The organism is Stenotrophomonas sp. TWI169 (assembly GCF_039674705.1).
Taxonomy (GTDB): Bacteria; Pseudomonadota; Gammaproteobacteria; order Xanthomonadales; family Xanthomonadaceae; genus Stenotrophomonas; species Stenotrophomonas maltophilia_P.
This window is the reverse complement of record NZ_JBDJOB010000004.1, coordinates 113,979-227,388: the sequence shown is the minus strand read 5'-3', so window position 1 is coordinate 227,388 and position 113,410 is coordinate 113,979. Positions and strand designations below refer to the sequence as shown.

General features: G+C 65.9%; 103 protein-coding genes and 1 tRNA gene (2 of these 104 only partly in view). 60 read left to right on the top strand and 44 right to left on the bottom strand.

The features are described from left to right. Window positions 1-1,803 carry the 5' portion of an arginine decarboxylase gene (gene speA, locus ABE543_RS05210; protein ID WP_053520373.1) on the bottom strand. 87 nt of this gene lie to the left of the window's left edge, so the window shows 1,803 of its 1,890 coding nt (coding positions 1-1,803); it begins with the start codon at window positions 1,801-1,803; its stop codon lies beyond the left edge, outside the window. A 206-nt stretch (window positions 1,804-2,009) separates the two neighbouring features. On the opposite strand from speA, the gene speE reads away from it, so the two are divergent. Next, the gene (gene speE / locus ABE543_RS05205) at window positions 2,010-2,864 is read left to right on the top strand and encodes a polyamine aminopropyltransferase (protein ID WP_346475392.1); all 855 of its coding nucleotides are present in this window, start codon (window positions 2,010-2,012) and stop codon (window positions 2,862-2,864) included. Window positions 2,865-2,941: 77 nt separating this feature from the next. On the opposite strand, the gene ABE543_RS05200 is transcribed toward speE, so the two are convergent. Continuing rightward, on the bottom strand, window positions 2,942-3,847 hold the full coding sequence (locus tag ABE543_RS05200) for an aspartyl/asparaginyl beta-hydroxylase domain-containing protein (protein WP_053520375.1): 906 nt from the start codon (window positions 3,845-3,847) through the stop codon (window positions 2,942-2,944). A 447-nt stretch (window positions 3,848-4,294) separates the two neighbouring features. On the opposite strand from ABE543_RS05200, the gene ABE543_RS05195 reads away from it, so the two are divergent. Next, window positions 4,295-4,954, top strand: coding sequence for an RIO1 family regulatory kinase/ATPase (locus tag ABE543_RS05195; RefSeq protein ID WP_053518133.1), 660 nt, complete (start codon window positions 4,295-4,297; stop codon window positions 4,952-4,954). A gap of 147 nt (window positions 4,955-5,101) precedes the next feature. Here the strand turns inward: ABE543_RS05195 and ABE543_RS05190 are convergent, their stop codons facing one another. Continuing rightward, a complete protein-coding gene (locus ABE543_RS05190; protein WP_005411374.1) occupies window positions 5,102-5,440 on the bottom strand; it encodes a P-II family nitrogen regulator in 339 nt (112 codons plus the stop codon). A 154-nt stretch (window positions 5,441-5,594) separates the two neighbouring features. On the opposite strand from ABE543_RS05190, the gene ABE543_RS05185 reads away from it, so the two are divergent. After that, window positions 5,595-5,846, top strand: coding sequence for an accessory factor UbiK family protein (locus tag ABE543_RS05185; RefSeq protein WP_053518135.1), 252 nt, complete (start codon window positions 5,595-5,597; stop codon window positions 5,844-5,846). Window positions 5,847-5,972: 126 nt separating this feature from the next. Continuing rightward, window positions 5,973-6,407 carry an NAD(+)--rifampin ADP-ribosyltransferase gene (arr, locus tag ABE543_RS05180; RefSeq protein ID WP_197571359.1) on the top strand — a complete coding sequence of 145 codons (435 nt, stop codon included), beginning with the start codon at window positions 5,973-5,975 and terminating at the stop codon, window positions 6,405-6,407. 4 nt (window positions 6,408-6,411) lie between these two features. On the opposite strand, the gene ABE543_RS05175 is transcribed toward arr, so the two are convergent. The 5 genes from ABE543_RS05175 to ABE543_RS05155 all read right to left on the bottom strand — a co-directional run bounded on the left by ABE543_RS05175 (window position 6,412) and on the right by ABE543_RS05155 (window position 11,973). Beyond that, window positions 6,412-6,846, bottom strand: coding sequence for a DUF4279 domain-containing protein (locus ABE543_RS05175; protein WP_197571360.1), 435 nt, complete (start codon window positions 6,844-6,846; stop codon window positions 6,412-6,414). A gap of 104 nt (window positions 6,847-6,950) precedes the next feature. Next, entirely contained in the window at window positions 6,951-7,553 is a 603-nt protein-coding gene (locus ABE543_RS05170) for a DUF998 domain-containing protein (protein ID WP_197571361.1), read from the bottom strand. A 552-nt stretch (window positions 7,554-8,105) separates the two neighbouring features. Then, window positions 8,106-11,099, bottom strand: coding sequence for a TonB-dependent receptor (locus tag ABE543_RS05165; protein ID WP_346475391.1), 2,994 nt, complete (start codon window positions 11,097-11,099; stop codon window positions 8,106-8,108). A 312-nt stretch (window positions 11,100-11,411) separates the two neighbouring features. Further along, complete coding sequence (locus ABE543_RS05160) at window positions 11,412-11,615, bottom strand: hypothetical protein (protein ID WP_128988335.1); 204 nt, start codon at window positions 11,613-11,615, stop codon at window positions 11,412-11,414. A gap of 4 nt (window positions 11,616-11,619) precedes the next feature. Continuing rightward, complete coding sequence (locus ABE543_RS05155) at window positions 11,620-11,973, bottom strand: hypothetical protein (RefSeq protein ID WP_346475390.1); 354 nt, start codon at window positions 11,971-11,973, stop codon at window positions 11,620-11,622. Between the two features lie 28 nt (window positions 11,974-12,001). Between ABE543_RS05155 and ABE543_RS05150 the strand changes: the two genes are divergently transcribed. Next, window positions 12,002-13,507 carry a YifB family Mg chelatase-like AAA ATPase gene (locus ABE543_RS05150; RefSeq protein ID WP_111187240.1) on the top strand — a complete coding sequence of 502 codons (1,506 nt, stop codon included), beginning with the start codon at window positions 12,002-12,004 and terminating at the stop codon, window positions 13,505-13,507. 7 nt (window positions 13,508-13,514) lie between these two features. On the opposite strand, the gene ABE543_RS05145 is transcribed toward ABE543_RS05150, so the two are convergent. Then, window positions 13,515-13,952: an NUDIX domain-containing protein gene (locus ABE543_RS05145; protein ID WP_340044322.1), complete on the bottom strand. Its 438-nt coding sequence runs from the start codon at window positions 13,950-13,952 to the stop codon at window positions 13,515-13,517. Window positions 13,953-14,146: 194 nt separating this feature from the next. Here ABE543_RS05145 and ABE543_RS05140 point away from each other — a divergent pair, with 194 nt between their 5' ends. Genes ABE543_RS05140 through ABE543_RS05125 form a run of 4 tightly spaced genes read left to right on the top strand, consistent with a single transcriptional unit; the run spans window position 14,147 to window position 18,530 of the window. Then, on the top strand, window positions 14,147-14,842 hold the full coding sequence (locus tag ABE543_RS05140; protein ID WP_053518144.1) for a response regulator transcription factor: 696 nt from the start codon (window positions 14,147-14,149) through the stop codon (window positions 14,840-14,842). A gap of 3 nt (window positions 14,843-14,845) precedes the next feature. After that, complete coding sequence (locus ABE543_RS05135) at window positions 14,846-16,108, top strand: HAMP domain-containing sensor histidine kinase (protein WP_346475389.1); 1,263 nt, start codon at window positions 14,846-14,848, stop codon at window positions 16,106-16,108. A gap of 60 nt (window positions 16,109-16,168) precedes the next feature. Next, entirely contained in the window at window positions 16,169-16,588 is a 420-nt protein-coding gene (locus ABE543_RS05130) for a diacylglycerol kinase (protein ID WP_346475388.1), read from the top strand. Between the two features lie 49 nt (window positions 16,589-16,637). After that, complete coding sequence (locus tag ABE543_RS05125) at window positions 16,638-18,530, top strand: phosphoethanolamine--lipid A transferase (protein WP_346475387.1); 1,893 nt, start codon at window positions 16,638-16,640, stop codon at window positions 18,528-18,530. A gap of 213 nt (window positions 18,531-18,743) precedes the next feature. On the opposite strand, the gene yidA is transcribed toward ABE543_RS05125, so the two are convergent. Beyond that, window positions 18,744-19,577 (bottom strand): sugar-phosphatase, encoded by an 834-nt coding sequence (gene yidA, locus ABE543_RS05120; RefSeq protein ID WP_065174342.1) that lies wholly within the window; start codon window positions 19,575-19,577, stop codon window positions 18,744-18,746. 149 nt (window positions 19,578-19,726) lie between these two features. Here yidA and ABE543_RS05115 point away from each other — a divergent pair, with 149 nt between their 5' ends. After that, window positions 19,727-20,389, top strand: coding sequence for an exopolysaccharide biosynthesis protein (locus ABE543_RS05115; protein WP_346475386.1), 663 nt, complete (start codon window positions 19,727-19,729; stop codon window positions 20,387-20,389). 130 nt (window positions 20,390-20,519) lie between these two features. Here ABE543_RS05115 and ABE543_RS05110 read toward each other — a convergent pair whose 3' ends face one another. Next, complete coding sequence (locus ABE543_RS05110; protein ID WP_322522814.1) at window positions 20,520-21,830, bottom strand: sorbosone dehydrogenase family protein; 1,311 nt, start codon at window positions 21,828-21,830, stop codon at window positions 20,520-20,522. After that, on the bottom strand, window positions 21,823-22,263 hold the full coding sequence (locus tag ABE543_RS05105; RefSeq protein ID WP_053518153.1) for a DUF2231 domain-containing protein: 441 nt from the start codon (window positions 22,261-22,263) through the stop codon (window positions 21,823-21,825). Before ABE543_RS05105 ends, ABE543_RS05110 begins: the two co-directional genes overlap by 8 nt. 286 nt (window positions 22,264-22,549) lie before the next feature. Here ABE543_RS05105 and ABE543_RS05100 point away from each other — a divergent pair, with 286 nt between their 5' ends. The 6 genes from ABE543_RS05100 (at window position 22,550) to ABE543_RS05075 (ending at window position 28,496) form a co-directional block, all read left to right on the top strand. Next, window positions 22,550-24,325: a S8 family serine peptidase gene (locus ABE543_RS05100; RefSeq protein ID WP_346475385.1), complete on the top strand. Its 1,776-nt coding sequence runs from the start codon at window positions 22,550-22,552 to the stop codon at window positions 24,323-24,325. Next, complete coding sequence (locus ABE543_RS05095) at window positions 24,325-24,921, top strand: hypothetical protein (protein WP_053518156.1); 597 nt, start codon at window positions 24,325-24,327, stop codon at window positions 24,919-24,921. The genes ABE543_RS05100 and ABE543_RS05095 overlap by 1 nt, the downstream gene beginning before the upstream one ends. Window positions 24,922-25,101: 180 nt before the next feature. Continuing rightward, on the top strand, window positions 25,102-25,926 hold the full coding sequence (locus ABE543_RS05090) for an AraC family transcriptional regulator (protein WP_263176280.1): 825 nt from the start codon (window positions 25,102-25,104) through the stop codon (window positions 25,924-25,926). A gap of 30 nt (window positions 25,927-25,956) precedes the next feature. Continuing rightward, a complete protein-coding gene (locus tag ABE543_RS05085) occupies window positions 25,957-27,045 on the top strand; it encodes an alpha/beta fold hydrolase (protein WP_346475384.1) in 1,089 nt (362 codons plus the stop codon). Window positions 27,046-27,135: 90 nt separating this feature from the next. Next, the gene (locus tag ABE543_RS05080) at window positions 27,136-27,819 is read left to right on the top strand and encodes a VOC family protein (protein ID WP_346475383.1); all 684 of its coding nucleotides are present in this window, start codon (window positions 27,136-27,138) and stop codon (window positions 27,817-27,819) included. A gap of 59 nt (window positions 27,820-27,878) precedes the next feature. Beyond that, the gene (locus tag ABE543_RS05075) at window positions 27,879-28,496 is read left to right on the top strand and encodes a YiiX/YebB-like N1pC/P60 family cysteine hydrolase (protein ID WP_346475382.1); all 618 of its coding nucleotides are present in this window, start codon (window positions 27,879-27,881) and stop codon (window positions 28,494-28,496) included. A gap of 52 nt (window positions 28,497-28,548) precedes the next feature. Here ABE543_RS05075 and ABE543_RS05070 read toward each other — a convergent pair whose 3' ends face one another. From ABE543_RS05070 to ABE543_RS05055, 4 genes are all read right to left on the bottom strand, one after another. Beyond that, window positions 28,549-28,713: a hypothetical protein gene (locus tag ABE543_RS05070; protein ID WP_181452160.1), complete on the bottom strand. Its 165-nt coding sequence runs from the start codon at window positions 28,711-28,713 to the stop codon at window positions 28,549-28,551. Between the two features lie 241 nt (window positions 28,714-28,954). Continuing rightward, window positions 28,955-30,379, bottom strand: a complete 1,425-nt coding sequence (locus tag ABE543_RS05065) for a TIGR00366 family protein (protein ID WP_206733971.1) — start codon at window positions 30,377-30,379, stop codon at window positions 28,955-28,957. Between the two features lie 105 nt (window positions 30,380-30,484). Further along, window positions 30,485-31,378: a 4-hydroxybenzoate octaprenyltransferase gene (gene ubiA / locus ABE543_RS05060; RefSeq protein ID WP_322522810.1), complete on the bottom strand. Its 894-nt coding sequence runs from the start codon at window positions 31,376-31,378 to the stop codon at window positions 30,485-30,487. Window positions 31,379-31,485: 107 nt separating this feature from the next. Beyond that, window positions 31,486-33,717 carry a polysaccharide biosynthesis tyrosine autokinase gene (locus tag ABE543_RS05055; protein ID WP_346475395.1) on the bottom strand — a complete coding sequence of 744 codons (2,232 nt, stop codon included), beginning with the start codon at window positions 33,715-33,717 and terminating at the stop codon, window positions 31,486-31,488. Window positions 33,718-34,323: 606 nt separating this feature from the next. Between ABE543_RS05055 and ABE543_RS05050 the strand changes: the two genes are divergently transcribed. From ABE543_RS05050 to ABE543_RS05005, 10 genes are all read left to right on the top strand, one after another. Further along, on the top strand, window positions 34,324-35,490 hold the full coding sequence (locus tag ABE543_RS05050) for a nucleotide sugar dehydrogenase (protein WP_322522809.1): 1,167 nt from the start codon (window positions 34,324-34,326) through the stop codon (window positions 35,488-35,490). Window positions 35,491-35,555: 65 nt separating this feature from the next. Further along, window positions 35,556-37,031: a lipopolysaccharide biosynthesis protein gene (locus ABE543_RS05045; protein WP_346475381.1), complete on the top strand. Its 1,476-nt coding sequence runs from the start codon at window positions 35,556-35,558 to the stop codon at window positions 37,029-37,031. Window positions 37,032-37,053: 22 nt separating this feature from the next. Continuing rightward, window positions 37,054-38,112, top strand: a complete 1,059-nt coding sequence (locus tag ABE543_RS05040) for a nitroreductase family protein (protein WP_346475380.1) — start codon at window positions 37,054-37,056, stop codon at window positions 38,110-38,112. Further along, entirely contained in the window at window positions 38,109-39,248 is a 1,140-nt protein-coding gene (locus ABE543_RS05035) for a polysaccharide pyruvyl transferase family protein (protein WP_322522806.1), read from the top strand. The genes ABE543_RS05040 and ABE543_RS05035 overlap by 4 nt, the downstream gene beginning before the upstream one ends. 48 nt (window positions 39,249-39,296) lie before the next feature. Beyond that, window positions 39,297-40,202, top strand: coding sequence for a glycosyltransferase (locus tag ABE543_RS05030; protein ID WP_346475379.1), 906 nt, complete (start codon window positions 39,297-39,299; stop codon window positions 40,200-40,202). Window positions 40,203-40,214: 12 nt separating this feature from the next. After that, window positions 40,215-41,312, top strand: a complete 1,098-nt coding sequence (locus tag ABE543_RS05025) for a glycosyltransferase (RefSeq protein ID WP_346475378.1) — start codon at window positions 40,215-40,217, stop codon at window positions 41,310-41,312. Continuing rightward, window positions 41,302-42,669 carry an O-antigen ligase family protein gene (locus ABE543_RS05020; protein ID WP_322522803.1) on the top strand — a complete coding sequence of 456 codons (1,368 nt, stop codon included), beginning with the start codon at window positions 41,302-41,304 and terminating at the stop codon, window positions 42,667-42,669. The genes ABE543_RS05025 and ABE543_RS05020 overlap by 11 nt, the downstream gene beginning before the upstream one ends. 450 nt (window positions 42,670-43,119) lie before the next feature. Continuing rightward, complete coding sequence (locus ABE543_RS05015) at window positions 43,120-43,599, top strand: glycosyltransferase (RefSeq protein ID WP_322522802.1); 480 nt, start codon at window positions 43,120-43,122, stop codon at window positions 43,597-43,599. A 33-nt stretch (window positions 43,600-43,632) separates the two neighbouring features. Continuing rightward, window positions 43,633-44,478: a heparin lyase I family protein gene (locus ABE543_RS05010; RefSeq protein ID WP_322522801.1), complete on the top strand. Its 846-nt coding sequence runs from the start codon at window positions 43,633-43,635 to the stop codon at window positions 44,476-44,478. A 109-nt stretch (window positions 44,479-44,587) separates the two neighbouring features. Then, window positions 44,588-44,664: transfer RNA gene (locus ABE543_RS05005), tRNA-Arg, on the top strand. 187 nt (window positions 44,665-44,851) lie between these two features. Here the strand turns inward: ABE543_RS05005 and ABE543_RS05000 are convergent. The 3 genes from ABE543_RS05000 to ABE543_RS04990 form a co-directional block, all read right to left on the bottom strand. Continuing rightward, on the bottom strand, window positions 44,852-46,207 hold the full coding sequence (locus tag ABE543_RS05000; RefSeq protein ID WP_111187265.1) for a Gfo/Idh/MocA family oxidoreductase: 1,356 nt from the start codon (window positions 46,205-46,207) through the stop codon (window positions 44,852-44,854). Between the two features lie 65 nt (window positions 46,208-46,272). Then, window positions 46,273-49,248 carry a TonB-dependent receptor gene (locus tag ABE543_RS04995; RefSeq protein ID WP_253119162.1) on the bottom strand — a complete coding sequence of 992 codons (2,976 nt, stop codon included), beginning with the start codon at window positions 49,246-49,248 and terminating at the stop codon, window positions 46,273-46,275. Window positions 49,249-49,367: 119 nt separating this feature from the next. Further along, a complete protein-coding gene (locus ABE543_RS04990; RefSeq protein ID WP_346475377.1) occupies window positions 49,368-52,721 on the bottom strand; it encodes a TIM-barrel domain-containing protein in 3,354 nt (1,117 codons plus the stop codon). A 322-nt stretch (window positions 52,722-53,043) separates the two neighbouring features. On the opposite strand from ABE543_RS04990, the gene ABE543_RS04985 reads away from it, so the two are divergent. The 6 genes from ABE543_RS04985 (at window position 53,044) to ABE543_RS04960 (ending at window position 60,306) form a co-directional block, all read left to right on the top strand. Next, window positions 53,044-54,210, top strand: coding sequence for an SIS domain-containing protein (locus tag ABE543_RS04985; RefSeq protein ID WP_128988378.1), 1,167 nt, complete (start codon window positions 53,044-53,046; stop codon window positions 54,208-54,210). Continuing rightward, window positions 54,203-55,141, top strand: coding sequence for an ROK family protein (locus ABE543_RS04980; RefSeq protein WP_262219006.1), 939 nt, complete (start codon window positions 54,203-54,205; stop codon window positions 55,139-55,141). Before ABE543_RS04985 ends, ABE543_RS04980 begins: the two co-directional genes overlap by 8 nt. Window positions 55,142-55,158: 17 nt before the next feature. Then, entirely contained in the window at window positions 55,159-56,493 is a 1,335-nt protein-coding gene (locus ABE543_RS04975) for a D-tagatose-bisphosphate aldolase, class II, non-catalytic subunit (RefSeq protein ID WP_253119160.1), read from the top strand. Beyond that, complete coding sequence (locus tag ABE543_RS04970) at window positions 56,411-57,304, top strand: DeoR family transcriptional regulator (protein ID WP_346475376.1); 894 nt, start codon at window positions 56,411-56,413, stop codon at window positions 57,302-57,304. The genes ABE543_RS04975 and ABE543_RS04970 overlap by 83 nt, the downstream gene beginning before the upstream one ends. Continuing rightward, window positions 57,301-58,416: an amidohydrolase family protein gene (locus ABE543_RS04965; protein ID WP_346475375.1), complete on the top strand. Its 1,116-nt coding sequence runs from the start codon at window positions 57,301-57,303 to the stop codon at window positions 58,414-58,416. The genes ABE543_RS04970 and ABE543_RS04965 overlap by 4 nt, the downstream gene beginning before the upstream one ends. A gap of 102 nt (window positions 58,417-58,518) precedes the next feature. Next, window positions 58,519-60,306 (top strand): MFS transporter, encoded by a 1,788-nt coding sequence (locus ABE543_RS04960; RefSeq protein ID WP_346475374.1) that lies wholly within the window; start codon window positions 58,519-58,521, stop codon window positions 60,304-60,306. 7 nt (window positions 60,307-60,313) lie between these two features. On the opposite strand, the gene ABE543_RS04955 is transcribed toward ABE543_RS04960, so the two are convergent. The 4 genes from ABE543_RS04955 to ABE543_RS04940 all read right to left on the bottom strand — a co-directional run bounded on the left by ABE543_RS04955 (window position 60,314) and on the right by ABE543_RS04940 (window position 63,625). Continuing rightward, window positions 60,314-60,799 (bottom strand): hypothetical protein, encoded by a 486-nt coding sequence (locus ABE543_RS04955; RefSeq protein ID WP_065181469.1) that lies wholly within the window; start codon window positions 60,797-60,799, stop codon window positions 60,314-60,316. Then, window positions 60,796-61,347, bottom strand: a complete 552-nt coding sequence (locus tag ABE543_RS04950) for an HdeD family acid-resistance protein (protein ID WP_253119155.1) — start codon at window positions 61,345-61,347, stop codon at window positions 60,796-60,798. The genes ABE543_RS04955 and ABE543_RS04950 overlap by 4 nt, the downstream gene beginning before the upstream one ends. Window positions 61,348-61,405: 58 nt before the next feature. After that, on the bottom strand, window positions 61,406-62,101 hold the full coding sequence (locus ABE543_RS04945; protein ID WP_346475373.1) for a ComF family protein: 696 nt from the start codon (window positions 62,099-62,101) through the stop codon (window positions 61,406-61,408). A gap of 183 nt (window positions 62,102-62,284) precedes the next feature. Next, window positions 62,285-63,625: a chloride channel protein gene (locus ABE543_RS04940; RefSeq protein ID WP_065174319.1), complete on the bottom strand. Its 1,341-nt coding sequence runs from the start codon at window positions 63,623-63,625 to the stop codon at window positions 62,285-62,287. 204 nt (window positions 63,626-63,829) lie between these two features. On the opposite strand from ABE543_RS04940, the gene bioB reads away from it, so the two are divergent. The 5 genes from bioB (at window position 63,830) to bioC (ending at window position 68,667) form a co-directional block, all read left to right on the top strand. Next, on the top strand, window positions 63,830-64,873 hold the full coding sequence (gene bioB / locus ABE543_RS04935) for a biotin synthase BioB (RefSeq protein ID WP_346475372.1): 1,044 nt from the start codon (window positions 63,830-63,832) through the stop codon (window positions 64,871-64,873). Window positions 64,874-64,940: 67 nt separating this feature from the next. Continuing rightward, window positions 64,941-66,164, top strand: coding sequence for an 8-amino-7-oxononanoate synthase (gene bioF / locus ABE543_RS04930; RefSeq protein ID WP_197571069.1), 1,224 nt, complete (start codon window positions 64,941-64,943; stop codon window positions 66,162-66,164). Window positions 66,165-66,182: 18 nt separating this feature from the next. Next, window positions 66,183-66,962: a pimeloyl-ACP methyl ester esterase BioH gene (bioH, locus tag ABE543_RS04925; RefSeq protein ID WP_197571070.1), complete on the top strand. Its 780-nt coding sequence runs from the start codon at window positions 66,183-66,185 to the stop codon at window positions 66,960-66,962. 29 nt (window positions 66,963-66,991) lie between these two features. Further along, entirely contained in the window at window positions 66,992-67,771 is a 780-nt protein-coding gene (locus tag ABE543_RS04920) for an SDR family oxidoreductase (RefSeq protein ID WP_053517992.1), read from the top strand. Window positions 67,772-67,782: 11 nt separating this feature from the next. Continuing rightward, window positions 67,783-68,667, top strand: coding sequence for a malonyl-ACP O-methyltransferase BioC (gene bioC, locus ABE543_RS04915; protein ID WP_053517990.1), 885 nt, complete (start codon window positions 67,783-67,785; stop codon window positions 68,665-68,667). A 162-nt stretch (window positions 68,668-68,829) separates the two neighbouring features. On the opposite strand, the gene ABE543_RS04910 is transcribed toward bioC, so the two are convergent. Together ABE543_RS04910 and ABE543_RS04905 are read right to left on the bottom strand one after the other, a co-directional pair. Then, a complete protein-coding gene (locus ABE543_RS04910; RefSeq protein WP_111187213.1) occupies window positions 68,830-69,462 on the bottom strand; it encodes a YdcF family protein in 633 nt (210 codons plus the stop codon). Further along, on the bottom strand, window positions 69,459-70,421 hold the full coding sequence (locus tag ABE543_RS04905) for a pyridoxal-phosphate dependent enzyme (protein ID WP_346475371.1): 963 nt from the start codon (window positions 70,419-70,421) through the stop codon (window positions 69,459-69,461). Before ABE543_RS04905 ends, ABE543_RS04910 begins: the two co-directional genes overlap by 4 nt. A gap of 156 nt (window positions 70,422-70,577) precedes the next feature. Here ABE543_RS04905 and ABE543_RS04900 point away from each other — a divergent pair, with 156 nt between their 5' ends. From ABE543_RS04900 to ABE543_RS04860, 9 genes are all read left to right on the top strand, one after another. Next, window positions 70,578-71,054, top strand: a complete 477-nt coding sequence (locus tag ABE543_RS04900; protein ID WP_053517985.1) for a hypothetical protein — start codon at window positions 70,578-70,580, stop codon at window positions 71,052-71,054. A 490-nt stretch (window positions 71,055-71,544) separates the two neighbouring features. After that, on the top strand, window positions 71,545-73,434 hold the full coding sequence (mnmG, locus tag ABE543_RS04895) for a tRNA uridine-5-carboxymethylaminomethyl(34) synthesis enzyme MnmG (protein ID WP_346475370.1): 1,890 nt from the start codon (window positions 71,545-71,547) through the stop codon (window positions 73,432-73,434). Window positions 73,435-73,524: 90 nt separating this feature from the next. Continuing rightward, complete coding sequence (locus ABE543_RS04890; protein WP_053517982.1) at window positions 73,525-74,055, top strand: gamma carbonic anhydrase family protein; 531 nt, start codon at window positions 73,525-73,527, stop codon at window positions 74,053-74,055. 122 nt (window positions 74,056-74,177) lie between these two features. Further along, the gene (locus ABE543_RS04885) at window positions 74,178-74,867 is read left to right on the top strand and encodes an RDD family protein (protein ID WP_053517981.1); all 690 of its coding nucleotides are present in this window, start codon (window positions 74,178-74,180) and stop codon (window positions 74,865-74,867) included. After that, the gene (locus ABE543_RS04880; RefSeq protein WP_053517980.1) at window positions 74,864-75,856 is read left to right on the top strand and encodes a stage II sporulation protein M; all 993 of its coding nucleotides are present in this window, start codon (window positions 74,864-74,866) and stop codon (window positions 75,854-75,856) included. The genes ABE543_RS04885 and ABE543_RS04880 overlap by 4 nt, the downstream gene beginning before the upstream one ends. Then, a complete protein-coding gene (locus ABE543_RS04875; RefSeq protein ID WP_053517978.1) occupies window positions 75,846-77,435 on the top strand; it encodes a DUF4129 domain-containing protein in 1,590 nt (529 codons plus the stop codon). The genes ABE543_RS04880 and ABE543_RS04875 overlap by 11 nt, the downstream gene beginning before the upstream one ends. Continuing rightward, window positions 77,432-78,616, top strand: coding sequence for a DUF4350 domain-containing protein (locus ABE543_RS04870; RefSeq protein ID WP_346475369.1), 1,185 nt, complete (start codon window positions 77,432-77,434; stop codon window positions 78,614-78,616). The genes ABE543_RS04875 and ABE543_RS04870 overlap by 4 nt, the downstream gene beginning before the upstream one ends. Then, the gene (locus ABE543_RS04865) at window positions 78,613-79,599 is read left to right on the top strand and encodes a MoxR family ATPase (protein WP_053517976.1); all 987 of its coding nucleotides are present in this window, start codon (window positions 78,613-78,615) and stop codon (window positions 79,597-79,599) included. The genes ABE543_RS04870 and ABE543_RS04865 overlap by 4 nt, the downstream gene beginning before the upstream one ends. After that, complete coding sequence (locus ABE543_RS04860; RefSeq protein ID WP_065174310.1) at window positions 79,596-80,894, top strand: DUF58 domain-containing protein; 1,299 nt, start codon at window positions 79,596-79,598, stop codon at window positions 80,892-80,894. Before ABE543_RS04865 ends, ABE543_RS04860 begins: the two co-directional genes overlap by 4 nt. Window positions 80,895-80,990: 96 nt before the next feature. Here ABE543_RS04860 and ABE543_RS04855 read toward each other — a convergent pair whose 3' ends face one another. Together ABE543_RS04855 and ABE543_RS04850 are read right to left on the bottom strand one after the other, a co-directional pair. Beyond that, a complete protein-coding gene (locus tag ABE543_RS04855; RefSeq protein ID WP_065174309.1) occupies window positions 80,991-82,169 on the bottom strand; it encodes a glutathionylspermidine synthase family protein in 1,179 nt (392 codons plus the stop codon). 7 nt (window positions 82,170-82,176) lie between these two features. Next, a complete protein-coding gene (locus ABE543_RS04850) occupies window positions 82,177-82,749 on the bottom strand; it encodes a DUF1190 domain-containing protein (RefSeq protein ID WP_053517972.1) in 573 nt (190 codons plus the stop codon). A gap of 233 nt (window positions 82,750-82,982) precedes the next feature. Here ABE543_RS04850 and ilvD point away from each other — a divergent pair, with 233 nt between their 5' ends. Further along, on the top strand, window positions 82,983-84,821 hold the full coding sequence (gene ilvD, locus ABE543_RS04845) for a dihydroxy-acid dehydratase (protein ID WP_346475368.1): 1,839 nt from the start codon (window positions 82,983-82,985) through the stop codon (window positions 84,819-84,821). Between the two features lie 107 nt (window positions 84,822-84,928). On the opposite strand, the gene dinG is transcribed toward ilvD, so the two are convergent. From dinG to aroE, 3 genes are all read right to left on the bottom strand, one after another. Continuing rightward, window positions 84,929-87,031: an ATP-dependent DNA helicase DinG gene (gene dinG / locus ABE543_RS04840; protein WP_346475367.1), complete on the bottom strand. Its 2,103-nt coding sequence runs from the start codon at window positions 87,029-87,031 to the stop codon at window positions 84,929-84,931. A gap of 214 nt (window positions 87,032-87,245) precedes the next feature. After that, window positions 87,246-87,602: a hypothetical protein gene (locus ABE543_RS04835; protein ID WP_053517969.1), complete on the bottom strand. Its 357-nt coding sequence runs from the start codon at window positions 87,600-87,602 to the stop codon at window positions 87,246-87,248. Between the two features lie 3 nt (window positions 87,603-87,605). Beyond that, a complete protein-coding gene (aroE, locus tag ABE543_RS04830) occupies window positions 87,606-88,451 on the bottom strand; it encodes a shikimate dehydrogenase (RefSeq protein WP_065174307.1) in 846 nt (281 codons plus the stop codon). 48 nt (window positions 88,452-88,499) lie between these two features. Between aroE and ABE543_RS04825 the strand changes: the two genes are divergently transcribed. Next, a complete protein-coding gene (locus ABE543_RS04825; RefSeq protein ID WP_346475394.1) occupies window positions 88,500-89,363 on the top strand; it encodes a hypothetical protein in 864 nt (287 codons plus the stop codon). Window positions 89,364-89,385: 22 nt separating this feature from the next. Here the strand turns inward: ABE543_RS04825 and ABE543_RS04820 are convergent, their stop codons facing one another. From ABE543_RS04820 to ABE543_RS04805, 4 genes are all read right to left on the bottom strand, one after another. Beyond that, window positions 89,386-89,655: an SHOCT domain-containing protein gene (locus ABE543_RS04820; protein ID WP_111187207.1), complete on the bottom strand. Its 270-nt coding sequence runs from the start codon at window positions 89,653-89,655 to the stop codon at window positions 89,386-89,388. Between the two features lie 33 nt (window positions 89,656-89,688). Beyond that, entirely contained in the window at window positions 89,689-90,678 is a 990-nt protein-coding gene (hemB, locus tag ABE543_RS04815; protein ID WP_053517964.1) for a porphobilinogen synthase, read from the bottom strand. Between the two features lie 19 nt (window positions 90,679-90,697). Continuing rightward, on the bottom strand, window positions 90,698-91,615 hold the full coding sequence (locus tag ABE543_RS04810) for a bestrophin family ion channel (protein WP_053517963.1): 918 nt from the start codon (window positions 91,613-91,615) through the stop codon (window positions 90,698-90,700). A 121-nt stretch (window positions 91,616-91,736) separates the two neighbouring features. Then, window positions 91,737-91,985, bottom strand: a complete 249-nt coding sequence (locus ABE543_RS04805; protein WP_006475755.1) for a hypothetical protein — start codon at window positions 91,983-91,985, stop codon at window positions 91,737-91,739. A 182-nt stretch (window positions 91,986-92,167) separates the two neighbouring features. Here ABE543_RS04805 and ABE543_RS04800 point away from each other — a divergent pair, with 182 nt between their 5' ends. After that, window positions 92,168-92,626 (top strand): hypothetical protein, encoded by a 459-nt coding sequence (locus ABE543_RS04800; protein WP_053517962.1) that lies wholly within the window; start codon window positions 92,168-92,170, stop codon window positions 92,624-92,626. A 223-nt stretch (window positions 92,627-92,849) separates the two neighbouring features. Here ABE543_RS04800 and ABE543_RS04795 read toward each other — a convergent pair whose 3' ends face one another. The 4 genes from ABE543_RS04795 to ABE543_RS04780 form a co-directional block, all read right to left on the bottom strand. Continuing rightward, window positions 92,850-94,661: a DUF885 domain-containing protein gene (locus tag ABE543_RS04795; protein WP_193396735.1), complete on the bottom strand. Its 1,812-nt coding sequence runs from the start codon at window positions 94,659-94,661 to the stop codon at window positions 92,850-92,852. A gap of 79 nt (window positions 94,662-94,740) precedes the next feature. Further along, window positions 94,741-95,259, bottom strand: a complete 519-nt coding sequence (locus tag ABE543_RS04790; protein WP_193396734.1) for a cytochrome c oxidase assembly factor Coa1 family protein — start codon at window positions 95,257-95,259, stop codon at window positions 94,741-94,743. Between the two features lie 25 nt (window positions 95,260-95,284). Next, on the bottom strand, window positions 95,285-97,513 hold the full coding sequence (locus tag ABE543_RS04785; RefSeq protein WP_164150492.1) for a S9 family peptidase: 2,229 nt from the start codon (window positions 97,511-97,513) through the stop codon (window positions 95,285-95,287). Window positions 97,514-97,706: 193 nt separating this feature from the next. Further along, window positions 97,707-98,396 (bottom strand): glutathione binding-like protein, encoded by a 690-nt coding sequence (locus ABE543_RS04780; RefSeq protein WP_263176354.1) that lies wholly within the window; start codon window positions 98,394-98,396, stop codon window positions 97,707-97,709. A gap of 109 nt (window positions 98,397-98,505) precedes the next feature. On the opposite strand from ABE543_RS04780, the gene ABE543_RS04775 reads away from it, so the two are divergent. After that, window positions 98,506-99,111 carry a TIGR00645 family protein gene (locus ABE543_RS04775; protein ID WP_053519577.1) on the top strand — a complete coding sequence of 202 codons (606 nt, stop codon included), beginning with the start codon at window positions 98,506-98,508 and terminating at the stop codon, window positions 99,109-99,111. 201 nt (window positions 99,112-99,312) lie between these two features. Next, window positions 99,313-100,311, top strand: coding sequence for a TonB family protein (locus ABE543_RS04770; protein ID WP_053519576.1), 999 nt, complete (start codon window positions 99,313-99,315; stop codon window positions 100,309-100,311). 59 nt (window positions 100,312-100,370) lie between these two features. Here ABE543_RS04770 and ABE543_RS04765 read toward each other — a convergent pair whose 3' ends face one another. Beyond that, window positions 100,371-100,625 (bottom strand): hypothetical protein, encoded by a 255-nt coding sequence (locus ABE543_RS04765; protein ID WP_065181451.1) that lies wholly within the window; start codon window positions 100,623-100,625, stop codon window positions 100,371-100,373. A gap of 77 nt (window positions 100,626-100,702) precedes the next feature. Here ABE543_RS04765 and ABE543_RS04760 point away from each other — a divergent pair, with 77 nt between their 5' ends. Both ABE543_RS04760 and ABE543_RS04755 read left to right on the top strand, forming a co-directional pair. Continuing rightward, the gene (locus tag ABE543_RS04760) at window positions 100,703-101,488 is read left to right on the top strand and encodes a helix-turn-helix transcriptional regulator (RefSeq protein ID WP_065181450.1); all 786 of its coding nucleotides are present in this window, start codon (window positions 100,703-100,705) and stop codon (window positions 101,486-101,488) included. Between the two features lie 67 nt (window positions 101,489-101,555). After that, on the top strand, window positions 101,556-101,984 hold the full coding sequence (locus ABE543_RS04755; protein ID WP_065181449.1) for a hypothetical protein: 429 nt from the start codon (window positions 101,556-101,558) through the stop codon (window positions 101,982-101,984). A gap of 72 nt (window positions 101,985-102,056) precedes the next feature. Here ABE543_RS04755 and ABE543_RS04750 read toward each other — a convergent pair whose 3' ends face one another. From ABE543_RS04750 to ABE543_RS04740, 3 genes are read right to left on the bottom strand one after another with little or no spacing between them, the layout of a single operon-like run. After that, entirely contained in the window at window positions 102,057-103,241 is a 1,185-nt protein-coding gene (locus ABE543_RS04750; protein WP_065181448.1) for an ABC transporter permease, read from the bottom strand. Beyond that, window positions 103,238-103,984, bottom strand: coding sequence for an ATP-binding cassette domain-containing protein (locus tag ABE543_RS04745; protein WP_065174298.1), 747 nt, complete (start codon window positions 103,982-103,984; stop codon window positions 103,238-103,240). The genes ABE543_RS04750 and ABE543_RS04745 overlap by 4 nt, the downstream gene beginning before the upstream one ends. Further along, window positions 103,981-105,507 carry an alpha/beta fold hydrolase gene (locus ABE543_RS04740; protein ID WP_065181447.1) on the bottom strand — a complete coding sequence of 509 codons (1,527 nt, stop codon included), beginning with the start codon at window positions 105,505-105,507 and terminating at the stop codon, window positions 103,981-103,983. Before ABE543_RS04740 ends, ABE543_RS04745 begins: the two co-directional genes overlap by 4 nt. Before the next feature lie 211 nt (window positions 105,508-105,718). Here ABE543_RS04740 and ABE543_RS04735 point away from each other — a divergent pair, with 211 nt between their 5' ends. Continuing rightward, window positions 105,719-106,219 carry a DUF1203 domain-containing protein gene (locus tag ABE543_RS04735; protein ID WP_346475366.1) on the top strand — a complete coding sequence of 167 codons (501 nt, stop codon included), beginning with the start codon at window positions 105,719-105,721 and terminating at the stop codon, window positions 106,217-106,219. A 213-nt stretch (window positions 106,220-106,432) separates the two neighbouring features. Beyond that, on the top strand, window positions 106,433-107,602 hold the full coding sequence (locus tag ABE543_RS04730) for a lytic polysaccharide monooxygenase (protein WP_065181445.1): 1,170 nt from the start codon (window positions 106,433-106,435) through the stop codon (window positions 107,600-107,602). Window positions 107,603-107,652: 50 nt separating this feature from the next. Here the strand turns inward: ABE543_RS04730 and ABE543_RS04725 are convergent, their stop codons facing one another. Then, entirely contained in the window at window positions 107,653-108,402 is a 750-nt protein-coding gene (locus ABE543_RS04725; RefSeq protein ID WP_080375334.1) for a ferredoxin--NADP reductase, read from the bottom strand. Between the two features lie 84 nt (window positions 108,403-108,486). Between ABE543_RS04725 and ABE543_RS04720 the strand changes: the two genes are divergently transcribed. The 4 genes from ABE543_RS04720 to ABE543_RS04705 all read left to right on the top strand — a co-directional run bounded on the left by ABE543_RS04720 (window position 108,487) and on the right by ABE543_RS04705 (window position 112,182). Beyond that, the gene (locus tag ABE543_RS04720) at window positions 108,487-109,455 is read left to right on the top strand and encodes an ABC transporter ATP-binding protein (protein WP_164150561.1); all 969 of its coding nucleotides are present in this window, start codon (window positions 108,487-108,489) and stop codon (window positions 109,453-109,455) included. Next, window positions 109,452-110,243: an ABC transporter permease gene (locus ABE543_RS04715; protein WP_128989927.1), complete on the top strand. Its 792-nt coding sequence runs from the start codon at window positions 109,452-109,454 to the stop codon at window positions 110,241-110,243. The genes ABE543_RS04720 and ABE543_RS04715 overlap by 4 nt, the downstream gene beginning before the upstream one ends. A 71-nt stretch (window positions 110,244-110,314) precedes the next feature. Continuing rightward, a complete protein-coding gene (panE, locus tag ABE543_RS04710; protein WP_053519584.1) occupies window positions 110,315-111,253 on the top strand; it encodes a 2-dehydropantoate 2-reductase in 939 nt (312 codons plus the stop codon). Continuing rightward, entirely contained in the window at window positions 111,250-112,182 is a 933-nt protein-coding gene (locus ABE543_RS04705) for an epimerase (RefSeq protein ID WP_346475365.1), read from the top strand. The genes panE and ABE543_RS04705 overlap by 4 nt, the downstream gene beginning before the upstream one ends. Here the strand turns inward: ABE543_RS04705 and ABE543_RS04700 are convergent. Next, window positions 112,173-112,985 (bottom strand): TatD family hydrolase, encoded by an 813-nt coding sequence (locus tag ABE543_RS04700; protein WP_065174512.1) that lies wholly within the window; start codon window positions 112,983-112,985, stop codon window positions 112,173-112,175. The two genes, ABE543_RS04705 and ABE543_RS04700, sit on opposite strands and share 10 nt — an antisense overlap. Window positions 112,986-113,052: 67 nt before the next feature. On the opposite strand from ABE543_RS04700, the gene hrpB reads away from it, so the two are divergent. Then, on the top strand, window positions 113,053-113,410 hold the 5' end (the start) of the coding sequence (hrpB, locus tag ABE543_RS04695; protein ID WP_346475364.1) for an ATP-dependent helicase HrpB. Its footprint extends 2,147 nt past the window's final position; the window shows 358 of its 2,505 coding nt (coding positions 1-358); the start codon lies at window positions 113,053-113,055; the stop codon falls past the right edge of the window.

Genomic DNA, 113,410 nt, shown 5'->3' with positions numbered 1-113,410 from the left:
CAGCCCGGCGGCAGCCACGCGCTGGGCATAGGCCGCGCGCAGGTCGTCCAGCCGGTAGCCCACGTAGTCCAGCATCACGTCGGTGGTGTCGCCACGACGCTGCTGGGTGATCGCGTAGCCGTCCGCATCGGCCACCACTTCCACCGCGTCGGTGTCACCGAACAGATTGTGGATGTCGCCCAGGATCTCCTGGTAGGCACCGACCATGAAGAAGCCGATGCGGTAGCTCTCGCCGTGCTTTATCGCGTGCAGCGGCAGCGAACTGTCCAGGCTCTCGTTCTCGACATAGGTCTTGACCATGCCGTCCGAGTCGCAGGTCATGTCGGCAATGATGCCGCGACGGTCCGGCACTTCGTCCAGCCGCTCGATCGGCACGATCGGGAACACCTGGTCGATGGCCCACGCGTCGGGAATCGATTCGAACACGCTGAAGTTGACGAAGTACTTGTCGACCAGGCGCTCGTTCAGTTCATCCAGCGCCGGACGGTGGCTCTTCTCGTCATAGCTCAGGCGCGCACGCACGCCGTGGGCGATGGCGTAGAACAGGTCGTCGATGCGCGCACGCTGCGGCAGGTCGATCTGGCCCAGCGCGTAGCTGGACAGGCCTTCGGCATGGAAGTGCTGCGCCTCCTGGAACAGTTCCACCGCCGGGCGCACGTCCAGTTCCTCGTGGATCTCGCGCAGATGACGGATCGAAGCCGGCTCGTCATCGTGCTGGTCCGGCACGCGGCCCTCCTGCGCCTGTTCCACTTCGGACACATTCGCGATCAGCACTGCATGGTGCGCGGTCATCGCACGGCCGCACTCGGTAACGATGCGCGGGGGGGGCAGGCCGTGCTCTTCGCAGGCGTTGGCCAGCGGCTGCACGATGTTGCTGGCATACGAATTCAAGCCGTAGTTGATCGAGCAGAAGCTGCGCGACCGGGTGCCTTCGTAATCCACGCCCAGGCCGCCGCCCACGTCCACGTGGGTGATCTTAGCGCCCAGCTGCGACAGTTCAACGAAGTAGCGGGTGGCTTCGCGCATGCCGTTGGCGATGTCGCGCACGTTGGAGATCTGCGAGCCCATGTGGAAGTGCAGCAGGCTCAGGCAATCGGCGTACTCGGTATCGCGCAGCGACTTCCACAGGTCCAGCAGCTGGCGCGGGGACAGGCCGAACTTGGCCTTGTCGCCCCCGCTGTTCTGCCACTTGCCGGCGCCCAGCGACGCCAGCCGCATGCGCACGCCCAGGCCGGGCTTCACGTCCAGCGCCTTGGACTCTTCCAGCACCAGCTTCAGCTCGGACGGCTTCTCGATGACGATGAAGGTCTGCAGGCCCAGCTTGCGACCGATCAGGGCCAGGCGGATGTACTCACGGTCCTTGTAGCCGTTGCAGACGATCAGGCCGCCCGGGCGCGACAGTGCCAGCACCGCCATCAGCTCCGGCTTGCTGCCCGCTTCCAGGCCGAAGCCCTCGCCGTGGTGGCTGGCCAGGGTACCGGCCACGCCGCGGTGCTGGTTGACCTTGATCGGGTACACCGCGGTGTAACCACCCGCGTAATCCCAGTCCTGCTGGGCCTGGGCGAATGCCGCCTGCAGCTTGCCCAGGCGCTGGCCGAGGATGTCCGGGAAGCGCACCAGCAGTGGCAGCTTGGCGCCCGCCTCGCGGGCGGCGTCCACCACCTTGGGCAGCGACACCACCGGGCCGTCCGCCCCGGTCGGTCTCACCACCATGTGCCCGGCCTGATCCACGTCGAAGTAACCATCCGCCCAATGCGGGATCGAGTAGGTCTTGCGGGCTTGGTCGAGGGACCAATCGGTCATTTCAGTCGGCCTTGTTGGCAATAAAAGGGGGGGCATGATAACGCCTATATGCCCACAGGTTCGTTATCATGCGCGCCCGCGCCCGTGACCCGGCTCCTGCCGGACCTGAACAGGCCGATCCGTCCGGATGTGGCTTGCGCCACGCGGCCCCGTGCCGCCAACCCGGCTCTACCCCCTCCGAACAGGACCCCAGAAGGACACGTCCCATGACTGACAGTAACAACTGGTACATCGAGCATTTCGAGCGCACCGGCTCGGCCATCGGCTACCGCATCACCGGCAAGCTGGACGAGGTGCAGTCGCCCTTCCAGAAGATCGAGATCTTCCAGACCACCGACTGGGGCAACCTGATGACCATCGATGGCGCCATCATGCTGACCAGCAAGGACAACTTCTTCTATCACGAGATGATCAGCCACCCGGTGCTGTTCACCCACGCCGCCCCCAAGCGCGCGGTGATCATCGGTGGCGGCGACTGCGGCACCCTGCGCGAAGTGCTCAAGCACAAGGGCGTGGAGAGCGTGACCCAGTGCGACATCGACGAGCAGGTCACGGTGATGGCGCGCAAGCACTTCCCGGAGCTGTGCGACTCCAACGACGATCCGCGCGCCGAACTGCTGTTCGACGACGGTGTGGCCTACATGGCCAACTGCCCGGCCGGCAGCGTGGACGTGGTGATCGTGGACTCCACCGACCCGGTCGGCCCGGGCGAAGGCCTGTTCAACAAGGCCTTCTACGAGAGCTGCTTCAAGGCGCTGAAGGACGATGGCATCCTGGTTCAGCAGTCCGAATCGCCGCTGATGCAGCTGGAACTGATCAACGAGATGCGTACCGAGATGGGCAAGGCCGGCTTCGGTTCGTTCAAGACCCTGCCGTTCCCGCAGCCGTGCTACCCGACCGGCTGGTGGAGCGTGACCATGGCGCGCAAGGGCGACAGCAGCTTCGACTTCCGCCAGGCCGATTCGGCCGCCAAGACCTTCACGACCCTGTACTACACCGCCGCGCTGCACACCGGCGTGCTGGTGACCCCGCCGTTCGTGCAGGCGGCACTGAAGAGCTGATCCAACAAAAAACCCGCGCTGGCAGCAGCGCGGGTTTTTCATTTGCAGGCAACGCCGGGCGATGCCCGGCGTTTCGCTTACAGCGCCCAGATTCCGGCAATCACCGCCGCCACCAGGCCCCACTTGATGACCTGGTAGGCCACCACGCTGCGCTCGCGCAGCGCCTTGGCCTTCAGGCGCACCTTGTACAGGCTGCCGAATGCCTTGTTGACACCCCCGGTCGGATCACCTGGCAGGTTCGGCGAAGCGCCACCGGCCAGCAGCGTGGCGGCCACCGCACGGTTGAACAGGCCCGGCAGGCCGAAGCGCAGCGGGCGCGCGATGTCGCAGAACAGGATCACTCGGTCCTGCTCGGTCTCGTTATGCGCGTGGTGGATGTAGGTTTCGTCGAACATCATCCACTCGCCGTCGCGCCAGCTCTTCCGGATGCCGTCCACTTCGATGTAGCAGGCATCATCGTTGGGGGTGCTCAGGCCCAGGTGCAGGCGCAGCGAACCGGCGAACGGATCGCGGTGCGGACGCAGCTCGCTGCCCGGCGGCAGCTGCGCGAACATCGCTGCGCGAACATCCGGAATCGACTCGATCAGGGCCACGGTCTTCGGGCACAGCGTCTTCGCTGACGGGTGCGAGGGGCCGTACCAGCGCAGGTAGAAGCGCTTCCAGCCACGGCGGAAGAACGAGTTGAAGCCCGCATCGTTGAAACTGCTGGACGCAGCGATCTTCTGCGCATCGCGCAGCGCCAGCGCCTCGTCACGGATCATCTGCCAGTTCTGGCGCAGGGGTTCCAGCTGCGGGAACTCCTTGCCCGGGTCCAGAAACGGCGTGGTCGGCACCTTCGAGAACATGTACATGACCACGTTGATCGGGGCCATGAAACTGGAGTGGTCCAGCAGCTGGCGCGACCAGCGCGCGCGGACCTTGCCACGGAAGTGGATGTACAGCACGCAGGCCACGAACAGCACTGCCAGTACGATCTTGATCATCAAAAACTTTCCTCCGGCGGCAGCCGGAACGGGAATCAGGGGGCGATGCACGGCGCAGGCGGCCGGCATCGGTGGCAACGCGGCAGGGGACGGGGACGTGCCGGAACGGGGCGGCCGCCGATGTCGCGGATGAACAGCTTATGGTCGGCAGGCCGTGCGCCGGGGTCAAGCCACACGTGCGCCATGTTCAGCGGCGCTTGGCTGAACGGGTGGATTTCTTCTTCAACTTATTGATTTTCAATGCCCCAAGCCGAGAAGTGAGACGAAATTGTCCGCCCGTGCGCGACGAACTGTTCCAGCCACGGCCCCGACATTTCTCCGACAGAACGTGGATTAGCGAACTTGCCGGTACTAAAATTGACTTAACGAAAGTTTAGCCAGTTTCCCCCGCCTCACCGGTTCGCTTGACGCTTCAGCGCCGCCCACCGGGTCGTCCGAGACCCCGCCATGCCCCTTCCTGCCTCCCCCTGCCAGACCTGCGGCGATGACGCCACCACGCCCCTGCTGCTCAAGCGTGGCGAACGCCTGCTGGCCCCCGATGTCTATCGCACCTGCCTGGATGGCCGCGAGGCCGTCATCAAGGACTACTCCCGCTATCGCGGCACGCCGCTGTCGCTGGTCGCACGCCTGATGGTGCGCCGTGAAGCGCGCATGCTGCAGCGCCTGGGCGGCTGGAAGCACGCGCCGGCGCTGCTGGGAACACTGGGAGGCCTGGCACTGGGCATGGAGTTCATTCCCGGCCAGACCCTCAGCACCGCCCAGGCAGTCGGCAATGAAGTGTTCGAGCAGCTGCAGCACGCACTCAGCCGCCTGCATGCGGCCGGCATCACCCATAACGATCTGCACGGCACCAACGTGGTGGTCAGCGGCGGCGTACCGGTGCTGCTGGACTTCACCTCGGCCTGGCGCGCACCGCGCTGGCTGCGCCGCAATCCGCTGACCCGGCAGATGCGCCGCAGCGACATGAAGAACCTGCTGAAGATCCGCCAGCGCGTGACCGGGCAGGCGCCCAGCGCCACCCAGGCCGCCCTGGTGGCCGACCCCGGCTGGGTGGCCGCAGTGCGCCAGGGCTGGAAGCGGTTCTATAAGTGGGCGAAGCGCCGGTAAGCGTCGCTCCGCTCACCGCTTTACCGCTCCTTGTAGAGCCGAGCCCATGCTCGGCTGCTCTTTGTAGAGTCGAGCAAGCTCGACTCTACATGACAGCGGAACGGCAGCCGAGCATCGGCTCGGCTCTACAACATCCCGCCGGACGGCTTACAGCGCGTCTGCGTCCAGCTCGCCGGTACGGATACGCACCACGCTGCCCAGGTCATACACGAATACCTTTCCGTCGCCGATCTTGCCGGTACCGGCCGCCTTGACGATGGCTTCCACCACCGCCTCCACCTGGTCATCGGTCACGGCCACTTCCAGCTTCACCTTCGGCAGGAAGTCGACCACGTACTCGGCGCCACGGTACAGCTCGGTATGCCCCTTCTGGCGGCCGAAGCCCTTGACCTCCGTCACCGTGATGCCGGTGACGCCACGCTCGGCCAGCGCTTCGCGCACGTCGTCGAGCTTGAACGGCTTGATCACCGCCATGACCATCTTCATCGTCGATCTCCTGTCTTCCGGCGTGGAGGATAGCGCCTGAACGCGCCCGGTGCGACGCCGCGGCTGCCTGTCCGGGCAGCGCGCGCCGGCAGTATCCTTGTGGCTGAACGGCCTGCCCGCGCCTGATGCGCGGGCGCCACCCACGGAGCACCCCATGATCGACCTGAACCAAATCGATGACCTCGCCCGCCGCCTCAGCGACCTGGTGCCGCCGGGCCTGCGCGAATCACGCGAGGAACTGCAGGCCACCTTCAAGAGCGCGCTGCAGGCTGGGCTGGCCAAGCTCGATCTGGTCACGCGCGAGGAATTTGAAGTGCAGCGCGCGGTGCTGCTGAAGACCCGCCAGAAGCTGGATGCGCTGGAAACAGCGGTGCGCGAGCTGGAAGGGCGCCGCGCCGCAGAATGAAAAAAGGAGGCGCACTGCGCCTCCCACTTACAGATTATTTCCCGGATGGGGCCTTGCAGCAAGGCCCACCTGGCCCCCTAGACTCGCCGGCCTGTCGATCCGGCAGGACAACCTGGGGGTATCGCGATGACGCAGGACACCGAATGGACACCCGTTTCGCAGGACACCTGCGATCAGGTCGCCGGGCCGTTCTATCACGGCACCCGGGCCGACCTGGCCACGGGCGATCTGCTGGTTGCGGGCTACAGCTCCAACTATCGCGATGGCGTGGTGATGAACCACGTCTACTTCACCACGATTGCCAAGGGCGCCGGGCTGGCCGCGGAGATGGCCCGGGGCGAGGGGCGGCCGCGTGTGTACGTGGTGGCACCGACCGGGCCGTTCGAGGACGATCCGAACGTCACCAACAAGAAGTTTCCCGGGAACCCGACACGGTCGTATCGCAGTGCACAGCCGTTGCGGATTGTCGGTGAGATCACCGAGTGGGAACCCTACGATGCGGACTTCATCCGGCAGTTGAGGGAATTCGTCGCATCGGGGAGTGGCGAGATCATCAACTGATGGTCTATTGGTGCTGAGCGTTGCGCACATCTTCATCGGCATCGTAGATGTCAAGGCCGAGCTCGATGCCGCGCTCTCCCAGGGCGAGCAGGACCTTGGGCGAAAGCGAGACACCATCATTGCTGCTGCCCATGAAAAGGCCGCAGAACAGGTCAGGCCGGAACCGTGCCAGCGACTTCCATATGGCGGGATCTCCGGTGAGCTGATCAAGGATCTCAAAAATCTGAGCCTCCAGATCTTCAGGCTCACGACGCATCGCGGCCATCCGCCAGCTTCCGGTCCTGGCGATACGCACGACGCCCGAGTGGCTGGCTGCAAGTTCCTGGCCCTTGTGATGCGAGGCGGTTGGAGCCGCCCCCAGCAGAGCACTGATCTCATCCGGCAGAAGGTCGTCGCCGAAAAATCGGAGCGTTACCAGGGAATGATCGAATGCTGCCATTGAAGTCGGGTCGTCTTTTCGGAATGTCTTTCAGTATGCGCGTCCCGTCGATGTCAGCCTTGATCGGACCTGCGCGATTGCCGAGTGCCTGGCACGCCTGTCCATCAATGCGCGGGCTGCGTCTGTAGTGCACTTGGCCCCCTGCGCAGCAGGTACAGCGCGACCAGGAAGGGCCACAGGGAGTTGATGGAAGAGAACAGGCGCTGGGTGAGTCCCCTGAAACCCTGCGGATCCGCGCCCACCAGGTTCAACCATAGATAGACCACTGCCGCGATGCTCACCACGGCAGTCACGGCATAGGCCCTTCGGTTGGCCGACCAGGCCCGCAGTTCGATATGCGACATCGCCGGCGCAATGATGTTCGCGATACCGATGGCGTAGAAGCCGTGCATCGGATGACCCATGGGCCAGAGCCCATTGGTCAACATGGAGACGCCAAAGATCATCCAGCAGGCGGCACCCACGGCGATCCGGCGACCGGATTCCCGCCATAGCGCAATGGCAAACAGTACGAACCCCAGCCCGCAGCCGATGGCGGCGATCCGTCCGCACAGGCTTGCGAGCACGGGTGCCTGCAGCAGCTCGCTGGCGTGCTGTGCAATCGGGTTGTAACCGGGTGCGAGCATCGCAGCAACGGTGGTCCAGAACAGGAACCATGGCAGGGGTATCAGACCCGCGAAAAGAAGAGGTCGGCTGTGGCGCAACATCTGCAATGATCCTTGTCGGGGTCTGCACGGGTCGGCGAATCCATTCAAACGCCACTTCTCGTCCTGCGGGCAGCTACATCCCAGTGACTGCCGCGGCAGTCAGACTCGCCGTGGCGCGCTGGACGGTCAATAGGTGGAAAGTCACTCGCACCTTCGCAGACGCGCGCCGCACGCTGTCGCAATCAACGCACTCTTCTCCCTCCAACAGACGAATCTGACGGGGCCGTCGCAGAAGTACCGAAAGCCCCGCCGTTCAAGCCTCTCGCGCCACTCCTCCCTATACGACAATGCCGGAAACGTCTCGGGCCTGGCCGCATTGGCCCGATCCCTTGGCACTCCCCACAACGGCGGGCAAGCGTTGCTCCGCCACCGTGCATCGGTGGCCGGGCCTCGAAAACCCGCCGTTGTGATGAAGTCTACGCCTGCCGGCTAAGGCGGGCGGTGCGTGGGGGCCTCCGTGCCCGCCGGCCCAACACAACCCGGTTTTCGAGCCACGCATCGTCCGCCTCCCTACCGCTGGCAGCTCATGTCGGCCCGTGCCGGCGCACTCCCTCAGTAGTCGTAGCTCACGCTGACGCGCAGCGAGCGCGGTGCCTGCCGCACCGTCGCTGCGCCGTACAGCGGGTCCGGCTGCCCCGGATCCAGTTCGGAGTACGGCGATTTCCACAACGCCACCTGGCTGTTGAATACGTTGAACACATCCAGGTTGAAGCCCAGCCGCCCAGCCGCCACCGAAGGCCGGTAGGAGACACCCAGATCCAGCTGTTTCAGCCAGGGCAGCCGCCCCTGGCTGCCCGGAGGCGCGGGCTGGCCGTTGTAGAAGTGGTAGGCAATGCCGTAGCCGGAAGGGTCTTCGAAGTTCGGGCCATACGAACCCAACGCGCTGAAGGGCGCGCCGGAAATCACCTTGAGGTTGGCCGAGACCAGCCATTCCGGCGTCAACTGGTAGTAACCATGCAGCTTGAACTGGTGGGTGTGGTCGTTGCTCTGCGGCCCGTTGGTGTGTTCCATCAGCTGCGCGTAATCCCAGGCCTGCGTGGTCGACACCGCCGTCTGGCCGATGCCCGACAGCAGCTGGCCTTCGGTGGTGCCATAGCTGCGCGACCACGTGTAGTCCGCCCGGCCATACCAGCGGCCATCAAACGGGTGCTCCAGCGACAGGTTCACCGCGTAGTAGTTGCGCTTGAACCTGGGGAAGCCCATCTCGGCATTGGTCAGCGGCACGCTTACGTAGTTGCCGCTGGTATCGACCAGATTGAAGGTGTTCGCACGGCCAGGATTGATCAACCAGCAACTGACCGGATTGCTGTCCTTGGTGACGTCATACCCCAGGCTGTCGGCCTTGGCCAGCACCGCGCCGATATCGCAGTAGTCATCCACGCCGCTGCGCAGCACCCGATAGGTCGCCTTCGCGCCGTACACCCAGTTCTGGCCGAGCGCCCTGCTGAAGCCCAGGATGAACTCGTCCTGGTAGGACGGCTCGATGCCGGAGGTCGCCACCGTCTTCGGATCGGGCAGCACGCCGTAGTAGTTGTTGGCCGACACCGCGCCGGAGAACGCGGTGAGGTCGGTTGGATAACCGTTGCTGTCGATGCCGCCATAGGTGTAGTACGTCGAGGTGGCCAGCGTCGCGCCCGCCGCGTTGAAGGCCGGGTTGAGCGGCAGCGCGAGGTAGTAGCGACCCGCGTTGCCGAACACCTTGAAGCGCCCGTCGCCGTCGACGTCCCAGCTGAAGCCCAGCCGCGGCGCCCACTGACCGCTGGTCTGCTTGATGTAGGCGTCGCCATCGCGGTTGTAGTTGGTGAACTGATCCAGGCGCAGGCCCAGGTTCAACAGCAGGCGGTCGGTCACCTGCCAGTTGTCCTCGATGTACTGCGCCCGCTGCGAGGCGCGTACCGACGCCAGTGCGCTGTAGATGTACTGGCGCACGTAATAGCCGTCCTCACCATTGCGGATGCCGCCGGTGGCCGGCACGCCCAGGCCGGTATTGAGGGGCACGTTCGGGTTGGACTGGCCATAGATCCAGTAGTAACCGTCGGCGGAGGCCACCGAGCCACGGTTGAGCGCACGGGCATTCTGGTTGTCGATGCCGACCGTGATGCTGTGGTTGCCCCATCTGTAGTTCGCATCCAGTCGCAGGTTGTTGCTGCGGTTGCCGCGATCCGGGTTGACCAGCAGCGACGTGGTCTGCGCATTGGTGATCGGCGTACCACCGTTCAGCGCCGGATTCTGAAGCGTGGCGCTGCTGATGTAGGTCAGGCTGCCGTCGTAGGCCGGGTTGCCGATGTAGTCATCGGTACGCATTTCGCCATACTGCGCGCTGACGGTAAGCCGGTCGGTCAGGTAGCCGGTGTACTTGGCCGTCCACAGGTCGCCACCGGTCTTGGTGGTGTCTTCCTTGCCACGCTGCGCACCGCGGGTGAGCGTGTCGTAGTCGTAAGCGAAGCTATCGCCCCGGAAGACATTGCGGCTGGAGGCTCCGGTCAGTTCCAGCAGGTGGTTGTCGGTGATGTTCCAGTCCAGCTTGGCGTACCAGCGCGGGCGGTCGTACTCATAGCGGGAGTAGGCATTGGTCGCCTCCACATTCTTGACGTCGGTGCCCTCACGGCGCTCGAGCTCGTACGAGCCGAAGAAGAACAGCCGGTCTTCCAGGAGCGGGCCACCGGCGTAGATGCTCTGCGTGGTCACCCACTCGCGGTCCTGGCTTTCCGGTGAATACAGCGCGCCATTGCCCGGGTAACGCACATCGTCCTTATCCGAGCGCGTGGATGCTGGTTCCCAGGTGACCTGGCCACCGAATCGCCACTCATTGGTGCCGCGCTTGCCCACCGCATTGATGACGCCGCCATCGGAACGGCCGTACTTGGCGCTGTAGCCACCGGTGTAGATTTCCTGCTGGTCGATGCTGCCGTAGGGCAGCGTGAGGCCACCCAGACCGCGCAGTGGATCGGTGCTGTTGAAGCCATTGATGTAGTAAGCGTTCTCGGCAGCGGACGAACCGCCGAAGCTCACCAGCTGTGCACCGGTCGGGCCGGCATAGGTGCCATTGCCACTGTTGCCGTTGACCCCGGGCGCAAGCTGCGCGATCGCCTCGGCCGAGCGACCCAGTGGCAGGCGCTGCAGCTGCTCGGCCGTGATCACCGTGCGCGAGTCCACGCTGCTGACATCGATCGCAGCCGCGGCCCGGTCGGCGCTGACCTGCACACCGTCCAGCCGGGTGACGTCAGCGAAGGACACCTCGGTACTGGCGCCTACCGTCAGCGAAATGCCCTCGCGGGTCTGCAGCACGTTCCCTTCGGCATCGCGTGCTTCCACCACGTAGCGGCCCAGTGGCAGCTGGCCGACGGTAAAGCGGCCTCGCCCATCGACCGTCACCTCGCGGGTGAGGCCGGTATCGCTGCGAACGAAGATGCGCTGGGCGGTGGCCGGCGCCTGTCCGGCGATCGCGCCGGTGGTGGACTGTGCATGAAGTGTGGGAGACGCGGTGGCAAGCAACACCGCCAACGCCAGCAATCGCGGGCGCAGTGAAGAACGAGCTGTCGTCATCGTGGGCTGTACGGGTAGTGGGGGAAGCAATGCCAGCCGCAATCGGTGGACCAGACATCGCACATTCATTAACCCCGCCCGCGCCCCAATGCAGAAATGCTCAGTGGTTATCTGCTTTTGGCCGACGGTCATACCGAGCCGCGCGCGCGTCGGTGCCTCCCCCCCTCGTGCCACGCAGCTTCGATGAAGTGAGCTTCAACCAGCTGAGCACCGACGACACGGTGCCGCCACTTGCTAGCGAAAATCAGGAGGTCGGCGCCCGTCGCGCATGGACACCACCCGCCGCATACGCGCCGGTTCGGCGTTGCGCGGTCAGCGTGGCGCGGAACGCTTGCCGAATACCGCCATCAGACCGACGCTGGTGCCGATCAATGCGCCGAAGCCACCCCACTTGGCCGGTTCGCCGACTGACAGCACGATGCCCCCCATGTTCATGTCCATGCCCAGGCCGATCAGGGCACAGAGTATGCCGACGGCAACCCAGTAGGCCGGTTTGCCGGGCAGTTCGAACTTCATCCGGTCAATCATTCTTCTTGCCTCTCTTCATTTGGAATACATGAGGTTGCGGCCTTTCATACGACGTTCCCTTCGCGAACTGCTTGCTATCAGCGAAGTCGCCGACGCGATGATTCGCCATCGACTGTCGCATGAACACCGATGCCTCGGCCAGTGCTTTGGACGACGCTTCATTGCTCAGGCAGTCGTCGATCAGCGTCGCACGCTCAGCAGGTTCGCGTGGGTCCGGTTCTATCGCCGGATCGAAGCGGACCATGCGGCGCAGGCGCACGTCGCTGAGCGCCAGCTTGCGCAGGAAAGCCCTAGGCGCCTGGCCAGCAATGCCTGATGGCGACGGACAGAGTGACGGCCGCACCATCGAGCCTCTCTCTCTGCAGGAAGCACACATGAGCCTGGCCCTGGTCTACAGCCGTGCCCGCGCCGGGGTCGAGGCCCCGCTGGTGCGGGTGGAAGTACATCTTTCCGGTGGCCTGCCCGCCACCCAGATCGTCGGTCTGGCCGAAACCAGTGTGCGCGAGTCGCGCGAACGCGTACGTGCGGCGCTGCTCTGCGCGCGCTTTGATTTCCCGCAACGGCGCATCACCCTGAACCTGGCGCCCGCCGATCTGCCCAAGGAAGGCGGGCGCTACGATCTGGCCATCGCCCTGGGCATTCTTGCCGCCAGTGGCCAGATCCCGCCGCAGTCGCTGCTGCCGTACGAGTTCCTGGGCGAGCTGGGCCTGACCGGCGAGCTGCGCCCGGTTGCAGGCGCGCTGCCCGCCGCCATCGCGGCGGCCGAAGCGGGCCGCATCCTGGTGGTCCCACCGGGGAATGCGGCCGAATCGGCGCTGGCCGAACACGCCGACGTGCGCGTGGCCCGCACGTTGCTGGAATGCTGCGCCGGGTTGGGCAATCCGCGCCTGCTGCCGCAGGTTGAGCGGGTGGACACCACGCCCCTGCCGCTGCCGGATCTGGCCGATGTGCGCGGGCAGGTGCATGCACGGCGCGCGCTGGAAGTGGCTGCGGCCGGCGGGCACCATCTGCTGCTGATCGGCAGCCCCGGTTGTGGCAAAACCCTGCTCGCCTCACGCCTGCCCGGGCTGCTGCCGGCGTCCACCGAGATCGATGCCTTGCAGCTGGCGGCCATCGCCTCGGTCAGCGGCGAAGGGCTGGACCCGAAGCGATGGCGGCAACGACCGTTCCGCGCGCCACACCACAGCGCCAGTGCTGCGGCACTGGTGGGCGGCGGCAATCCGCCCTGCCCCGGCGAGATATCACTGGCGCACCATGGGGTGCTGTTCCTGGATGAACTTCCCGAGTGGAACCGCAGCGCGCTGGAGACCCTGCGCGAGCCGCTGGAATCGGGCCACATCCGCATCGCCCGCGCTGCACGCAGCGTGATGTTTCCGGCGCGGTTCCAGCTGGTCGCGGCGATGAACCCCTGCCCCTGCGGTTGGGCCGGCGACCGCAGCAACCGTTGCCTGTGCACCGATGAGCGAATTACCCGCTATCGCGCCCGAGTCTCCGGCCCGTTGCTGGACCGCATCGACCTGCACATCGCGGTGACGCGCATGGATGCGGTGGAGCTGCGCGAGAGCACGCCGCTGGGCGAGCCCAGTGATGCGGTGCGCGGGCGGGTGGAGGCTGCGCATGCGCGGCAGCAGATGCGCGGGGGACTCAATGCGCATCTGCCGCCCGCTGCGCTGCGCGCGTGCACGCGGTTGGGCGAGGCCGACCAGGATCTTCTGGAACACGCCATCGAGCGCCTACAACTGTCAGCGCGCGCGATGCATCGCATTCTGCGCGTGGCACGCACGATTGCCGATCTGGCCGGGTGCGAGAACATCCAGACCGCGCATCTGGCCGAGGCGATTGGCTATCGACAGCTGGATCGGGGGAAGGCGAGCCAGTGATGCTGCGTCATGACCGCAGCCGCTCCAGCAATCCCGGCAGCCATTCCGGCTTGAACACGCAGGAAGGCTGCTCTCTCATTTCCTCTGCGCGCCACCACTTCCAGTCTGTGATCGTGGCGTTCTCCTCTTCTGTCCAGCCGTCACGTCGAATGGCTGGCTGTACCGGAGCGTGAACCAGAAAATACGTCTCCAGCCATCGCGCGGGTGTCGAACGGGCGACCGCATAGACGGCGTCCCTTTCCTCAACGAGCCTGCCGATCTGCAGGTTCAGTCCGGTTTCTTCCCGGAGCTCGCGCCGCGCCGCGTCCAGATAGCTTTCGCCCGGCAGAAGTTCACCGCCCGGGGTCGCCCAGAAGGGGGCGTGGTGTTCGTCGTGGTACCGGAACAGCAGAAGCCTTCCGTCTTCATCGACGATCACCAGGCGCGCCGATCGTCTGGTCTCCATGATTTCCTCCGTCTGTCGATGCCCGCTGGACCGCACACGATAGGCGAAAGCTCAAGAGATGAAAAAGAACATGCGCAGCTGCTTCATGCCGCAGTCACGGCGTGCGGGCCCTTGGCGGAACGGGCGACGAGGCTTGGCAAACGTCGGTGGATCGGCCAAAGTTCGGGCTTCATGTCTCCTCATGCGCGCGGCCCATGACACGCCTGCTCATCATTGAAGACAATCCTGAGCTGGTAGCCAATCTGTATGCGTTCCTGGAACCACTGGGCTACGTGCTGGACGATGCGCGGGACGGCGCCAGCGGGCTGCGCCGCGCGACGGAGAACGACTATGACGCCGTTCTGCTGGACCTGATGCTGCCCCGCCTCGATGGGATGACGCTGTGCCACAGGCTTCGGCAGGAGTTCCAGAACCCCATACCGATCCTGATGCTCACCGCGCGCGACCAGGTGGACGACCGGGTGCAGGGCCTTGCCCTGGGCGCGGATGATTACCTGGTCAAGCCGTTCTCACTGGCCGAGCTGGATGCCCGCATCAAGGCCCTGGTACGTCGAGCCCAGGGCCGGCAGGTGGACACGGTGATCGCGTGGCAGGAGCTGCAGGTGGATACGCGCTCGCCGCAGGCATGGCGGTGCGGCAAGGCGATCAGCCTTACGCCGACGGCCCACAAACTGCTCGTTTCACTGGTGCGGGCGGCGCCGGCCGTCGTGCGCAAGCAGGAGATGGAGTACCTGATCTGGGGTGACGAGCCGCCTGACAGTGGCGCGTTGCGAACGCATATCCACGAGTTGCGCCTGCAGGTGGATCGGCGCTTCGACTACCCGCTCATCGCAACGGTACACAGCGTAGGCTGGCGTCTTTCCAACCCCGCGCCCGGGCAACCGGAGTAGGTCATGCCGACAGGACCGACGGCGTGGACGTCGATCTATCAACGGATGTCGCTGCGGACGCGCATCACGGTGTCCTTCGTGCTGCTGATGGCCGGAGCCATGTGCTTCATCGCCGTGGTCGAGCTCGTCGACTATGACGAGGTACGCGCCTCGGCGGTCTCACGGGCGCAGGATGGCGAGGTGCGCAGGCTGGAGGATGCGATCCGCCTTGGATCACCACGCGTGGTCACGCAGGACAGTCAGCTCTATGACGAGGAGAACGTGCCGACCGTGCTGCGCCAGTATGGTCCCGGTTACCACGGCGAGCCCGCACCCAACGAGTGGCACCTGCGGGTGTTCGACGTCGAGGGCAAGCGCTACTACCTGCTCCAGGACGGCGAGCACTATGCCTACCTTGAACACCTTATCAATGCCTTCGCCGCACTGGTCATCCTGACCTGCGTACTGTGCGCCTACTGGATCGGGCGACTGACGTCGGCCCACGTCATCGCTCCGATCACCCGACTTTCCGAGGCGGTGCAGCGCACATCCAAGCCGTTCCCGTACCAGGACGCGCGCGACGAAATCGGCGTTCTTGCGCGTGCCTTTGCCCAGCATAGCGATGAGCTGGAGCGGTTCCTGCACCGCGAGCGGTGCTTTGCCGGAGACGCCAGCCACGAGCTGCGTACGCCCTTGGCCATCATCGCTGGCGCGGCCGAGACACTGCTTCACCAGTTGCCGCCCGACAGCCATCTGCTGCCCAGCGCCGACCGCATCCTGCGGACCACACAGGAGATGCAACGCCAGCTGACCTGCCTGCTGCTGCTCTCCAGATCCCCTGCGAGCCTTTCTCTGACCGACGTCCCGTTGCGTGCCATTGTCCAGGAGTGCATGGCACGCTGTGCACCCTGGCTCGCAGGGAAGCCCATGACACTGCGGCTGGATGCACCAGAGGAGGTCACTGTGGTCACCCATGCGGAGCTGGCGCATTGCGTCGTATGGAATCTGCTGCGCAACGCCTGCCAGTACACCGACAGGGGCGAGGTCCGCATCACCCTGCGGGAGGGCGAGCTGGCCATCGCCGACACCGGTCCGGGCCTGCCCCCGACCATCGACCCTGCCCAGTTCAGCAGGTTCCTTCCCAGCGCACGCCAGGATGGCGAAGGGCTGGGGCTGTCCATCGTGCAGCGCGTGGTAGAGCACCTTGGGTGGCAGATGAAGGTGGAGACATCTGCTCAGGGGTGCCGATTCCTGCTTCACCTGTCCTCGCCGCAAGCGCGTGCCTGACACTTTGCTGACATTGCCAGCCACATTCTGGCCACCTTTTCATGGAGAGGCAGGTCAACAATGCAGCAGCAGCACGCACCGCAGGGTGACGGCAAGTACCGACACGGCAGAACCGGATTCCGACGCATCCTGCACACCCTGATTCACTCACGCGACGGTTTCATCGCCACATTCCGCGGGGAGGCAGCATTCCGCCAGCTGCTTGTCCTGCACGGCCTGCTCATGACGATCGCCTGTGTGCTGGACATCAGCGCGGTGGAGCGTTCCGTGATGCTGGCCGTCAGCCTGCTGAGCCTCGTGGTTGAACTGCTCAACTCGGCCATCGAGGCGGTGGTCGATCGCATCTCGCTCGAGTACCACCCCCTGTCAAAGAACGCCAAGGACATGGGCAGCGCTGCGCAGACCGTGGTGCTTGTGATGGTCGCGCTGGTATGGGCGGTGATCCTGCTGGGTCCGCATCCGCAGCTGACAACTTCCTGATGAACGCGTCCAGATACTGCGCGCCTCTCTGGCTCCGCAGGATCTGCACGTGCGCGATTGCTTCACGTGGCATCGGCCACATCCGGTAACGCTTGTCTGGCTCTCGGCCGCGTTCTTCGCAACGGCGGGCAACATGGCCCTCTGGAAGAGCCTGTGGTCCATCGTGGAGATCCATGGCTTTCGCAGCGCACTGTTCATCGGCTCGTTGCCATTGCTGCTGTTCTGCCTGTTCAACCTCCTGCTGACACCCGTCGGGATGCTGCCCTTGCTGCGCAAGCCGCTTCTGGCGCTGCTGCTGATCGTCAGCAGCGCCGCCAGCTACTTCATGCTGCATTACGGCGTACTGATCGACAGAAGCATGGTGCAGAACGTGCTGGAGACCAATCAGGCCGAGATGGCTTCCTACTTCTCGCTCCCGCTGGTGCTGTCCGTCCTCCTGCTGGGCGTGCTGCCCTCATGCATCCTGCTGCTCATGCGGACGGGCAATCACGGCCGTCCGCTGCGATCCTCCCTGGTGTGGCTGGCAAACGTTCTTGCCACGATGATGGTGCTCGTCACCATTGCGTTGGGCTTCTACAAGGACTATTCATCGCTGCTGCGGAACAACCGCTATCTGAGGGAACAGGTACTGCCACTGAACATCGTGCGGCACACCTATGGCCATCTCGGCAGCAGCCACCGCGCCCGTCTCCAGCCGCTGCGCACCTTGGCCGACGACGCCGTGCGTGCACAGGGCCCCCGACCCCGGCTGGTGATCCTCGTCGTAGGGGAGACCGCCCGATCCCGGAATTTCCAGCTCAACGGCTACGACAGACCCACCAACCCGATGCTGTCGCGCAAGGACAACGTCATCAGCTTCCAGAGCGTATCGTCCTGTGGGACCGCCACCGCGATCTCCCTGCCGTGCATGTTCTCATCCATGCCGCGCACACGGTTCGATGCGGAGAGGGCCGCGTCGCAGGAGAACGTCCTCGACATCCTGAGGAAGACCGGTGTCGACGTGGTCTGGCGTGACAACAACAATGGCGGCTGCAAAGGCGTGTGTGCGCGGGTGCCGACGGATTACATGGGACAGTTGAAGGTCGACAGCCTGTGTACCAACGACGATGGCACGTGCCTTGACGAAATCCTCCTTCACGGGCTGTCATCGCGCATCGAAGCCATGCAGGGCGACGGCCTCGTCGTTCTGCACCCGCTGGGCAGCCATGGCCCCACCTACTTCCAGCGATACCCCGCAGACGCCCGTGTCTTCAGTCCAACCTGCGACAGCAACCAGATCCAGAAGTGCAGCAATGAAGCGCTGGTCAACACGTATGACAACACGCTTGTCTATACCGATCGCATGCTCGGCAGTGCGATCGACCTGCTGCAGTCCTACTCGGACGACCGCGATGTGGCCCTGATCTACGTTTCCGACCACGGTGAGTCACTCGGCGAGCACGGCCTGTACCTGCATGGAACGCCCTACCTCATCGCGCCACAGGAGCAGACCCAGGTGCCCATGATCATGTGGTTCTCCGCGCAGTTCGCCTCCCATGCAGGACTGGATCCTGCGTGCCTGCGCCGCGATGCGGCTACGCGGGTGTTCAGCCATGACAACCTGTTCCACTCACTGCTGGGCCTGTTCCAGGTCAGTACCACCGAGTATCACGCCGGGCTGGATGTCTTCGCCGGATGCCGCGGGCCATCAGCGGGGTCCGCTCCTCGCGCGATCGCCTGCCCCGCTGCGCGAGGCACCTCTGCCCCGGGCAGCGACGGCTGCCAGACGGCGACTGACGAGACCGTAGAGGTCCTGCAGTTCGGCCGAACGCTCGGCGGTGGTATTGCTGCCGAACATGACCCGCGCGAGCGCGACTTCCTGGGTGTCCGCAGGAAATCGCAGGCGGGTGCGGTAGACCGCCTGCAGAACCAGCCAGGCCCGCCGCAGGCCCCCGCCGGGTAGGGGGCGGACAAGACGCTCATAGACCTGCCAGAACTGATATTCGGCGTCGAGATCGACCCCGGGCACAGCGCAGGGCGCGGGTCGCGGGCATGCTCGGACGCCCGGACGGATCGGTGGTTGGGCGGAATCGGACTGGGCCATGCCAGGAAGCATGACGCGGCAACATTGTGTGAACCTTGCGTCGACGCAGGAGACGGCCTACCGCCGCGGACCCTACCGCAGCACGAAGCGCTCGATCGCGCGCGCCACGCCCTCGTCGGCATTGGTGGTGGTCTCGAAGCGCGCCACGGCCTTCACCGCATCGATCGCGTTGCCCATCGCCACGCTGGTGCCGGCGTACTGCAGCATGGTCAGGTCGTTCTCCTGATCGCCGATGGCCATGACGTTGGCACGGTCGATCCCCAGGTGCTCCGCCAGTTTCTGCAGGCTGGGGCCCTTGCCTGCACGATGATCGAACACCTCCAGGAAGAACGGTGCGCTCTTCAGCACCGCGAAACGCTCGGTCAGCTCACTGGGCAACCGCGCAATGGCCGCATCCAGTACCTCCGGCTCATCAATCATCATCAGCTTGATGAAGGACATGGTGGGATCCATGTCGGCCACTCGGCGGTACGACAGCGGCATGCGCGAGAGGTGCGAGTCGGCCACCGTGTAATAGCTGATGTCCTGGTTGGGCGTGTACATGCGCTGGCTGTCCAGCGCCTGGAAGTGCACGCCCAGTTCGCGCGCCACCTGCTCGCAGAACAGGAAATCGTCGAAGCTGAGCGGGTACTCGACCACCGTTTCACGCGTGCCGATGCGCTGCACCAGGCCGCCGTTGCAGGCGATGCAGTAGTCGTCGTTGCCATCGATGCCCAGTTCGTGCAGGAACGGCGCCAGGCCGGGGACCGGGCGGCCACTGGTCAGCACGATGTGCACGCCCAGCGCGCGCGCCTGCGCGATAGCCTGCTTGGCGCGTGCGGTGAGCGCGTGGGTGGGATCCAGCAGGGTGCCATCCATGTCGATGGCGACCAGTTCGACGGTCGATTGCCTGCGGCCCATGTCCATTGCGTTCAACTCATGCGGGGCACGCCAGTTTACCCCCTCATGCCCGGTTCACCTCTTTGCCCACGTTGGCCGGGATACTGCCAGAGCCTGTGCGTCCCACACCGCAGGACGGCCCGTTGACCGCCCTTCCCTGGAGAAGCTTGCGACGCATGACCTACCGTGCCCCCGAAACCAACGACAGCGCCCCCTTGGCCCAGCAGATCGAGCAGATGATCGACGAGCTGCCCGGTGACCAGGTCAGCGTCGGCACCTTGCTCGGCGCGCTGGGCGATGAAGGCCTGCTGCTGATCGTGATCCTGCTCTCGGCCATCTTCATCATTCCGGTGTCGATTCCCGGGCTGAGTACCGTATTCGGTGCCTCGATCCTGCTGATCGGCCTGAGCCGGGTGCGCAACCGCCCGCTGTGGGTGCCCCGGAAGCTGGCCCGTCGCGAGATCGCCACCGACAAGCTGAAGGCCAACCTTGGCCGCGCACTGAAGTGGGTGCACCGCATGGAGCGCCTGTCGCGACCGATGCGGCTGGCGGTGATGGTGCGCTCGAAGAAGATGATGCGCCTGAACAACCTGGCCCTGATCGTGGCCACGCTGCTGCTGATGGCGCCGGCCGGGCCGATTCCCTTCAGCAACACGCTGCCGGCACTTGCCCTGATGTCCTTCGCCATCGGCTTCATCCAGCGTGATGGCGCGGCGGTGGCAGCCGGCTATGCCTTCCTTGTCGCCACGGTTGCGTACTTCGGCGTGCTGCTGGGCGGCGTCGGGTTTGCGGCCGAATCGGTGTTCAGCGGGTTCCGCAGCGGTACCACGGAACTGTAGAGCCGAGCCCACGTTCGGCTGCTCTTCGACCTGTACGCGGAAACCCAGCGCTGCGCGCGTAGGCCGAGCATGGGCTCGGCCCTACAGAAGCCAGATCCAGAGCAGTCGAGCATGGCTGGACTCTGCAGAGCTACCTGGCCGACACACGCCACACCACATCGCCGACGTCGTCGGCCACCAGCAGGGCGCCCTCGCTGTCGATGGCCATGCCCACCGGTGCGCCCCTCAATGTCTTCTCGTCCTCCGAGGCAAAGCCACTGACCACGGTCTGCGGACGTCCCGTCGGCCTGCCATCCTTGAATGGCACATACACCACTTCATAGCCGCTCAGCGGAGAGCGGTCCCAGCTGCCATGCTCGCCGATGAAGGCGCCGCCGTGGTACTTCGCCGGCAGTGCCTGGCCGGTATAGAACAGCAGCCCCAACGGTGCCACGTGCGAACCGATGGCGTAGTCCGGGCGGATCGCTTTGGCCACCAGATCCGGCCGCTGCGGCTGCACACGCTCGTCCACATGCTGGCCGTAGTAGCTGTACGGCCAGCCGTAGAAACCATGTTCCTGTACCGAGGTGAGATAGTCCGGCACCAGGTCGGCGCCGATCTCGTCACGTTCGTTCACCACTGCCCACAGCCTGCCGGTGCTGGGTTCCCAGTCCAGGCCGGTGGGGTTGCGCAGGCCGGAGGCATAGATGCGGCTGCCGCTGGTCGCCACGTCCACCTCCAGCACCACCGCGCGCCGGTACTCGATGGCCAGGCCGTTTTCGGTGATGTTGCTGTTGGAGCCCACGCCCACGTACAGCTTGCTGCCATCGCGGCTGGCCAGCAGATCCTTGGTCCAGTGGTGGTTGACGGTGCTGGGGAGGTCGGTGAATTCGCTGCCCTTGTCGGACATGCGCGTTTCGCCGGGCACGTACTGGTACTTCATGATGTTGTCGGTGTTGGCGACGTACAGCGTGTCGCCGATCAGGGCGATGCCGAATGGCGAATGCAGGCCCTCGATGTAGACGTGCTGGGTCCATGTGGCAGTGCCGGGCGCGCGCCGCAGCAGCGTGACCCGGTTGCCTCCCTTGCCGGCCTTGCCCGAGCGCGCCTTCACCTTGCCGGCAATCCATTGCTTGGGGGTGGTGACCGGCTCGGTGCCCGGGCCGTTGCCTTCCACCACCAGCACATCGCCATTGGGCAGGGTCAGCAGGCGGCGCGGGTGCTGCAGGTTGGCAGCGATGCGCTCGATCTTCAGTCCGTCGGCCACCGACGGCGCCTGCCCATCGGCCCAGCCCACCCCGCGCGGTACCTGCATGGGCGGCATCAGGTAGTTCTCCGGCGCCGGCAGCGGCGGATGCGCACCGGATTGTTCGCTGGGGTGATATTCGGCTTTGCCGGCACACGCCGACAGGATTGCGGCCAGGACCAGCCCGCCTGCAGCAGGCACGATGCGATCAACCATGACGGCCTCCTTGCAGCACCGGCGGCTGCAGTGACAACAGGACATGGCCAAGACCGATCAGTGCAACGGTCAGCGCCGACAGGATCGTGCCGGGAACGGCCACCGCATACGCATCACGGCTGTGCACGAAGGCGTTCCAGATGGCCAAGGCGACCGCCACCAGATTGAGCAGGAAATCGAGACGGTCGATGCGCGTGGCAGTGTTGCCCCGGCGCCAGACGGCGAACAGGTTGATCAGTCGCGGCACGATGGCGATGAGCAGGCCGAACGTGATCAGCCACGCCGCGGATTTGCCCCACATCACCTCGGCAGAGTTGAGGTAGATGGCATCGAAGATGAGGGCGCCGACGAAGAAGCCGAACGGGATCGGGTTCAACAGGCTGAACAGCGTCGTGCCAAGGCCACGATGGGCCTGGGCCAGCGGATTGACCATCGTCCTGCTCCATTGCGGGGAAGTGCAGGGGCCTTGGTAGCACAGTCGGTGGTGAAGGCGCGCGATGAGCCTTCGGTTCTGCGACGAGGCCAGGCTCGGCCTTACAACAGGAATGCGCAGTCGTCATTACCACGGGGCATGAGTGTTTGTGACGCAATCGGCACATCTGCAGATTGCTGCCGTGAAGAGGTAGGGGGTTCTCAGTTGTGTCGCGTTTGGCTCGTTGCGATGGGGCAATTCCGTCCCGCCGTCCTGCCAGGCCGATTCACAACAGAAGGATTCGTGTATGAAGCGACACACGCACCACTCCGCGCCACCGCGCTCCGCGCGGCTGGCCCTGGCCACTGCGCTGGTACTGGGCAGTTTGGCCGTGACCGCCCAGGCCCAGCAGGCCGATCCGCTGGCCGGCATCCAATGGCATCTGCTCAACACCGGGCAAGCGGTACAGGGCGACACGCGCCCGGTTGCCGGCAATGATCTGAACGTGGATGGGCTGTTCCGCAATGGCATCCGCGGCGAAGGAGTGATAATCGGCATCGTCGACGACGGCCTGCAGATCGCCCACCCGGACCTGGCCGCCAATGTGGCAGCCGTGGCGGGCAAGAACTTTGCCAACAACTCCAACAACCCCTCCCCCTCCGCTCCGGATGTGGACAATCACGGCACCATGGTCGGCGGCATTGCCGGCGCGGTGGGCGCCAACGGCGTGGGCGTGCGCGGCGTGGCCCCGGCGGCCACGCTGAAGGGCTTCAACGTACTGGCCTCCGATGCAAGCGGCAGCCAGACGGCCAACATCGAGTACTCGTGGTGGGACGGCGCCGAGGCCGCCGACGTGCAGGTGTTCAACAACAGCTGGGGCGCAGGCCCGGGCAACCCGAACCTGCCGTTCGCGTTCAGCGAGAACGACATCCGCGCGTACGAGCAGGCGCTGTCCGGCACGCGCGGCGGCAGCGGCGGCATCTACGTGAAGTCCGCCGGCAACAACTTCAACAACGCATCGATCAGCCAGACGCAGGATGTCTGCACCACCGACACCAAGAACCGCGGCACCGGCTGCGTGCCTGCCGGCCGCGACCCCCGCAACAATCTGTTCAATGTGATCACCGTGGGTGCGGTGCGCGCCGACGGCGTGCGTTCGTCCTATTCGTCCACCGGTGCCGCGCTGTGGGTGTCCGCATTCGGTGGCGAGTACGGCTGGCAGCGGCAGGTCGTCCCGGGCCAGCCTGCCGTCCGCTACGATCCGGCCATCGTCACCACCGATGTCACCGGCTGCGCGCAGGGCAGCAACAAGAACACGAGCCTGCGCAACACGCTGGACGGCAATCAGTCCGCTGTCGACAACACCTGCAATTACACCGCCAAGATGAACGGCACCTCGGCCTCGGCGCCGATGGTGTCGGGCGTGGCGGCGCTGGTGCTGGAAACCAATCCGAACCTGACCTACCGCGACGTGAAGTACATCCTGGCCACCACGGCGACCCGCAACCATCCCAACCAGCCTGCCGTGACACTCGCCGATGGACGCACGCTGGTGCCGGGCTGGACCGTCAACGCTGCAAACCGGGCCTACAGCAACTGGTACGGCTTCGGCGTGGTCAACGCAGCGCGCGCGGTGGAGGTCGCAGAGAACTTCCAGTCGCTGGGCCCGCTGGTGGACAGCGGGTGGCGCAACACCACGCGCCGGGTCGCCATCGGCAACACCTCCGCTGCGGCAGCGCGGCTGACGGTGCAGCTGGCCAATGTCGCACGCAACATCGAATCGGTGCAGCTGGGCTTTCGGGTGAATCACAGCAACACCCGCCAGCTGCAGTTCGTGCTGGTTTCACCCAGCGGTACGCGCAGCGTGGTGCAACCGGCGTTCACCTCGATCGGCTCCGGCCTGTCGGGTTCCGTGGCGATCCAGCGCAACTTCACCAGTTGGGACCTGCTGTCCAGCAACGCCTTCCTGGATGAGACCGGCAACGGCACCTGGACCCTGGAAGTGACCGACATGGGGCAGTCCGCGAACGCAGCGTCGCGCGGCAGCCTCGAATTCTTCAAGATCCGCGTTCTGGGGCACTGATGATGAAGACGACAATTCTGCTGACCACCCTCGCCGTCGCGGCGATCTCCTCTACCGCCTGGGCGCAGAGCTCGACCCAGGCCCCCACAGCCCGGAGCCTGTCTGCCGTGGACGCACAGGAACTGAAGGCCAGGGCCACGGGCCGCGCGTTCAACGTGGGCGCGACCCGCTTCCAGCTGGCGCCGTCGGCTACCGTGCAGCAGGCCAAGGGCGGTGAGTTCCGCATCACGCCCTCGACCGACGCACCGGCGCCCGCCACCGGTACCCGCAGCAAGCGCTCCACCGACGCCAGCAGCACCGGTGCCGCTGCACGTCTGGATGCTGGTGCCGGCAAGTTCGCCGCCGCCGTTTCAAGCGACGGCGCGCCGGTGGTGGCCACCTCCCGGGTAAAGGTCTTCTTCACCGATGCAGCCTCCGCACAGCGCGCGGCAACGGCCACCGGCGGCACCGTGGTGAAGGTGTCCAAGGCCTCCGGCCGTGCGATCGTCGAGTACCCATCGGTGAACGCCGCACTGGACGCGACCACACGACTGCTGTCGACCGCCGGCATCCGCGCCGCCGAGCCCGACGTCGTGCAGTGGGAAGAAACCAAGTAAGGCGGTAAAGCGTTGTGTGGTATCCCCGGCGGGCCGGCTCTCCCGGCCGGCCGGGGACTTTGCCGGAGTCGACCGGCGGCCCGGTTCTCTCCCCATGTCAGCCATCCACTGCGCAAGAACTGCTAAGCGCAGCGGCAGCCGATCCGCTACTGTGCCGGACAGTGCAGCGGGGATGGCGGGATGAGCGCGGCAGGCAAGGCGTTGTGGTACATCGAAACCCATGCGGGCCGTCCGCTGGCGTTGGCCGATATCGCGGCAGCCGCTGGCCTGTCGCCCTTCCATCTGTCGCGTCTGTTCCACGCGCGCATCGGCACGTCGGTGATGCGCTACCTGCGCGGCCGCCGCTTGAGCATGGCAGCGCAGCGGCTGGCCGACGGCGCCGACGAAATCCTGCCGGTGGCGATGGACGCGGGTTATTCCACGCATGCCGCGTTCACCCGTGCCTTCTGCGAGCAGTTCGGGCAGACCCCCGAACGGGTGCGCGAGTCCGGCACTGCGGATCTGGTCCTGGTGCAGGCTGCGCGCGTGGACGACATTCCCACCGCCTGCAGCGTGGCACCGCGCCTGCTCGACACGCCTTCGTTCCAGGTGGCCGGAATCGGCATGCGCCACACCCGCCACAGCAGTGGCGCCATCCCCGGCCAATGGGCGCAGCTCAACCGGGAATGGCCCAAACCCGCACCGGTCAGTTTTGGTGTATGCCACGACAGCGATGACGACGGCGGATTCACCTACCTGGCCGCATTGCCCAGCGCCGCGCTGACCTCGATTCCAGCACATTGGCAGCGCCTGCAGATTCCCGCGCGCCGCTATCTGGTGGCCTGGCATGACGGCCACATCTCGTCCATCCGCGCCACCTGGTTCTGGTTGCTGGATCACTATCTGCCCACCTCCGGATTGAGTCTTGCCGCGGCGCCGGACCTGGAACGCTACGACGCCCGCTTCGACGAGCACAGCGGCAATGGCGGTGTGGAGATCTGGCTGCCCGTGGACCCCCACCCCTGATGAATGCAACACACTGAAAGGAGTCGTGCGATGCGCTTGATGCACCTGCTGCTGGGCCTGGTCCTGATTGCCCCCGCGTCGCTCGCCGGCGTCCCCGGCAGTGGCCTGGCCGGCGAACACCAGGCGGTGACCACCGTGGCCAGCGCTGCGGTACGCGACGCGCAGCAGCGCGATACGCTTCGCTACACCGTCTGGTATCCGGCTATGGCGGGCAGCAGCGAAGTGCCACTGCGTATCGGTCCGCCCGATGCACCGTTGTTCGTGGTGGGCCAGGCGGCGCCGGAGGCAGCCATTGCCGGTGGCCGCCTGCCGACCTTGCTGCTCTCGCATGGCAACGGCGGCAGCGCCCGCATGATGGGCTGGCTGGGCACCGCGTTGGCGCGCGCTGGTTATCTCGTGATCGCCGTCGACCATCCCGGCAACAACGGCGTGGATGAATTGACCCTGCAGGGCAGCATGCTGAGCTGGCTGCGTGCGGATGATCTGCGCGCCGCATTGGCCGCCGTGCAGGCCGATCCCAAGCTGGGGCCGCACGTGGATGCGGAGCGGATCGGTGTAATGGGCTTCTCGGCCGGAGGCTACACGGCCCTGCTGGCGGCGGGAGCGCGACCGGACCTGCGGCGGTTGCGTGACTTCTGCGAAGCCCATCCGGATGACGGTGTGTGCCAGCCACAGAGCGAGGCGCCGTCGCACACCCTGGAGGCTCGCAAGGCCGCGGCGGCGGCGGCGGATCTGGCGCCGTGGATGGCCCACGCCGATGATGCCCGCCCGGTCCCGGGTGTGCGCGCCGTGTTCCTGATGGCACCGGCGATCATGCAGGCGTTCCCGCCCCAGCAGTTGCAGGCGCTGCGGCAACCGGTGTCGATCATCCAGGGCGCGGCGGACACGGTCGCTCCTGCAGCCACCAACGCGGAGGTCGCCAAGGCGTCCATCGCGGAGGCGAGACTGGATGTCCTGCCCGGTGTCGGCCACTACGACTTCCTGTCCGAATGCACGCCGCTGGGCCAGCAGCGACTGCCCGCCCTGTGCAGCAGCCAGACGCCAAGAGCGCAGACGCATGCACGCACCGTGGCGGAGGCGCAGCGGTTTTTCGAGGCCGCCCTGAAGCCGCGACCATAGCGCTTCGCGACGCCCGGTTGCACGGATGAAGACGCCGCGCGAAGGCCCGTGCCACTACACTGTCAGCGCACGCTTCGAGGCGGAGAGACCATGCGTCTGTTGCATCTCACCCTGCCGGTATCCGACGTCACCGGGGTGGCGGCCTATTTCCGCGATGTGTTGCAGCTGCCGGTCAGCGGCAACCGCATCCACATCGGCTGGAGCACGATCGAGCTGCGGCTGGCCGAGGACGTCGCGGTCGGCGGCGTGCACCTGGCCTTCAACGTGCCGGACAACCGTTTCGCGGCCGCCATGACCTGGCTGCGCGAGCGTACGCCGCTGCAGCGCAACCCGGCAGGACTGGACTACTTCGCGCTGGAAAGCAGCTGGCAATCGCAGTCGGTGTACTTCACCGGCCCGGATGGACTGATCCTGGAGCTGATCGGCCGGCGCCGGCTTCCGTGCAGTCCGCAGGAGGGCGCCTTCCATGGCAGTGAGATGACCTGCCTGAGCGAAGTCGGCCTGCCCAGCCACGATGTCGATTCGGCGCGCCTGCGGGCAGCCGGGCGCTTCGGCCTGCAACCGATCAGCGCGCCCTCGGCCCAGTTCGCACCGATGGGCGATGACGAGGGCCTGCTGATCGTCGTTGCCGCCGATCGCCGCTGGTTCCCCGAACAGAAGGACCTGCCCAACGCACGGGGATTGCAGGTGCTGATGGGAGATGTACCCGCGGGCGAGCTGCGGGATATGGAACTGGGCTGGGAGGTACGCGCCGTACCGCATCGGCGGGGCTGAACGGGCCGTGTGCCGTGCAGGAACCTACAATGGCGCTCCCTCCTGTTGCCGGACCCTCCATGCGCCGCATCCTGCTGTTGTTCGCCCTGTTGTTGCCCGCTGCCGCGGCGACGGCCGTGGATCTCCAGGAGGGCGACCTGCTGTTCGTCACCGCAGGGCAAAGTGGCCTGAGCGCTGCCATCGATGATGCGACCGGTACGCAGGCTCATCCCGGTTTCGATCATGTGGGTCTGGTGGCCGCCACGACCCAGGGCTGGGAAGTGCTGCATGCGGACGAGAAGGGCTCGCGCCGGCAGACGTTGGCTACGTTCCAGCAGGAGGCGCGCGCCCGGCTGCGGCAGATCGTGGTCTACCGCCTGCGCGCACCGCACAACGCTGCCATCGGCGACGCCGTCGCCACCGCGCGTACCCTGCTTGGAAGGCCCTACAACGCCTCCTACGTGCCGAACGATGACAGCTACTACTGCTCGGACTTCATCGAACGTGCCTTCCGTGCCCACCATGTATTCGCGCTGCAGCCGATGAACTTCCGCAATCCGCAGACCGGGAAGATCGCCCGGCATTGGATCGACCTCTACCGCAGCATGGGTATGGACGTACCGCAGGGCGTACCGGGTACCAATCCCAACGACATGGCGGCGGCGCCCGTGCTGGAGCGGATCGGCACGCTGGAATGAGAAGCCCCGCACAAGGCGGGGCTTCAGGCGATGCTGGACAGGGACGCGAGGGTCACTCCTCCTCGTCCTGCCCGCCCTGCTGCTGGTTGCGCTGGCCGCGCTGCTGCTGGTCCTGCTGCTGTTGCTGCTGCTGATCGCGACCGCGCCCCTGCTGATCCTGCTGATCCTGCTGCTTCTGGTTCTGCTGGTTCTGCTGGTTCTGATTGTGCTGGCCCATTGCGGTGTCTCCAGTGCCACTCGCGGAATGCGGTGGTTGCGGCCATCGTCTGCAGCGGTGGGTTAACCATGCGTTGTGACGCAGCTACAGAAATGTGCATGCGCGTGAATGAACCGGCGTGACCCCTTGTGCCGCAAGCGGCTGAAGGATTCATTCGGGATCGGCATGTGCTCATGCCCGCAGAGGCTGTAGCCCATTCAGCGGCGCCCGCCCGGCCCGGCCGCGCAGCGGGCGCTGCACCTCATGGCATCACAGGCGGCACGTACTCCAGCGTCATGCCCAGCAACCACAGCAGGCCCAGCACCAGCGGGATGTGCACCAGCAGCTGGATGAAGGTGAAGCCGACGATGTCGCGGGCCTTCAGGCCCAGCACGCCCAGCAGCGGCAGCATCCAGAACGGATTGATCAGGTTCGGCAGTGCTTCGGCGGCGTTGTACACCTGCACAGCCCAGCCCAGGTGCGCCTTCAGTTCGTTGGCCGCCTGCATCACGTACGGTGCTTCGATGATCCACTTGCCGCCGCCGGAGGGAACGAAGAAGCCCAGGACCGCCGAGTACACGCCCATCACCAGAGCGAACGTATCGGTGCTGGCGATGTGCACGAACAGGCTGGACAGCCGGTGCGCCAGCGTCTGCCCATCGGCGCCGGCCGCGTGGGTGAGGATCATCGCGATGCCGCCATACAGCGGGAACTGGATCAGCACACCGGTCGTGCTGGGCACCGCCTTGGCCACCGCGTTGAGGAAGCTGCGCGGGCGCCAGTGCAGCAGCAGGCCGAGCGAGATGAACAGGAAGTTGTAGGTATTGAGGTTGGCGATCGCGGTCACCACCGGCTTGTTGGCGAACTCGTTGAACAGCCATCCGAAGGCCAGCAACGAGAGCAGCACGGTCAGCAGCGGGCTGTATTCGAGCCATTCGCCGGGGCGCGTGCGGCGCTGCAGCGGCTCAGGCTCGGCCTGCGCCGCACCGGGAAACGATTCAGCGGTGCGCGCACTGCCAGCCGCCGGTGCGGTCAACCAGGCAATCAGCAGTGACACCAGGATCAACGCCGCGGTCAGCACGATCGACTGCCACAGGAAGATGGTTTCAGTGAAGGGCAGTACGCCGGTGATCTCCACCAGCCCCGGCGGCATGCTGGCCGGGTTCGCCTGCAGCTGCGCAGCCGAAGAACTCAGGCCCATCGCCCAGACCGCGCCCAGGCCGAGGTAGGCGGAGGCACCCGCTGCGCGGTAGTCCATGCGCAGATCGGTCCGGCGCGCCAATGCACGCACCAGCAGACCGCCGAACACCAGCGAGAAGCCCCAGCTGAGCAGCGAAGCCAGCATGCTGACCAGGCCTACATAGACCACCGCACCGCGCCCCGTGCGCGGCACCCGCGCCAGCAGTTCGATGAAGCGCGCCACCACAGGCGCGGTGGCCACGGCATAACCGCCGATCACCACGAAGGCCATCTGCATGGTGAACGGAATCAGGCTCCAGAAGCCATCGCCAAAGGCACTGGCCGTGGTCTGCGGCGTGGAACCGAAGCCGATGGCTGCCAGGGCGACGATGACCACGCCCAGCACCGCGAACACGTAGGCATCAGGGAACCACTTTTCCGCCCAGGAGGCCGAGCGCAGCGCTGCGCGCGCCATCCAGCCATCCTGTACTGCTGCCGTCGAGGCCATCACCTACCCTCCCAGGTTCGATGGCTCGATTCTCGGCCTCGCGGCGGGGACTGTCAGTCGCCTATTGGTCGTAGGACGGTACGCGCCCCTTCCCGGCTGCGCCTGTCAGCGCAGCGCCAGATCCAGCGCGATACCGGCAAACAGCGCCGCGCCGACCCAGTTGTTGTGCAGGAACGCCTTGAAGCATGGCCCCCGCTCGCGGTTGCGGCAGATCCAGAATTCGTACACCACCAGCGCCGCAGCCACCGCCAGGCCGGACAGGTACCAGCTCCCCAGGCCGGCGCGCACACCGACCAGCGCCATGGTCGCCAGGAACAGGGCGTAGAGCACCCCTTGGATCACCAGATCCAGGTCCCCGAACAGGATCGCCGTGGAGCGCGAGCCCATCTTCAGGTCGTCCTCGCGGTCGACCATGGCGTACCAGGTGTCATACGCGGTCGACCAGAGGATGTTGCCGGCGTACAGCAGCCAGCCCAGCAGCGGCACTTCGCCCTGCACCGCGGCGAATGCCATGGGAATACCCCAGCCGAACGACATGCCCAGATAGACCTGCGGCAGGTGCGTATAACGCTTCAGGTAGGGATAGCTGGCGGCCAGGAACACGCCGATGAAGCTCAGGCCGATGGTCAGCCCGTTCAGGGTCAGCACCAGTCCGAATGCCACCAGCATCAGTACCGCGAACAGCACCAGCGCGGCACGGCCACTGATCGCCCCCGTCGCCAGCGGACGGGCCTTGGTGCGCTCCACATGCGGGTCGAGCCAGCGATCGGCGTAGTCATTGATGACACACCCCGCCGAGCGGGTCAGCCAGACACCCGCGGTGAACACGAACAGGGTCCACAGCGGCGGCATGCCGCCTGCCGCCAGCCACAGTGCCCACCAGGTGGGCCACAGCAGCAGCAACGTGCCGATCGGACGATCCGCGCGCATCAGACTCCAGTAATGCCGCCAGCGCGGCGTCGCCGGCGAATGCGGCGAAGTGAGGGGGGTATCGGCCATGGCGATAGGATACTCCTGCGCTGAAGGGACAGCGACGCGGGCCTGGAAAAGACGAAGCCCGATGCGCCTGCGCGCACCGGGCCCCGGTGTCCTGCCCCGCGAGAAGATCAAGCCTTGTCGTCAGACTTGTACTCGTAGTAGCCATAGCTGTAATAGCCCGTGGCGCGCTTCTCGACCGCATTGAAAATCGCACCCTTGATCTGCACGCCGTTCTGCTCGAAACGCTGCAGGGTCAGCTCGATTTCCTTGGCCTGATTCACGCCGAAACGGGTGACCAGCAGACTCGAGCCAGCGTGGGTGGCGACCAGCGCCGGGTCGGTCACGGCCAGGATCGGCGGCGTATCGACGATCACCAGATCGTACTTGCCTGACATGTCCTGAAGCAGCTGCGCAAAGCGCGGGTGCATAAGCAACTCGGCCGGGTTCGGCGGAATATCGCCGCGCACCATGTAGTGCATGTTGTCCAGACCAACCACCGGATGAATCACGTCGTCGACGTTGAGCTTGCCGCCCAGCACGTCTGACAAGCCCTTCTGGTGCGACACACCCAGGATCTTGTGCAGGGTGCCCTTGCGCATGTCCGCGTCAATGACCAGCACGCGCTGGCCCGCTTGTGCGATCACGGCCGCCAAATTGGCAGAAACGAACGTCTTGCCAACGCCTGGGCGGGGACCCGAGATGGTCAGGATGTTGTTCTTCGCTTCCAACATGGCGAAGTGCAGGCTTGTACGCAGGCTGCGTAGTGCCTCCACGGTCGGATCAGCCGGCGCAGAAACAGCCAACAGGTGCTGGCGGCCGTCGGCGATAACGCGTGTGCCGTGCCTGCCCTTGCGCAACTTGGGCAGGACGTTGGACACACTGAGCGGAATGGCCGCGTAGACCGGCAGGCCCAAGGCTTCGATGTCGGCCGGGTCTTCGATGCCCGGATTGAGCATGCGCTGGAGGAAGACGAAGGCGACCGAGAGAAATCCACCGAGAAGCGTGGCGATGGCTACGATCAGGGCCTTGCGGGGCTTGACTGGACTGGCCGTATCGACCACGGCGGGATCGATGATACGCACGTTGCCAACGGTACCTGCGCGGGCAACATCCAGTTGCTGCGCCTGATTGAGCAGCGCGGTGTAAAGCTCATTGCTGACTTGGAGGTCACGGGTCAGGCGAAGCAGTTCTTGCTGGGTATCCGGCAGCTGGCCGACCTGACGCTGGAAGGCAGCCTTGCGGCCTTCAAGATCACCAATCTGTTTAAGAAGCGCGCGATACGCCGGGTGTTCGCGGGTGAAGCTCCGATCCATCTCCGCCTGCTTCAGCCGCAGCTGTTGGATACTTCCCTCCACCGCGACTTCCTGTTCCAGCAGACCCTTGGTCTGCATGGTGATATCGACGGAGTTGGCCTTTGACTGGTAAGCCGTCATCGCGGCCTGGGCATCTTCCACCTGCTTGCGAACAGTCGGCAACTGCTCCTTCACGAACTGTAGCTGTGCGGCGGCTTCAGCGGAACCGCGATCCACGTTCTGACGAACATAGGCTTCGACAACTCGCTGGACAAGTGCCTCAGCCTGTGCAGGGCTGACGCTCTCGTATGTAACCTGCAAAATCCCTGATTCCTTGCCCAGCTCTGCAACCGCTAGCGAGTTCTGCAAATCACTGATCACATTCAGCTTTCGAAGCTTGGTGACCACGAAGCGGGTACCAGGATTCGCACGTACTGAAGAGACGTCAATCGTCACTCCATTGGCAGAAGCGGACTGGCCTGCAACGCCTCTAACAATGACGCTCTCCGCGTCATCCATAATCGTAAAGGCGCCCGACGCATCCTCGACACGAAGTGTCATGGGTACATTGACAAGGTTTGCCGGAACGTCGAAACGCGAAACTACCAATGCTTCGCCGCCCCAACCATAGCTATCGGCACCAAATCTAGCCGGCGCAACTTGGCCCGCAGCTTCCGGCCGGAACCGTCTGGCGAAAAAATCACCGATGAACGGCATCCGCATCGGCTCCACCGAAGTATCGAGGTTCAGCTGATCGACTGCGATGCCTATCACGGAGCGAGAGGTGAGTAGCGCCACTTCCGTAGTAGAGGCCGAGCTAACGCCTCCAACGCCCAGCGTGGATGAAAGTTCAGACAGCCCCGGCAACCCCGGCACTTTAGGCTCCACCTGCACCATGGCTTGAGCTTGGTACACGGGACGCGCAAGAAGCGCGTACAGGAATCCTGCCATAAGGAACAGAAATGTCGTACCTGCAATCCACCACTTGCGATCAATCAACACGCCCAGAAGGTCGCGCAGGTCAATCTCATCTTCCTTGGCCGAGCGGGCATTGGTCTGTCTAGTCATCGTATCCATCTTGAATTCGGCAGCTTGCACAGTGCCTCTGTACATGGGGTATCACGGCTGAACGCTATTGCGACAGTGGCGAGATATCGGCCAGAACCGGCCTGAAGACCGGAGTCCTCATTCCTGCCCGCAGCTGAATGGCTGAAAAGTGCCAGCCAAGCCTGCCAGTATACGCAGTTTGGAGCATCTCGTGGGCGGGAGACCGCGGAAACGGAGCAACGGACCGCCGAGCTTCCGGCGCCCGTGGTACGATTCAGGGTCGAACGCGACGGTCGCCGCCCCATTCAGCGCGACGGGCATCACAAAAACAGCTCGAAATCTGAGGCAATTCGCTCTCAAGCCAAAGGCTTCGGCCGCGCTGGATGGAAGGTCGAATTCAGAACTTGTGCTTCGCAGCTCCGCTCTAGAGACCGGCAGCTGCGCCATCCCGAGGCCAGCTTGTGTAGTACGATCCAAGCCCATGCGAAAAGCGTGCCAATCGCGGGAAAGATGATGACACTTGAAACTGGTGGTACACCTGCGCCGAAGGGGAAGACCCCGTCCAAACCAAGGACGCGCCGTGCCTCTCTTGGCCTTGCAACACTTTGAATCAAAAGGAACTTGATAATGAAAATTGCCGTGGCTGGAACAGGATACGTCGGCCTGTCTAACGCAATCCTCCTAGCCCAGCACAATCAGGTTGTCGCACTCGACATCGACCCTGATCGCGTCAAGAAGATCAACGCTAGACAGGCGCCCATCGATGATCCTGAGATCGAGGACTTCCTGGCAAACAAGCCACTCGATCTGATCGCGACTCTCAATGCTGCCCAAGCGTACGAGGGAGCCGCGTTCGTTGTAATCGCGACACCAACCGACTACGACCCACAGACAAACTACTTCAACACCAGTTCGCTGGAATCCGTGGTTCAGGATGTGTTACGGATCAATCCTGACGCGGTCATGGTGATCAAATCGACGATTCCTGTTGGCTGTACAACTGAATTGCGCCGACGATTCAGCACTGAGAACATTATCTTCTCGCCAGAGTTTCTTCGTGAAGGGAAGGCGCTGTACGACAACCTGCACCCAAGCCGAATCATTGTGGGCGAGCAGTCCAGCCGTGCCGCACAATTCGCTGAGTTGCTTAAGGAGGGCGCAATCACCAAAAACGCACCCGTTCTACTGACAGACGCTACTGAGGCGGAAGCGATCAAGCTCTTCGCAAACACGTATCTGGCTATGCGCGTCGCCTATTTCAACGAGCTTGATACATATGCATCTTCGCACTCGCTAGATACCCGTCAGATTATTGAGGGCGTTAGCCTTGACCCCAGGATTGGGGGGCACTACAACAACCCGTCCTTCGGCTACGGTGGCTATTGCCTACCGAAAGACACCAAACAGCTGCTCGCGAATTACAAAGACGTCCCCCAAAATCTTATTCATGCGATCGTTGAAGCCAACAGAACTCGCAAGGATTTCATAGCAGACGAAATACTGCGCCGTAATCCGAAGACAGTCGGCATCTACAGATTGGTAATGAAAGCTGGTTCCGATAATTTCCGAACTTCGGCCATCCAAGGTGTAATGAAGCGCATCAAGGCGAAAGGCGTGGAGATTATTGTCTACGAGCCCACTTTGCGTGATGCCGAATTCTTTGGCTCCAAAGTCGTCAATGATCTTGATGCGTTCAAGAATGCTGCCGACCTCATTGTCGCCAACAGGGTAACTGAACAGATAAGCAACGTCGCTGACAAGACATTCACCAGGGATCTTTTCGGAGCTGACTGAGGGCGGTCAGTGATTCAGCCCGACTTAATCAGCGGCCCCTGGGAAAATACGAGCATTTCAGCACGATGGCTGCACCTGAAAATATTCAACCCAATCACGACCTAAAACGGAAAAGCATCCGAGGCGGCGTCATCACGATGACCGCCCAGGGCGCTAGCATACTGATTCAGCTGGCGTCGACCGTCACGCTCGCGCGCCTGCTTCCATCCGAAGATTTCGGCATCATTGCCATGATTGTTGCAGTCACTTCATTCGCGGGACTCTTTCGCGACATGGGACTGTCTACGGCTTCGATTCAGAAGGTTGACCTCACGATAGAACAAACCAACGCGCTGTTCTGGATCAACGTCGCGACAGGTACTGGCCTGACCGTCTGTGTTGCTGCGTCTGCACCGTTGATTGCCGCGTTTTATTCCCGTGCCGAGCTGATACCCGTAACATTTCTGCTGAGCAGCACGTTTGTTATTAGCAGCCTCGGAGCTCAGCACTCCGCAACGATGCAGAGGGAACTGAGATTCAAGCCGAAGGCGTTCGCAGACATCACAGGGGCTGTGGCCGCCCTCACGGTCGCCGTGGCTCTGGCTATGCTCGGAAAGGGTTACTGGTCTCTAGCGTGGGGCACGGTGATAGGCGCGCTGACCACGACCTCACTCTACTTCGCTGTCTCCAGTTTTCGCCCCGGCTTGCCGCGACGCACCGCGGGGATTCGAGAGTTGATCGGATTTGGCGCCAATGTAACGGCATTTGAATTTGTCAATTATTTCCATCGAAACCTTGACAACGTCCTCATTGGGAGGGTGTGGGGTGCGGCACAGCTAGGCCTTTACAGTCGGGCCTATCAGCTGATGATGTTGCCGATTATTAGCATACGGACTCCGATCAACGCAGTTGCACTCCCTGTTTTGAGTCGTCTGCAGAATGACCCAATACAATTCCGCAGGTACTATTTTCAGATCACCTCGGTGCTGGCCATTCTGTCCATCCCCATGATGGCGTTTCTATCCATCAACTCCCAGAGCGTCGTCACTGTTGCGCTGGGGCAGAAGTGGGCCGAGATGGCCCCAATCTTCACTCTGCTTGGGATCACCGGACTGATCCAGCCCGTGGCAAGCCTGCGAGGGCTGGTGCTGCTCAGCTTGGGTAAGACGAGGCGCTACTTGGCCTGGGGAATACTGAACGCGCTGGTCGTCAGCGTGGGCTTCGCTGTAGGTGTTGCATGGGGACCGGTCGGAGTCGCGGCATCGTACGCCTTGACCAACTACCTAATCCTCTACCCATCACTTGTCTTTGCGTTCAAAGAGACTCCCGTCAAACCCTCTGACTTCTTCCGAGCGCTGATGCGCCCCACCGTGGCCTCGGGGTCGGGAGCCATAGCTAACCTAGTAGCGCTTGCCCACCTCCCTAGCATCACGCCAATCGTCATGCTCCCTCTTTGCTTCGCACTTTTCAGCATCTCATTTCTGATTACATTCTTTGCAATTCCTGGCGGAATTGCCGAGTTCAAGAGCTACTGTCAACTGATCAAAAGCATTCGGAAATGATACTTTCAACCGGAACTCATCAATGAATCTCGTCACATCCCTGAAGCGCCGCGTGAAGGCCGTTCTTAATGCAGGGCACGCTCTGATCCTAGGCATAAGTGCCAGCAGCAGGCTGACCACAGGGATGTATTACCTCGTTACCGGCCACTTCGCTCGAGAGCACTACGCAACTATTTCAGGCAGGATTGCATACCAGAAGTCTCTCAAAGATCCGAAGAGTAGCTCAGCTTTGCTGCGTCGTAACGTGCATCGCCTGGAGAAAGGCCTTCTGATGAGACCAAGGCGCGTGCCGTTCGGCCTGAACTACATTGAGGAGACTGTCTCTGCATACTGCCGAGCGTCCAAAGCAGGAGTAGAACGGACCGAACTTGCCTGGGCGCGCGATGTGCTGAACGAGTACATGGACGCGTCGCCATCCCATCCGAAGATTGAGCCTCTACGTGCACTGGTAGCAGAGGCAAATGACGAAGTCGCAAAGAATAGCAACTGCAGACGGATGATCCCTTACATTCGGGATCCTAACGACGCCCCCGCGGTGACCTACGATGATCTACTGGCGCTTGCAAAGTATCGACGATCAGTGCGCTGGTTTTTGGCTAGGCCCGTACCGCGCGACATGATTGATCGAGCGATTACTGTTGCCGGATACTCTCCTACAGCATGTAATCGACAGCCATATGAATTCCGCATCATGGATGATCCGGCCCTTGTCCAACAGGCTATTAATCTTCCAATGGGTACGGGCGGGTTTTCTCATCAGGTCCCGGCTGTCGCGATCATTGTCGGAAAGCAACGCAACTACTTCAAGGAGCGAGATAGACACCTGATCTATACGGACGCCTCCTTGGCAGTAATGTCCTTTGTATATGCGCTTGAGGTGCAAGGACTTGCTTCCTGCTGCATCAATTGGCCTGACGTCGAGGAAAGAGAGCAGAAGATGGAGAAATTTCTTCGTCTGGAGCAGGATGAAAGACCCATCATGCTAGTCGCGATTGGCTTCCCGGACCCCGACGGCATGGTTGCCTACTCCAGCAAGAAGCCACTCTCCACCCTTCGCACCTACAACTTTGAGTCGAAATGAAGCCGCTCACTATCGAAATCAATGGAACCGGCACGCACAACCGCGGCGCCGAGTTGATGGCAATTGCAATCGCTGACCGCCTTCGCGCAACCTTTCCCGCTGTACGGCTTGTAGTTCCTTCCCAGTTTGGCAGTCAAGCGGACAGGGAAAAGCATAACTTCCTCACAACGTGGGAGTTCGCTGGTCGTGCCGGTGCGATTAGAACGATGCTGGCTTCTATGGCATGGCGTGGCCGTAGTGATGTAATCAACCCGGCGCACGTCGACATTGTCTTGGACGCGTCAGGCTTTGCGTTCTCCGACCAATGGGGTGCAAGTCGTCCCCAGAAGCTGGTCCGGATCATGAGCCGTCCCTACCGCCGGCACCAAAAGTTGATCCTTCTTCCGCAAGCTCTTGGGCCGTTCGAGAAACCCGATGTCGCTGATTGGAGCCGCAAGATGTTTTCTCGAGCGAGCCTAGTGTTCGCTCGCGACAGTCACTCGCACGCCTGCGCTAGCAAGCTAGCGCCACGCGAAGTGCTCAGGCAGTTCCCAGACTTCACTGTGAGCGTATCGCCAACGATTCCGAGCGATGTATCGGTTCCAGAACGTTTCTGCGCAATCGTTCCCAACGTTCGCATGATGGACAAGACCAGCAAGGGAGACGACTACCTGAACTTCCTCCGCCACGCGATCGACAACATGGAGCAGACAGGAATGAACCCTGTCATCGTCCTGCACGATGCGGAGGAGGATCGAACGGTTCTGGGGCTGATGGGCGCGAAGTACAGCGAGCTGCCGATCCTCACCCACCCCGACCCGCGCGTTCTGAAGGGTATGCTCGGAAAGGCCGACTTCGTGATCGGCTCGAGGTTCCACGCTCTCGTAAGTTCCCTCTCGCAGGGTGTGCCCTGCATTGGAGCGGGCTGGTCGCACAAGTATCCAGAGTTGTTCCGGGACTTTGCCTGTCCGGACCTTCTACTGGCTGACCTGAGCGACCACTCTGCCCTCCGCAGTCTTATTGCGCGCCTGGGCAATGATGATGAGAGGGAAAAGATATCAGCCCGAGTGTCTGCCGCAGCAATCGAGCTGAAGTCCCGCACAGACGAGATGTGGGGGCAGGTGGAAGACGAAATCAGAGCCGCGACGCAGCGCTGAACTAAATTCAATCGCGAAGAACCATCCTTTGAACCAATTGACTTGCCAATGAATGCCAGACCTGACGTAAGCGTCATCATCCCGACATACAACGAGGGCCACAAGGTCGCGAAGTGCGTCGAAGCGCTCCAGGCGCAAATCTTCAACGGCACTTTTGAGGTCATCGTAGTCGATAACGGTTCAACTCACGACAATCCCACTGTTCCCGCCAACGATCCGCGCTTCAGCCTGATTACGGAGCCAACTCCCGGATCTTACTCTGCCCGAAACGCCGGTCTAGGCGTGGCAAGTGGAACTCTGATCGCCTTCACAGACTCGGACTGTGTTCCGGATCCGGCTTGGCTAGCCAATGCATGGGCGGCATTTCGCGATTCCCCGAACATCTCTCTTGTTGCAGGCAGGATCGACATCTTCTTTCTGGACCCAGAAAGGCCGACATCTGTTGAGCTCTTCGAGAGAAGATTCTCCTTCCGTCAGCAGGAAAGCGTGCAACAGGGATGGGCGGTAACCGCCAACCTCTTCGTTCGCCGGGAGGTCTTTGACAGAATCGGCGGGTTCGAAACGAAGACTTTCTCTGGGGGAGATTCTGAGTTCACGAGGAGAGCCTGCGCGAATGGGCTGGTGATGGCGTATGAGGACGGCGCCATCGTGCAGCATCCTGCGAGACGTACGTTGGCTGAGATCAATCAGCTGCGTCGTCGCCACGTAGGAGGCTTTTATCGCCTTAGCAAGACCGAGCAGGAGTTCGCCGAAATGTTCTCATTTAAGGGCATCGCTAAGGACTTTCTTTATCCGGTTAAGGGTGCAGCGCTCGTCTCCAAAGACGTGATCGCCCGAAGATCCTCAGCCTACGATGCAGTGCGCATTATTGGAGTCCTGACACATACCCGATTCTATCGCGGAATTCTGAAGGTCATGTACAAGCTGAATCTCAAGAAGAGCTACGAGCGCTGAGTGGTGAGCACTGTGAGAGCACTTGTCATCTCAAACATGTTTCCGTCTCCAGAAAGCCCGGCCAGCGGAGTATTTGTTAGGCGGATTTCCGAGCAAATGATGGACCACGGCATTTCTGTTCAACACGTGGTCAAAGGGAATGGCAGCAGTAAGATAGCCAGCTACTTTAAGTTCTATTTTTTGTCCTTCTGGGCTAGCCTTATCTCACGCCACGATCTTATCTATCTGCACTTTCCAAGCCATGCATTTCCTGCGGTGTGGCTCGCGCTCGCACTCCGCAATGTGCCATTGATTGTCCATGTGCACGGTGCAGACGTCGCACCTGATCGACCGGGACGTCTGCGACAAGCTCTGGTTCGTTTCATGACAGCCCGAGCGCTGCGCAGAGCTTCTCTGGTCATCGCCCCCTCGCCGTACTTTCAGTCGCTCGTATCCTCAGAGTTTCCTTGGTGCGCTGAGAAGATTCGTGTCTCGCCATCAGGGGGTGTCGACACGCAATTTCTTAAGTATGTTCCGGTCAGATATCGGGCGCGACGTCGGGTCCTTTTCCTCGGTAGGCTGATCAGAGGAAAGGGTGCTCATCTACTCATGGATGCGGCCGGACTGCTCAAGAAGACTCATCCCGAACTAGCATACGAGTTAGTTTTTGCTGGCGACGGACCAGAGAGGAGTTCACTGGAAGACCAGGCAAGCAGCCTGTCTGGTACTCAGATTGCCTTCCTCGGACAGGTTCCGCCGGAGAAGGTACCTTCTGTCATCGCTGACTGCGACGTGCTGGTTTTCCCATCATACAGAAGAGGGGAGAGCCTCGGGCTGGTTGCATTGGAAGCAATGGCTTGCGGGAAGCCAGTTGTTGCGGCGCTTAATGGAGCGATGGATGGAATCATCGACCATGGGCTCAACGGGTATTTGTTCTCCCCGAATCGGCCTGACGAACTGGCGGAAGCCCTTCGTTCATTGATCTGCATGGACCATGATCGTCTTACAATCATGTCGCAGCTGGCACGCACTCGCGCCGAACAGTACTCAAGCGGCGCCGTGGGAGCTCAGCTCAGCGACCTTCTCCATCGACACATAATTGAAAAGGTGAGCGGTGGTCATGTCTCATAACGCAGAACCCGCCGCAGCCTTTAAACGGAGTGCACCCTCTGCACCCTCCAGTCGCCACGAGATCACCTCTCCGCTTGCCTCAGCATTGGCGAAGCTCATTCTTCTCATCACACCAGCGCTGATTGTGGTGGATACTCTGAACGGCGCATTGATGCGCGAGTTTGGCATCTCCGCACTTTCGCAGGTAGTGAAGGTGAGCTACCTCGCACTGCTAGCCGTGTATGCGATTCATACCCGTCAGGGTGTGATTGCACTATGCGCCTGCATCATCACCAATTCCATATTTATTCTTGCCCACACCATTCCAGGAGGGACCATCTCGTCCATTGCTGCTGATGCGCAATGGCTACTCCGGTTCAATATTTTGTGGCTTGGCTTCTACTGCTTCAAGCGAATGACCCGCCAAGGAAAGATTGATGACGCCTGGCTTCGAGGCTGCTTCACATTTGTATCGATCATACTTGCCATAAACCTAGTGCTTGGCACTATCGGGCTGGGCTATTCACAGTATGGAAAGTACAGTGATTCCGAACAGATTGGCGCAGTCGGGTTCATCTTTGCTGGCAATGAAATGTCGTTCCTGATGCTACTCTGCCAGTCTGTAATCTGCGGCTTCGTCTATCACAGGCAACGTGCTACAGCATTCTATCTATTGATCTGCTGCCTGTTTCTTGCAGCCGCCATTCTTAAGGCCACTAAAGTGGCGATTCTAGGAAGTGCCATAATCGCTCTTGCCTTCCCCGGAATTGAGGTGCTCCGCGGCCTGCTTCGATTCAGAATGGGCTCGCTGCGTGGCTTGATTATTGGATTTTTCTCCTTGCTCTTTGTGGTCACTGCAGCACCCATTGTATTGCAGCTAATCGAAAGCAGCGGGCTCCTGGGGCGAATGCAGTATTTCCTCCGCGAGTACGGCCTTCTCTTCACTATATTCAGCGGCCGAGAACAGTTTCTTCAGGACTTTCTGGGTAACGTCTGGCCAAACTACACACTTTTCGAAAAGATGCTTGGGGCCGGCCGGCAGGAAATGCTGCTTCGCCTGGGACGTCCAGTAGAGATCGACGCTGCAGATCTTCTTGGCGCCTTTGGCGTCGCGGGAGTGATTTTGTACTACGGCCCCTTTATATTCGGACTCATCAAATCCAGCCGATCCATCATTTACCCGTCAGCATCGCTGACCACTGCTTTTATTATTTCTTCGATACTAATACTGATCAGCCTCACTGCGGGCCACGTCATCTATAGTGGCTTGGCTGCTCCATACCTGGCTGTAGCTTTCGGTTATCTCCTAAATAGAGAGCCCTTGCTATCCGCACACTCGTCCGCTTCACAAGAGGACTCAGGCGATGGCCGTCAATAGAAAAAAAGAGCGTAGAGTACTTGCTGTGGCCTCAGGGGGAGGACATTGGGTTCAACTCCTCCGACTTCGGCCCGCATTCGAGGGCGCGTCGCTCCTGTACGTGACCACCCGTGCCCCGAGCACACGGGATATGGTTGGGTCGACAGTGCGTGTGGTACCCGACGGAAACATGGACAGCAAACTTTCGCTGATCTTGACCGCCCTTCATATGGCGTACCACATCGCACGCTTCAGGCCCCACGTCGTTGTCTCCACCGGTGCAGCGCCTGGATTCATAGCCTTGGTCTTCGGAAAGCTGATCGGCTCCCGCACCATTTGGCTGGACAGTGTCGCCAACTCAGAGAGCCTGTCGCTTGCGGGACGGAAGGTCCGACGCTGGGCAGATCACTGGCTAACCCAATGGCCAGAGCTCGCTACTCCTGAAGGCCCTCATTATGTGGGGGCCGTTCTGTGATCTTCGTAACCATCGGAACCCAGCTTCCATTTGATCGACTGATCAAGGCAGCCGATGAGGCAGTGGCGCGACGAGGTCTTAAGGGATTTGCCCAGATCGGGCCTGGCAACTATTTGCCAGCCCACTTGACGCACGAACGCTTCGTAACCGCAGACAAGTTCGAGGAACTTATAGCCGCTTCGTCATGCATTGTCTCCCACGCAGGAATGGGAAGTATCATTACCGCGATGAGATACGGCAAGCCAGCGATACTGATGCCAAGGTCTGCAGCTCTCGGCGAACACCGCAATGAGCATCAGCTTGCTACAGCCAGAAGATTTTCGGAGCACCCAAGCGTAAGGATCGTCAATAGCTCTGATGAGATTCTTGCCGCATACGACGATATTCTCGACCGATCGGCCTCGGTTCCGTTCGATCTGTCCCCGCACGCCACAGCCGAGCTGATAGATGCCATGCGAGCCATGGTGTTTAAATAGCTTCGTCCCTTTTTTCAAATTGAAGGAGAGTGCGTGAGCGCAATTCGGCGTCAACTTCTTTACTTGATCATTCTCTGCCAAACGCTCAGTGCTGGCTCAGTGTTTTCTGCTACGACGCGCCCAAGCAAGGACGGATGGCTGCGTGAGGCGCCATTTGACTATTCGATCCGAAGCATCAGCGGCCCGGACGTTCCCACAAGTTTGCGTGCTAACGCTGTGGGCGATCACAGCGCGGCGGAATCTCAATCTCCAATTTATGATTTTGAGTGGCGAAAGAGCGATTGGAATGGAAGAAGATCGACCAAAGGGACGGAACTTAAGACACGCCCCATGCCTTGGATGAAGGAACAATGGGCTCGGTTATCTTTTTTCGCCGATGCAAAATACTTTTCCGGCGACAAACAATTTGCAATTATCATGCAATACCACAGCGTGCCGGATGTGGAATTGGGAGAGGAGTGGAGAAACCCAGTGTCGAGCCTGGTTATTCGAGGCGACAACCTACAATATGACTACAGGTCCAGCGTCGAGCAGGTAACGCCGAAGGATGAGAAGGGCTTCAAGTATACCGGCAAAGGAACCATACAGCTGGGCCGGGTTCGCTTCAATGAATGGAACAATATTATATTTCACCAGAGTTTCGATACCCGCTCGGGAAGTATAAAAATCTGGCTTAATGGCCAGGTTTTCGAACGTGAGCATGTGGGTATCGGCTACAACGATAAGCATGGAATGTTTTTGAAGTTCGGGCTCTACTGCCCAGCAGGTTCCGACTTGGACGTCAAGCGAATTTCGTTCCGCGATGTAAAGATACTTCCGGCCGCTCCTAATGATCCCATTCCGAATGAGGCGGAGGCTCTTCAGCTACTTCGAAAGTAGTTGTCGAATTGGATCATCGCCAATGCGGCGCTCATCGCTACAGAATTGCAAGCTCAGGGCTCAACATCGTGCCAATCGTTAAAATTTTCCGCTATACTGTCTGGCCAACGCGCCCGTAGCTCAGCCGGATAGAGTAGTGGCTTCCGAAGCCATTGGTCGGGGGTTCGAATCCCTCCGGGCGCGCCATCTTTCCCTGCTCAGGCCATCGATTGTTGGCCCACCGGCACGGCCCCGGAATCAGCAGGCCGCTGATATTCCACGCTGAGACCTGGGAACCGGCAGCCGCCGAGCGCAGGCCCAGCGCCACAGGGGCGAGCACACCGGTCCACAGAGCAACGCCGGGCATGGCCCGGCGCTACCGTGGGTGTACGGATCAGTACGTGCCGTCGAAGGCGAAGATCGGCTTGCGCTGCTTCCACGCGCCAGCGGTGAAGTCAGGGAACTCCAGCGTCTGGAAGCCATTGGCGATGGACTGCTCGGAAAGCGGGGTGATCGCGCTCCAGGTCACTGCATCGTAGATGTCGATCGGCATCGGCGCCTTGGCCTTCAGTGCCTCGACGAACGCATGGATGACGAACCAGTCCATGCCGCCATGACCGGCGCTGGCCGCGGTGTCGGCATGCTGCTTCCACAGCGGGTGCTCGTACTGATCCTGGTAGGTCTTGAACTCTTCCCACTGGTGCGGCGGGCTGCGGCCTTCAATGTGGATCGAGTGGTTGACGTCCATCCACAGACCCTTGGTGCCCTGCACGCGGAAGCCCATCGAGTACGGTCGAGGCAGCGAGGTGTCGTGCTGCAGCAGGATGGTCTCACCGTTCTCGCAGGCGAGCGTGGTGGTCACGATGTCACCCAGCTTGAACTTCACTTGGGTGCTGGGGTGGGTGGTGCCACCGCTCTTGGCCACGGTGTACTCGTGCAGGCCGCGTGCCTTGGTCGCGAAAGCGTTGATATGGGTAAAGCGGTTGCCGCGGTTGATGCCGGTGTACATCGCGCACGGGCCGATGCTGTGGCTGGGGTAGAGCTCGCCGTTGCGCTCCACCGAATGCTCGGTGCGCCAACGTGCCTCGCTCCAGCCCTTGGGACCGAACTCCACGCCGCTGTCGTAAGGCTGGCTGGGATCACCGGAGTTGAACTTCACCCCGCGCAGGTCGTGCTGGTAGCCGGCCTGCAGATGCACCAGCTCGCCGAACAGGCCCTGTCGCACCATCTGCAGGGCGGCCATCACATCGCGGCGGTAGCAGACGTTCTCCAGCAGCATGTACGGCGTGCCGGTCGTGAGCTGGGTCTTCAGCACATCCCAGTGGTCCTGCAGGGTGATGCCGGCCACCACCTCGCAGCCTACGGCCACGCCCGCCTGCATGGCGGCGATCGCCATCGGCGCGTGGTATTCCCACGGCGTAGCGATGATCACGCCATCGATGCCCTTCTGTTCCAGAAGGCGCTTCCAGGCGTTGCTGTCGCGATCCTGGCCATAGGTTTTCGGCGCAGGCTTGCCCGCCTTGGTCACCATGTCCACGGCACGACCCAGCATGATCGGCTCGATGTCGCACAGTGCAATGACCTCGACATCGTCGCGGCGCACCAGCTCCTTCAACAGCACCTGGCCGCGCATGCCGGTACCGATCATGGCCAGGCGGAGCGTGCGCCCGCGCGCCCAGGCCGGGGTCTGTGGCAACAGGCTGCTGGCGGCGACGGCGGCACTGGCCGCGATGAACTCCCTGCGTTTCATGGCAAACATCTCTCCTCTTGGAAGCGCGCCGGCCGCAACCGGCGCGCTGGATCACTCGAACCTGCTTACTTGAATCGATAACCGACGGTCACACTGTAACCACGGCCGAAGATCGTCGCGTAGTCGCTGGAGTCACCCAGGAAGCTGTTCGGATCGTAGAACGGCAGCCGGTCGAACAGGTTCTTGACGGTGAAGCTCAGGTTCCAGGCGTCATCGGGGCGCCAGGTGACGCTCAGGTTGGCGGTCCACCAGGACGGCGCGCCGTCGCACTTGCTGGCCTGCAGCGCCAGGTAGCCGGCGGTGCAGGTCTCCTTGTTGTTATCCACTTCATCCACGCGGTCACGGGCCCACTTGGTACCGCCCACATAGTTGACGAACATGCTGGTGGTCACCTGCTTGTAGGTCCAGTCGGCGTTGAGCGTGGCGCGCAGGCGCGGGTTGTTGTAGTAGCCCACCACGTCGCCGTAGTACCAGCCGCTTTCCTCATCCATGTAGTAGCGGTTGCGATTGGCGATGGTGGCGGCCAGGCCCACGTTCAGCCCGCCCCACTCGCCCAGCGAGAAGCGGCTGCGTGCGTCCACGTCGAAGCCGTCGACCAGGGTCTTGCCGCGGTTCTTGTACTGGCCGACCACGCTGGCCACGTTGCCCACGCTGTAGCCGGGCAGGACCGAGGGGCAGCTCACACCGCTGGCCGGGTCGGCGCACATCGCCGCCAGCTGGGCCAGGTTTGCGCGATCGGCATCAGTGATCGGCGAACGGGTGGAGGAGATGATGTCGGTGTCACGGCTGAAATCCGGGGCAACGATCTCGTTGTTGCGGTAGATGAACCAGTAGTCGGCCGACACCGACAGCCAGCTGGCCGGCTCGTAGACGAAGCCCAGGGTGGCGATCTTGGCCTTCTCCGGCTTCAGGTCCTGGTTGGGCTGGGTCATGCGGGCCACGGTGCGGCTGCAATCGACGTTGGCCAGGCTCTTGCCCAGGTCCACGTCACCGGCGCGCTGCGACTGCCGCAATAGGTCGGCGATCGCGTTGGTCTCGGCGCAGCGCACCTCATCGCGGTAGCCACCGAGCTGGGCGAACACGCCACCGCTGCCGGACTCGGCCAGGCTCGGCGCACGGAAGCCGGTCGAATAGGTGCCGCGCAGCATCAGTTGATCGAATGCCTGGTACTTGAAGCCGATCTTCGGTGCGACGTTGGCGCTGAAGTTCGGGTATTTGTCCACGCGGACCGCGGCATCCAGTTCCAGCTTGTCGGTGATCGGCGCCACCGTTTCGGCGAACAGTGCATAGGTGTTGCGCGCACCGTCGAACCACGAGCCGCCCTGCTGGGTGATCAGGCCGGCGGCTGCGTCGGCATTGCCCGGCGTGTAGAAGGTTTCGCGGCTGGCATTGAAGCCGAACGCGGCGCGCATCTCACCGGCCGGCAGCTGGAACAGCGGGCCTTCGATCTTGCCGTCCAGGGTGTGCAGGCGCGTCCAGGACTGGATGTCGAAGGTCGGGAACGCCTCGCGGATCAGCGCTGCGTTGGCTTCGCTGATCTCACCGAACTTGTATGCCGGATGGTCGGAAATGATCACCCGCCCGGTACCCGGATCCACCGAGTAGGGGCCGAAGGCCTTCTCGAAGCCCTTCAGGTTGACGTTGATGGTCTGGTAGGTGGTGGAGTGCGTGCCGGCGGTGGCGAAAGCAGTTTCCCAGTTCCAGTCACCCATGTTGCCACGTGCACCGGTCAGCACGCGGTAGCTCTTGTCGGTGTTGCGCTGGCCGAAGTAGTTGGCGCCGGCATCCTGCAGCAGGTACTGCAGGCCGACTACGCCGCCCATCATCGCCTTCAGTTCAGGGCTGGCGTGGTTGTACTCGTTGTTCGGCCCCAGGTAGGGATACAGGAACTGGTTGACCGTAGTGCCGGTATCGCGGGAGAACCAGCTGGTCGGGTTACCGGTGGTGGTGCCATAGCTGCGGGGTGTACCGCCATTGGCACGCAGATCGATGTCGGTGTAGGTCGCCTCGGCGAAGATTTCGGTCGAGTCGCCCACCAGGAAGGTGCCATTGAGGTAGGCGGTGTTGCGCTCGGACTTGGCGCCGGCGTCGATCTCGTTGTTCATCCAGGTCTCCCAGACACAACGCGGACCGGCGGCCTCGCCCTGCAGCACGTTCTTGCACCCGGGTGCGGCCTCCTGCACGCGGCGGCCGGTGACCGGATCGAAGGCGAAGTAACTGCCCGGGTTGAACTCACCCGGCTTGCTGCCCACGCCCAGGCGCAGGTTCGTCAGGTAATTGGGATTGTTGACGTAGTACTGCTCAGGACGCTTGTCGTAGAAATCACGCAACGGGATCGCATCACGGCGGTACATGTTGACCGCACCGTAGATGTTGAAGCGGTTCTCGGCCAGGTCGCCGAAGCCGGCGGTGATGCTGGCCTGGCGCTCACCGTAGGAGTCGATGCGCGATGACGTATCGTTGGTGAAGTTGATTTCCGCGCCCTGGAAGTTGCGTTTGGTGATCACGTTGATCACACCGGCCACGGCGTCGGTGCCGTACACCGCCGAAGCACCATCGGTGAGCACTTCCATGCGTTCGATGGCGGCAGCCGGGATCGCATCGATGTTGACGAACTGGGTCTGGAAGCCGGCGGGTGCGCCGTAGTACGACAGGCGACGACCGTTCAGCAGCACCAGCGTGCCCTGTGCGCCCAACCCACGCAGATTGGCCTGCGAGGCACCGTCGGAGCCGGTGAACAGCGAGCGCGAATCCTGCTGCGCCGGGCGGGCAGCCGGCAGGTTGTCGAGCACCTGCAGCAGCGTACGCGCACCCATGTTCTGGATGTCCTGCTTGCTGATGACCTGGACCGGCGAAGCGGTTTCCACATCGGTACGGCGGATGTTGGAGCCGGTGACCTCGATGCGGGCCAGGTCGGTGGCGTTGTCCTTGCTGTCCTGCGCAGCGGCAGGCAGGGCGACCGACAGCAGCGCGCCGGCAATGGCCAGCGTCAGCGGAGCGATCGTGCGACAGGGGGGGCGGCGGTAGCGTGCGGGCAACATCGGGGTTCTCTCCTGGCAGGGGTGCGGCGCGAATGTGGATCAGCGGGCAAAACGCTCCCGGGCCACGGCCAGCAGGCCGCAGTCGGTATGGGCGGGGGAGGAGCGGTGTTACGAAGGGGTCATGGGGCGACGATGCTGGCGGAGTCGCCCTCCTGGCCGATCAGCACGGCGTTGGCCCAGTTGGCACAGACCTGGGCGGGTTGACTGCCCTGCGCACCCAGCGTGCGCAGGCTCAGGGTGGTAAGGCCACGGATGTCCAGCTCCGGCTTGACCACGCCGGGCGCCTTCACCAGGCCGCTGTCGTAGAGCAGGCGGTTGTCGCCCCAGACCTGGAACTGCAGGCCGCCTGCGCTGCGGCAGGCATCATCGATGCCCAGATCCGCACGCAGCAGGCGCCAGCCGCCCTGCAGGCGCAGGTCGATGCGGCTGTTCGCGCCCACTCCCAGGCCGCGGCGGAACTGCAGGCCGTTCATGCGCATGCCGGCCTCGCCACGGAACGCCTGGTCGGCGCGCACCTGGCTGGCCAGCGCGGCCGGCACCGGCAGCTCGGAGAGATAGCGCTGCCGGGCCGGTCGCTCCGGTTCCTGGTGCTCGAGGATGTGGAAGGTGGACAGCGCGATCGGGCCGACATCGCGTGGCTGCAACGCGTCGAACGCGCGGGCGCTGCCCTGTGCCGCAGTGACCATCGGGTCGGTGCTGCTGGCGCCGTCACCTTCGGGGTTCTGCACGCTCAGCACCCGGAAACGCAGCAGGCGACCCGCGTGTGCGGGGAAGTCGATGCGCTGCATTCCTTCCTTCAACTGCAGCCGGCCCCGGGCGATCGGCTCGCCCCATTCGCCATTGCTGTCGCCCAGGTACACCTCGTAGTCGCGAACCTGGCCATGCTTCCAGTTCTTGTCGTTGCGTGGCGCCAGCTCGATGCCGTCGATCATCCGGCGCTCACCGAAGCCGACCACCCATTCGTGGGCGCCGGTGCGCACGGCCTGGTTGCGCACGCTGCGGAACCAGGTGGCCGGGTCATCGTCGAACGCGTTCTCCAGCGGATGGCCAGGCTCTTCCGCTGGGCGGTTGACCACCAGCAGGCTGTCGGCCGGCAGCTCGCGGCCGAGCACCGGCGCGGCCGGATAAGCATCGTCCGCAGCGGCGGCGGTCACGGCGAAGTCCAGCTGCACCTGCAGTGGCTGGCGGATATCCTGCGTGGCGGTACGCACATGGACGGTGCCGCCACGCTCACGGGCATCGAAATACCAGCCTTCGTCGGCACCGTTGAAGGCTGCCGCGTCGGCGAGCGCGGGCAGCACACGGGCGCCGGCCTGCACTGCGCGCGGGGCCTGCCGGCTCAACACGCGCAGGCCGTAGCGACGCTGCGCCAGCTGGCCCTGGTAGGTGCCCTGCACGGCCGCGATCTGCACCTGGACCGGGCCACTGCCCTGTGCCGGCGCCTGCACGCGGATCTGCTGCGTGCTCGATTCGCCCTGCTGGTAGCGGCGGGTGTTGCCGTCGTCTTCGTACAGCGTGTACTGCGATTCGCCCTGCGGATAGAGATCGAAGGTGACCTCGTCCAGCGGCTTCTCGCCATCGAACAGCATCGACGGATACATCGGCAGGATGGCCCCGGCGCGCACGAACACCGGCAGCGTGGCAAGGTCGACCTGGCGGTCGAGCTGACGGCCCTCGGCGCCGGCCTGCACGCGGCGGCCATCCCAGTAGTCGATCCATCCACCGGCCGGCAGATGGATGTCGCGCCGCCAGCCACGGCTGGCCGCCTGGCTGCGGTAGACCGGTGCGATCAGCAGATCGCGGCCCAGCAGGAACTGATACTTGTAGGTTTCGTCCTGCGCGTGCGGATCGCGGGGGTAGTCCCACATCAACCCACGCACCGGCGGCGCGCCGGTCTGCGCGGCGTCGTGCACCAGCCCGTACATGTACGGCGTCAGCCGCATCTTCAGTTTCAGATAGTCGCGGTTGATGCTGCGGTAGGGTTCGTCGTACCACCACGGGTGCTTGCGCGCGTTCGACGACCAGCCACTCATGCCCATCAGTACCGGAGTGAAGGCCTTCCACTGCAGGTCGCGGGTGTAGGTCTCGGCGCTGCCGCCGAAGATCGCATCGACATCGCCGCTGGCATAGGCCATGCCGGACAATCCCGAGCCGACCAGGGTCGGCACGTGCCAGCGGATGTAATCCCAACTGCTGCTCTGGTCACCGGTCCAGGCAACCGCGTAGCGCTGGATGCCGGCCCAGCCCATCACCGTCCACAGGAAGGGACGCGAATCGGAATTGTCGACGATGCCATTGAACGCCTGGCGGTTGGCGTCCATCGCGAACTGATAGCCCTTGCCGGTCCAGGCCACATCCAGCTTCTGTACACGGCTGCCGGCCTTGCCGACTTCCCAGGCGATCTTGTCGACACCGTTCTCCGTCCACAGGCCGGTGCGGAAGCCGTATCCGGCCAGACCCTTCACCGTCTCGGGCAACTGCTTGTAGCCGCAGCCATAGCCGTCGTTGGGCAGGATCCAGCCACCGGGCATGTCGTGTGCGCGGTACTGCTTGGCCACGCTGTCGACCACGTCAGGCGTGGTGCCGGTCGGGCCATCGCTCCAGCCCTCGGGCACGGTGCCCGGCTTCTTCGCGTTGTCGCCGTCGTTATAGCAATCGGCATCGCCATAGGACAGCGCCCAGCGCGCGACCATGTTGGGGCGGCCGGTCAGCTGCGTGTAGCGCTCGATCAATGCCGGCAGATCGGCACCGACGAAGTAGTAGGCGTCGAAACGATCTTCGCGATGCAGCAGGGTGGACTGATCGGGCTGGCGCAGGTCGTAGCTGCCGTCGCTCCACGTATTGCGCAGCATGCCCCAGCCGCGGCTGCTCAGCAGCATCGGCGCCGGGCTCGGTCGATCACCCTCTTCCCAGCCGCCGGAGTAGGACACCTCAAGCTCGCGTCCCTTGAACTGGTAACGGCCGTTCTGCTGGCCGCCGCCGAAGAAACCTTCGTCGGGCTGCGACGAGAGTACCTGCACGCTCTGTGCAGCATCCAGGTCCAGCGGCTGCAGCTCCTGCCACAACGCAGTGGGCTGGCCATTGTCCAGACGCTCCAACCGCAGGCGCAGCGGCTGGCGCTGTACGTGCAGCACCAGTGCGCCGGTGCGCAGACGGATCTCCTGCGCATCTTCTTCCAGCTGTGCCTGCACGTCGGCACTGGGCTGGGGCAGCACGATCGGCGCGGCCTTGTCGCCGGCTCCGGTCAGTACCCCCTTGCGCCCCGCCTGCACACGGACAATGTCGGCAGCCGGCAGTTCGATGCGCACACGCGCGCCGGTGTCGGTCTGCAGGTCCCAGGCGGGCGTGCCCGCCTTGCTGGCGGTGACCGAGCGCAGGTTGCCGATGGGTTCGGCGTGGGCCGACATGGACGCCAGCAGCAGCACCGGCAACAGGGCCAGCATCAGCGGCGAGCGGCGAATGCAGATTTCCACGCGGACTCCCAACCCGTTCACCGGGCGTTTCGAAAGCGGTTGGGCCGACTCTAGGGCAGGGATTCGAAAGATGTCAACAAATGGAAAGCAAAAAGTAAGATAAGTTCGACTGAAACGAAAGGTGATGCGGCGCAGTACTTTGTGTAATCGCTTGCACTCCCCTGTTAAGCTTGGTGCGATACGGCATTCTTCGATTCCTTTCGTTTTGGACGATTGCGGTCTACCAGAAACGCCAAGCGCTCTTTATCTTTCTTTTTGCTTTCGGTATTTGACATTTCGAAAGAAAACACAGATCGTGCGATGGCCCAACTGGAACCTCCGAATGGACGTCACCCTGCTTTCCGATGTGTCCGCCTGGCAGCGCCGGGGCGGAGCCGATACCGCTACTGAAATCGCCCAGCAGCCAGCACTGTGGGACGCGCTTGCACAGGATCTGCTGCAGGCCCGCGAACGCCTGCAGGCCTTCCTGGGCGACCGCCTCGACAATCCCGATCAGCGCGTGTTGTTCACTGGCGCCGGTAGTTCCGGCTTCATCGCCGAGATGGTGGCCGATGCGATCAACGCGCAGTGGGCCGCTGACGTCCGTGTGGTGCATACCACCAGCCTGCTGACCCATCCGGCGCTGTATCTGCAACGCGACCGCCCCACCCTGCTGGTTTCGTTCGGCCGCAGTGGCTCCAGCCCGGAAAGCGTGGCAGCGGTGGACCGTGTGCGCAGCGACGTGGATGACGCACGCTTCCTCGACATCACCTGCAACGCTGATGGCGAACTGGCCCGGCGCGGTGCCGGCCGTGCCGATACCTGCACCCTGTTGATGCCGTCGGCCAGCTGCGACCGCGCCTTTGCGATGACCAGCAGCCTGACCTGCATGCTGCTGGCCGCGCTGACCGTGTTCGACCGCTCACCGTGGCAGACGCGGGTGGCGCGCCTGACGCAGCTCGCTGCGCTGGCCCGCGAAGGCCAGGCGCAGTGGGATGCACCGGTGGCCGCGCTGGCACAGCGCCCCTTCAACCGCGTCATCTACCTGGGCAGCGGTCCGCTGGAAGCGCTGGCGCGCGAGTGCGCGCTGAAGGTGCTGGAGCTGACCGCCGGCCGCGTGCTGGCGCTGGCCAACACGCCGCTCGGTTTCCGCCACGGCCCGAAATCCACGCTGGATGGCAGCACCCTGGTGATCGTGCTGCGCAGCGTGCAGCCGCTTGCACGCCGCTACGAGCAGGATCTGCTGGACGAGCTGCGCCGCGACGGCGTGGCCGGCCAGGTGCTGGCCATCGGCCCGCATTCGGACATCGGTGCCGACGATGACTACACCCTCGCCGTACCCGTCCTGGAGCCGGTTCTGGATGATCCCTGGCTGGCGCCGGTGTGGCTGGCCTTCGGCCAGCTGTTCGCACTGCAGCGCTCGGCCGCGCTGGGGCTGACCCCGGACAATCCGTTCCCCGACGGCACGGTGAACCGCGTGGTCAAGGGTGTCACCATCCACCATGGCTGAGTTGATCGCCCATGCCTGCTACGGCATCGATATCGGCGGCACCAAGATCGAGCTGGTGGCGTGCGATGCGGCGATGCAGGTCACCTGGCGCCGCCGGGTGGCCACTCCGCAGGGTGACTACGATGGCTTTCTGCGGTCGGTGGTGGCGCTGGTCGCCGACGCCGATGCCGCACTGGGCCGCAACGATGCGGCCATCGGCATCGCGCTGCCCGGCGTGCGTGACCGCCGCACGGGCCGCCAGCTGAGTGCCAACGTGCCGGCGCTGACCGGCCACAGCGTGGCGGCCGATCTGCAGGCACGCCTGCAGCGTCCGCTCCACTTCGGCAACGACCTGCAGTGCTTCGCCTTGTCCGAAGCGCATGGCGGCGCAGCCGACGGCTACCCCAGCATGTTCGGCGCGATCCTCGGCACCGGCGCCGGTGGCGGCTTCTGCCTGCAGGGTCGCCTGCTGTCCGGCTTCAACGGCCTGGCCGGGGAATGGGGCCACTGGAGCGTGCCGGGCCACCTGCTGCAGCGTCACGGCCTGCCGTTGATCGACTGCGCATGCGGCCTGCAGGGCTGCGTGGAGCGCTATGTGTCCGGCAGCGGTCTGGCGATGATCGAACGCCACCTGGGCGGTGCGGCCGTCGATGCCAGTGCGGTGATCGCGATGGCCGAAGGCGGCGATGCGCGCGCACGCAGCGCGCTGGACATCCACCGCGACCTGCTCGGCCACAGCCTCGCTGCGCTGGTGCTGGCCCTGGACCCGCATGTGATCGTGCTCGGCGGCGGCCTCTCGCAGTACACCCCGCTGTACCAGCAGCTGCCGGCGGCAATCGCTGCCCATCTGTTCAACGGCGTGCAGGTGCCGCCGATCGTGCCCCCGCGCTTCGGCGATGCCGGTGGCGCGCGCGGTGCCGCGCTGCTTGCCTGCCAACCCTCGTTTTCCTGATTGTCCGGAGCATGACCATGTCCCCGTTGCAGACCCTGCTTGCCTCCCACCGCGCCGGCCACAATGTGGGCCTGTACAGCGTCTGCTGCAGCAACGAACAGGTGCTGCGCGCGGCCATGCACGTGGCACTGGCACACGACACGGTGCTGCTGGTCGAAGCCACCTCCAACCAGGTCGACCAGTTCGGCGGCTACACCGGCATGACCCCGCCGCAGTACCGCGACTATGTCGGCACGCTTGCAGATGAGGAAGGGTTTCCGCGCACGCGGCTGATCCTGGGCGGCGACCACCTCGGTCCGAACGCCTGGCAGAAGCGCCCCGCCGCCGAAGCGATGGCCCACGCGCGCGTGCTGATCGAAGCCTACGTGGCCGCCGGCTTCCACAAGATCCATCTGGACTGCAGCATGTCCTGCGCCGACGATCCGGTGCCGCTGCCTGATGCCACCGTGGCCGCGCGTTCGTCGGAACTAGCGACGATCGCCGAGCGCACGGCTGCCCGGCTCGGCCTGCCGGCGCCGGTGTACGTGATCGGCACCGAAGTGCCCGTTCCCGGCGGCGAAGCCTCGCTGGCCGGCGGCCTGCAGGTGACCACACCGGCAGCCGCCGCGCAGACCCTGGCCATCCACCAGCAGGCATTCGATACCCCCGAACTGCGCGATGCCTGGCAGCGCGTGATCGCGATGGTGGTGCAGCCGGGCGTTGACTTCGATCACAGCAGCGTGCACGAGTACGACCCGGTCGCCGCCAATGCGCTGGCCGACTTCCTCGAGCAGCAGCCGCGCATCGTGTTCGAGGCGCACTCCACCGACTACCAGCGCGAAAGCGGACTGCATGCGCTGGTCCGCGATCATTTCGCGATCCTCAAGGTCGGACCCGCCGCCACCTTCGCCTATCGTGAGGCGCTGTTCGCGTTGGCAGCGATCGAACAGGCGCTGCTGCCGGCTGCGCAGTGCTCGCGCCTGCCACAGGTGCTGGAGGAGGTGATGGTGGCGCAGCCGAAGTACTGGCAACCCTACTACCAGGGTGACCAGGCGACACTGCGCCTGTTGCGCAGTTATTCCTTCAGTGACCGCTGCCGCTACTACTGGGGCGAGCCGGCACTGCTGCGCGCCGTGCAGACGCTGTTCTCCAACCTGGAGCAGCACACGCCACCGTTGGTGCTGCTGAGCCAGTACCTGCCGGAGCAGTACCGCGCCGTGCGTGACGGCCGCCTGGCCAACACGCCGACGGCCCTGGTGCAGCACCGCATCGGCCAGTGCCTGGGCGAGTATGCCCGCGCCTGCAGTGCCAACCAGGCAGGCAAGCGCGGTCAGGACACACGATCCGCTGCCGGCATTGCTGCGAACGGCTAATCTCTACCCCTCACAGCAGACCCGAGACTCCGCCATGCGCAACACCCGCTCCCGCCGGCAACAGATCCTGCAGCTGCTGATCGAGCACGGCTCGGTGCAGGTGGCCGATCTGGTCGAGCGCTTCGGCGTGTCCGCGGTGACGATCCGCGCCGACCTGACCCACTTCGAGTCGCAGGGCCTGGCCAACCGCACCCACGGTGGCGCCAATCTGGTGCGCACGCCTCCGCAGGAGCAGGACATCCATGAAAAGGATGCGCTGAATCTGCCCCTGAAGGAGTCCATCGGCGCCTGCGCGGCGAACCTGGTGCAGGCCGGTGACAACATCATCATCGACTCCGGTTCGACCACCATGACGCTGGCCCGCCATCTGCGTGGCCGCCGCGATGTGACGGTGATGACCAATGGCCTGAACATCGCGTGGGAACTGGCCAATGCTGCCGGCATCAATGTGCTGCTGACGGGCGGGCTGCTGCGTCAGCAGTCGCTGTCGCTGCAGGGCAGCCAGGCCGAGGCCAGCCTCAATTCCTACAGCTTCGACACCCTGTTCCTGGGCGTGGACGGATTGGACCTGCAGTTCGGCCTGACCACCCACGATGAGGCGGAAGCGCGCCTCAACCACCGCATGGTCGAGCGCGCGCGGCGCATCGTCGTGCTGACCGACGCCTCCAAGTTCGGCCGTGTCAGCCTGCATCGCATCGCCCGCCTGGATCAGATCCATACCGTCATCACCGACGCCGGCATCGACGACGCAACCCGCGAGGGCCTGCAGCGGCTGGGCATCGAAGTGATCATCGCCGAGCCGCCCGCATGACCGACACCCGTTCCCTGTATGGCCGCATCCTCACCCCGCTGGGGTGGCGACGTGGCCATGTCCACTTCGACTCGCATGTGCGCCAGCTGCAGGTGGACGACCACAGCGGCGGCGATGACCCGCAGCTGCAGGTGATCCTTCCCGGTTTCATCGATCTGCATGTGCATGGCGCTGCCGGCGTTGACCTGATGCAGGGCGGCGACGTTGCCCGCACCATCGCCCGCACCCACCTGCGCTTTGGTACCACCACGCTGCTGGCGACCACCATGACCGCCGGCCTGGACGAGATCGAGTACGCCCTGCAGGGCGTGGCCGCCACCATGGCAGCACCGGACGACGAGGCCGCATGCATCGCCGGCGTGCATCTGGAAGGGCCGTTCATCAGCCCTCAGCGCCTGGGCGCACAGCCCAACCGTACGATCGAGGCGACGCTGGCACTGGTGCAGCAGCTGCATGCGCTGGCACCGATCCGGGTAATGACGCTGGCGCCGGAGATCGGCGAACACACGGCGCTGATTCCTGCGCTTTCGGCGATGGGCATCCGTGTGCAGCTCGGCCACAGCGCGGGTACTTACGAAGAAGGTGTGGCTGCTCTGCAGGCGGGTGCATCCGGCTTCACCCATCTGTTCAACGGCATGACCGGCGTCGATCACTATCGCCCGGGCATCGCGGCGGCGGCGCTCGCCCATGCACGTTACGCCGAGATCATTCCCGACCTGCAGCACATCCATCCCGGCGTGATCCGCCTGGCCGCGCGCGCGATTCCGCGCCTGTACGCGGTGACCGACGCTACGGCCGCCACCGGCATGCCGGATGGCGAGTACGCGCTGGGCGAACAGCGCGTGCACAAGTGTGGCGGTTGCGTGCGGCTGGCGACCGGTTCGCTGGCCGGCAGCGCGCTGACCATGGACCAGGCACTGCGCAACCTGATGCGTGTCGGCCTGGATCTGGCCGACGCCTCGCAGCGCGTTTCCACGTTCCCGGCCGACTACCTGGGCCTGGGCGATCGCGGTCGCATCGCGCCCGACGCCCGCGCCGATCTGGTGGTGCTGGACGCTGGACTGCGCCTGCAGCAGGTGGTGGTGGGTGGCCGGGTGGTCGAGCTGCACTGAGCAACGTCCCTGCCGTAGAGCCACGCATGGCGCGGCGCCACAGAACGCAATCTGCGAAGAACCGCCGCCGGGCAGGGCCCGGCGCTACCACAGGAACTGCCGATGACTGCAAGCACCGCTCCGCGCTGGCCCGTACGCTATCTGCTCTTCATCGGCGGCCTCGGCGGCCTGCTGTACGGCATCGATATCGGCATCATTGCCGGTGCCCTGCCCTATCTGGAAGCGACCGCCAGCCAGGCCTGGCAGCTCAGCAGCCAGCAGCTGGGATTCGTCGTTGCAGCCGTTCTGCTGGGCAGTGTGCTGTCCTCACTGTTTGCCGGCATGGTGGCCGACCTGATCGGACGCCGCGGCGCGATGCTGCTGGCTGGCGTTCTGTTCACCGCCTCCATTCCCATCATGGCGCTCGCTTCGGGCTACACGCCGCTGCTGCTGGGCCGACTGCTGCAGGGCATCAGCGGCGGCCTGATCGGAGTGGTGGTACCCCTGTACCTGGCCGAGGTGCTCAGTCCGGAGCGGCGTGGCCGGGGTGCAGCGATGTTCCAGCTGCTGCTGACCATCGGACTCGTGCTGGCGGCGCTGATCGGCCTGTACCACGCCCAGACCGTGGATGCCGCTGCCGAAACCGTGCGCTCGCTGCCGCTGGCACAGCAGGCGCAGGAACTGTTCGCCGTGAAGGACCATGCGTGGCGGACCATCTTCTGGAGCTGCCTGACGCCGGGCCTGGTGTTCTGTGCCGGCATTTTCTGGCTGTCGGAGTCGCCGCGCTGGCTGGTCCGCCGTGGTCGGGTGGACGACGCCCGTCGCAGCCTGCTGCGGGTGCTGCCGGCCGCCGAGGTCGAGCCCACGCTCGCGCGCATCCAGGCACCGGAATCCAGTGGCACGAACGGCAGGCGTGATCCGCTGCTCAGCCGCCGCTACGTGGTGCCCTTCGTGCTGGCCTGCGTGGTCCTGGCCTGCACCCAGGCCACCGGCATCAACTCGGTGCTCGCCTATGCGGTGAACATCCTCAACCAGGCGGGCCTGTCCGGTTCGGTGGCCAATGGCGCCGACGTGGCGATCAAGCTGCTCAATGCGGTGATGACCGTGGTCGCGCTGCTGCTGGTCGATCGCAAGGGCCGCAAGTTCCTGCTGATGCTCGGCAGCGGCGGTATCTGCGTGGCGCTGCTGGCCGCCGCCACCCTGTTTTTCCAGGCCGAACGCGGCCGCGCCGATGTGCAGCCGCAGCTGCAGGCCGCAGCCAGCGGCGATGGCCTGCATCTGGTACTGGACGAGGCGCAGTGGCAACGCCTCACTGACGGCATCGACAGCGAAGGCCGTCCGATGCAGTTGACCGTCTCCTATGCCTATGGCGACTTCACCAACGTGCGCGCACTGCGCAGTGACAACCTGATCGATCGCGAGCTGCGCATCGACCGTGCCGGCACCGTGCAGCCGGACAGCGTCATCGGCGCCTTCTTCCGCACCCTGCACCTGAATCCATTCGCAGACCCGGCCGGCGCCGCGCACGCACCACTGCGCATCGAGCAGGCGCGGATCGGACCGGTGCCAACGCCGGCCCACGGCTGGGCGGTGGCCGCCTGCATCCTCGTGTTCGTTGCCTTCTTCGCGGTGGGCCCTGGCGTCTGCGTATGGCTGGCACTGTCCGAGCTGATGCCCAACCGGATCCGCTCCAATGGCATGAGCATCGCGCTGCTGATCAATCAGTTCGTGTCCACCACCATCGCCGCGATCTTCCTGCCGACCGTGGGCCACTATGGCTACGCCAGCATGTTCCTGTTCTGGGCGGCATGCACATTCGTGTTCTTCCTGGTGGCTGCGTTCTGGCTGCCGGAAACCAAGGGCAGGTCGCTGGAGGAAATCGAGGCCAGATTCGCGACCAGGCAGCGCTGAGCAGGGTTCAGGGCGCCGGCACCCGCTGGCCGGTGATGTGCCATGCCAGTTCCTGCGCCTCGGCCACGCTGGGCAGGCCACTCAACATCATCGATTCGCCGAAGGGGCCACTCACCGTCGCCACCGTCAGCACGCGGCCATCCACGCTGATCGCCACCCGCTTTCCCACCAGTGCGGCCGTGCCATCGTGGATGCGCTGCTGTGCCTCCTTGCGATAGCGGATCTGCAGGCCGGGCTGCTGGCTCTGGTCCAGCACGTAACGGACATCGGCGATGTCGGCACTGTCGGCGATCGGTGGCTCGCGCAGCGCGAGTGTTTCACCCTGCCACTGCACCGGTGTGCCATTGCCGGCAGCATCGACTGCGCTCAGACGCACATCCACGCCCGGACGCGGCGCATGATCCCTGCCAGCCTCCGCATCCGCTGTTGCGCCGGGCATGCAACCGGCCAGGCCCAGCACCGCGACCAGCAGAAACGAACCCGCCCGCCTCACTTCAGCTTCCTCAGCTTGAATGCCACCAGCACCTGCAGCAGCCCATACAGCAGGCTGCCGATGCCGATCCACAGCGTGGTCACGGCCACGCCCGCGTAGGGATTGGCCGCAAACAGCAGGCCCAGCACCACCGCCAGCACACCACTGAGTATCAGCAACCACTCGCCCTGGATCTGCCTGCGCACGCGGATTGCGTACACGATGCGGTAGATGCCGGCCACCAGCAGCCACGCTGCCAGGAACAGCACCAGCACGCTGGCGGTGGCCAGCGGATTGATCACCGCCAGAATGCCGAAGCCGAGCGAGGCGATGGCGTACAGCGCCAGCCAGCCACGCGAGACACCGCTGCCACCGCTGATCAGCGCGAACAGGCTGATGACACCTTCGATGATGGCCATCACGCCCAGCGTCCAGGCCAGGGCCGTCGCCGCCGACAGCGGCCAGCCGATCGCGATGATGCCGAAGCCGAGTGCGACCAGGCCATACAGCAGCAGGATCCACCAGCTGCGACCGACCGCCGACAACAGGGGAGACAAGGGGGAATTCATGACCACTCCTTCGATCCGGAATCGGCTTCATCCTAGCCCCTGGCGATGAAGAGGGCGATCACGGAACCCGTGCGCAGACCCACACGCGCACCTCTGCGGCACCCACGCAGCGCAGTGTCTCAGCGATTTCCATCACGGTGCTGCCGGTGGTCATCACATCATCGACCACGGTCAGCCGCGGCGGCACCGGCGCATGTGCATCGAAGGCGTCGAACAGGTTGTCCCTGCGCTGTTCGGCCGTGCGTTCGGACTGTGGTGCCGTATGCCGGCGACGGTACAGGCCCTGCCAGACCGGCATCGGCAGCAACCAGCATAGTTCGGCGGCCTGGTTGTAGCCACGCTGGCGCAGGCGCCGATCATGCAATGGCACCGGCACCAGCGGCGCGCACGACCAGGGCGGCGGCGCGCGTTGCATCAGCTGCGCGAGCAGGCGTCCGGCCGCCAGGTCCTGATGGAACTTGTAGCGCACCAGCAGCTGGTCCACCGGCGGCAGGTACAGCAGGCTCGCGTGCGTGGCCAGCTGCGGTGGTGCCTCCTCGCGGCAGCTGCCGCAGACGATCAGGGCCGCATCCGGCAGCGGCAGCGCGCAGCGCAGGCAGGCGCGACCCGACCACGGCAGTCCGGCGTAGCAGGCCGCACAGAGATCCAGCTCGTCGTGACCCGGGTCGTTGCAGACCAGGCAGCGCAGCGGAATCAGCAGGCGCAGCAGCCGCTGCAACGGGGCCCCGGCGACAATGCGGTGGACGATGCGCATGCCGCAGGCTCGCGCATGGCAGGCAGCGACGCCATCGGCGGACGGACCAGACATGGGTCGGTGAAATGCCCGTCATCGTGTGCCGACGGGTATGACCCACCATGCCCCCTACTGCATGGCCTGCCAGGGTGGCTGCCGGTCGCCTCTCCCTGGCAGCATCTGCCGGGCACGTACGCGGATCACCTACTTTCGACCGGGATCGACGGACGTGGCATCGGCCGATGGGCCAGGCACCATCAGCAGCTCGGCCAGGCCACGATAGATCGGCACCCGGCACACCAGACCGGATACCCCGCGGGCAATCAGTACCGTGGCCAGAATCGGCAGCAGCAGGTCACCGCTGTCCGTCAGTTCCAGCGAGATGACGGCGGAGGTCAGTGGGGCCTGGGTGACGCCGGTCAGATACGCACACATGCCGAGCAGCACGAACGCGCGTGGATCCACGCCGGGCATCAGCACGGCCAGGTTGTGGCCCAACCCGGCACCGACCGCGAGCGCAGGCGAGAACAGGCCCCCGGGGATACCGGCCACATAGGAGGCCAGATTGGCCAGCAGCTTCATCAACCCGAACTCATGACCCACCAGCGCGTGACCCTGCACCAGACTGCGTGCCTGTTCGTAGCCGGTGCCGAACGCACCTTCACCAAACAGCATCGCCAGCGCCACCACCACCAGGCCGCAGCCGGCGGCCAACAGCACGGGATGGCGCTGGCGCAGTTGCCCCAGCCAGCGCGGACGGCCTGCCGCGCTCGCCAGTACGGCGCGCGCGAACAGTCCTCCCAGCAATCCCGCCACCACACCGCACAGCAGGATCGCCAGCCAGCCCTGGCCCAGCGGAAGCCGCGCCGAAACATGGCCGAAGTAGGTGTAGTTGCCCAGCAGACCCAGCGATACCACACCACCGACGATCACCGCCGTCAGCAGCGTGCCCGAGAAGCGGTGCTCGAAGCGGCCGCTGAGTTCCTCGATGGCGAACACGATGCCTGCCAACGGGGTATTGAAGGCTGCCGCGATGCCTGCGGCGCCGCCCGCCAGCAGGAAGTGCGACAGCTCACGCGGGTCCTTGAAACCAAACCAACGACCGAACAGGTACATCAGGCTTGCACCCACGTGCACGGTCGGACCTTCGCGGCCGACCGAAGCACCGCCCAACAACGACAGTGACGTCAGCAGCAGCTTGCCGGCCGATACCGCCGGTGAAAGATTCGTCGCGCGGAACGAGGCATCCGGCTTGTCCAGCGCAGCGATGACCTGGGGAATGCCGCTGCCGCGGGTAGGCTTCAGTACACCGCTGGTCAGCCATGCCAGCAGCGCGAAGATGCCTGGCGTGAGCAGCAGCGCCCACCACGGCGAATGGGTGGTGATGCGCTGGAACAGATGGAATGCCGCGTCGCTGGCCTTGGCGAACAGGATGGCCACCAGCGCCACGGCTACGGCACCGCCCCAGAGTGCGGCGCGGCGGCGCCAGGCCTCACTGAGGACCAGCGCGCTGATGCGGCCGCGAAGTCGATGGAGATCGGTCATGGGACAGAGTCTGCGCGCCAGCGCTTCCGTAGGGCAGTGGCTACTGTGGCCGGCTGCCTTGCACGAAACGGTGAAACGCGGTCCATCCGCTCCAGTCTGATCAGAGGGTCGCAATGTAAACTAGAAATCAATGTAATTGGTTGACAGAAGCATCAGCGCTACCCACACTGCCGCCCTCGCTCCACTCGTACCCAGGGTCCTGCCATGGCCGCCGCCATCCGCCACGACTGGCAACACGATGAACTGCAGGCGCTGTTCGAACTCCCCCTCCCCGACCTGTTGTTCCGCGCCGCTGCGGTCCATCGCGAGCACTTCGACCCCGCCCGGGTGCAGGTCTCCACGCTGCTGTCGGTGAAGACCGGCGGCTGCCCGGAGGACTGCGCGTATTGTCCGCAGGCCCAGCGCTACAGCACCGGCGTCAACGCACAGAAGCTGATGGACACCGAAGCGGTGCTGGCCAAGGCGCGCCAGGCCAAGGCTGCCGGTGCGTCACGCTTCTGCATGGGCGCGGCCTGGCGGTCGCCAAAGGATCGCGACATCCCGAAAGTGGCGGCGATGATCGCAGGGGTGAAGGCACTGGGCCTGGAAACCTGCGCCACGCTGGGCATGCTCAGTGGCGACCAGGCACGGGCACTGAAGGACGCCGGCCTGGACTACTACAACCACAATCTCGATACCGCGCCGGACTACTACGACTCGATCATCCAGACCCGCCAGTACCAGGACCGCCTGGACACGCTGGAACACGTGCGGGATGCAGGCCTGAAGACCTGCTGCGGCGGCATCGTCGGCATGGGCGAGACGCGGGCGCAGCGCGTGGGCCTGCTGCTGGCCCTGGCCACGCTGCCGGCCCATCCGGATTCGGTGCCGATCAACAGACTGGTGCAGGTGGCCGGTACGCCGCTGCACGGCAGTGCCGAACTGGACCCGTTCGAGTTCGTGCGCATGATCGCGGTGGCACGCATTGCCATGCCGCGTTCGATGGTGCGCCTGTCGGCCGGCCGCGAGGCGATGAGCGACGAACTGCAGGCGCTGTGCTTCCTGGCCGGCGCCAACTCCATCTTCTATGGCGACAGGCTGCTGACCACCGGCAACCCGGAAAGCGAACGCGATCTGGCATTGTTCGCGCGGCTGGGCCTGCAGCCGATGGCGGTGCAGGTGGACGCCGAGGGCCACGACCACGGCGGTACCGTGCATGCCGATATCGGCAGCGATGCACCCGGCTGCGGCTGCGCTCACGCAGCCTGAGACGGGGCCCGAGCAGGCGTCGCGGCAACGCGCTACCCTAGCCGCCCCGTCGCCGCCTCCCGCCGCCATGGCCCGCCCCGACCTCACCGCCCGCATCCAGGACCAGCGCGCGCTGCGCGATGCCCAAGGTCGTCGCCGCCCACGGCGCACGGTCAGCCGTCGCGATGGCGTCTGCCTGGAAGTGGAAGGCCGCTGGCTGACCGGCTTCTGCAGCAACGACTATCTGGGCCTGGCCCAGCAGTTCAGCGTGGTCAATGCATTGCAGGACGCGGCCGCCCGCGAAGGCGCCGGGGCCGGCGCATCGCACCTGGTCTGCGGCCACCACGCGATGCACGATGCTCTGGAACGCGAAATGGCCGAGTGGCTGGGCTACCCGCGCGCACTGCTGTTCGGCAGCGGTTTTGCCGCCAACCTGGCGGTGCAGCAGGCGCTGCTGAGCGAAGAGAACGACGTCTGCGTGCAGGACAAGCTCAATCACGCCAGTCTGCTCGATGCCACGCGGCTGGCCGGTGCGCGTCTGCGCCGCTACCCGCACCTGGATGCGGAAGGGGCCATGCGCCAGCTCAGGCACGCAGCCGATGGCGCAGCGATGCTGGCCACCGATGGTGTCTTCAGCATGGACGGCGACGTCGCGCCGCTGCGCGCACTGTCACTGGTCGCGCGCCTGCAGCAGGCACTGTTCTATGTGGACGATGCACATGGTGTTGGCGTGGTCGGCGATGGCCGGGGCACGGTGGCGGCCGCCGGTCTGGGGGTGGACGACGTGCCGTTGCAACTGGTCACCCTGGGCAAGGCGCTGGGCAGCGCCGGCGCGCTGGTGCTGGGCCGCGAAGACCTGATCGAACATCTGGCCGAAACCGCCCGCCCCTACATCTACACCACCGCAATGCCGCCGGCGCTGGCGGCGGCGGCACTGGAAGCAGTGCGCCTGGCACGCCGCGACAACTGGCGCCGCACCAAGCTGGTCGACCTGATCGCACTGTTCCGCGGCGAAGCGCGCCGCCACGGGCTGGACCTGATGGCATCGGAGACACCGATCCAGCCCCTGCTGTGCGGCGATGACCACACCGCACTGGCGCTGTCCAAGGCGCTGGAGCAGGCGGGATGGCTGGTCGGAGCGATTCGCCCGCCGACCGTTCCAGAGGGCAAGGCGCGCCTGCGCGTCACCCTCTCTGCCCTGCACACGGCAGACCAGGTGCGGGGGCTGGTCGAGGCCATCGCCAGCGCGCGTGATCGCCTCTCGGTCACGCCGCGCGAGGCCGCGCCACCGCCGTTGCCGGCCCTGGCTTGAGGTTCGGCTGGTTCCCGCATGCATATCGAAGTCGCCGGCCAGGGGCCGGACCTGGTACTGATCCACGGCTGGGCCCTGCAGGGCGGTGTGTTCGCGCCGCTGGTCCAGCGCCTGGCGCAGCAGTTCACCCTGCACCTGGTCGATCTTCCCGGACACGGCCACAGCCGCGAGGACGCTACGCCGTTGCGCCTGCCCTTCGTGGTCAACGCGATCGCCGCCGCCACGCCACCGGCGGTGTGGTGCGGGTGGTCGCTGGGCGGGCTGTTCGCACTGCATGCCGCGGCGACCCTGCCGAAAGTGCGGGGACTGGCGATGATCGCTGCCACGCCCCGCTTCGTGCGCGGCGACGACTGGCCGCATGCGGTGGAGCCGGCCGTGTTCGAGCAGTTCGGCCGTGAGCTGGCCGGCGATTTCGGTGGCACGCTGGAACGATTCCTGGCCCTGGATGTAATGGGTTCGGCGCACGCCCGCGAGGAACTGCGCACCCTGCGCCAGCGCCTGGTGGAACGCGGTGCACCGACCGCACGCGCCCTGCGGGAGGGTCTGCAGCTGCTGGAAAGCACCGACCTGCGCGGCGCCCTGCCGGCACTGGGCAAGCCCAGCCTGTGGATCGCCGGTCAACGCGACAGGCTGGTGCCACCGGCCGCCATACAGGCTGCAGCGGCGCTCGCGCCCGGCGGACAGGCGCTGACCATCGCTCACGGCGGCCACGCCCCCTTCCTCGGCCACGCCGACGAAGTGGCCGCCGTCCTGCAACGCTTCGTTGCCGGCCTGACACCGGCGGATGACGGACAATGACGTTCCTTCGAACTGCGCAGGGCTGACGCATGGATCTGGGTATCAAGGGCCGCTGGGCCCTGGTCTGCGGTGCAAGCAAGGGGCTGGGCCTGGGATGCGCGCGCGCACTGGTGCGCGAAGGCGTGAACGTGGTGATCGTTGCGCGCGGCGAAGCAGCGCTGCAGGCCGCCGCCGAGCATCTGCGCGCACTGCCCGGCGCCGGCGAGGTGCACGCGGTCGCTGCCGACGTCAGCACAGAAGCCGGACGTGCCGCTGCGTTGGCCGCCTGCCCGCAGGTGGACATCCTGGTCAACAACGCGGGCGGGCCGCCGCCGGGCGATTTCCGCAGCTTCGAGCGTGACGACTGGATCGCTGCACTGGACGCCAACATGCTGGCCCCGATCGCGCTGATCCGCGCCACCGTGGACGCGATGATCGAACGCGGCTTCGGCCGTATCGTCAACATCACCTCGTCGGCGGTGAAGGCGCCGATCGATACCCTGGCGTTGTCCAACGGCGCGCGCAGTGGCTTGACCGGCTTCGTCGCCGGTCTGTCGCGGCGCACGGTCGCCCACAACGTCACCCTCAACAATCTGCTGCCTGGCCAGTTCGACACTGATCGCCTGCGCGCCAACTTCGCCCACAGCGCGGGCAAGGATGGCGATGCCGGAGAGATCGCCGAGCGCCGCCGCCAGCAGATCCCCGCCGGCCGCTTCGGCACCGCCGACGAGTTCGGCGCGTCCTGCGCTTTCCTGTGCAGCGCACAGGCCGGCTACATCACCGGGCAGAACCTGCTGATCGATGGCGGCGCCTACCCCGGTACGTTCTGAGAGATCCTGCAATGCCGTCCCACTTCGATCCCCGCCATGTGCGCCGTGCGTTCTCCCGCGCCGCCAGCAGCTACGACGCCGCCGCTGCCCTGCAGCGCGAAGTGCAGTCACGGCTGGTGGAATCGCTGGACTACCTGGAGGCACGCAGGCCCGAGGTGGTGCTGGACATCGGTGCCGGTACCGGCCATGCCAGCGCACTGATGAAGAAGCGCTGGCCGAAGGCACAGGTGATCGCGCTGGATATCGCCCTGCCGATGCTCGATCAGGCCAGGCGCCAGGCCGGGTGGTGGAAGCCCTTCCAGCGCCTGTGCGCCGATGCGGCGGCGTTGCCGCTGGCCGACAATAGTGTGGATGTGATCTTCAGCAATCTCTGCCTGCAATGGGTGGACGATCTGCCTGCAGTGTTCGCCGGCTTCCGCCGCGTGCTCAAGCCCGGCGGCCTGCTGCTGTGCTCGACCTTCGGGCCGGAAACCCTGATCGAGCTCAACGAAGCGTTCGCTGCTGCCGATGATCGCCCGCACGTCAGCCGTTTCGCGCAGATCGCACAGTTCGGCGACGCGCTGATGATGGCCGGCTTCCGCGACCCCGTGCTGGACCGCGACCTGTTCACCCTGACCTACGAGGATCTGCCCGCCTTGATGCGCGAACTGCGGGCGATGGGCGCGACCAATGCGCGGGTGGACCGTCGGCATACGCTGACCGGCCGCGGGCGCTTCGCCGCTGCGGCGGCCGCCTACGAGCCGATGCGCCGTGCCGATGGCACGCTGCCCAGCAGTTGGGAAGTGATCTATGCCCATGCCTGGGCACCGGACCCGGGCGCACCGATCCGCGAAGGCGGCCACGACGTGGCCTCGGTACCGGTGTCGGCCATTCCGATCCGTCGCAAGCAGACCTGATCGATCACGGGTGATGCGCCGACCAAGGTCGGCGACTACCGACTCATGCACGGAATCCGTTCTGGTAGGTGCCGACCTTGGTCGGCACAATGCCTGCGGCATCGCGATCTGGCAGGTTGTGCCGACCAAGGTCGGCACCCACCCAAAGCAGGCGGCAGCCGCTCAGGTATTGGCCGGCGAACTCAGCGGTGGCCGCACCAGATCGCGATGGAAGAAATAGATTTCCTGCAGCAGGAAACGCCAGCTGGTGTGGAAGCTGCGGAAGCGGGTGCTCGGCGTCGATGACGCCAGCGCATCGATGCCCAGCGCCCGGCTCAGGCGCAGCGCGCGTGCCATGTGCAGCGGATCGCTGACGATGATCACCCGGTGCAGGTTGCGCTGGTCCATCAGCCGCTTGGCCTCGATCAGATTCTGCACGGTGTTGCGCGAAGCGGTTTCAATCAGGATCGCGTCGTCCGGAACGCCGTGCTTGAGCGCATAGCGCCGCGCCACCTGCGATTCGGAGAAGCGGGCGCCGCTGCCGCCATACCCCCCGGTGAAGATCAGCAGCGGTGCATACCGGGCCTCGTACAGGTCCAGGCCATGACGGATGCGCTCCTCGAAGACCGGCGACGGCTTGGCGTCATAGGCGGCCGCACCGAGCACGATGATCGCATCGGCCTGGGCGGCCTGATCGCGCTCTCCCACCCAGACGATCCATGCGGTCACGCCCAGCAGCCAGATCACCAGCAGCACGAACAGCCGCCACGCCCAACCGAACAGGCCGGTACGCTCGCGGTGCCGGCCGCGGCTCAAGGCATGCCCCAGCGCAGGGCGGGAAGATCGACGTTGCCACCGGACAGCACCAGGCCCACCCGCTGCCCGGCAAACCCTTCCGGCTGGGACAGCACCGCCGCCAGCACCGTCGCCGAAGACGGTTCAACCACCTGCTTGAGCACCTCCCACAGCAGGCGCATCGCAGCCAGGGTGGCGGCGTCATCGACCACGATGACCTCCGCACCGGCAGCACGCAGCAGCGCGAAGTTGGGCGCACCGATCAGGGTGCGCAGGCCATCGCAGACGGTATCGGGGGTGAACGCGCCCTGCCGCTCGCCGGCGGCCAGTGAGCGGGCGGTATCGTCGGCACCAGCCGGTTCGGCCAGCACCAGCCGGGTCTGCGGGCCGGCCAGCTGCAGCGCCAGCGCAGTACCGCTGGCCAGGCCACCACCGCCCACTGGCACCACCAGCACGTCGAACGGCCCGTCGCTGTGCAGCAGTTCCAGCGCAGCGGTGCCCTGCCCTGCCATCACCGCCGGATCGGCATACGGGTGCACCAGGGTTGCACCGGTGTCGGCCTGCACCCTGGCGCAGGTGGCCTCACGCTCGGCAATGGTCGGCGCGCAACGCCAGAGCGTGGCTCCATGGCGCGCGATGTTGGCCAGCTTGGCGGCGACGGCGCCCTCGGGCACCACCACATGGCAGGGAATGCCCCGCGTCCGTGCCGCCAGCGCCAGGGCCGCGCCATGATTTCCCGATGAATGGGTGACCACACCTCGTGCGGCGCGCTCGTCCGACAGCGACCAGACGGCGTTGCAGGCGCCCCGGAACTTGAACGCGCCGCCCCGCTGCAGGTGCTCGGCCTTGAAGGCCAGGCGTGCGCCGGCAAGCGTGTCGAGGGTGCGCGAGCGCAGCACCGGCGTCACACTTGCGTGCGGCGCGATCCTCGCGGCGGCAGCCAGGACATCTTCGGCACGGGGCAACAGTGAATCGCTCATGACGCAAGATTAACGTATGCCCTCGTGCTGGCGACCCCGGCACAGGCCATGCCAGCATGCAGGCCTTCGCCGCCATTCATCCTGGGTGGTGGAATTAAGGGCCGATTCAATGCCCACGCCCGAAGCTGACTGCACACCCGTTCTGGGGGGACCCACATGAAAACGCGCCTGATGCTTGCCGGTGGCCTGTTGCTGGCCCTGACCGGCTGCACCACCTACGACTATGTCGGCGGTGGCCGCAGCGGCAGCTACTACCACGGTGCGCCGTCGGTGGAGTACCGCTACCCCGCCGGCTATCCCTACAACTACGGCCCGTACTACGGAGGCTATGGCGGCTATTACGGCGGCTATGGCTACCCGTACTACTCGCGTCCGATCTATCGTCCACCGCACAATCACCGCCCGCCACCGCGCCCGCCGGGCAATGGCGAGAACCGTCCGCCGCGTCCGCCGCGCGAGAACAATGGCGGCTCACCGTGGCGGAACATGGACTCGATGCGACGCCCGCCGCAGCCGAGCGTGCAGCGCCCGGCACCGCCGGCCCGCCCGGCGCCGGCACCGAGTGCGCCCAGGATGAACGGTTCCCCCTGGCGCAACATGGATCGTGCGACGCAGCGCACACTTGAGCGCTGAACCGTCTTGCATTTCACACGGTCCAAGCGGCAATCTAAAGCGGTTGTGACGGCCCGCGTCACAAAGTGACAAGAAGCGGTATGGGCCGTCGCGGAAAGCTCTACGTCGATATCCGACAGGAACATCTGGATCCCCCCTGTTCCGGCCCTGTCGGATGTCGGCACCTCTGAAGGCAGACGGCCCCGCAATGCGGGGCCGTCTGTTTTTGCGGATGCCTTCGGCGAAGAAAAACAGGGCCGGACAGTCCCCCGACTGCCGGCCCTCTGCTCCCCCATCGTGCGCCTGTACCGGCCCCTGTTCCAATTCCGGTCACGGGCGCCTTCGGCGCCAGCCACGATGGGTGCTATTGGGTTATCTGCAAAAATCCTGCCAACTTTAGGATCAATTTCGTCCGGCCCTGGCTTCTCCGGGCGTCGCCCTGCCGAATGGCGCTAAAATCGCCACCCCGGCACCGCCTCCGGCCGCGTCCGCCCCCATCGACTCCGCCCCCATGACCCACTCCTTCCATCGTTACGACGTCATCGTCATCGGCGGTGGCCACGCCGGCACCGAGGCCGCGCTGGCCGCGGCCCGCACCGGCGTGCGCACCCTCCTGCTGACCCACAACATCGAAACGGTGGGCGCGATGAGCTGCAATCCGGCCATCGGCGGTATCGGCAAGGGCCATCTGGTCAAGGAGATCGACGCCCTTGGCGGGGCGATGGCGCATGCCGCCGACCGCGCCGGCATCCAGTGGCGCACGCTCAATGCCTCCAAGGGTCCGGCGGTGCGCGCCACCCGCTGCCAGGCCGACCGCAACCTGTACCGCATGGCGATCCGCGCCCTCGTCGAGGGCCAGGCCAACCTGACCGTGTTCCAGGCGGCCGTCGATGATCTGGTCATCGAGGGCGACGCCGTGCGCGGCGTCATCACCCAGACCGGCCTGCGCTTCGATGCGGAGGCGGTGGTGCTGACCGCTGGCACCTTCCTGGCCGGCAAGATCCACGTCGGTCCGACCCAGTACGCCGCCGGCCGCATGGGCGATCCGCCGGCCACCACGCTGGCCGCACGCCTGCGCGAGCGCCCGTTCCAGGTCGATCGCCTGAAGACCGGCACGCCACCGCGCATCGACGGCCGCTCGCTGGATTACAGCATGATGGACGAGCAGCCCGGTGACACGCCGCGGCCGGTGATGTCCTTCCTCGGCTCGGTGGACGAACATCCGCAGCAGGTCAGCTGCTGGATCACCCATACCACCGAGCAGACCCACCAGATCATCCGTGACGCCCTGCATCGCTCGCCGCTGTACAGCGGCCAGATCGAAGGCATCGGCCCGCGTTACTGCCCCTCCATCGAGGACAAGGTGGTGCGCTTCGCCGAAAAGGCCAGCCACCAGATCTTCGTCGAGCCTGAGGGGCTGGGCATCGTCGAAATCTATCCCAACGGCATCTCCACCTCGCTGCCGTTCGACGTGCAGCTGGAGATGGTGCGCAGCATCCGGGGCTTCCAGAACGCGCACATCACCCGCCCCGGCTACGCCATCGAGTACGACTTCTTCGATCCGCGCGGGTTGAAGGCTTCGCTGGAAACCAAGCTGGTCAACGGCCTGTTCTTCGCTGGCCAGATCAACGGCACCACCGGTTATGAAGAGGCGGCCGCGCAGGGCCTGCTGGCCGGCCTCAATGCGGCCCGCCAGGTGCGCGGCCTGGATGGCTGGTGCCCGCGCCGCGACGAAGCGTATCTGGGCGTGCTGGTGGATGATCTGATCACCCACGGCACCAACGAGCCGTACCGCATGTTCACCAGCCGCGCCGAGTACCGGCTGCAGCTGCGCGAGGACAACGCCGACCAGCGCCTGACTCCGGTTGGCCGCGACATGGGACTGGTCGATGATCGGCGCTGGATGGCGTTCGAGGCCAAGCAGGCTGCCGTAGCCGCCGAACGTGCGCGGCTGGGGGCGCTGTGGGCGACCCCGGCCAATGCCCTGGGCCGCGAAGTGCAGGACACGCTGGGGGTGACTGTCAGCCGCGAAACCAATGTGCTCGACCTGATCAAGCGCCCCGAGCTGGATTACGCGCAGCTGATGCAGGTGCCCTCGCTCGGCCCGGCAGTGGCCGATGGCAAGGTGGCCGAGCAGGTCGAGATCGGCGTGAAATACGCCGGCTACCTGGACCGCCAGCGCGACGAGATCGCGCGCCAGCAGCGGCACGAAGCCACGCCGATCGCTGAAGGCTTCGACTACGCCAGCGTGCGTGGCCTGTCGGCCGAAGTGCTGCAGAAGCTGGAACGTGTGCGTCCGCAGACCATTGGCCAGGCGCAGCGCATCCCCGGCATGACGCCGGCCGCGATCTCGCTGCTGCTGGTGCACCTGGAGCGTGCACGGCGCGGACGCGTGGCGTAACGCAGCATCGACGGTGGCGCCGGGCCATGCCCGGCGAGCGCAGCGGCCCGCGTATCATCGTCGCGATCGCCCTGATTTCCGGAGACACCGATGACCCCGCTGCGCCCTTTCCGCGACAAGATGCCGGTGCTCGGCGCACGCGTATACGTCGACCCGGCGTGTACCCTCATTGGTGACGTGGAGCTTGCCGACGATGTTTCGATCTGGCCGGGTACCGTCATCCGTGGCGACGTCAATTTCGTCCGCATCGGCGCCCGCACCAACGTGCAGGACGGCACCATCATCCACGTCAGCCATCACAGCCCGTACAACAAGGCCGGCCATCCGACCCTGATCGGCGAAGGCGTGACAGTCGGCCACGGCTGCATCATCCATGCCTGCAGCATCGGCGATTACAGCCTGATCGGGATGGGCGCCTGCATCCTCGATGGCGCGCGCGTGGAGCGCCACGGCTTCGTCGGTGCTGGTGCAGTGGTGGGCCCGGGCAAGGTGGTCGGCGAAGGCGAACTCTGGCTGGGCAATCCCGCCCGGCCGGCGCGCATGCTGAGCGACAGGGAGATCGAGTCGCTGCATTACTCGGCCGACCACTACGTCCGGCTGAAGGACGAATACCTGGGCTGAGGCCCTCGACTGCCGGCGCGCTCTGCTAAAGTCTGGGCCCGACCAGGAACTGTCGAGACCCCCATGCCTGTGGTTGCCAGCCGGAGAGGACTCCAGCGCCCACAACGAAGGCCGTCGCTCTGATGGCCGCACCGATGCTCGACACCTACCGCGAGGTGGTGACGCCGGAAGGCGTGCCGCTGCAGCTGCCGGCCGCCGGTCCGGTGCCACGTGCGCTGGCCTGGCTGGTCGATCTGGCCATTCGTTTCGCGATTCTTGCCGCGCTGTCGATCCCGCTGGCACTGTTGAAGGAATTCGGCACCGGCCTCTACCTGGCCCTGATGTTCCTGGTGTACTGGGCGTATCCGATCGTCTGCGAGGCGCTGTGGGGCCGCACCCCGGGCAAGCGCGCGCTGGGCCTGCGCGTGCTGGCCCGTGATGGCGCGCCGGTGGGCTGGATGGCGGCGATCACCCGCAACCTGCTGCGGACCGTCGACATGCTGCCGTTCGCCTACGCGCTGGGCCTGCTCAGCAGCCTGTTCGACGCGCATGGCCGCCGCCTGGGCGATCTGGTCGCCGGCACCGTGGTGGTGCACGCGCCGGCGCTGTACCTGCCGCCGCCGGCCACCATCGACAGCGTGCTGGCGCCGCCGCAGCCGCTGCGGCCGGAGGAACAGGCGGCGCTGCTGGCCTTCGCCGAGCGTGCCCCGCGGCTGGCACCGCTCCGCCAGCAGGAACTGGCCGCCATCGCCGAACCATTGACCGGCACCCATGGCCAGGTCGGCGTGCTGCGCCTGTATGCGATGGCCAACTGGTTGCTGGGACGGCGATGAAGCAGGAACAGTTCGTCGCCCGCCATCAGCAGGAATGGCTGGACCTGGAGCAGTGGCTGCTGCTGCGTGCCGGCGCCTCCCGCCGTCGCCGCCGCCAGCCCGCGGCCACCACGCTGGACGACACTGCGTTTCCACAGCGTTACCGGCGGCTGTGCCAGCAGCTGGCACTGGCCCGTGAGCGGGGCTACAGCCCGCAGTTGGTGCAGCGCCTGCAACAGCTCATGCAGCAGGGCCACAGCGTGCTGTACCGGACGCCTCCCACGCGCTGGCGGCGCGCGCTTGAATTCCTGGTGGCCGATTTCCCGCTGCTGGTGCGCAGCCAGGCACGCAGCATGTGGGCCGCCCTGGCGATGTTCGCGCTGCCGGCGGTGGGCTGCTTCGTGCTGGTGCAGCTGTACCCGGACCTGATCCACCAGGTGATGGACAACCGCCAGATCGCCGAAATGGAACGCATGTACGACCCGGCTGCCGAACGCCTGGGCCGCGACAGCGGTACCGACTGGATGATGTTCGGCCACTACATCATGAACAACATCAGCATCGCCCTGCGCACTTTCGCCAGCGGCCTGCTGGCCGGGCTGGGCACGCTGCTGGTGCTGTTGTTCAATGGCGTCATCATCGGCGCGGTGGCCGGCCACCTGCAGCACATCGGCCATGGTGATCCCTTCTGGCGCTTCGTGGTCGGCCACGGTGCATTCGAGCTCACCGCCATCGTCATCGCAGGCGGCGCCGGTCTTCAGCTGGGCATGAAGCTGCTGGCGCCCGGACGCCGCAGCCGCCTGGACGCACTGGTCGAAGGTGGCCGCATCGGTGCCCGGCTGTGCCTGGGCGTGGCCTTCATGTTGCTGGTCGCGGCGTTCGTGGAGGCGTTCTGGTCGTCCATTGCCGAAGTGCCGGCGTGGGGCAAGTTCAGTGTGGCCGGGGTGCTGTGGGCCGGCGTGCTGCTGTGGTTGTGGCGTGGCGGACGCGGAGGCGGCGATGCGCATTGATCGCCTGGACGTCGTGCTGCGCGCACGCAGCGGCTGGGAAGCGATGGAGCTGGGCAGCGCGCTGACCCGCCGGCATGCGCGTGCGGTGTGGGGCAGCTGGCTGCTGGCCAGCGCACCACTGTTCGTGATCGCCAACGCACTGGGCTGGTGGCTGGACGCATTTGGCCTGGCCTGGCTGCTGATGTGGTGGTGCAAGCCCGTGTTCGAACGCGCGCCGCTGTATGTGCTGTCACGCGGTGTGTTCGGCGAGCCGGTCACCGCCCTGGCCGCCCTGCGGGCACAGCGGCAGTGGGGCAACCGTGGTTTCTGGGGCTACCTGGGCTGGCGTCGCTTCAGCGTGCTGCGCAGCCTGTGCCTGCCGGTCAACCTGCTGGAGGGCAACACCGCCGAACAGCGTGGCCCGCGCCGGCGCGCGGTCGCAGCCGGCGCGGCGGGTCCGGCGCTGGTGCTGACCGTAGCCTGCATGGTGTTCGAGGGCGTACTGGTCGCAGGCGCGATCGGCGCGGTGTTCATGTTCATCCCGTTCGAGCTGCTCTCCGATTCCTGGCGCGCGGCCTGGGACATGATCGGCAAGGACACGCCCGCCTGGGCGAAGCTGGGATTCAATCTGGCCTGCTGGCTGGCCTCCGTGCTGATCGGGCCGTTCTACGTCGGCGCCGGGTTCGGCCTGTACTTGAATCGACGTACGCAGATGGAAGCCTGGGACGTGGAGATCGCCCTGCGCCGGCTGCGCGAACGCCTGCTGCCGGTTGCCTCGTCGCTGGCGCTGCTGCTGTGCCTGGCACTGCCGCTCACCTCCATGCCGGTGCACGCGCAGGAGGGTGACGCATCGAGCAACCGCAAGAGCGACGCGCGCCGGGCACCGCAGATCAACCCCGGCGATACACCCGCCATGATCTTCGGCGACACCCCGGTGGATACCGCGGGCTTCCGCCAGGCCGTGAGCCGCGCCTACGAGGATCCATTGCAGCGCCCGACCCGCCAGGTCACGCAGTGGAAAGCGATCGAAGAGGCGGAAGAGAAAAAGGACGCACGCAAGGAACTGGAACGCGACGGCAGCAGCCAGAGCCAACGCACGTCGCGCAGCAGCAGCATCGCCTGGCTGGCGCGATTGGCCGAATGGGGCCTGTGGGGCCTGCTCGGTGCCCTCCTTCTGGTGCTGGTGCTGACTGCACGGTTGTGGCTGCCGTGGCTGCGCGGCTCGGGCCGCCGCCGGGCCGCAGCGGCGCCGCACGTGGTCGAGGAACAGGTCGAGCTGCCGGTGGTGCTGCCGCCGGACGTGGCGACCCAGGCTGGTCTGCTGTGGGACCAGGGCCGGCCGCGCCAGGCGCTGGCCCTGTTGTACCGGGCCAGCGTGCGCACGGTCAGCGAGCGTGCCGGCATCGCACTGCCTCCGGGCGCCACCGAATCGCAGTGCCTGCGTGCCTCGCGACGCATGCCCGACAGCGTCGACCGTGAACTGTTCGCGCGCATCGTGCGGATGTGGCAATACGCCGCCTACGGTGGTCACCTGCCCAGCCGCGGCGATTTCGATGCGCTGGCCACGACCCTGCGCCAGCAGTACGGGTGGCAGGCATGAACCCGCGCCTGTTCTGGTCACTGTTGCTGGGGACGCTGCTGCTGCTCGGCGTGCCACTGGCGATCCTGTTCATGCGTACCCATGAGCGGGTCACCGAAACGGTCACGCTGCCACCGCAGGGCGAGGCCCGTTACAACCCGCTGTACGTGCTCGGGCAGGCGCTGCGCGCCGATGGCATCGAGGTGCATGCGCGGCCGCGGCTGGACCTGCAGCAGATGGCGCTGGGGCCGCAGGACACGGTGGTGCTGCTGCAGGACAGCAGCGAGCTGCCGGCGCCGGCCGCCAGGGCGCTGTTGGCGTGGGTCGACGGCGGTGGCCATCTGCTGCTGCGCACGCCGCCGCCGGCCGAGGACGATGCCGGCAGTACGCAGGGGCCGCTGCTGGATGCACTCGGCGTGGACAGCCTTTACCAGCGCAGCGACTGCCAGCCCTTCCATGTCCAGGACGATCCCGGCCACGTGGAATTCTGCCAGGGCCGCCGCTTCACGCTAGGCTTCGCCGCCGAGGCGCGGACCGAACGCCGGTGGGGCAGCGGGCACGACCTGGTGTTCGCGCGCCTGCGTCACGGCCAGGGCCGGGTGAGCGTGCTGGCGGACATGGATTTCATGCGCAGCGAAGTGGAGTCGCAGGCCGCGCGGATGGCCGCAGCCAAGGGCCAGACCAGCGACGGCCTGCACGACCGTTCCCACCGCGATCTGACCCGCTACCTGCTCGATCCCAATTACGGCAAGGGCGCCATGTGGCTGGTCTATGCCAGTCGTCCGCCGTCACTGTGGGTGCGCCTGTTCTACCAGGGCTGGCCGCTGTGGGTACCGCTGCTGATGGCACTGCTGGCCTGGCTGTGGGCGCGCTCGCAGCGGTTCGGCAGCCTGTTGCCATCGCCCGTGATCGAGCGCCGCTCGCTGCTGGAACATGTGCGCGCCAGCGGCGAACTACTGCTGCGCTTCGGCCAGGGCGTGCGCCTGTACCAGGCCGTGCATGCCCTGTTCGTGCATCGCCTGCGCCTGCGCGCGCCACTCGCTGCTGCGCTGGAAGGCGCGCCACGCGAACAGGCCATCGCCGAACTGCTGCAGTGGCCGCGCAGCCGCGTTGCCAGTGCCCTGACTCCGTCTCCGCCGCACGATTCCTCCGCCCTGCGCGAGCGCATCCGCTTGCTGCTCCAGATGAGATCCCTGCTATGACCGAAGTCCCCGAACGTCCGGCGGCCGCCAATGCCCGCCTGATCGAACGCGTCGACGCCATCCGCCAGGCCGTCGGCCACGCCTTCATCGGCCAGGCCGACGTGCTTGACCAGATCCTCGTTGCCCTTCTGGCTGGCGGCCATGTCCTGATCGAAGGCGTGCCCGGACTGGGCAAGACACTGCTGGTGCGCGCACTGGCGCAGGCACTGGAACTGGACTATGGCCGCGTGCAGTTCACGCCGGACCTGATGCCCAGCGATGTCAGCGGCCACGCCGTCTACGATCCGAAGAGCGAGAGCTTCAAGATCCGTCGCGGGCCGGTGTTCACCAACCTGCTGCTGGCCGACGAGATCAACCGGGCACCGGCCAAGACCCAGTCCGCACTGCTGGAAGTGATGCAGGAGGGCCAGGTGACCATCGAAGGCAAGGCGTTCACCCTGGCGCCGCCGTTCATGGCCCTGGCCACGCAGAACCCGCTGGAACAGGAAGGCACCTACCCGCTGCCGGAAGCGCAGCTGGATCGCTTCCTGTTGAAGGTGCTGATCGACTATCCGCAGCTGGAGGACGAGAAACGCATGGTCACGGCCATCACCCGTGGCCGCGCCGCCAGCGATTTCGATCTGAGCCGGGTGCCGCGCGTACTGGGCGCCGGAGAACTGCTGCAGCTGCAGCAGGCCACGGCCGCGATCACCGTCGATGACGAAGTGATCGACTACGCCGTGCGCATCGTCGCCGCCACCCGGCAATGGCCCGGCATCGCCGTGGGCGCTGGACCGCGCGGCAGCATCGCACTGGTGCGTGCTGCGCGCGCGCAGGCCGTGCTGGCCGGTCGTGACTTCGTCACCCCCGATGACGTGCGCGACATCGCGCGTCCGGCGCTGCGCCACCGCATCGCGCTGGCACCGGAACTGCAGATCGAAGGCCAGGACGCCGACGATGTGCTGGGTGCGCTGCTGGCCAAGGTGGAAGCACCGCGCCGATGAGGCCTGCGCCGCTGCTGCTGGTCCTGCTGCTGGCCTGGGCTGCGCTGGGAGGCGTGGTGCTGGCTGGCGCATTGCCGCGCTGGAGCTGGGCACTGGTCGCCACGGTGATCGGTACGCTGGCGTTGCTGGACCTGTGGCGGCAGGCCCGGCGACCGTCGCCACAGGTGCAGCGCGAGCTGCCCGAAGCGCTGGCCCTGGGCGTGCGCCGCGAGGTGGGCCTGCGCCTGCAGACCACAGAGCCGATGCGGGTGCAGGTATTCGATCTGGTGCCGGGTGGCTGGCCGCTGGAGTCGCTGCCCCAGCGCGTGCAGCTGCGTCCCGGGCATGCCTGCGCGCTGCACTACACCCTGCAGCCGCAGCAGCGCGGACGCTTCCGCTTCGAGGGCGTGCAGCTGCGCATCCGCTCGCCATGGCGCCTGTGGTGGCAGCAGCGCACCCTGCCCCCTCTGCTGGACGTCCGCGTCTATCCGAACTTCGTGCCGCTGACCCGCTTCGCGCTGTTCAGCGCCGATCAGGCCTCACGCCTGGTGGGCGCCCACGTGAAGCGCCGGCGTGGTGAGGGCACTGACTTCCACCAGATGCGCGAGTACCGCGTCGGCGACAGCCTGCGCCAGCTCGACTGGAAGGCCACCGCCCGCGCACGCAAGCTGATCTCCCGCGAGTACCAGGACGAGAAGAACCAGCAGTTGCTGCTGATGCTCGACAGTGGCCGCCGCATGCTGGCCAGCGAAGGCGGACTCTCGCACTTCGACCATGCCTTGAACGCCTCGCTGGTGGTCGCCTATCTGGCGTTGCGGCAGGGCGATGCGGCTGGCCTGTTCGCCGTCGGCGGCGAGCGTCGATGGGTGCAGCCACAGCGCGGCATGGGCACCGTCGAGCATCTGCTGCGGGCCAGCTACGACCTGCAGCCGCAGCCGGTAGCCACCGATTACCTGGCCGCCGCCACCGAAGTATCCCTGCGCCAGCGACGCCGTGCGCTGGTGATGCTGGTCAGCAACGTGCGCGACGAAGACATCGAGGACCTCCTGGCCGCGGTGCGCCTGCTGCAGCGCCGCCACCTGGTGTGCGTGGCCAGCCTGCGCGAGCACGAGCTGGACGGCGCGCTCGAAGGCGAGGTGCATACGCTGGAGGACGCCGCGCAGGCCGGCGCCGCGGCGCTGTACCTGCAGCAGCGCGCGAAGGCGCACGAGGCACTGCGCAGCGAGAAGGTGATGGTTCTGGACGTGACCGCCGATGCCCTGCCGGCCGCGCTGGTGGAACGCTACCTGGCCGTGAAGCGCGAAGGCCTGCTCTGACCGGTAGCGCCGGGGCGGGCGAGGGGCGGCGCCCCGGGGGCCGGGGGGCCGGGCCCGGCCGCTACCGTCCACTACGTGCGCGGGTGCGAACGGTACTCAGACATAGATCCGCGTCGGCGCCTCGTCAACGATTGCGTGCGGTACGAAGCGCGCGCTGTCGCGGGTGATCGCGCTGTCGTCCTCGCGGATGCCGATGCCGCAGGCGTGGTCACCGACCACCCAGCTGCCGATCAGCGGATAACCGCCTTCGAAGCGGGTCAGCGGATGCGCGCGCTGGATGATCGCCGGTCCATCGTAGGGGCCGTCGCTGCGCTGGGTACTGCCATCGGCCAGGTGCATTTCGATGTTGGCGCCTTCGCGCGAGAACAGCGGCTTGCGCACCCATCCGGTGGCCAGCGCGCTGCCGTCGTCGAAGTGCGCCTCCAGCAGGTTCGGGTGGCCGACATTGCGCTGCCACAGCAATGGCAGGATGCCCTTGTTGCTCAGCACCGCCTTCCATGCCGGTTCCAGCAGCTGCACGCCCGAGCCGGGCAGCGCGCGGCCAAACTCCTCGGCCATCAGGTCTTCCAGCGGATACAGCTTGAACAGCGTGCCGATCACCGAATCGTCCAGCGCGGTGAAGCGGCCATCCGCGGACAGGCCGATGTCTTCGATGGCGATGCCCTGCCCGTGCAGGCCTGCCTGCGAAGCACAGTCGCGCAGGTATTCCACCGTGCCGCGGTCCTCTTCCGAACTGCCCACGGCGCTGAAGTACAGCGGTGGCGGCAGGCGGCCGGCGAGCTCGCCGAAACGTTCGACCAGTGCCTCATGGATGGCGTTGAACTGGTCGGCATGCTGCGGCAGGCGGCCGGCGTTGCGCTGGTCCTCCAGCCACTGCCACTGGAAGAAACTGGCCTCGAACAGCGAGGTCGGCGTGTCGTAGTTCAGCTCGTACAGCTTGGCCGGACCGGTACCGTCATAGGCCAGATCGAGCCGGCCGTACAGATGCGGCTGGCGCTGGCGCCAGCTGTCGGCGATCCAGTCGCGGTAATGCGCGGGAATCGCCAGCTGATCCATCAGCCGCTCGCTGGCCACCACGTCGCCGACAAGGTCGAGCGCCATCTGGTGCAGCTCGGCGCTGGGATCTTCGATGTCCTGTTCGATCTGGCGCAGGGTGAAGGCGTAATACGCGCTTTCATCCCAGTACGGCTGGCCGTCGATGGTGTGGAAGCGGAAACCGGCTTCCTCCGCGCGCGCCCGCCAGTGGGCGCGCTCGGCGATACGGATACGCTGCATGGGTCGATCAGCCGCCGTAGCTGCCGCTGGTGCTGCGACGCGCGCTGGTGTTGCCGAAGCCACCCCGGCTGGCGGTGACGGCACGGTTCGGCTCGCTGGTGACCGGTGCCAGGCCAGCCTTGCCGGCGCCGATGCCACTGGCGGTGTTCAGGCCACCCGTACCGCCCGGGGCCGAACGCGCCCAACCCGCATTCTTGTCCTGGTAGGCCGGTGCCGACGCCGGCGCCTGCGGGGCCAGGCCACCGCGGTTGCTCAGCATCTGGGACATGAAGAAGCCCATCATCATCGGGCCGATGAACGAGGTACCTGCCGATGTGTGCTGCTGCACGCACTGCTCGGGCTTGTAGTCCTGCTCGCAGGCTTCCTTGGTGGCGTACTTCGGCGCAGCGTCGGCGGCCTGCTTCTGCGCCTCGGCGAACGCGTTGCGGCACGACGACGGATCACCGGTGGCCTCGGTGCAGGCCTCGACCGAAGTGAACAGGCCTTCCTGCACCTTCACCTCCGGCTCCTTCTGGCAGGCGGTGAACAGCAGCGGTGCAGCGCTCATCAGCAGCAGCGCGGTGGTGCGGGAACGTTTCATGGCCTCATGCCTCAAGCAGCGGATCAATACCCCAATGATGCCCGATCCGGGCCAACAACCGGAATCGGCAAAGTCCGAAAGATGAACGGCGTTTCATTTTCGTCAGCCCGATCCGCCATCGCCGCATCACCCGGCGGCGCCGCGCAGACGAGCGGTGGTTGCAGCAGCAACCGAAAAAATTGGCGATGATCGTCCGACACCCCATGTCGTACGGCCCGCCCGTTCCGCCAGCCATGCCCGAATACCGCTCCCGCACCTCCACCGCCGGCCGCAACATGGCCGGCGCCCGCGCCCTGTGGCGTGCCACCGGCATGAAGGACGGCGATTTCCACAAGCCGATCATCGCCATCGCCAACTCGTTCACCCAGTTCGTACCGGGCCACGTGCACCTGAAGGACCTCGGCCAGCTGGTCGCGCGCGAGATCGAGAAGGTCGGCGGCGTCGCCAAGGAGTTCAACACGATCGCCGTGGACGACGGTATCGCGATGGGCCACGACGGCATGCTGTATTCACTGCCCAGCCGCGAGATCATCGCCGACTCGGTCGAGTACATGGTCAACGCGCACTGCGCCGATGCGCTGGTGTGCATTTCCAACTGCGACAAGATCACCCCTGGCATGCTGATGGCCGCACTGCGCCTGAACATCCCGGTGGTGTTCGTGTCCGGCGGGCCGATGGAAGCGGGCAAGACCCGGCTGTCCGAGCACAAGCTGGATCTGGTCGATGCGATGGTCATCGCCGCCGACGAGAGCGCCAGCGATGAAAAGGTGGCCGAGTTCGAGCGCAGCGCCTGCCCCACCTGCGGCTCCTGTTCGGGCATGTTCACCGCCAACTCGATGAACTGCCTGACCGAAGCGCTGGGCCTGTCGCTGCCGGGCAACGGCTCCACCCTGGCCACCCATGCCGACCGCGAACAGCTGTTCCTGCGCGCGGGCCGCCTGATCGTCGAACTGTGCCACCGCTGGTACGGCGGCGAGGAAGAAAGCGCGCTGCCGCGGGGCATCGCCACGCAGGCCGCGTTCGCCAATGCGATGACCCTGGACATCGCCATGGGCGGATCGACCAATACCATCCTGCACCTGCTGGCCGCCGCGCAGGAAGCCGAAGTGGACTTCGACCTGACCCACATCGATGCGCTGTCACGGCGCGTGCCGCAGCTGTGCAAGGTGGCGCCGAACACGCCCAGGTACCACATGGAAGACGTGCACCGCGCGGGTGGCGTGTACGGCATCCTGGGCGAACTGGCGCGCGGCGGCCTGTTGGATACCACCGTGCCGACCGTGCACAGCCGCACCCTGGCCGATGCTCTCCAGCGCTGGGATGTGGCGGTCAGCAGCGAATCAAGCGTGCACGACTTCTTCCGTGCCGGCCCGGCCGGCATCCCCACCCAGGTGGCTTTCAGCCAGGCCACGCGCTGGCCCACGCTGGACGTGGACCGCGCCGAAGGCTGCATCCGCAGCGTCGCGCATGCCTACTCGGCAGAAGGCGGACTGGCCGTGCTGCGCGGCAATCTGGCCGAAGACGGTTGCGTGGTGAAGACCGCAGGCGTGGATGAATCCATCCACGTGTTCGAAGGCAGCGCGCGCGTGTTCGAGAGCCAGGACGCGGCCGTGGCCGGCATCCTCGCCGACGAAGTGAAGGCGGGCGACGTGGTGGTCATCCGCTACGAAGGCCCGAAAGGCGGCCCCGGCATGCAGGAAATGCTCTACCCCACCAGCTACCTGAAATCGAAGGGGCTGGGCAAGCAGTGCGCGCTGCTGACCGACGGTCGTTTCTCCGGCGGCACCTCGGGCCTGTCGATCGGGCATGCCTCGCCGGAAGCGGCGGCGGGCGGTGCGATCGGGCTGGTACGCGACGGCGACCGTATCCGCATTGATATTCCGGCGCGGCGGATTGATCTGCTGGTGGATGCGGCGACGTTGGATGCGCGCCGTGCCGAGCAGGATGCGTTGGGATGGAAGCCGCGTGAGGCGCGCCCACGCAAGGTCACCAGCGCGTTGAAGGCCTACGCCCTGCTCGCCACCAGCGCCGACAAGGGCGCCGTACGCAACACCGCGCTGCTGGGCGATTAGGCGCCGCCGGACCGTGCGCGGCGGCATTCCCACCTGATCGGTCATGGCACCTGACACAAGCCGCGCTTCGCGCTCGCCGGGCATGGCCCGGCGCTACCTTCCGATCGTCAGCCGATCACGCGCTTGAACGGCGGCAGTGCGTCGATGATGCGCTTGCCGTAACGGCGGGTCAGCAGCCGCGAATCGAGGATGACCACGCGCCCGGTATCGGTGGAGGTGCGGATCAGGCGGCCGGCGAACTGGGTCAGCGTGCGCAGCGCGTGTGGAATGGCGATCAGGTTGAACGCGTTGAGTCCACGCGCCTCGAACCACTCGCTCAGGGTAGCGGTCTGCGGATCGGTCGGCACCGCGAACGGTACCTGGGTGATCACCACGGTGGTGCAGGCTTCACCGGGCAGGTCGAGGCCCTCGCCGAACGAGTTCAGCCCGAACAGCACCGAGCCCTCGCCCGCCGCCACGCGCCGCAGGTGTTCGTCGATCAGCCGGGTCTTGGACATCTCGCCCTGTACCAGCACCTGCTTGCGGCGCGCGGCAGGCATCAGTCCGGCGACCTTCTCCATCTTCCAGCGCGAGGTGAACAGCACCATCGAGCCCTTGGCCCAGTCCAGCTCCGTGTCGAGGTAGCGCGCCACCTCGCGGGGATGGCCTTCGCGGTCGTCGGGCGTGACCGGGAACTTCGGCACGATCAGCTCGGCCTGGTTCGGCAGGTCGAACGGCGAGGACAGCGAAACCATCTCGGCTTCCTCGGGAATGCCATTGTCGATCGCCAGCGACTGGAAATCGCCACCGCCGGTCAGCGTCGCCGAGGTCATCACCACCGAATCCACTTCGTCCCACAGCAGCTTGCGCAGCACATGCGCGGCCGAGACCGGTGAGCCATGCAGCACCAGATCGCCGTCGCGGGTGGCGGTGACCCAGCGCGCCATCGGCGGCGCACCGTCCTTGTCCTCACGGCGCCAGGCCTGCCAGAGGTTGTACTGCTGCTCGATCATCTCCAGCGCCATGCCGAGGTTGCGCTGCAGGCGCTCACGCGCCGGGTCGTCCGGCTTGCCCTTGGCCACCTGCGCGGTGGCGGCATGCGCCCAGTTGTAGAGGCTGCGGGTATCGTCGGCCAGCGCTTCGATCGGCTCGCGCCACGCTTCCGGCAGGCGACCGTTGGCCGCGCGCCACATCGGTTCCTCGTCGGCCGGCGCCGGCATCCACACCGCTTCGACCTGGTCGCGGAATGCGCGCAGCTGCTTGGCCACGTTGCTGGCGACGTCGATGGCTTCGTTCGGCAGCAGGTTGCCGAGGCGGTCCTTGTCGACCGCGCGATACGCGCCGGCAATCAGGATCTGCAGGCGGCCGGTGCGTTTGGCCATCTCGTCCAGCGCCAGGCTGGCCGCGCCCTGGTCGATGGCGACGTTGCCGATGTGATGGCCCTCGTCCAGCACCAGCAGCATCTCCGAGGGCGCGGCGATCAACGGCTGGCCATTGTCACTGTCGCCGATCGACAGCGCCGACAGCAGCAGCGCGTGATTGGTCACCACGATCTGCGCATCACGCACGGTGTTGCGCGAGCGCAGCACCGCGCACTGCGCCGAATACGCACAGCGGCGCCCGGCGCAGCCCGAGGCTGGCGTGGTGATGCGGCTGCGCAGGCCGGGGCTGATGGTCTCCGGTGCGTTGTCAATGTCGCCATCCCAACTGCCACTGGTGAAGGCGTCGGTCAGGCGCTTGGCGATGTCCATCTCGATCGGCGCCAGCGGCCGGTCGAACAGGGGCGCGTCATCCTCGAACATGCCGCCCTGCGAGCCCTCGCCCTGCGCCTCGGCGGCATTGCGCGTGCACAGGTAGCGGGTGCGGCCCTTGGCCAGCGCCACGGTCGCTTCCAGTCCGGTGGCCTTGAGGAAGTTCGGGATGTCGCGCTCGACCAGCTGCGACTGCAGCGCCACGGTACCGGTACTGATCACCAGCTTCTTCTTGCTGGCCAGCGCGATCGGCACGCCGGCGGTCAGGTAGCCCAGGCTCTTGCCGACGCCGGTGGGTGCCTCGACCACGCCCACGCCACCGCTTTTCGACAACGCGCGCGACACCACGCCGATCATCTGGCTCTGCGAGCGGCGCGTGGAAAAGCCGGGAGTGTTGGCCTGCAGCGTCGTATAAGCCTTGCGGATCGCGTCCTTCAAGGGCTCATCGAGCGTGCGCGGAGCGGCGACGGTTTCGGTCACGCCGGGAACTACCGTGGCTGGATCAGGCCGGTCATTGTCGCATGGCCGGCGGCCGGGACCGAGGCGCGTGCGCTGAACAGGGTCAGCGGCGTCGGGCCTTGGCGGTCATGGGCTGGATGGCGGTACAGCGCCGGGGCAGATGCGGCGCTTCCGCCGGGCAGATGCGGCGCTACCCGCCCATCGACGGTAGCGCCGGGCCATGCCCGGCACGACCTTACCGGCCTGCCACAGGCGGCCGCTGACGCAGCAGGCGCACCAGCGCCCAGACCAGCAGCACCATGCCGATCGCTTCCACCATCGCCAGAGCGAAATGCAGCACGCCCAGGATGGCGCTCATGCTCGAAACCGCGCTGAAGTCACCGCTGCTGACCATCCACATCGGCAGGATGCCCGCTGCCATGCTGCCGAGGCTGGCCAGCAGCAACAGCAGCAGCCCGGCCAGCGCGCCGCTGCGGGTGGCATCGCGCGGCGCGCCCACCACCCACACCAGGCCCACGCACAGCGCGATCAGCACCGGCAGGCGCACGCCCACCATGCTCAGCACCGTCACCAGCAGGGTCATGTTGTCCATCGCTCAGTCCTCGCCGGCCAGCGCCAGGGCGCCCTGCCGCAGCTGCTGGTAGACCTCGTCGGTCTGCGGGCGCACACCATGCCACTGCAGGAAGCTCTCGGCAGCCTGCTCGACCAGCATGCCCAGGCCATCGACGGTATTGCGGCACTGCGCCGCGCGCGCCCAGGCCAGGAACGCGATGGCCGCCTCGCCGTAGTTGAGGTCGACCGCGGTGGTCATCGAATTGACCAGCGACAGCGGCAGCTTGAACTCCACATCGCGGTCACGGCCAGCCGAGGTGGCGTTGACGATCAGCTCGAAATCACCCAGCTCACGCAGGTCTTCCCAGTAGCGGCTGATGGCGCGGCCCGGCTCACCCATCGCATCGATCAGTTCATCGGCGCGCTCCGGCGTACGGTTGACCACCACCAGCTCGGTGATGCCGGCATCGAGCAGCGCCGGGGCGACGCTGCGGGCCGAGCCGCCGGCGCCGATCATCAGCACCCGGCGGCCGCGCAGGTCCAGGCCATGGCGGTCGGTCAGGTCGCGCACCAGGCCGATGCCGTCGGTGGTGTCACCATGCCAGCGCTCGCCCTTGCGCAGCAGCGTGTTGACCGAACCAGCGCGGCGCGCACGGGCCGTCAGCGTGGTGCAGACCGCAAACGCGGCTTCCTTGTGCGGCAGGGTGACGTTGGCACCGACACCACCTTCGGCGGCGAATGCTTCCAGGCCGGCGAGGAAGGCGTCGGGGGCAAGGTCGATCGTGCGGTAGTCGATGGCGATGCCTTCCTGGCGACCGAACGTCGCGTGGATCTGCGGCGACTTCGAGTGGGCGACGGGGTGTCCGAAGACGGCGTAACGGTCGGTCATGGATTCCTCAAGCTGGCTAGACTGATGCTCTTTCGTGTACGGACCCGGATGATGCGCATCACCCCGACCCTGCTGGTGCTTGCCGCCAGTCTACTCTCTGCCCCCGTGGCGATGGCGTTGAACGAGTACGGCATCGAAGGCATGGGCGTGGTCTCGACCCGTGCCGACGAGGCTCGCGGCACGATCAGTGCCGACGGCCAGCGCATCGTTTTCGCCCGCCGCGGCGAGGGCGGCTGGGGCCTGTGGCAGGCCCGCCTGATCGATGGCCGCTGGCAGCAGGCACAGGCGCTGGCGGTCGACGTCAGCGGTAAGGCCCGGGATCCCTACTTCAGTCGCGATGGCCGCTGGCTGCTGTTCGCGGCGGGTACCGAAGGCCAGCTGGCGCTGTACCGTGCCGCCGTGACCGGCGATGGCCGGCTTGGCAACGCACAGGCCCTGCGCGGCGAGCGTGGGCGGTACGAAGAGCGCGGTCCAGCGCTGAGCATGGATGGCCGGCGGCTGCTGTTCGCGCGCCAGCAGGGCCGTGGCGCCGGTTGGGATCTGTTCGTGGCCACCCTGGATGCCGAGGGCGTGCGGGGCCCGGCCACCGCGCTGGCCGCGTTGAACAGCGCCGATGACGAGACCGACGCTGACTGGCTGGGCAATGACGGCGCCGTGGTGTTCAGTCGTGGCAGCGGCACGAGCGCGCAGGTATGGAGCAGCGGGTGCGCCTGGAGTGGCGTGGCGCTGCAGCCGCTGGGGCTGTCCTTCAACCAGGCAGGCGGCTGGACCGGCGCGCCGGTGATCGACAACGCCAAGCCGGGGGAAATGCTGGTCGCCAGCAGTGCGGCGAAAGCGCCGCGTGCCGGGGGCGTGGATCTCTACCGGTTGGCGGTACCGAAAGTGGCTGCCGTGGCCGGCTGCATGCGGTAGATGCCGGCCCTGGGCACCGCAATCAGCGCGACAGCACCTTGGCGCGCTGCTGTTCGTAGTCCGCCTCGCTCAGCTGGCCCCTGTCCTTGCGCTGGTTGAGCGCGGCCAGTTCGGCCTGCACGCTGTCCGGCAGGGACTGTTCGCGGGCGACCCGACGGGCGGCGGAGAGCTGCTCGGGAGGGCGTTTGCCGGCCCGCCAGGCTGCGATGAACACGCCGACGATGACGGCACCGAACACCAGCGTGCCGACGCCCCAGATCAGCCATTGCATCCATCCCAGTTCGGGTCCCATCAGCCGTTCCTCCCTCCATCGATGGCGCTATTGTCAGCGCTCGCGCAGCCAGCGCGCCACCTGTGGCGCGAAATAGGTCAGCACGCCATCGGCGCCGGCGCGCTTGAAACCAAGCAGCGACTCCATCACGCAGGCGCGCTCGTCCAGCCAGCCATTGGCGAACGCCGCTTTCATCATCGCGTACTCGCCACTGACCTGGTAGGCGAAGGTGGGCACGCCGAACTGTTCCTTCACGCGACGCACCAGATCCAGATACGGCATGCCCGGCTTGACCATCACCATGTCGGCGCCCTCTTCCAGATCCAGCGCGATCTCGCGCATCGCCTCGTCGCCGTTGGCCGGGTCCATCTGGTAGGTCTTCTTGTCCGCCTTGCCAAGGCTGGCCGCGCTGCCCACCGCGTCGCGGAACGGGCCGTAGAAGGCCGAGGCGTACTTGGCCGAGTAGGCCATGATGCGCACATTGAGGTGATGGTCGGCATCGAGCGCACGGCGGATCGCGCCGATGCGGCCATCCATCATGTCCGACGGCGAGACGATGTCCGCGCCGGCTTCGGCATGCGACAACGACTGCTTGACCAGCGCTTCGACCGTGATGTCGTTGAGCACGTAGCCCTTGTCATCGATGATGCCGTCCTGGCCGTGGGTGGTGTAGGGGTCCAGCGCCACATCGGTCATCACGCCCAGCTCCGGGAAGCGCGACTTCAGGGCGCGGATCGCACGCTGCGCCAGTCCGTCCTCCGCCCATGCCGCCGAGGCATCCAGCGACTTCTGCGAGGCGTCGATCACCGGGAACAGATCGATCACCGGGATGCCCAGCTCCAGCGCCTCTTCGGCCACTTTCAGCAGTTCCTCGATGGACAACCGCTCCACACCGGGCATCGACGGCACAGCGGTGCGGCCAGCCGGTTCGTGCACGAACACCGGATAGATCAGATCGTCGGTGGTCAGCGTGTTCTCGCGCATGAGGCGGCGTGAGAACTCGTCATGGCGCATGCGCCGCGGGCGGTAGTGGGGATGAGGCATGGCAGGCTCCGAGGAGTGGCTAGTGCAACAGGTAGCCCTGCGGCAGCAGGGGTTCGGGCAGGGGGCGTTCACCGAGCGCGTCGAGCTGGTCGATCTCGATCGTGCGCACCAGCGCGTCCAGCGGCAGATCGTTCGGCTCCAGGCCGAACGGATCTTCCATTTCTTCGCCAAGCTGGTCCAGGCCGAAGAAGGCGTAGGCCAGCACCGCCGACAGCACCGGCGTGCCCCAGCCCAGCGAACTGGCCAGGCCGAACGGCAGCAGCACACAGAACATCCACGCGCAGCGGTGCAGCAGCAGGGTGTAGGCGAACGGCAGCGGCGTGGTCAGGATCCGCTCGCAGCCTGCCTGGATCGAGGACATCGCATGCAGGCGGTCTTCCAGCTGGGCGTACAGGATCGGATCGAGATCGCCGCTGCGCAGCGCCTGTGCCAGTTCGGCGGCGATCATCGCCAGCAATGCATCGGGTACGTTCTCGCGCTCGGCCAGCTGCGCACGCTGGCGCTTGTCCAGCCACGGCAGGGCCGCCAGCGCCACGATGCGGCCGCGCAGGCGGGCGGCCAGCGCATGGGCGAAGGCGGTGGCCAGATAGGCGATGCGACGGCGGCGGCCTGCGTCATCCACCAGCAGCAGGTTCACCTGCCGGGCCAGTGAGCGCGATTCGAACACCAGCTGCCCCCACAGCTTGCGGCCTTCCCACCAGCGCTCGTAGCAGGCGCTGTTGCGGAAGCTGAGGAAGATCGACAGGACCAGGCCCAGCAGGGTGAACGGCGTGACCGAGACGCGCTCGATGCCGATCGGCGGCGCCAGTTCCACCACCGCGGCGACGGCGATGGACAGGATCAGGATGGCCAGCACCTTCGGTGCGATCGCCGGAACGATCGATCCGCGCAGGATGTACAGCAGTTGCCAGCCGTGGGGACGAGGTCGGATGATCATGGGGCAGCCGCGCCGGGCGCGGATTCACAGGCACGCGCAGGCTCGCGCAGCCGTTCATTGTACGCCCCTGCCCGGCTGCGGGCCGCAGCCCTGCGACGCCCGGTCGCACCCGGCCGCAGGTTCAGATCACGCCACCGCCCAGGCCCAGGCGCAGGATGCCCACCACCACCACGATGCCGTTCAGGACCAGGCCGGCCCAGGCCCGGCCGCGCTTGCTCGGGTGGGTGAACAGGATGCCCAGCGCAGCGATCACCGCGCCGACCGCAGCGAACGGAATCAGGAACCAGTTGCCCCAGCCCAGCAGCGGTATCAGCGCCAGGATCATCCACAGCAGCGCCAGTACACCCCACAACAGACTGATCACACCCATCGCCGCTCTCCCGCAGTTGGTTCCCGGTCCCAACCATAGACGTTCCGGCCGCCGTCGCCTACTCCCGTTGGCGGGCCGCTCACCTCGGCCGTGCTAGCGTCTGGATGCCCAGCGCACAGGGCGTTGGCGCCGATTCAGAGTGGCCCACCGATGATCCCATCCAGTCCTGCAGGGGTATTGCCATGAACATCCGTTGGGCCGCACTGGCGGCCATGCTGCTGGCCGCCGCCGGTTGTGCCAGCACCTCCAAGGTCATGCTGGGCCGCGCGCGGGCGCCGATCGACCCGGCGCAGGTGCAGATCTATTCAACGCCGCCGGCCGGCTCGCAGGAGATCGCCCAGCTGGAATCCGCCTCGGCGGTGGGCTTCGGCACCCAGGGCCAGACCGACGCCGCTGTGGCGCGGCTGAAGCGCGAAGCCGCAGCGCTGGGCGCCAACGGCGTAGTGCTGATGGGCGTGGGCAGCAGCGGCTCGCCGGTGGGCATGTCCGTGGGCGCCGGCAGCTATGGCTCGCATGTGGGCGGCGGCCTCGGCATTGGCATTCCGACCACGCAGAAGCGCGCCGCAGGCGTGGCGATCTGGGTGCCGAACCCGGCGCCGCCGGCACGATTGCCGACCCAGGTGATCACGCCACAGCGGTGACGCAGCAGCGTCACCGCGGATAGCGCCGGGCCGTGCCCGGCGGCATTTCGCTTCCCCGCTGCGCTCGCCGGGCATGGCCCGGCGCTACCGTTACTTCTCCCGGTACTTCGGCACGAACACCGGGCCTCGGCATGGCATTCCGACCATGCGGTAGCGCCGGGCCGTGCCCGGCGGCATTTCGCTCTTCCCCGCTGCGCTCGCCGGGCATGGCCCGGCGCTACCGTTATTTCTTCCGGTACTTCGGCACGAACACCTGGTTCACTGCGTCGGCCAGCTGATCCGGCGGCAGCAGGCCCTGGTCGAGCAGGAAGTTGTTGAACGCCAGGCGGTCGAACTTCGCGCCCAGTGCCAGTTCGGTCTGCATGCGCAGCTCCAGGATGCGGGTGTAGCCATAGAAGTAGCTGCCCGCCTGGCCGGGCATGCGCACGGTGTAGCGGTCCAGCTCCTGGGTGGCCATGGCCTTGGACAGGCCGACCTGTTCGATCAGCACCCGTTCGCCGTTTGCACGGTCGGTCAGGCCGAGGTTGAGCATCGGATCAAGCATCGCGCGCGCGGCGCGCAGCAGGCGGAACTGCAGGGCGATCATCTGCCCGTCCAGAGGCTCGTACGGCACCATCTCCGCTTCGGCGTACAGCGCCCAGCCTTCCACGTTCACCGAATTGAACGCGAACATGGTGCGCGCGAGCGAGACGCCGCGCTCGACCATCGCGGTGAACTGCAGCTCATGGCCGGGACGGCCCTCATGCGCGCTCAGGGTCCACGCGGCCGCACCGAAGTTGAAGTCGTCGTACTGGGCGCCGGCACCGGCCGCCGGGTTGCCCAATGGCAGTACGAAGGTGCCCTGCTGTCCGGTGTTGTTCACCAGCGGTGCCGGCAGGAAATGTGGTGCCGGGCTGGCGGCGCTCTCGGCAGCCGAACCCAGGCGCATCTGCATGGCGCGCTTGGGCACGTCGACAATGCCATGCTCGCGGATCAGTGGATCGATGGCGTCGATCACCTTGCGATAGTGGCCTTCGAGCTGGTCGTCGGCGATCTTGTCGGCCTTCAGTGCGCGGATCACGGCGACCGGATCGGTGGGATCGGCGACCTTCAGGCCCTTCTCCTTCACCACCAGCGGCGCCAGCTGCTGCATCGCCGAGCGGGTTTCCATGAACTCCAGCTGGGCACGCTGCATCAGCAGCTTCGGGTCGATGTCGATGCCGACCTGCTTGAGCTGGTATGCGTAGAGCGGCGCCGGCAGGCGCGTGTCGGTACGCGCCTTCGGCAGCACCTCCTTGCGCGTCCAGGCCGCGTACTCCTTCATCTGCCCCGCCAGGGCCTTCATCGCTTCATCGGCACCGCTGATCTGGTACTTCTTCAGCAGCGACTCGATGCCGCTGATGTAGGTCTCGACGTTGTCCAGCGACTGCTGCACTTCGATCTTCGTCGGCTGCAGCAGCGCGCTGTCCTTCAGGCGTTCTTCGTAGCGCTGGCGCGCCAGCGTGGTGAAGGCGGTGCCGCCCGGCGTCAGCCCGGCGTACGCCTTGAGGCGATCAAGCGCCTTGGCCCGGCGCTCGGCCGGCACCTGGTCGGACAGCAGAAGATTGAGGCCGCTGAACACCGTCTGCGGCGCATCGGTCCACGGCAGCAGGTACTTGTCGTTGAGCTCGCTGCCCTCGATGTTCTGGTTGGCGGCGTGGATCATGATCTGCAGGTCCTGGCGGACGTTGGGATCCTTCTCCGTGGCCAGCCTGGCCTGCAGCTCGTCGCGCGCCTTGGCGGTCGCGGCACGGAAGCGCGCGCCGTTGTCCGGGCCGAGGTCGGCCACCTTGTCGTCATAGCCCGGCACGCCGAAGAAGCCGGTCTGCTCGGGCTGGAACGGTCCCTGCGCGTCGAGCAGGATCTGCGCCAGCGCATTGCTGCGCGCGACCCAGGCGGGGCTGGCAGGCGTGGCGGCCTTGGCGGCCTTGGCGGCCGGTGCGGCCAGGGCCGGGGGGGCGGACAGCAGCGGTGCAGCGGTCAGGGCCAGGGCGACGGCCAGCGCGATCGGCTTCATGAAGCACTCCAGGACAGGGTTGCCCGCACCCTACGCGCTCATGGCGATGGCGACAATCGGTGGGAAGTCATGGCGCCGGTCAGAACGCGGCCGTCATCGGGCAGCCACCGCGCTCGCGGCAGGCCTGCAGTTCGCACTCCTGCGCAGCTTCCTCATCGTCCAGCGCGGTCAGATCGAAGGTCTGTTTGTCCGCACCCAGCACATACATCACCGGGTAGTCCCAGACATCGTCGCGGCGGATGCCCTGCACGAACAGGCGACCGTGCGCATGGGCCCCTTCCAGCGACACGGTCAGGCCCACATCGCGCTCACCGGTGATCGCGGTCTGCATGCTGCCCAGCGGCAGCGAGCCGGCGCGCAGCGGTTCGCCGAAGGCCGCCACCAGCTCGATGCTGCATCCGGCGCGCCGCATCGCCTCACGCATCGGCGGACTCTCGCGTGCGGCTTCGCCCCAGCGCATCACACTCCATGCCGCGGAACCGCCCAGTACGCCCAGGAACACCACCACGGTCAGTGGCATCGCCCATCGCCAGTGACGGCGCCACCAGCCGGGGGGATGGGCGGGATGGCCAGGAACAGGGGGTGGCAGGTGGTTCATCGGCGGGCTCCTTCCCGGTTGTCACTCAGGGTTTCAGGCAACGTCCCAGGAACGCTTCCGCCACACGGTAGCGGTGCAGCGCATCGGCACCGGACAGGCCATGCTTGGCGCCCGGGTAGGTCATCAGTTCGAAGGGCTGGCCGCGCTTCTGCAGCGCACTCATCAGGCTGGTCGAATTGGTGAACAGCACGTTGTCATCGGCCATGCCGTGGATCAGCAGCAGGGGTGAGCGCAGTCCGTCGATGTGGGTCAGCACGCGCGCTTCGCGATAACCGGCCTCGTTGCGTGCCGGCAGATCCATGTAGCGTTCGGTGTAATGGCTGTCGTACAGCCCCCAGTCGGTGACCGGTGCACCGGCCACGCCGCAGGCATAGCTGTCGGACGCCTTGGCCAGCAGCATCAGGGTCATGTAACCGCCGTTGGACCAGCCCTGCACGCCGATGCGCGCGGGGTCGACCCAGGGCTGCTGCTTCAGCCATGCCACGCCGCGCAGCTGGTCGGTCACCTCCACCGTGCCCTGCCTGCCATAGAGCGCGCCGCCGAACTCACGGCCACGCCGTGGGGTGCCACGGTTGTCGAGCGAGAACACCACGTAGCCCTGCTGCGCCAGGTACTGGTTGAACAGATGATCGCCACGTCCGGGCCAGCTGTCGGTGACGGTCTGGCTGGCCGGGCCGCCATAGACGTACACCGCCACCGGATAGCGCTTGGAGGGATCGAAGCCGGCAGGCTTGATCAGGCTGTAGTTGAGCGGCGTCCGGCCATCGGCAGCGGTCAGGGTGCCGAATTCGACCGGTCGCTGCGCATCGCGATAGCGCGCGTAGGGATGCTTGGGATCGGCCAGATCATTGTCCACCAGCGTCGCGATCTTCTCACCGTTGGCGCGGTACAGCTCGATCTGCGGCGGTGTGGTGCTGTTGGACCAGCTGTCGACATAGACACTGGCGTTGCGCGCGAAGCTGGCGCTGTGCATGCCCGGCGCCTTGGACAGCCGCTGTGGCGCCTGTCCGCCCTGCAGCGGGACGGAGTAGATCTGGCTCTCGCGCGACGTCTCGATGCCGGCGCGGAAATAGGCCTTGCCGGCCGCTTCATCCACAGCCAGGAGTTCATCCACGGGCCAGTCACCGTGGGTCAGCGCGGTGGCCTTGCCCGTGCTGTCGATGCGGTACAGATGCTGGAAGCCGGTACGCTCGGACGACCACAGCATGCTGCCGTCCTGCAGGAAGCGCAGGCTGTTGTGCAGTGGCACCCAGGTGGGGCTGGTTTCATGGGCAAGCACGCGCTGACGGTTTGAGTCCAATGCCACTTCCACCAGATCCAGCTGCCTCTGGTCACGCGACTGGCGCTGGAACGTCAGGTGCTGGGCATCACGCCAATCCACGCGCGCCAGGTAGATGTCCTGTTCCTTGCCCAGGTCGATCCAGCGCGGCTGTGCCGCGGCGGCCGGCGCGATCACGCCCAGCTGCACGCGCACATTTGCATCGCCGGCGGCCGGGTAACGCTGTTCGATGACATCGGTGCGGTCTGCATAGACCTCGTAGCGCTTCTGTACCGGTACCGGTGCTTCGTCGATGCGGGCGAAGGCGATGGCCGAATCATCCGGCGCCCACCAGTAGCCGGTGTGGCGGTCCATTTCCTCGTCGGCCACGAACTCGGCCACACCGTTGCCGATGGTGGCGCTGCCATCGCCGGTCAGCTGCAGCTGGCTGCCATTGGCCAGATCGATCACCCACAGGTTGCGGCCGCGGATGAAGCTGACGAAGCCGCCTTTCGGCGACAGCTTGGCGTCGGTGGCAAAGCCTTCGCCGTGGGTCAGCTGGCGTACTGCTGCCGGACCCTGCTGCTTCAGGTCGTACAGGTAGAGCTCGCCGCCGAGCGGGAACAACAGGCGCTGTGCGTCCGGCGACCACTGGTAATCGACGATGCCGGTCATCGCCGCGATGCGCTGGCGCTCGCGGCGGGCCTTCTCCTCGTCGCTGAGGGTCTCGGTGCCCGGCAGCACCACCTTGGAGTCGACCAGCAGGCGGGTCTGGCCGCTGGCGATGTCGTAGGTCCAAAGATCCAGCTGGTTGCGGTCGCTGTCCTTGCCGCGCAGGAAGCTGACCTGCGAACCGTCCGGAGCGACCTTGGGCTTCATCAGGGTCGGCCCGGACAGCGGCAATGGACCGGTGATGGCTTCCAGCGTCAGTTTTTCAGCGTGGGCGGCAGTACTGGTGGCGAGCATGAGGGCAAGCGAAGCGAACAGGTGGCGCATGGAGGATCCCGGCAAACGGCAGGTCCGCCACCGCAGCATGTGCGGTGGCGATCAGCCCCCATCCTAACCAAGCCCGTGCGGGAAGGCAGCATGACCTTCTGCCCATGGCAGGGACCGGGCACGGCACATCCGCCGTTGACGGGCGGGTAGCGCCGGGCCATGCCCGGCGAGCGCAGCGGCCTGCGCAGGACCCTCAGCGCTGGCCGAACAGATGCTTGCGCTCGTCATCGCTGAGCGGCTTGCCGGCGTTCGGATTGACCTGCTGGCGCAGCGCATACGCCCGCTGGGTGGCCGGGCGGGCGGCGATGGCCTGATGCCAGCGCTTGAGGTTCGGGAAGGCATCGAAATCTGCCGGCAGCGCATCGTAGGCGCCGACCCACGGATAGCTGGCCATGTCGGCGATGGTGTACTCCTCGCCGGCCAGGAAGGCATGCCCGGCCAGACGCTTGTCCATCACCCCGTGCAGGCGCCGCACCTCGTTGTCGTAGCGCTCGATGGCGTAAGGAATCTTCTGCGGTGCGTAGACGTTGAAATGCCCCATCTGGCCGCTCATCGGGCCCAGCCCGGCCATCTGCCAGAACAGCCATTCCAGCGTGGCGATGCGCCCACGCGCATCGCTGGGCAGGAAGCGACCGGTCTTCTCGGCCAGGTACAGCAGGATCGCACCGGATTCGAACACGCTCTGCGGCGCGCCGCCGTCAGCCGGCGCATGATCGACGATGGCCGGCATCTTGTTGTTGGGCGAGATCGCCAGGAAGTCCGGCTTGAACTGGTCGCCCGATCCGATGTTGACCGGGTGGATGCGGTACTCCAGCCCGCTTTCCTCCAGCATCAGGGTGACTTTATGGCCGTTCGGGGTAGGCCAGTAATACAGATCGATCATGGCAGCGGCTCGGGTGCGGTAAGGAACCTGAAGTCTAGTGCGAGAGTTGGCTTGGCACCGTCATGGCGGGCCGGTAACCTCGCTCCTCCCCCGCAACGCACTGTCCTGCATGTCCCCCCAACGCCCCCTCTCCCCGCTGTCCTCGCTGATCTTCGCCTCGCGCTGGCTGCAGCTGCCGTTGTACCTGGGCCTGATCGTCGCCCAGGGTGTCTACGTGTTCCTGTTCGGCAAGGAACTGTGGCACCTGATCTCCCACTCGGCCTCGATGGGCGAACAGCAGATCATGCTGATCGTGCTGGGCCTGATCGACGTGGTGATGATTTCCAACCTGCTGGTGATGGTGATCGTCGGCGGTTATGAAACCTTCGTCTCGCGCCTGCGGCTGGAAGGCCATCCCGACCAGCCGGAATGGTTGAGCCACGTCAATGCCAGCGTCCTGAAGGTGAAGCTGGCGATGGCGATCATCGGCATTTCCTCGATCCACCTGCTCAAGACCTTCATCGCCAGCGGTTCGCTGGGCGGCCTGCCGCTGTGCGCGCCGGAACTGATGAACGTCGCCGCTGCCAACATCGGTGCCGCCAGGTGCTCGACCTTCACCGAGCAGGGCGTGCTCTGGCAGACCATCATCCACTGCGTGTTCATCCTCTCGGCGATCGGCATCGCCTGGACCGACAAGCTGATGTCCAACAGCCACGACAAGGCACAGGCGCATTGAGGCGCTGGCCGGTGGTGGCGCGGACGCCACCGCCGGTCGTCGCTGCCGCCCTTGTACGCAGCGCTGGCGGGGATGCTAGATTGCTTCCTCGCCGTTGCCGGCGGTGGCGTCGGGAAACGCCACCCTGCCGTGCTCGGACCCACGGTCCCGGCCATGCATATCAATGATTTACGTAACGTCGTCTTCTTAGAGGGGAGCAGGATGTCGCACGTCACAACGATCACCGCCGCGCGCCGGTGGCTGCCGGTTGCCTTGGTACTGGCCCTGGCCGCCTGCTCGGGCAAGGAAGAAACGCCTGCCCCTGCCCCGGCAGGATCGCCTGCCGCTGCGGCGCCGGCGACACCGGTAGTGGCCGCCAAGGTGCAGTCGATGGGCACCGAGCAGCTGCGCGAGTCGGCCAGCCAGGCGCTGCGCGAGAACCGCATGTACGCCCCGGCCGGCGACAACGCCATCGAGTACTACCTGGCCCTGCGCGACAAGACGCCGGACGATGCCGCGGTGAAAAGTGCGCTGACCGACCTGCTGCCCTACACCCTGATCGCGGCCGAGCAGCATCTGGGCCGCGAGGACTTCACCGAGGCGCAGCGCTTGGTCGCCCTGATCGAGAAGGTGGATGCCTCCGCACCGGCCCTGCCACGCCTGAAGGAAGGCCTGGCCAAGGGCGTGGAGAACGCGGCCAAGCGCACCGAGTCGGAAGCGGAGCGGGCCAAGAAGGACGCCGAGGACCGTACCCGGCAACAGGCCGAGCAGCAGCGCCTGGCCGAGCAGCGTGCCAAGGAAGCCGATGCGGCCAGGCAGATCGCCGCACAGCAGGATGCCGCCCGCCGTGACAGCGAGCGCGAGGAAGCCGAGCGCCAGGCCGCCGCACGGCGTGAAGCGGAGCAGAAGCAGCAACAGGCCGCTGCGCAGCAGGCCAATGCCGCACGCCAGGCACCTGCCGCCGCGCCCAGCCTGCGTCCGGTCAGTACGCCGGCCCCCCGCTATCCGGCCGACGCCCTGCGCGCCGGCACCTCCGGCGAGGTGCTGGTGGAGATCACCGTGGGTACCGACGGCTCGGTGGTGAACGCCCGCGTGCTGCGTGCGACGCCCGCGCGCATCTTCGACCGCGAAGCCATGAACGCCGTGAAGCGCTGGCGTTTCGAGCCGGTCAGCGCTCCGGTCACCACCCGCCGCACTCTGGTGTTCGCGCCGGGCGGCTGAGCCGGGACATCCCCGCCAACCATCACGACAAGGCCCGGTCTGTCCGGGCCTTGTTCGTATCAGCGCTCGCCGTCGATCAGGTGCTGCAGGGCCGGATCGCGTGCCCTCAGGATGCGGAACAGGCCCAACGCATGCAGACCCGGCAGCAGCGCGCGCAGGTCGGCTTCCGCCGCTGCCCGGGACGCAGGGCTGCCGGCGGGATCCTGCCAGTCGCGGACGCTGGCAAGGAAAGCGCCCACGCTGCCCTTGCGCACGGTGAGGCCGTTGGCGACCACGTCGTTCTGATGATCAGGGAGGATGTCTTGAGGCTGCATGAGGAACTCCTTTCGGCGGGTGGAGTGCAGTGTGGACGCTGCTGTCTACCGGATCTGCCGTATAACTGCCAGTTGATATGGCATATCAGACATCCCCCGCCCTGATTGACCCGCCCCTGGTGGACACCGCCCGAGGGCCGGTGCTGCTGACCGCGCAACTGGCCCTGGACCGTCCACGCCGGACCGCCCGGCACCAGCACGCCCGCGGGCAGCTGCTGGGGGCGCGACAGGGCCTGCTGCGGATCGAGGCAGGCGACCTGCACTGGCTGCTGCCAGCCGGCCATATGGCGTGGGTTCCGCCCGGACTGCCGCATGCGCTGGCCAGCATCGGCCCGTTCGATGGCTGGAGCCTGTACCTCGACGCGGCGACCTGCACGCGACTCCCGGCACGCCCACGCATCGTGCAACCGGGCGCCCTGCTGCAGGCGGCCGTGGATCGCGCGCTGCGCTGGGCGCCCGCACCGCTCGACGCGGTGCAGGAGCGTCTTGCCGGCGTCATTGCCGATGAGATCGACGCCAGCACACCGCTGCCGCTGGCCTTGCCGCAGCCACGCGATCGGCGCCTGCGGCGCGTTGCTGCGGCGTTGGCGCGTGCACCACAGGACACCCGCAGCGTCGAGGCCTGGTCCCTTGCCATGGGACTGTCCAGCCGCACCCTTGCGCGCCACTGGCGCGCCGAAACCGGCATGACACTCAGCCAATGGCGCCAGCGCCTGCGCGTCCTGCTGGCGCTGCCACGCCTGCTGGCCGGGGAACCGGTGATCAGCGTGGCGCTATCGCTCGGCTACGACACCCCCAGCGCCTTCATCGCCGTGTTCAAGCGCGAGATGGGGGTGACGCCTGCGCGGTATGCAGAGGGCTGACGTATTCAGCACTTCCTCTGCCTGCCCTCGCGCCCCAAACTGCCTGCTGATTTCAGGATGGGAACAGATGAAGTACGACGACGCCAGCTGGCATTCCGGCGGTGACTTCCCCGCAGATCTTCCGGCTGAGGCCGGAGCCACTCACATTGGCATGTACCTGGCATGGCTGCTGCTACAGGGCATGGAAAATGAAGAGCTCGCCGAGGATTCAGAAGAGGACCTGCAGGCACTGCGGGAGCGCAGAACGAGCCCCGGCCGGTTCCTGCTGGAATACAGCGATGGCAAATTCGTCGATGACCTGATCAGTGATGAGGCCAAGATGTTCACTGCCGCATACTACGACCTCGAAGATGGCCAGTATCTCGAAGACTATGAGGAGCAGCTGGGGGCCGATGTCCCCGATCTGTACCACGTCGCCGATACCTGGGAGAACTTTGACCAACTGGCCCCGGTGATTGCCCGGCGCTTCGCCGCTTGGCAGGCAACGCGAACCTGAAAACAGCGAGGCCCGGAATGACCGGGCCTCGTTCCCTATCCGCCGGGCAGGGCCCGGCGCTTCCACTGGCGGTCAGCCGGAAATCGCCAGGCGTTCGTTGTGGTAGCGGCGCACGGCGGCAAACCACAGCAGTGCGGCCAGACCGAGACTGGCGCCCAGATAGATCGCCCAGACGCTGGGACTGATCACTTCGTGGCGGATGACCTTCAGCAGCATCTGGTTCTGCGACAGGAACGGCACCGCGTACTGCCACAGCTCGCTCTTCAGCGGGTAGGCGACCAGCGCGTAGCCGGGCAGCATCGGCAGCAGCATCAGCCAGGTCATGTGGCTCTGCGCTTCCTTCATGCTCTTGGCCGCCGCCGACAGGAAGGTCAGCAGCGAGGTACCGATCAGCAGCATCGGCAACATCACCAGCAGCATCTGCAGCATCGAGCCGACATTCATGTTGAACTGGCGGCCGATGTTGCCCGGGGCGATCTGCGCGCTGACCTTGAAAGCCGCCAGGGTCAACAGCAGCGACGCGAAGCCGACCACGCAGGCGGCGGCGATCTTGCCACTGACGATCGCGCTGCGTGAGCCGGGCGTCGCCAGCAGGGGCTCGAGTGACTGCCGCTCGCGTTCGCCTGCCGTGGCGTCCATCACCAGATAGGCGCCGCCGATGAACGAGGTCAGGGTCAACAGCACCGGCAGCAGCATCGACAGGATCATGCCCCGTTTCGCTTCGGCACTGGCCAGATCCTGGCTGCCCACGTCCAGCGGACGCGCGACCTGGGCATCCACGCCGCGTGCCATCAGCCGCAGTGCGCCCACCTGGCCGTTGTAGGTGGCCAGCGCCGCTTCCAGGCGTGCGCTGGGCACTTCGGCGGCACGCCGGGTGCTGTCCTTGATCACCTCCACCAGCGCCGGCCTGCCCGCGGCCCAGTCCTCGCCGAAGTCATCGCTGATGCGCAGCGCGACGTCGATGTCCTGGTTGCGGATGGCCGCAGCCAGGTCCTTGGGTGCTGCGCTGGCGTTGAGCCCCTGCGCGGCCAGGAAGCGGACCAGGTTCGGTGCGTTGTCCGCGCCGATGGTCGGAATCTGCAGCGGTTGCTCGATCTGCGTGCGCACGCGGCTCTCGGCCAGCTTGCCCATGCCCAGCAGCAGCACCGGGTACAGCAGCGGACCGAACAGCAGGGTCAGCAGCAGCGTGCGGCGGTCACGGGAGAGATCACGCAGCTCCTTGCGCATCACCGTCATCAGGGTCGACATCATGCTCATGCGTGCAGGCCCTCTTCGCTGCCGATCAGTTTCACGAACGCATCTTCCAGATTGGCTTCGCCGGACTGCGCGCGCAGCTCATCGGCACTGCCGGCGGCCATGACCGTGCCCTTGGCGATGATCACGATGTGGTCGCACAGTGCAGCCACCTCCTGCATGATGTGGCTGGACAGAATCACGCACCGCCCTTCCTCACGAAGTCCCAGCAGGAACCGGCGCAGTGCACGGGTGGTCATCACATCCAGGCCGTTGGTCGGCTCGTCGAGAATCACATTGCGCGGATCGTGCACGAGTGCGCGCGCGATCGCGGTCTTGGTGCGCTGTCCCTGCGAGAAGCCATCGGTCTGGCGGTCGAGGATGTCGCCCATGTCCAGCGCCTGCGACAGCACGTCGATGCGCTCGCGGATGCGTGCTTCGGACAGGCCGTGCAGCCGGCCGAAATAGGCGATGTTCTCGCGCGCGGTCAACCGCTTGTAGACGCCCCGCGCATCGGGCAGCACGCCCAGGTGGCGACGGACCTCCACGGGATTGCGCGCGGCATCGATGCCATCCACGCTGATGCTGCCCTGGTCAGGCGTCATCAGGGTGTACAGCATGCGCATGGTGGTGGTCTTGCCGGCACCGTTCGGGCCAAGCAGACCGGTGATGCGACCGTCCTCGGCGCGGAAGCCGACATCGGCCACTGCCTGGATGCGGCCGGTGCGGGTATCGAAGGCCTTGTGCAGGTTGTCGGCGACGATCATGGTTCCCATCCGTTGAACGAGGTGAACGCCGGCACGTAGCTCAGCGTATCCAGGCAGCTGGCATCCAGCGCCTTGGCATCGGTGCTGTCGATGAACTGGCCCAGCAGGCGGGGCATGCAGCCGGCGGAGAGCGTGCCGTGGCCCTGGCCGCGCGCGACCAGTGCGCGCCCCTGCGGCAGCCCCTTGAGCACCTGTGCGGCGTAGCGCGGTGGCGTGACCGGGTCCAGTTCACCGGACAGCAGCAGCGCCGGCACCTCACTGCGCAGCGGTGCGGCATCCGCGGCGGGGGCCGCGGTGTGCGGCCAGACAGCACACGGCGCGAAGAAGGCGCTGGCCACCTCGTTGCCGAACAGGCGCTCGGCATTGGCGGCTGGCGCGTGGTAGCGCGGAGCGTCCTCGCTGCAGATCACCGACCACTGCATGCCGCGGTTGATCTGGAAACCCATGCTGCGGTTGGCACCCCGTGCCAGCGAGGCGAGCGGCGCGTAGCGGCCCTGCGCAGCCTCGTCCAGCACCAGCGGCAACAGCGAGGCGTACTGCGGAACATAGGAGAAGGCGAACGCCAGCCCCATCACGCTGTCCGGCGTCAGCACGTCGCGCCGCGGCGCGTTCGTGCCGGGGTCGCGGTAGTCAACGGTCACCGGCGCGGCGCGCAGCGTATCGAGCACGCCGCGCAGCTGCTTGCTGGTGTCGCTCGGAAAGCGCTTGCTGCACGCCGGGTCCTTGCGGCACTGGGCCGACTGCAGATTGATCGCGTCTTCGAAGGTATTGGCGAAGTCACCCCCGACCACCAGCTCGTTCGGAACGACGCCGTCGATGACGATGCTGCGGGTGTGCTGCGGATAGGCCGCGGCATAACGCTGGGCCACGCGGGTTCCGTAGGAACCACCCACCAGGTTCAGCGCATCCACGCCCAGCGCCTGGCGCACGGCATCCAGATCGGCAACGGCGTCGCGGGTGGTGTAGAACCGCGCATCGGCGCGTCCCTGCAACGAGCTCGCGCAGCGCTGGGCGTAGTCGCGCAGCAGCGCCTCGCTGGGGGGCGCCTCCTCGTCGAACGCCAGTTCCTTGCCATCTGCGCCCAGGCAGGTGAGCGGGTTGGAACCACCGGTCCCGCGCTGGTCGATCAGGAAGATGTCGCGTTGCTTGCGGACCTGGCGCAGGGCGGTATCGACGATGACCGCCACCTCGCTGGCTGCCTGCCCGGGTCCGCCGGCGAGGAAGAACACCGGATCCGGTTGGCCGGAGCCACTGTTGCCCGATTCCAGCCAGGCGATACGGAGGTTGATCTTCCGCCCTTGCGGCTGCGCCCTGTCCTCGGCCACCTGCAGGGTGGCGCACTGTGCCTCGACGTTGGCGCTGGCGCCCATCGTGGTCAATGTGCAGGGCTGGAAGTCGATCTGTCCGTAGCGGCGGCCGGGCGTTTCCGCCGCCGCATCGGCGCTGCCGGAAGGCGCTGCGCCGCAACCGGCAAGCAGCAGGCTGGCCAGCGCGCCGGCCAGTGCGAGGTGGTGTCTTTGCATCGTGCTCGTTTCCCCTGGAAGACGTTCCTGTCGACCACGACGGGCTGCCGCGGAAGATGTGACCCAACTTACACGGGCAGGAGGCTGGCGGCGATGGGCAATCGTCACTGGAAAGCCAGGCCCATGTCGGCCGGATCGAATGCGGCGTCGCATCATGGCGAGCAGCGCAGCCGTCGGCCACGCAGACTCATGGCGAACCCAGGAGATTCCCATGAACGCGTGGTACCTCAGCGGCCTCGATCACCGCCCCTTCCAGCACCTGTTCGAACAGAGCGACCGCGCGCTGGCTGCGCAGGGCATCCTGCGACGCTGGGCCGGGGATCGCGGCGGCCATCCGTGCCGGGTCAGGCTGTCCGACCCCCCAAGTGGCGCCGAACTGCTTCTGCTGCCCCATACCCACCTGGCCACGCACTCGCCCTATCGCGCGTCCGGTCCGATCTTCGTGCAGCGCGGCGCTACGCGCTGCGTCCTGCCCGCCGGGGTCGTTCCGCCCTACGTCGAGCGACGGCTTATCTCACTGCGCGCCTACGACGCGGATGCACTGATGATCAGCGGGCAGGTCTGCCCCGGCAACGAGGTCGGGGTGCAGCTCGATGTGCTGTTCGCCGATCCCGCGGTGGCCTTCGTGCAGTTGCACAACGCAGGCTACGGGTGTTTTTCGTGCCAGGCGGACCGGGTGGATCAGGACGCGCTGACACACGGCGTCGCGTGATCGGCACCACGCACGACGCGTGACCTTCTGCGCATCCGTTCAGGCCTGCGTGAAGCCTGTGGGAAAGGCTTCACGCAGGCAGTCACGGAACGGCACTTCCAAGGTACCGCGCGATGCAACGCACCTCGATACTCGCCGAGGTGCCGCCGACCGTCCGCTGCGCAGCGCAACGCCTGCGGTCACCGTTCCCATCGACGACCACAAGGATGCGCCATGTCATTCCGATCCACACGTGTTGTGCTGACCAGCTCATTCGCAGCCGCCGGCCTGATCTGCCTGGCCAGCAGCGCATTCGCGCACGGCACCATGACCACGCCGGCCAGTCGCGTCTACGCCTGTTTCCAGGGCAATCCGGAGAATCCAACCAACCCGGCCTGCGCCGCCGCGAAAGCACTCGCCGGCTCGCAGGCGTTCTACGACTGGAACGGCATCAACCAGGCCAACGCCAATGGCAACCATCAGGCCGTCGTACCCGACGGCACGCTGTGCAGCGGCAACAACCCGACCTTCCGCGGCCTGGATCTGAACCGCAGTGATTGGCAGACCACGCCGATCCAACCCGATGCGAACGGCAGGTTCACCTTCGTGTTCAAGGCCACCGCACCGCATGCCACGCGTGACTGGCGATTCTTCGTTACCCGCGAAGGCTGGACACCGGGCAGTCCTCTGCGCTGGGCGGACCTGCAGGAGTTCTGCACACTGGGCAACACCCCGCTGTCCGCCGATGGCACGTACAGGCTGCAGTGCCCGCTGCCACAGCGCACGGGCCAGCACGTGATCTACAACACGTGGCAGCGCGCGGATTCGACCGAAGCGTTCTACACCTGCATGGATGTGCGTTTCGAGGGCGGCAGCACTCCCCCGGCATCGCAGTGGCAGGATGCCGGCCCGCTCACCGCGCGTGGCGATCTGCCGGTCGGCACCGTCCTGGCGCTGCGCGTGTTCAACGCCAGCGGCAACGATGTGGAGCGGGTGGAGGCCACACTGGGCAGCGGCGAGACGGCGGCCGCGCAGTGGCCGCTGGTGCTGGCCCGCAAGGTCAATGGCGCCAGCCAGCACGCTCGGGTGGGCGTACTGTCCAACGGCACGATCACGCCGATGGCGTCGGCGACCGGCAACCGGGTCTATCTGAAAGAAGGCAACCGCTTCCAGCTGGACACCCGGGTACCCGATCCGGGCACGCCTTCGCCGGGCGGCGACTTCGACTACGTGTACCCGGCAGGCATCGGCAGCTATGTGCCCGGGCAGACCGTGGTGAAGGGCAGCGATGGCCGGCTGTATGCCTGCCGCCCGTTCCCTGAAGGCGCGTGGTGCAACGTCAACGCCGACGCGTACCGGCCGGGCGTGGGCGCAGCCTGGCGTGATGCCTGGGTGCCGTACTGAGACCGGCGCGGCCTGCGGGAGGCGGCTGGCGCCGCCTCTCCGCAGCGCACTCACTTGCTGCTGACGTACTTCTCGCGGCGGATCTGCGGGTTGCCCAGCCCGGCCGCCTTGAGCAGCTCGGCGCAGGCATCGACCATGTCCGGGTTGCCGCACAGGTAGGCGATATCGGTGGCCGGGTCCGGCGTGAAACCAGCCAGGGCCTGCTGCACGTAGCCATGATGGACGTCGGCGTGGGCCTGTTCCGGCAACTCCCGCGACAGGCACGGAACATAGCGGAAGTTCGCGTGTTTTTCGGCGAAACTGTAGAAATCTTCGCTGTACAGCAGTTCGCCCGGGCTGCGTGCACCTTGCAGCAGGACGACCTGCACGCCGCGTTCGGTCATGGCCCTTTCCAGCAGTGGCAGCATCGAGCGATAGGGGGTCACGCCGGTACCGGTGGCGATCAGCAGATAGCGCGCGTTGTGATCGCCGGGGTTCAGGCAGAACCGCCCGTACGGGCCGGACGCGCTGATCTGGCCGCCGGTTTCCAGCGCCTCGAACAGCGCTGTAGCGGCGCCGCCGGGCACGAAACTGACCGCGATATCCACGGCTTCGCCGGGCCCCAGTGCGTGATCATGCAGGGTGGCCAGGGAATAGCTGCGCTTGGTCTCGGTGCCATCGGCGTAGCTGAAATGGACCTGGATGAACTGGCCGGGCTGGAAATCCAGCGGCTGGCCATCGTCGCGCACGAACTGGTAGTGGCCGACGGTCGGGGCCAGCATGCGGCGGCCGACCAGCTTGAGGGGGAATTGAACAGGCACGACTTTTCGGGACAGTGTGTAGCCGGGGCAAGCCCTCGGGGTCTTCTATAATAGCCCTTCCCCGCCCCTCTCCAGCGCCAGCCCATAGGCGCGAAGGCTTCGAGCTTGGCATCCCTGAACGATACGGCGCCCGCCCTGCGCGTGCGCGACCTGCGCAAAACCTACGACAACGGAACCCAGGCCCTGAAGGGCGTCTCGCTGGAGGTCGCCCCGGGCGACTTCTTCGCCCTGCTGGGCCCCAACGGGGCTGGCAAGTCCACCCTGATCGGCATCATCAGCTCCCTGGTCAACCTCAGCGAGGGCCAGGTGGAGGTGTTCGGCAGCGACCTGGTGCGCAACCGCAGCGCGACCATGCGCCTGATCGGCCTGGTGCCGCAGGAAATCAACTTCAACCTGTTCGAAAAGCCCTTCGACATTCTTGTGAACTACGCCGGCTTCTATGGCGTACCGCGCGAGGAAGCGGAGCAGCGCGCGGAAGAGGAACTCAAGCGTGCTCATCTGTGGGAGAAGGCGCAGGTGATGAGCCGCACCCTGTCAGGCGGCATGAAGCGCCGGCTGATGATCGCCCGCGCGATGATGACGCGTCCCCGCCTGCTGATCCTGGATGAGCCGACCGCGGGCGTGGACATCGAGATCCGCCGCGACATGTGGCGGGTGCTGAAGGAGATCAATGCCGCTGGCACGACGATCATCCTCACCACCCACTACCTGGAGGAGGCCGAGTACCTGTGCCGGCATCTGGCGATCATCAACCACGGCCGGATCGTCGAGCAGGGGCCGATGCGTGCGCTGCTGGCCAAGCTGGACGTGGAAGGCTTCCTGCTGGACATCGATGGCGATCTGCCGGTGCAACTGCCGGCGATCGAGGGCGCAACCCTCAGCGCGCCCGACGCGCACACGCTGGACATCGACATGCCACGGGCGATGGATCTGAACCGCGTGTTCGCCGCGCTGAATGAAGCCGGCATCCGCGTGCGCTCGATGCGTACCAAGAGCAACCGCCTGGAGGAGCTGTTCGTGCGCCTCACCGGCAACCAGGAGAAATCCGCATGAGCACCACCGAGCTGACCGACGGCCAGCGCAACCGCGTCGCGCTGCTGACCATCGTGCGCCGCGAAGTGACCCGGATCATGCGCATCTGGGGCCAGACGCTGGTGCCGCCGGCGATCACCATGACCCTGTACTTCCTCATCTTCGGCGGCCTGATCGGCTCGCGCGTGGGCGAGATGGGCGGGTACAGCTACATGCAGTTCATCGTGCCCGGGCTGGTCATGATGAGCGTGATCCAGAACAGCTACGGCAACATCAGCTCGTCCTTCTTCGGCGCCAAGTTCGGCCGCCACGTGGAAGAGCTGCTGGTGAGCCCGATGCCGAACTGGGTGATCCTGTGGGGTTACGTGGCCGGTGCGGTACTGCGCGGCCTGATGGTCGGCGTGATCGTGCTGATCATCGCGATGTTCTTCACCCCCGTGCGCATCCCGCACCCGCTGGTGACACTGACCACGGTGCTGCTGGGCGCCACCATCTTCTCGCTGGCCGGCTTCATCAATGCCGTGTACGCGAAGAAGTTCGACGACGTGGCGATCGTTCCGACCTTCATCCTGACCCCGCTGACCTATCTGGGCGGCGTGTTCTATTCGGTGAAGCTGCTGCCGGGCTGGGCTGAAGCAGCGACCCATGCGAACCCGATCTTCTACATGGTCAACGCGTTCCGCTACGGCCTGCTGGGCAGCAGTGACGTGCCGCTGTGGGTCGCGTACGCGCTGATGATCGGCTTCGTGGTGGTGCTGACGGCGGTGGCGCTGTGGCTGCTGCGCCGCGGCGTGGGCATGCGCAGCTGAGCGCCGATCGCCGGGGTCGCGATCCCCGGCACACTCGCAACATTGGTTCCGCAGACAACGGTGAACGTGCAATGCGCATCCTGATTCTCGGCGCCGGCGGTACCGGCGGTTACTTCGGCGGCCGCCTGGCCCAGGCCGGTGTGGACGTGACCTTCCTGGTCCGCCCTGCCCGCGCCGGGCAGCTTGCACGCGATGGACTGGTGATCCGCAGTCCAGTCGGCGATGCCGCCTTCCCGGTGCAGCACGTGACAGCCGATGCGCTGCCCGCGCTGGCCCGGGAGAGGCCCTTCGACCTGGTCATCCTCAGCTGCAAGGCCTACGACCTGGACAGCTCGATCGAGGCCATCGCGCCGGCGGTGGGCCCCCGCACCACCGTGCTGCCGATCCTCAACGGGCTGCATCACTACAACGATCTGGATGCACGCTTCGGCCGCGAGGCGGTGCTGGGTGGGCTGTGCTTCATCAGTGCGACCAAGGCACCGGACGGTGCGGTGGTGCATCTGGGAAAACCCGCCAAGCTCACCTTCGGGGAACGCGACGGTGGCGCGCTCTCGGCGCGCGTGCGTGCCTTCGCAGCCGCCTGCACGCAGGCCAACCTCGATCACCTGGCCAGCGAACGCATCGGCCAGGAGCAGTGGATCAAGTACACCTTCCTCACCGCGCTTGCCGCGGCGACCTGCCTGTTGCGCGCGGACATCGGCACGATTGTCGCGACCGATGATGGCACGGCCATCGTGCAGGGCCTGTACGACGAGTGCCTGGCCGTGGCGGAGGCGGCCGGTGAGGCAGTCCCGGCGGCAGCGCAGGACACTGCGCGCGGCACGTTGACCCAGGCCGGCTCGGCATTGAAGGCCTCGATGTTGCGTGACCTGGAGGCCGGGCAGCAGGTGGAGGCCGGCCACATCGTCGGTGACATGCTGGCGCGTGCACGCAGCGCCGGCCAGCAGGGCGTGCTGCTGCAGGTCGCCTACAGCAGCCTGCAGGCCTACCAGGCGCAGCGCCGGGCGTGAGCCTGACGCTGCCGGCCGGTCCGTTGCCCGGACGGGTGCTGATCCTGGGCATGGGCTGGAGCGGGCGCGTACTGGCGGCTCGCCTGGAAGCGCTGGGCGTGCAGGTCGCCGGCGCCGTACGCGATCCGGCCACGGCAGCCGTGGATGGCCTGCGCTGCCATCGACTCTGCGCTGGAACAGCACCTGCACCCGCGCTTCTGGATGACATCGCGCGCGCCGATGCGGTGCTGGGCAGCATACCGCCCGATGCCGACGGCGACCCGGCAGTGCGCATGCTGCGCACGGCACTGGAAGACAGTCCCGCATTGCAGTGGGTGGGCTATCTGTCGTCAACGTCGGTGTACGGCGACCGCCAGGGCGGCTGGATCGATGCGGACAGCGTGGCCGACGCCACCGGGCCTGCGGGCCTGCAGCGCCTGCGCGCGGAGTCGCAATGGCGCGCACTGGCCAGCCGGCGCGGCATCGCCTCGGCAGTGTTCCGGCTGCCCGGGCTGTATGGTCCCGGCCGCAACGCACTGGTGCAGCTCGCGCAGGGACGTGCCCGCCATGTGCTGAAGCCGGGCCTGTTGTTCAACCGCCTGCATGTGCAGGACCTGGTGGCGGTGATCATCGCGGCGATGCGGCGACCCGCCCTGCAGGCGCTGTACTTGCCCAGCGACGATGAGCCGGCACCGCCACAGGACGTGCTGGCCTTCGCCGCGCAGCTGGGAGGCTTTGCGATGCCACCGGCAATGGCGTGGGACGACCCGGCGCTGAGCCCGGCCCTGCGCCGCTTCTACGAAGGCAGCAAGCGCATCGACAGCCGCGGTACGCGCGAAGCGCTGGGGTGGGCGCCGCAGTTTCCGACGTATCGGGAAGGGCTGACGGATCTTGCCGCTTCGCTCGCCGGGCATGGCCGAGCGTTACCGGATCCGGGCATTCACGGCTGACGTGTAGTGTCGGCGTCGGGCAGCCGGAAGAAGGCACGGGCCGCCGCCGTTGCATGGGCTGCGGTCAGCACGACGTCCTCGCCACGATCACGGGCCAACTCCTCGACGATGTGCGAAAGGAACATCGGTTCGTTGCGGCGATCCTTCGGCATCGGCTTGAGCGTGCGCGGCAGCAGGTACGGCGCATCGGTCTCGATCATCAGGCGATCGGCTGGAATGCTCTTCACCAGCTCGCGCAGGTGCGCCCCGCGACGCTCGTCGCAGAGCCAGCCGGTGATGCCGATGTACCAGTCCTGGTCGAGGTAATCAAACAACTCCTCCCGTTCACCGGTGAAGCAGTGCACCACCGCCGGCCCGAGGCGACCCTCGAAGTTCTTCATCTGCGCCATGAAGTCGGCGTGCGCGTCGCGCTGGTGCAGGAACAGCGGCTTGCCGTTCTCCGCCGCCAGCTGCAGCTGGCGCTCGAACGCACGGTGCTGGGCAGGTCGCGGCGAGAAGTCACGGAAGTAGTCCAGTCCGCACTCGCCGACCGCCACCACTTCCGGGTGGGCATGCAGGGCGCGCATCTCTGCATCGCATTCTTCGGTGTACTCCACCGCATGATGCGGGTGTACGCCGGCCGTCGCATACAGGAATCCCGGATGCTGCTGGGCCAGCTGCAGCGCCAGCGGAGAGTGCTCGCGGCTGGCCCCCGTGACCACCATCTGCACCACCCCGGCCTGGCGGGCACGCTGCAGCACGGCGTCGCGGTCGCGGTCGAAGGAGTCGTGGGTCAGATTGGCGCCGATATCGATCAGGTGCATGGTCATCGCGGAGGAAATGTGCCTGCGCATTGTACCCGCGCCCAGCGTGGCCCCTTATCCTTTGCGCATGAACGCCCCGCACTTCCCCATTTCTCCGCTGCTGCCGCAGATCCAGCAGCATCTGGCCGCACAGCCACGGCTCGTGCTGGAGGCACCACCGGGCGCCGGCAAGACCACCCAGGTACCGCTGGCGCTGCTCGATGCACCGTGGCTGCAGGGCCGCAGGATCATCCTGCTGGAGCCGCGCCGGGTGGCCGCGCGCAGCGCAGCGATGTTCATGGCAAGGCAGCTCGGCGAGGAGGTCGGCGATACCGTCGGCTACCGCATCCGCTTCGAGAACCGGGTGTCCGCGCGCACCCGCATCGAGGTGGTGACCGAAGGCATCCTGACCCGCATGCTGCAGGACGACCCGTTGCTGGAACAGG

Excerpts from the sequence above, each read along its gene's own strand:
- ABE543_RS04865 (WP_053517976.1), top strand. The coding sequence starts at position 78,613 with ATGACCGAAGTCCCCGAACGTCCGGCGGCCGCCAATGCCCGCCTGATC.
- ABE543_RS04785 (WP_164150492.1), bottom strand. The coding sequence starts at position 97,513 with ATGCGCCACCTGTTCGCTTCGCTTGCCCTCATGCTCGCCACCAGTACT.
- ABE543_RS05095 (WP_053518156.1), top strand. The coding sequence starts at position 24,325 with ATGATGAAGACGACAATTCTGCTGACCACCCTCGCCGTCGCGGCGATC.
- ABE543_RS05100 (WP_346475385.1), top strand. The coding sequence starts at position 22,550 with ATGAAGCGACACACGCACCACTCCGCGCCACCGCGCTCCGCGCGGCTG.
- ABE543_RS05150 (WP_111187240.1), top strand. The coding sequence starts at position 12,002 with ATGAGCCTGGCCCTGGTCTACAGCCGTGCCCGCGCCGGGGTCGAGGCC.
- ABE543_RS04950 (WP_253119155.1), bottom strand. The coding sequence starts at position 61,347 with ATGAATTCCCCCTTGTCTCCCCTGTTGTCGGCGGTCGGTCGCAGCTGG.
- ABE543_RS04740 (WP_065181447.1), bottom strand. The coding sequence starts at position 105,507 with ATGCAAAGACACCACCTCGCACTGGCCGGCGCGCTGGCCAGCCTGCTG.
- ABE543_RS04800 (WP_053517962.1), top strand. The coding sequence starts at position 92,168 with ATGAACATCCGTTGGGCCGCACTGGCGGCCATGCTGCTGGCCGCCGCC.
- speE (WP_346475392.1), top strand. The coding sequence starts at position 2,010 with ATGACTGACAGTAACAACTGGTACATCGAGCATTTCGAGCGCACCGGC.
- ABE543_RS04945 (WP_346475373.1), bottom strand. The coding sequence starts at position 62,101 with ATGCGCATCGTCCACCGCATTGTCGCCGGGGCCCCGTTGCAGCGGCTG.
- ABE543_RS05020 (WP_322522803.1), top strand. The coding sequence starts at position 41,302 with ATGTCTCATAACGCAGAACCCGCCGCAGCCTTTAAACGGAGTGCACCC.
- ABE543_RS04765 (WP_065181451.1), bottom strand. The coding sequence starts at position 100,625 with ATGCAGCCTCAAGACATCCTCCCTGATCATCAGAACGACGTGGTCGCC.
- ABE543_RS04780 (WP_263176354.1), bottom strand. The coding sequence starts at position 98,396 with ATGATCGATCTGTATTACTGGCCTACCCCGAACGGCCATAAAGTCACC.
- ABE543_RS05140 (WP_053518144.1), top strand. The coding sequence starts at position 14,147 with ATGACACGCCTGCTCATCATTGAAGACAATCCTGAGCTGGTAGCCAAT.
- ABE543_RS04960 (WP_346475374.1), top strand. The coding sequence starts at position 58,519 with ATGACTGCAAGCACCGCTCCGCGCTGGCCCGTACGCTATCTGCTCTTC.
- bioC (WP_053517990.1), top strand. The coding sequence starts at position 67,783 with ATGCCGTCCCACTTCGATCCCCGCCATGTGCGCCGTGCGTTCTCCCGC.
- ABE543_RS04980 (WP_262219006.1), top strand. The coding sequence starts at position 54,203 with ATGGCTGAGTTGATCGCCCATGCCTGCTACGGCATCGATATCGGCGGC.
- ABE543_RS04870 (WP_346475369.1), top strand. The coding sequence starts at position 77,432 with ATGAACCCGCGCCTGTTCTGGTCACTGTTGCTGGGGACGCTGCTGCTG.
- ubiA (WP_322522810.1), bottom strand. The coding sequence starts at position 31,378 with ATGGCCGATACCCCCCTCACTTCGCCGCATTCGCCGGCGACGCCGCGC.
- ABE543_RS05000 (WP_111187265.1), bottom strand. The coding sequence starts at position 46,207 with ATGAAACGCAGGGAGTTCATCGCGGCCAGTGCCGCCGTCGCCGCCAGC.
- ABE543_RS04880 (WP_053517980.1), top strand. The coding sequence starts at position 74,864 with ATGAAGCAGGAACAGTTCGTCGCCCGCCATCAGCAGGAATGGCTGGAC.
- ABE543_RS05035 (WP_322522806.1), top strand. The coding sequence starts at position 38,109 with ATGAAGCCGCTCACTATCGAAATCAATGGAACCGGCACGCACAACCGC.
- ABE543_RS05115 (WP_346475386.1), top strand. The coding sequence starts at position 19,727 with ATGACCTACCGTGCCCCCGAAACCAACGACAGCGCCCCCTTGGCCCAG.
- ABE543_RS05145 (WP_340044322.1), bottom strand. The coding sequence starts at position 13,952 with ATGGAGACCAGACGATCGGCGCGCCTGGTGATCGTCGATGAAGACGGA.
- ABE543_RS05195 (WP_053518133.1), top strand. The coding sequence starts at position 4,295 with ATGCCCCTTCCTGCCTCCCCCTGCCAGACCTGCGGCGATGACGCCACC.
- bioB (WP_346475372.1), top strand. The coding sequence starts at position 63,830 with ATGGCCGCCGCCATCCGCCACGACTGGCAACACGATGAACTGCAGGCG.
- ABE543_RS04770 (WP_053519576.1), top strand. The coding sequence starts at position 99,313 with ATGTCGCACGTCACAACGATCACCGCCGCGCGCCGGTGGCTGCCGGTT.
- ABE543_RS05080 (WP_346475383.1), top strand. The coding sequence starts at position 27,136 with ATGCGTCTGTTGCATCTCACCCTGCCGGTATCCGACGTCACCGGGGTG.
- ABE543_RS04700 (WP_065174512.1), bottom strand. The coding sequence starts at position 112,985 with ATGCACCTGATCGATATCGGCGCCAATCTGACCCACGACTCCTTCGAC.
- ABE543_RS04810 (WP_053517963.1), bottom strand. The coding sequence starts at position 91,615 with ATGATCATCCGACCTCGTCCCCACGGCTGGCAACTGCTGTACATCCTG.
- ABE543_RS05200 (WP_053520375.1), bottom strand. The coding sequence starts at position 3,847 with ATGATCAAGATCGTACTGGCAGTGCTGTTCGTGGCCTGCGTGCTGTAC.
- ABE543_RS05040 (WP_346475380.1), top strand. The coding sequence starts at position 37,054 with ATGAATCTCGTCACATCCCTGAAGCGCCGCGTGAAGGCCGTTCTTAAT.
- mnmG (WP_346475370.1), top strand. The coding sequence starts at position 71,545 with ATGACCCACTCCTTCCATCGTTACGACGTCATCGTCATCGGCGGTGGC.
- ABE543_RS05030 (WP_346475379.1), top strand. The coding sequence starts at position 39,297 with ATGAATGCCAGACCTGACGTAAGCGTCATCATCCCGACATACAACGAG.
- bioH (WP_197571070.1), top strand. The coding sequence starts at position 66,183 with ATGCATATCGAAGTCGCCGGCCAGGGGCCGGACCTGGTACTGATCCAC.
- ABE543_RS05105 (WP_053518153.1), bottom strand. The coding sequence starts at position 22,263 with ATGGTCAATCCGCTGGCCCAGGCCCATCGTGGCCTTGGCACGACGCTG.
- ABE543_RS05175 (WP_197571360.1), bottom strand. The coding sequence starts at position 6,846 with ATGGCAGCATTCGATCATTCCCTGGTAACGCTCCGATTTTTCGGCGAC.
- ABE543_RS04805 (WP_006475755.1), bottom strand. The coding sequence starts at position 91,985 with ATGGGTGTGATCAGTCTGTTGTGGGGTGTACTGGCGCTGCTGTGGATG.
- ABE543_RS04905 (WP_346475371.1), bottom strand. The coding sequence starts at position 70,421 with ATGAGCGATTCACTGTTGCCCCGTGCCGAAGATGTCCTGGCTGCCGCC.
- ABE543_RS04730 (WP_065181445.1), top strand. The coding sequence starts at position 106,433 with ATGTCATTCCGATCCACACGTGTTGTGCTGACCAGCTCATTCGCAGCC.
- ABE543_RS05075 (WP_346475382.1), top strand. The coding sequence starts at position 27,879 with ATGCGCCGCATCCTGCTGTTGTTCGCCCTGTTGTTGCCCGCTGCCGCG.
- hemB (WP_053517964.1), bottom strand. The coding sequence starts at position 90,678 with ATGCCTCATCCCCACTACCGCCCGCGGCGCATGCGCCATGACGAGTTC.
- ABE543_RS04985 (WP_128988378.1), top strand. The coding sequence starts at position 53,044 with ATGGACGTCACCCTGCTTTCCGATGTGTCCGCCTGGCAGCGCCGGGGC.
- ilvD (WP_346475368.1), top strand. The coding sequence starts at position 82,983 with ATGCCCGAATACCGCTCCCGCACCTCCACCGCCGGCCGCAACATGGCC.
- ABE543_RS04750 (WP_065181448.1), bottom strand. The coding sequence starts at position 103,241 with ATGAGCATGATGTCGACCCTGATGACGGTGATGCGCAAGGAGCTGCGT.
- ABE543_RS05050 (WP_322522809.1), top strand. The coding sequence starts at position 34,324 with ATGAAAATTGCCGTGGCTGGAACAGGATACGTCGGCCTGTCTAACGCA.
- ABE543_RS04970 (WP_346475376.1), top strand. The coding sequence starts at position 56,411 with ATGCCCGCGCCTGCAGTGCCAACCAGGCAGGCAAGCGCGGTCAGGACA.
- ABE543_RS05045 (WP_346475381.1), top strand. The coding sequence starts at position 35,556 with ATGGCTGCACCTGAAAATATTCAACCCAATCACGACCTAAAACGGAAA.
- ABE543_RS04835 (WP_053517969.1), bottom strand. The coding sequence starts at position 87,602 with ATGGACAACATGACCCTGCTGGTGACGGTGCTGAGCATGGTGGGCGTG.
- ABE543_RS05130 (WP_346475388.1), top strand. The coding sequence starts at position 16,169 with ATGCAGCAGCAGCACGCACCGCAGGGTGACGGCAAGTACCGACACGGC.
- ABE543_RS04795 (WP_193396735.1), bottom strand. The coding sequence starts at position 94,661 with ATGAAGCCGATCGCGCTGGCCGTCGCCCTGGCCCTGACCGCTGCACCG.
- ABE543_RS04975 (WP_253119160.1), top strand. The coding sequence starts at position 55,159 with ATGTCCCCGTTGCAGACCCTGCTTGCCTCCCACCGCGCCGGCCACAAT.
- ABE543_RS04735 (WP_346475366.1), top strand. The coding sequence starts at position 105,719 with ATGAACGCGTGGTACCTCAGCGGCCTCGATCACCGCCCCTTCCAGCAC.
- ABE543_RS05055 (WP_346475395.1), bottom strand. The coding sequence starts at position 33,717 with ATGACTAGACAGACCAATGCCCGCTCGGCCAAGGAAGATGAGATTGAC.
- ABE543_RS04790 (WP_193396734.1), bottom strand. The coding sequence starts at position 95,259 with ATGAACCACCTGCCACCCCCTGTTCCTGGCCATCCCGCCCATCCCCCC.
- ABE543_RS04890 (WP_053517982.1), top strand. The coding sequence starts at position 73,525 with ATGACCCCGCTGCGCCCTTTCCGCGACAAGATGCCGGTGCTCGGCGCA.
- ABE543_RS04850 (WP_053517972.1), bottom strand. The coding sequence starts at position 82,749 with ATGAAACGTTCCCGCACCACCGCGCTGCTGCTGATGAGCGCTGCACCG.
- ABE543_RS05190 (WP_005411374.1), bottom strand. The coding sequence starts at position 5,440 with ATGAAGATGGTCATGGCGGTGATCAAGCCGTTCAAGCTCGACGACGTG.
- ABE543_RS04885 (WP_053517981.1), top strand. The coding sequence starts at position 74,178 with ATGGCCGCACCGATGCTCGACACCTACCGCGAGGTGGTGACGCCGGAA.
- ABE543_RS04820 (WP_111187207.1), bottom strand. The coding sequence starts at position 89,655 with ATGGGACCCGAACTGGGATGGATGCAATGGCTGATCTGGGGCGTCGGC.
- ABE543_RS05090 (WP_263176280.1), top strand. The coding sequence starts at position 25,102 with ATGAGCGCGGCAGGCAAGGCGTTGTGGTACATCGAAACCCATGCGGGC.
- bioF (WP_197571069.1), top strand. The coding sequence starts at position 64,941 with ATGGCCCGCCCCGACCTCACCGCCCGCATCCAGGACCAGCGCGCGCTG.
- ABE543_RS04900 (WP_053517985.1), top strand. The coding sequence starts at position 70,578 with ATGAAAACGCGCCTGATGCTTGCCGGTGGCCTGTTGCTGGCCCTGACC.
- ABE543_RS04965 (WP_346475375.1), top strand. The coding sequence starts at position 57,301 with ATGACCGACACCCGTTCCCTGTATGGCCGCATCCTCACCCCGCTGGGG.
- ABE543_RS05135 (WP_346475389.1), top strand. The coding sequence starts at position 14,846 with ATGCCGACAGGACCGACGGCGTGGACGTCGATCTATCAACGGATGTCG.
- arr (WP_197571359.1), top strand. The coding sequence starts at position 5,973 with ATGACGCAGGACACCGAATGGACACCCGTTTCGCAGGACACCTGCGAT.
- ABE543_RS04940 (WP_065174319.1), bottom strand. The coding sequence starts at position 63,625 with ATGACCGATCTCCATCGACTTCGCGGCCGCATCAGCGCGCTGGTCCTC.
- ABE543_RS04860 (WP_065174310.1), top strand. The coding sequence starts at position 79,596 with ATGAGGCCTGCGCCGCTGCTGCTGGTCCTGCTGCTGGCCTGGGCTGCG.
- ABE543_RS04745 (WP_065174298.1), bottom strand. The coding sequence starts at position 103,984 with ATGATCGTCGCCGACAACCTGCACAAGGCCTTCGATACCCGCACCGGC.
- ABE543_RS04755 (WP_065181449.1), top strand. The coding sequence starts at position 101,556 with ATGAAGTACGACGACGCCAGCTGGCATTCCGGCGGTGACTTCCCCGCA.
- ABE543_RS05065 (WP_206733971.1), bottom strand. The coding sequence starts at position 30,379 with ATGGCCTCGACGGCAGCAGTACAGGATGGCTGGATGGCGCGCGCAGCG.
- ABE543_RS05160 (WP_128988335.1), bottom strand. The coding sequence starts at position 11,615 with ATGAAGTTCGAACTGCCCGGCAAACCGGCCTACTGGGTTGCCGTCGGC.
- ABE543_RS05170 (WP_197571361.1), bottom strand. The coding sequence starts at position 7,553 with ATGTTGCGCCACAGCCGACCTCTTCTTTTCGCGGGTCTGATACCCCTG.
- ABE543_RS04995 (WP_253119162.1), bottom strand. The coding sequence starts at position 49,248 with ATGTTGCCCGCACGCTACCGCCGCCCCCCCTGTCGCACGATCGCTCCG.
- ABE543_RS05155 (WP_346475390.1), bottom strand. The coding sequence starts at position 11,973 with ATGGTGCGGCCGTCACTCTGTCCGTCGCCATCAGGCATTGCTGGCCAG.
- ABE543_RS05165 (WP_346475391.1), bottom strand. The coding sequence starts at position 11,099 with ATGACGACAGCTCGTTCTTCACTGCGCCCGCGATTGCTGGCGTTGGCG.
- ABE543_RS05185 (WP_053518135.1), top strand. The coding sequence starts at position 5,595 with ATGATCGACCTGAACCAAATCGATGACCTCGCCCGCCGCCTCAGCGAC.
- ABE543_RS04715 (WP_128989927.1), top strand. The coding sequence starts at position 109,452 with ATGAGCACCACCGAGCTGACCGACGGCCAGCGCAACCGCGTCGCGCTG.
- ABE543_RS04875 (WP_053517978.1), top strand. The coding sequence starts at position 75,846 with ATGCGCATTGATCGCCTGGACGTCGTGCTGCGCGCACGCAGCGGCTGG.
- ABE543_RS04825 (WP_346475394.1), top strand. The coding sequence starts at position 88,500 with ATGATGCGCATCACCCCGACCCTGCTGGTGCTTGCCGCCAGTCTACTC.
- ABE543_RS05110 (WP_322522814.1), bottom strand. The coding sequence starts at position 21,830 with ATGGTTGATCGCATCGTGCCTGCTGCAGGCGGGCTGGTCCTGGCCGCA.
- ABE543_RS04775 (WP_053519577.1), top strand. The coding sequence starts at position 98,506 with ATGTCCCCCCAACGCCCCCTCTCCCCGCTGTCCTCGCTGATCTTCGCC.
- ABE543_RS05070 (WP_181452160.1), bottom strand. The coding sequence starts at position 28,713 with ATGGGCCAGCACAATCAGAACCAGCAGAACCAGCAGAACCAGAAGCAG.
- panE (WP_053519584.1), top strand. The coding sequence starts at position 110,315 with ATGCGCATCCTGATTCTCGGCGCCGGCGGTACCGGCGGTTACTTCGGC.
- ABE543_RS05085 (WP_346475384.1), top strand. The coding sequence starts at position 25,957 with ATGCGCTTGATGCACCTGCTGCTGGGCCTGGTCCTGATTGCCCCCGCG.
- ABE543_RS04760 (WP_065181450.1), top strand. The coding sequence starts at position 100,703 with ATGGCATATCAGACATCCCCCGCCCTGATTGACCCGCCCCTGGTGGAC.
- ABE543_RS04855 (WP_065174309.1), bottom strand. The coding sequence starts at position 82,169 with ATGCAGCGTATCCGTATCGCCGAGCGCGCCCACTGGCGGGCGCGCGCG.
- aroE (WP_065174307.1), bottom strand. The coding sequence starts at position 88,451 with ATGACCGACCGTTACGCCGTCTTCGGACACCCCGTCGCCCACTCGAAG.
- ABE543_RS04920 (WP_053517992.1), top strand. The coding sequence starts at position 66,992 with ATGGATCTGGGTATCAAGGGCCGCTGGGCCCTGGTCTGCGGTGCAAGC.
- yidA (WP_065174342.1), bottom strand. The coding sequence starts at position 19,577 with ATGGACATGGGCCGCAGGCAATCGACCGTCGAACTGGTCGCCATCGAC.